Source organism: Pseudomonas sp. NY8896, from assembly GCF_039634505.1.
This window is the reverse complement of record NZ_CP132350.1, coordinates 1857528-1972870: the sequence shown is the minus strand read 5'-3', so window position 1 is coordinate 1972870 and position 115343 is coordinate 1857528. Positions and strand designations below refer to the sequence as shown.

Genomic DNA, 115343 nt, shown 5'->3' with positions numbered 1-115343 from the left:
CCCCCTCCTCCTCCATCTGCATCTAGGCTTCACTAAGCCAAGGCAGCAACACCATATAACAAAAACGAATATAGTTTTTGTTTTAAAGAATATCGCCACAGGCTAGGGTGTACGCCCGTACCATTCGTAAACTGCTCATGGAGAGCCTATAGCCCGTGCGTAGCCTGTTCACCCGTTTTTTCCAGCTTGAAGCCGCCAGCGGCCTGCTGCTGATCGCCGCCGCCGTTCTGGCCCTGATCATCAACAACTCGCCACTGTCCTACCTGTACAGCGGGCTGCTCGACGTGCCCGTCGCCGTCCAGATCGGCGCGCTGAACATCGCCAAGCCATTGCTGCTATGGATCAACGATGGCCTGATGGCCCTGTTCTTCCTGCTGATCGGCCTGGAGGTCAAGCGCGAGGTGGTCGACGGCCACCTGTCCAAGCCATCCCAGGTCATCCTGCCTGCCACTGCTGCCGTTGGCGGCATGGTGGTGCCGGCACTGATCTACTGGTTCATCAACCGTGACAACCCGGCGGCCGTGGCCGGCTGGGCGATCCCAACTGCCACCGACATCGCCTTTGCCCTCGGCGTGCTGGCGCTACTGGGCAAGCGCGTGCCGGTGTCACTGAAGCTGTTCCTGATGACCCTGGCGATCATCGACGACCTGGGTGCGATCATTGTCATCGCCCTGTTCTACTCCGGTACCCTGTCGAGCGTATCGCTGCTGCTGGCGGCGGCCTGCCTGGTGGTGCTGATAGCGATGAACCGGCTTGGCGTGGTCAAGCTTGGGCCATACATGGTCATTGGCCTGATCCTCTGGGTATGCGTGCTCAAGAGTGGCGTGCATGCCACCCTGGCCGGTGTCGCCCTGGCCTTGTGCATCCCACTGCGCACGCGCAACGCCGAAACGTCACCGCTGCTGGCCCTGGAACATGCCCTGCACCCTTGGGTGGCCTATGCCATCCTGCCACTGTTCGCCTTCGCCAACGCCGGCGTTTCGCTGGCTGGCATGACCGTAGAAAGCTTCACCCACCCCGTGCCGATGGGCATCGCCGTCGGCCTGTTGCTGGGCAAAACCGTAGGTGTTTTCGGCCTGACATGGCTGGCGGTGAAGCTGCGCCTCGCCGCGCTACCTGCTGGTGCTGGCTGGGGGCAAATACTGGGGGTGGCGATACTCTGCGGCATTGGCTTCACCATGAGCCTGTTCGTTGGCTCGCTCGCCTTCTCCCCAGGCAGTAGCGAATACGCCGGTATGGACCGCATGGGGATTCTTACCGGCTCGTTCTTCGCCGCAGTGATCGGCTACGCCGTCACCGCCATGGCCAGCCGCAAGCCCCGTGTTGGTTGATTTGGCTGAGGCATGAAAAAACCCCGACTGGCAGCAGCCAGGTCGGGGTTTTGTTTTACTGCGCTACGGTCAGTGCGAAACGCGGCTGGTACCGTCAACGGTCATGATGCGCACGCGGTCACCCACGCGGAAGATTTCGTTCTCCTGCACGGCCTGCACATAGGCGCGCATGCTGCCGTCGTCTTCACGTACGGTAATTTCGACACCTTGGGTACGAGTCAGGCCTTCTTCGGCAGCGGAGCCTGCCAGGCCACCGGCAACAGCACCGATCACCGCAGCGACGATGCTGCCACGGCCACCGCCAACGGCGCTGCCAGCAACGCCACCCACGATGGCACCAGCACCACCGCCGATCGGGGTCTTGGTACCCTCGATCTTGACTGGGCGCAGGGACTCGATGGTGCCCATACGCACGGTTTGCACGCGGCGGGCCTCGTCACGGGAGTAGCTGTCACCGGTCAGGCTCGAGGCACAGCCTCCCAGCAGCAGCGACATGGTGGTAAAGGTCGCCACCAGCAAAGCGGATTTACGCATGGGTAAAGTCTCCATAAGTCAGGTGCTCATTAGACGCTGCACATTGACGGCTGTCACGGTACAAACGTAATAAAATTGTTTTCATTCAGCCGGGGTACAGCCTGCCGGGCTGTGTCGAAGGCCTTTCAAGTGAGACCAAGGATAGCCATGGATTACTTCATCGTCGTGGTCGCCACCGTTGCGGGGCTGTATTTCCACGGGTGGCTGTATGTGCGCATGCGCCGCTGGATGGACCGCGACCTGGCGTTGTCGCTGGCGGGTGCCGATCCTGATAAGCGCGCGTTCATGCTGGAAAGGTTGGAACAGGCGCGACAGGAGAAGGTGGGACGCAAGCAACTGGCAGGGTGGTTGGAGCGGGAAGCGGCGGAGTATCCGGGGTAGCCTGATCGATCGTCGTGGCTGCTTTGCGGCCCTATCGCGACACAAGGCCGCTTCCACAGGTACAGCGCGATCGCCTCTGTGGGAGCGGCCTTGTGTCGCAGCAGCCCCGGGACCTCAGGGCGCCAGCCGCTCCCGCTGCCATTGCCCATTCACGAACCGGTAATTCAACCGGTCATGCAAGCGGCTCGCCCGCCCCTGCCAGAACTCGATGCGCTCAGGCAACAAACGGTAGCCCCCCCAATGCTCAGGGCAGTGCGGCTGGGTGTCGGAAAAGCGCGCTTCGGTAGCCTTGACCAGGCCCTCGAGCTCTTCACGCCCGGCAATCACCCGGCTCTGCGGCGAGGCCCAGGCCCCCAGGCGGCTGCCCAGCGGGCGCACCTGATAGTAGGCATCCGACTCCTGCGCCGAGACCTTCTCCACCCGCCCTTCGATGCGCACCTGGCGCTCCAGCGCCGGCCAGAAGAAGGTCATGGCTGCAAAAGGGTTGGCCTGCAATTGCTGGCCCTTGGCGCTTTCGTAATTGGTGAAGAAAGTGAAGCCCTGCTCGTCGAGCCCCTTCAGCAACAATACACGGCAATGCGGGCGGCCTTCGCCGTCCACGGTGGCCAGGGTCATGGCGTTGGCTTCCACCGGCGCCTGCTCGGTTTTCACCGCATCGGCGAACCACTGGTGGAACAGGACGAACGGCTCCCCCGGCGCCTGGGCTTCAGCCAGGCCATCACGGGTGTAGTCGCGGCGCATATCGGCCAGGGATTGGGTCATTGCTGCGTTCCTTGACGATCAGTTGGTCTTCGCAGGGCTATTGGCAGCTACTTTTTTATCGGCGGTAGCTTTCTTGGCAACAGGCTTGGCCGGCGCCGCTTTCTTCTTGGCTGTTGCCTTCACAGGTGCTTTGGCCTTGGCCACGGGCTTCTTCGCCGCAGGCTTGGCAGCCGGCTTGTTGTCGGTGGCCTTGGCAGCAGGTGCCTTGGCATCCTGTACCGCCACCATCGAGGTCGGCGCAGGTGCCGGAGCAGCCTGCTGATACTTGGCCAACAGTGCGACCATGGTGTTTTGTGGGGTCAGCAGCATTTCCACGCGGCGGTTCAGGGAGCGGCCCTCGGCGCTGTCATTGGCCGCACGCGGCATCACCGAGCCCATGCCCTTGAGGGTCAGGCGGTCACGCTGCAGGCCGCTGAGGCGGAAGATGGCCGATACCGAAGCGGCGCGCTCCAGGCTGAGTTTCTGGTTGGCAGCGGCAGCACCGCTGCTGTCGGCATGGCCCAGTACCAGCACGGCAGTCTTGGGGTCACCTTCGACGGTCTTGGCCACGCGGGTGATCGGGCCGAGGGTCATGGGCAACAGCATGTTCGGGCGGTCAGGGTTGTACGAGCTGTCAACCGGCAAGGTTACCGCCAGCACATTGTCGCGGCGCTCAAGCTCCAGCTTGCTGTCCTTGATCGCTTCGCGCAGCTTAGGCTCGTATTCGTCCAGCCAGGCCTGGGTGGCCTTCTGGTCAATTTTCGGCACCACGGGGCCCTTGGCCTGCTTGTCATCGCCACCAAACGGCCACCACCAACGGCTGGCGCTCTCCGATTTGGCGTCAGCCTTGGCCACGTTTTCAGTGACGGCTGCCTTCACTTCCTGCTCGGCGACCTTGTCCGAACCGAAAGGCCACCAGTTGGAGCCACCTTCCTTGGAGCCGTCCGGGGAGTGGCTGGCGCAGCCGGTAACGGCGGTCAGGCACAGGGCGAGTGCTAAGGTTTTATGTGAAGACATCAGCGATACACCATGAAATAGAAAGATATTTTGCCTAGGCACTTCAGGCGTTGGCATTGAGGATAGTCAAAGGGGGTGGGCAATACCCGCATTACCCGATCAAAGGCAACTGGCAAGGACGCGTACCAACTTTTGCGCGCGTGGGTCCATCAGCACATAAGGGCCGAGGGTATTGACCACGAAACCGAAGGCCACATCGTGCTCCGGGTCGGCAAAACCGACCGAACCACCGGCACCGGGGTGGCCGAAGGCGCGGGCGCCGAGGCCAAAGGTGGCGTTGGCCACCTCGGGCTGGTCGAGCATGCAGCCCAGGCCAAAGCGGGTTTGGGTGAGCAAGGTACGGTCCTGACCCAGGCTGTGTTCACGGGTCAGTTCATCGAGCAGTTCAGATTCGAGCAGGCTGCCGTCAAGAAGCCCGGCATAGAAGCCCGCCAGGCTGCGTGCGTTGCCATGGCCATTGGCCGCTGGCTGTTGCATACGACGCCATTCAGGCTTGTTGGTACTGGTCAGGATCGCCGGCGGGTTGGTGAATGCACGGGTCGACAACGCCTCTGGCTCACGCATGGTTACCTGTAGCAAGCGCTGCGCTGCGGCATCCCCCGGGTTGCCTTTGCCACGGGCGATATGCGCCACGCGGTGGAACTCTTCGTCTGCCAGGCCAACGTGGAAATCCAACCCCAACGGGCGGGCGGTGCGGGCCACGATCGAGTCGCCAGGGCCACGGCCATCGGCGCGGCGAATCAGCTCGCCGATCAGCCAGCCGTAGGTGATGGCGGCATAGCCGTGTTCGGTGCCGGGTGTCCACCAAGGTGTCTCGGCCGCCAGGGCATCGACCATGGTCTGCCAGTCGTACAATGCCTCGGCCGGCAGCAGCTCGCGAATCGCCGGCAAGCCGGCACGGTGGCTGAGCAGTTGGCGCAAAGTGACCGACTGCTTACCGGCCTGGGCGAACTCGGGCCAGTAGTTGGTCACCGGGGCATCGAGGGCCAGCTTACCCTCGCCGACCAGTTGCAGGGCGGTGACGGCGGTGAACGTCTTGGTGCAGGAGAACAGGTTGGCGATGGTATCGCTGTGCCAAGCCTGCTGGCCGTCTTTGTCGGCACTGCCGGCCCACAGGTCAATAACGGTTTCGCCCCCCACCTGGATGCACAGTGCGGCACCACGCTCCTGGGGATCATCGAACAACGCGGCAAAGGCTTCGCGCACGGCTTCGAACTTCAGCTCATAGTGACCCTGGATCTGCACCCGCTGTACTCCGTACGACCATGTCCAAAAAAGGTGTGCATTGTTTCAGTAGTTGGGTGTTTTGCAAACTGGCTTGGGCCAAATGGTCGCGACGAACGGTAACTGGCGCTCAGGGCGCCGGTTTCTCCAGCAGCGCTCGCAATTGGCCCATGGCCTGCAGGTTGCTTTTGCGCACGGCGTCAACAAACCCTGGGTACGGCACATCGGTGATGGCCACCAGTCCAAGGTGACCGTTCTCGCCGTCAAGCAGGCGACCGCTGGCCGGCTGATCGAGGTACTGGAACCAGTGGGCGCCAACGATCATCGGTTGCGCCAGGGCGGCCTTGAGGAAGTTGCCGTAGGCCGGGCCGCGATCCTCTTCCCGCGCCAACTCCAGCGGCCCCGGCCAGAACGGCCCGCGATCGCGCGAGCCGAACTGGAACTCGGACACCAGCACCGGCTTGTCCAACTCGGCCAGGCGAGCGAAGTCGTAACCGTCCTGAGGCTTGAGGGTATAGAAATTGAAGCTGAGCACATCGCAGAACTCTGCACAGGCTTTGACCGCTTCTGGCGTGCTGATGGCATAGCGGCCACCCAACAGCAGGTGATTGGGCGCATGCCACTTCAACGAATCGGCAATGGTCTTGAAGTAGGTCTCGGCAAATACCTGTTGGAAATGCTGGTAATCACGTTCGATTTCCGGGTGCTCCGGGTTGGGCAACGGCGCCTCGAAGCCTGGATCTTCCATCAGTTCCCAGGCGGCCAGCTCGATGCCCCAGGCCTTGGACAGCCCTTCCTGGTTGCGATACTTGTCACGCAACTGCTTGAGGAATGCGCGCTTGGCCGGCACGTCGGTGGTCAAGCGCAAGGTGCCGTAGGCCAGGCCGTAACGGGCTTTGGGGTCGCTTCCGGGAGCAGCCCAGGCCAACTCGTTATCGGCGAAGTAACCGATCAGCCAGGGGTCGTCACGGTGATCGCGGGCGGCAATGGCCACGGCACGCTCGGTGGCCATGGCGAAACGCGGGTCAAACGGATCGGGCATGCTGCCCCACCAGTCCATGCCGGTACTGATGCTGGCGTAGTCGCCCACGATCGACAGCGGCACGGTGTATGGCAGGCGCCTGGCCTGACCAAGGGCAGGCTCGCTCCAGTTGCCGATGGTGTTGAAACCCCAGGCCTGCAGGCGGTCGAGCGCGTGCGTCTGCCAGCGGGCCGCATCCAGCGCCAGCGGTGGGCAGTTGGCGGGCTGGCCCTCCACTGCGGGCGGGCAGGGTTTGCCATAGGTACGTTGAAGGTTGGCAGCATAGAAGTCGAACCAGCGCCCCTGTTTGAAATTGCGCCCTTGCGACGAGGCATTGCCATCGTCGTTATTGCCCTCGCCATAGAAAGCGGCCAGTGCATTGCCCTCAGCGGGCAGGGCCTTGAACATGCCTTCACGCCCAGCGACATAGGTACGCCCGCCGTCTGCCGCCACGGCGTTTACCCCCAGGGAATAGAAGGGGTGCCCTTCCGGCGTTACCAAGTACCAACGGCCATCACGCTTTTCGGTGCGGAAGAAGCCTTTGGCGGCGAACGCCGGCCCGGCCAACAGGCCGCCGTAAGGGTCCAGCTGCTGTTTGCCGCGCTCTGTCAGCCAGCCCTTGAGCTGTTGCTGTTCACGGGTATCGGCTGCCTTGAGCTGTTCGTCATTGGTAACCTTCTCAGGCCAGTTACCGCGCGTGGACTGGCCATAGGTATCGATCAGCTCATGGTAGGCAGCCTTGTAAGCCTGGTCGTCATCCTGAATGCCGACTCGCTCGATCAGCAGGTTTTGCGCGACCTTGGGGTTGGGAATACTCAGGCTCACCGAGGCCACCTGCTTGAGGTCGACTGCCCCGGCGCTGCTGGTCAGCAGCAGGCGCTGCCCGCCATAGTTCCAGGGCATCGGCGGGCCGGCACGCATGCCCTGGTTCAACGGTGAACTGGCTGTCAGCGGCACCATCACGGTTTGCGCGGGGCCGGCCGGCAGGTCGATACGGCTGGTCAAGGTGCGGCCATCGCTGCCTTGCACCGTGACATCCACGGTCAGCGCCCAATCCATGGCACTTTGCAGGCGTAAGGTCAGGAACTGCCCGGCGGACCAGTCCCACGCCCCGCCTTGCGGGCTCAGGCGCAGCGTCGGCCGCTGGGCCGGGTTGAACACCACACGCCGCAACACCTCGCCCTCGGCCGTCTGCTCCGCGTTGTACTGCGGCATGCCGGCATCCTCGGTCACCACATTGACCACCGAGGCCGGGCGCACGAAGCTGAACAGCGTCTGCTGCCCGGCCAGCAAGGGCGAGCTGAACAACAGGGCGAAAACGGCGGGCAGGGTACGGCGGACCATAAGGCTGGGGCTCTCCTTCAGGGCCGTCATGGCCCAAGACTGAGTAATGGACAACGCGCCGGAGCAAGTGCTCCGGTGCTCAGGAAATCTCCCGCCGGAACGGCGGCAGCGCATTGAGAATAGCCTTGCCGTAACGCTGGGTGACCAGACGCCGATCGAGCAAGGTGATGACGCCGCGATCCTGCTCGGTACGCAGCAGGCGGCCACAGGCCTGGATCAACTTGAGCGACGCGTCCGGCACGGCAATTTCCATGAACGGGTTGCCGCCGCGGGCCTCGATCCACTCCGACAAGGCAGCCTCCACCGGGTCGTCGGGCACGGAGAAGGGAATTTTGGCGATGACCACGTGCTCGCAGTACGCACCCGGCAGGTCGACACCTTCGGCAAAGCTGGCCAGGCCGAACAACACGCTGTGCTGGCCATCGTCGACCCGTGCCTTGTGCTTGTTCAGGGTTTCCTGCTTGGACAGGTTGCCCTGGATCAGCACCAGCTTACGCCAGTCGCGGTCCAGGCCGTCGAACACATCCTGCATCTGCTTGCGTGACGAGAACAGCACCAGCGCGCCACGGGCATCTTCGACGATGTTCGGCAGTTCGCGGATGATCGCCGCCGTGTGCGCCGCCGCATCGCGTGGGTCGGCCTGCAAGTCCGGGACCCGCAACAGGCCGGCATCGCCATGCACGAACGGGCTGGGGACCACACAGGTGACGGCATCGCGCGGCAAGCCCGAGCGCATGCGGAAGCGATCGAATTTGCCGAGCGCGGTCAACGTCGCCGACGTTACCAAGGCGCCATGGGCAACGCTCCACAGGCTGCGGCGGAGCATTTCGGCAGCAAGAATGGGGCTGGCGTTGACTTCGATGTCGAACATCGCACCGCTTTCGGCCAACGTCAGCCAACGGGCCATGGGCGGGCTGTCTTCCGGGTCTTCGGCGGTAAAGGCCGTCCACAGTTCCCAGTTGCCCTGGGCACGGGTGACCAGGCTGCCGAACAGCGGATACCATTCTTCGGCCTGGTGGCTGGCAATGCCGATGCTCACCTCACCGTCCATCCCTTCCTTGAGCAGGTCGGCCAGGCGGGTGAACAGGTCGTTGAGGCGGGCGAAGCCCTTCTTCAACTCGATGCCCACCTCGCGAATCTGTTCTGGCACCACCCCACCCTCAAAACGGTAGCGCGGGCGCTCACGGCCTTCGGTGTCCTCGCTGGGGCGGAAGTCGGCCACCTGTTCGCACAGCGTGAACATGAACTGTTGTTGGGTGCGCACTTCCCGCGCCAGCTCCGGCACCTGCTCGATGTATTTGCCCAGGTCACCGGGCAGCGGGTGCTGGGCCAGAAGCTTGGTCAGGTTCTTGGCCGTCTGCTCAAGCCAGTCGCCCGTGGAACGCAGCCGCGAATAATGGGCGAAGTGGCCGATGGCCTTGTCTGGCAGGTGGTGGCCTTCGTCGAACACGTACATGGTATCGCGCGGGTCGGGCAATACCGCACCGCCGCCCAGGGCCAGGTCGGCCAGGACCATGTCGTGGTTGGTGACGATCACGTCGACCTTGCCCATGCCTTCGCGGGCCTTGTAGAACACGCACTGCTGGAAGTTCGGGCAATGACGGCCCGTGCACTGGCTGTGGTCGGTGGTCAGGCGTGCCCAGTCCTGGTCTTCCAGGGCCTCGGGCCAACTGTCACGGTCACCGTCCCAGCGGTTGCCGGCGAGCTTCTCGATCATGCTGTTGAATAGCTTCTGGCTGCGTTCGTCGACTTCGATACGGAAGCCTTCTTCTTCGAACAACTGGGCGGTGGCCGACTGGGCATGGCCTTCCTGCAGCAGGATGTCGAGCTTGGACAGGCACAGGTAGCGGCCACGGCCCTTGGCCAGGGCAAAGCTGAAGTTGAGCCCGCTATTGCGCATCAGGTCGGGCAGGTCCTTGAAGACGATCTGCTCCTGCAGGGCCACGGTGGCAGTGGCTATCACCAGGCGCTTGCCGGCGGCCTTGGCGGCCGGAATGGCGGCCAGGCTGTAGGCCACGGTCTTGCCGGTACCGGTGCCCGCTTCCACGGCCACCACGGCAGGCTCACCGGCACGCCGGCCTTCATCGTCGCAGGCAATGTCGCCAAGCACCTTGGCCACTTCGGCGATCATCAGACGCTGGCCGTAGCGCGGCTTGAGGCTCTTGGCTTCGAGAAAACGCGAATAGGCGCCCTGAATAGTGGCTTTGAGTTCGTTGCTGATCATGGTCTGCAGGCGCCCGGAGGGCTGGATATATTTTCAGTGTTTCACACGGGGCGGCTATCATACCCCGCTATTGCCCTTTGTGCCGCATGGAGATCCGGATGCTCGCCTTTGCCCTGCCCTACACACTGCATGTTCTAGCCGCCCTGGTATGGGTCGGCGGCATGTTCTTCGCTTGGCTGGTGCTACGCCCGGCAACGGTTGCAGCCCTTGAAGGGCCTGCCCGCCTGCGCTTGTGGGTGGAAGTTTTCCGACGTTTCTTCGGCTGGGTCTGGCTGGCGGTGGCAATCTTGGCGATAAGTGGTATCGGCATGTTGCACATGCGCTTCAGCGGTTTCGAGACCGCGCCTAAGTACGTGCAGGTGATGATCGGTGGCGGGATCGCCATGTTTGCCCTGTTCATGCGCATTCAGGCGTTGCTGCTGCCGGAACTGAAGGCGGCGGTGCTGGCCGAAGATTGGCCAACGGGTGCGACGGTGCTGGGGCGGATTCGGCGGATGGTGGGTATCAACTTGCTGCTGGGCCTGGCCGTGGTGGCTGTGGCCAGTTCGCGCCTGATGATCTGACAGGTTTCACGCGGTCCCTGCAGGAGCGGCCCATCACGACACAAGGCCACTTCTACAGGGGACAGCGAGGCTCAAAGGGGCTGCAGAATCAGCTCACCCGCAGCACCCGCCAGGCCGGGCTGGCCCGGCTGGCCCGGTCGCCCATTGGCCCCAGCATCGGTGCTGTACACCAGGCACCCTTTGCTCGCCCCACCTTTACCGGCCTTGCCTGCCGCCCCTGGCTTACCCGGTGCACCGCCATCCAGTCGCACGACAATGCGCTCTTGCGGGAAGCCCTGCGGCACGCTCAGGCGAATACGCCCACCCGGCGCACCATCATGCCCGTTGCCACCATCATCACCATTGGCACCCCGGCTGGCCTGGCCCCAGGTGCAGCCACCGGCCTGGCCGTTGGCACCATCCAGGCCCACATAGCCCGGCGCACCAGCACCGCCACGGGCATCGATCGCTACTCGCTCGGCATCCAGCTCAGCCAGTTTCAGGTCCAGGCTACGGCCTGAACGGGCTGCACGCTGGTAACTGCCCGCTGCCCCCGGTGCACTGAATTCACTGCCTTCGCCCAACCGCGCGCTGCGCGCTTCTATCAGCAACGGGTTATCGGAAGGTGCAATGGCGATACGCGCATCACGCCCCAGTTCAAGTTGGTCGACCTTCAGTTCCGCGAGCGAGGCAGGCAACAGCAGGGTCGCCGCATCAGCGACACGCAGGTGCGTGAGGTGCACACTGGCTGACTTATCGGGCAGGCGCAGCATGGAATTGGCAGCGACTTCCAGGCTTTCGGCCTGGGCAAGGGGAGCGGCCAACATGGCCAGCAACATCAGATTACGCATTACGCGGCGCCTCCTGCGCACGGGGAATGGACATGACATGGAAGATACCCGTCAGCAGGATCTGCAACCGGTCGAACCAGCGGTGGCTGCGCCCACGCAGGCTGCCATTGAAGAACAGCACTTCGAGCAGGTGCAGGCCGAACAGGAAAATACCAGCGGCATTGATCAGCAGATTGAAGGGCAAGGGTTGTGGCATCAGCTGATTGAACAACACCACACCCCAGAAAGCGACCGTCAGGACCTTGCCCAGGCCCAGGATGAACTTCATACCCCGCCCCTATCGATTGTTGTTATGTCGAGACGCCCCGATCGAGCGGGCCGTGCGCGCCACATTAACTGCAATGCCAAGGCAGGCGCCAGCACCACTCAGTTGAGGTGCAGCTCCACCCGTCGGTTGCGCGCGCGGCCCTCCTCGGTTTCGTTGTCGGTGACCGGCTCGCTTTCGCCACGGCCCTGGCTGGTGACCTTGCCCGCCTCCAGGCCCTGGCCAATCAGGTATTCGGCCACGCTGCTGGCGCGGCGTTCGGAGAGCGTCTGGTTGTAACTGTCGGAGCCCACATTGTCGGTGTGCCCGATCACACGGACCTTGGCCACGGTTGGTGAATCGAGTTTCGCCACCAGGCCTTGCAGGCGCTGCTGGGCCGCCGGCGTCAGGTCGGCGGAATCGAAGGCGAACATCACCGCGCCGTTGTCATCGAGGATGATCACCTCGGGCGACGGTTCGGCCACAGTGGCTGGTGGCGCGGCAGGGTATTCCTTCAACGGGCAGCCCATGTGGTCGACCGCCGTATTGGCCGGGGTATCAGGGCAATGGTCGCGGCGATCGAAAATACCGTCGCCGTCTTCGTCACCGTCCTGGGCATAGCAAATCAGCCCACCGGCGATGGCGCCCAGGGCACCGCCACCGGCGGCCCAGGTAGAACTTTCGATGGCGCCCAGGCCACCACCGACCAAGCCGCCCAGCAGGCTGCAGATGGGCCAGGTCCTTTGGTTGAGTGGCGCGCTGCCATCGCTGTGCGTGGCGCAGCCCGCAAGCAGGCTGGCAGCCACCAACAGCGGCAATGCCGCCTTCGACGTCACACTCATGCTGAATGCTCCTGTGTCATTGGCCACGAACGGCTGACCGGCATGAAGACGCGCCCGTGCCACTGCTCAAGGCACGGGCGCACGCCGCTTCACCGCTGGATCTTGATCTCGGTACGACGGTTCATGGCACGCCCTTCGGCCGTGGCATTGTCAGCTACCGGTTGGGTTTCACCGGCACCGACCACCGAAACGAAGCTCCTGCGCGGTACACCGCTCTCGACCAGGTAATCGGTCACCGAGTGGGCGCGACGCTCAGACAGTTTCTGGTTGTAGCTGTCGGAGCCGACACTGTCGGTATGGCCGCTGACGCTCAGCCGGGCAGATGGCGCTTCCTGCTTCAGGCGCGTGGCAATGGTATTGAGGCGCTCTTTGTCGCTGGAGGTCAGACGCGCAGAATCGAACTCGAAGTGCACATCGCGGATGACGATGACTTCTTCCTTCTGCACCACCACTTCCTCGACCACCGCTGCCGGCTCTGGCGGGCATCCGTTGGCATCGACCTGCACGCCACGCGGGGTGCCTGGGCACTTGTCACGGCTGTCCGGCACGCCGTCGCCATCCTCGTCGCCATCGCCATGGGCCCAGCAATAGCCCGCCGCCAGGCCACCGCCCAGCAACGCGCCCCAGCCAGCCCAGCTGGAACTCTCGATGGCGCCCAGGGCGGCGCCGCCTACACCCCCGACGGCGGCACACTTCGGCCAGTCGGTTTTTTGCAAACCTGCACAACCAGTCAACACACTGGTGAGCAGTACCAGGGGTAACGCTGTGCGTACTATGCTCATTTCATTGCTTCTCCTAGGGGGAATCGGCATAAGGCCGATCTCTGGGAGTAAAGACCGCCCATTCCATCCCTGCCAGCAATAAGCCACGACGTAGGCACATGCCTCTTTGCCCGCACGCTGCGGCCCGCTAGTCTTGGACGACTTGAACGAGGATTGGCAATGACCGACGGTTTTTCCCAACGCACCCCACAGCAGGCTTTGGCAGCCCTGCTGGAGCGCTTCACCCCACAACGCCTGCTGCTGGTGGGCACGCGCTTTCCGGCGCTGGACGCCTTCGCCCAAGCGCACCCGCAGGTGACTATCGCCACCGCAGCCCCGGGCCCGCTGCCGGCCGAACTGGCCGCCCAGCGCTTTGACCTGGCGGTACTGGTGGACTGCCTGGAACACCTGCCCAAACGCACCGGCCTGGAGCTGCTCGGCGGCATTCGCAACCTCAATGCCAGCCGGGTTGCCGTACTGGCCGACCTGGCTGCCTGCGGCTGGCAGGACACCGACTTTTTCGCCCTGGCCCTGTCAGCCAGCGAGAAATTCTGCCGTGACCAACAGGTTTTGAGCCTGTTCACCTATGATCTACATGACTACAAGCAGGTCCCGGACTGGCTCAACGCCAGGTTCTGGGCCAACCCTGAAAACTTCGGCAAGTACTGGTGGTGATGATGAGTGTCTCGGTCTGCCCTTGTGGCAGTGGCAACCTGCTTGACGCCTGCTGCGGGCATTACCATGCCGGCACCCCGGCACCGGATGCCCAGGCACTGATGCGCTCACGCTACAGTGCCTACGTGCTGGGCCTGGTCGACTACTTGGTGGCCACGACCCTGCCGGCCCAGCAGGCCGACCTGGACCGCGCCGCCATGGCAGCCTGGAGCGCCCAAAGCACCTGGCTGGGCCTGGAGGTAGAGAGCGCCGAAGTGCTGGGCGGCCAGCCGGAACACGGCTTTGTCACCTTCACCGCACGCTGGCACGACCAGGACGGCGATCACCAGCACCGCGAGCGTTCGGCGTTCGTACAGCATGCCGGGCGCTGGTACTTCATCGACCCCACGGTCGGGCTGAAGGCCGGGCGCAACGACCCCTGCCCCTGCGCCAGCGGGCAGAAGTTCAAGAAGTGCTGCGCCAGTTACGTGGGGAGCTGAACATGATCGACCGCGCCCGTCTGCTGTTGCTCGGTACGCTGATGGCATTGCTGACGGGCTGCGCCAGTTGGGGTGGCGACGACTGGCGCGAACCCGAAGTGCACCTGGTCGAGGTCGAAACGGTCAAGGCCAGGCTGCTGGAGCAGGAGTTCGTGTTGCACCTGCGGGTCGACAACCCCAATGACAGCCGCCTGTTCATCCGCAACCTGTCGTATGCCGTTCGCCTCAACGACCTGCTGCTGGTGCAGGATGAAACCAGCGTATGGCGCAGCGTGGGCGGGCACGCCCAGCGCACCTTCAAGATCACCGCGCGAACCAACCTGTGGCAGCACCTCAAGCCACTGGCCAAGCTGCTACGCAGCAAGCAGCCGCTGCATTACACCCTGCAGGGCGAACTGGCGACCGGGCTGCTCATCCATCGAGACCTGCACTTATCGCGCAGTGGTGAGATAATCCCCGGCGATCACATCCCGGAGTAACCCTGCAATGTCCCAACAACCCCACGTTCATGGCCCTGACTGCAACCACGACCATGATCACCACCACGATCACGGCCATGTGCACGGCCCGCACTGCAACCACGGCCACCAGGAGCCGGTACGCAACGCCCTGAAGGACGTTGGCCGTAACGACCCCTGCCCGTGCGGCAGCGAAAAGAAGTTCAAGAAGTGCCACGGCGCCTGATCTGACCTGCCCCCTGCTGTGGGCTTGTGCCTACGCGGCTTTGCGTCGGTTCGTCCCCAGCAGGTCCTGGTACCACAGGCCGGCGTCATAGGCGATGGTCACCAAGGTGGTTGCGGCATAGCGCGGGTGCTGGGCCATACGTTGGGCGACCGCAAGGCAGGCTGCGGCGGTATTGCCGACGAAAATGCCACTTTGCATGTAGAACCAGCGCTGCGCGGCCAGCATTTCGGCATGTTGCACCTGAGCCCGTTCGTCCACCAGCGACCAGTCCATGAACGGCGGGCAAACGCCCACCGCCATGCCTTCAAAGCGATGATCGGCGAACACCCCAGCCCGCGAGTCACAGCCGCTGGGGTCGACCAGCACCGTCGACACCTCGAAGCCATGGTCCTTCAGCCCCAGGGTAATACCCGTGAAGCTGGCGCCAGTGCCTGCGCAGCCGACAAACAGGATCTCCCGCCCGGCCCCAGCATTGGTCAGTTGCACGGCCAGCTCGCTGGCTGTCTGGTAGCGATGCGCCTCGACACCCACCGGGTTGTTGAATTGATCGGTATAAAAGTATGACTTGCCCAGCGCGGCCTGGTTTTCCAGGTGATGCATCACCACATCCTTGGGTGTGGCACCGGCCATCAGCATTTCCTTGCCAATCAGCCGTGCACCGAAGCACTCCAGCAGGTCCCGCTTGGTCTGGCTGAAACTCAACCCAACTGCCAGCTCAACGGCGACTTGGTGCTTGTGGCAAGCCGCCAGCAAGCCAAAACCGAAACTGCCGCCGGTTTTTTCGATGACGGTTGTCACACCGGGAATGATATTGCCATTGCGCACGGCATGCTCGACGATGCGCCGGGCCGCACGGTATTTGTGGCTACCGCCCGGGTTGTTCATTTCCAACTTGGTGTAGATGCGTTCGCTGACACTGATGAGCTCGCTCATTTGCGGCTACCTTCCATTGAAGTATGCAAGCAGGCCTTGTTCTGCAGCAGGCCGGCAGTGGCGACCAGCAGCCCGATGCACAGGACCATGCAGATGGCATTGGTGCCGTCCCAACCGACCGAACTCAGCAACAGCGAAGGGCTGAATGCGCCGAGGGTGGCGAAAATGGCAATCGCCAGGTCGTTCTTGCCCTGCATCTGCATCGCCGCCGGGCTGTTTTGCAGCGACTGGGCGAGCAAGGCACCGCCGCCTACATACGTCAGGTTCCAACCCAGCCCGAGGGCAATCAGCGCCAGGGTCATCATGGCGTAGCTGTGCGACCAGATATTCATCGCCGAACAGCCGATCAACAGGGCCAGGCCCGCGCAAATGGTGGTCCTGATACCCAGCCGCTGGATGATGGCGCCGGTGAAGAACGACGGGGCGAACATGGCAATCACATGCCACTGGATCGCCAGGCGCACGTCAGAGAAGTCCTCATGCATGTGCTTCATGTGCATCGAGGCCTGGATCATCAACAGGTTCATGATCCCGTAGCCCAGCGCGGCAACCGCCATGGCCACCATCACGCTTGGGCTCGCAGGCTCAGTGCGGGCGCTAGACGACTTGGCTGCGTTGTTGACCGCACGGGCCACCCCTGCATCGTTGGGCAGGCACAGGGCGATCAGCAGTGACAGCAACGCCAGGCCGACAAACGCGGCATAACACAGCGAAAACAGTGGGTAACCGCCCACATCCCGCAGCCACTCGGTGAGCGTCGGCCCGACGACAGCAGCAATGACGCCCCCTGCCACGACCAGCGAAAGGGCTTTGGGCTTCAGGGCCTGGGAAAGATTATCGGTGGCCGCGAACCGGTTGAAGTTGGCGAACGCGATATACACACCCAACGCAGAATGGCTGAGTACCAGGGTTGGAAAATGCTGGTGCTCCACCGCCAGGAAGCCGCTTACACCCGACAACGCCAAGGGGATCGCCCCCAGCATGAAGGCCTTTTTGCGGCCAATGCGGCCCATCAACCTGGAGACCGGATAGGTTGCCAACATCAGGCACAGGAACTGGAACCCGTACGGCACCGTGGACCACGCAGCGTCAGGCGCCAGCGCCGCGCCAACGATGGCGGCCATGGTCACCGACATGACAGCAGTCGTCAGGTTGATCGACTGTGCGGTGAAATACAGGTACGTGCGCCGCGGTAGCGTGCTGTTCATAGTGCATGCTCGTGATAGGTGGACAGGTCGATTTCGGCCTCGGGGAACACGCAGATCAGCCGTTCCTTGCCTTTACCCAGGCGTTTGCGCCTGACGCTCAGGTGCCCGATGCGCCGAGGTGAATCGAGGTGTGTGCCACCACACGGGATCTCGATGCCGTTGTAGGTCCACAAGCGCGCGTCTTCCAGCCCATCGACCGCGTAGTGCTCGATGGGCGCTTCGCAGCCGATCAGTTCATTGGCCCGCCGTTCTATTTCAACCACGTCCTCGGCGGTGAAGGCGTCCTCGACCAGGAAATCGAAACGTGCCGAGTCCTCTTTGATGTGACAGCCGATGGTCCATTGCTTCAACTCTTCTCGCAGCCCGATGGCGGCGGCATACAAGAAGTGGCTGGCACTGTGAGACAGCGTCAGCCGTTCGCGCCGTTCAATATCGATGGTGACGCGGGCCGGCATACCTGCGGTGACTTCATCGAGCAAGTGCAGGTCATCGGGGTGCAGGCTGTGAATAATGATGCCGCCCAGCTTTCCACCTTTGAAACCTTCAAGGCGAATGGGGCTACCGTAAAGTTTTTTAACCCAGATGAAGCGTACGGTACCGATGGGAAGTTCAATGGTACCCATGTCTGCCTCCTGGCCACCGCCTTCCGGGTAGGCCACGGTACTTTGCAACTCGATACCGTCACTGTGCACCCGCGTTACTTGCGTGTTTGCACCGGCCTGGTATTGGTCTTTGTAATACAATTTCTCGGTGTTGCGTAAAACTTCATAGTTGAGAGCATTCATGGTTCAAGTACCACCTGCAATGATGTTTTTATCTGTACCCGAGCAGCGGCGGGGACATCTTTGGTAATAATGCAACCCGGCCCGATAAACGCGCCGTCGCCGACGTGGATAGCACCCAGCACACTGGCGAAAGCGCCGATCTGTACCCGGTTGCCAAGGGTCGGGTGCCGGGCGCTGGAAGGGTTGTCACTGATGCCTCGGGCGCCCAGGGTGACGCCGCCGAGCACGTAGCAATCGTCACCAATGGTCGAGGTCTCACCAATGACGGTGCCCATGCCGTGATCGATGATGAAACGCGCACCGATGCGGCTGCGGAAATGGATCTCCGCCCCCGAGAGCATCTTTCCGCGCCTGGAGATCATGGCAGCCAGGCATTGGCCGCCGGCGCCGTAGGTGGAGGCCGTATTACGGTAAATCCAATGGGCAAGTCGATAGTGCAAAACCGCCGAGTAAGAGGTGTAGGTTTTTGCAATGAATACCAGGTCACGGCCAGCCGCCGGATCTTTCTGGGCAAAGGCCTGCAAGTCGGCATGGGCCTGTTCAGAAACACTTTCAATAACCAATGTTTCTTTCAGCGCCTCGAACTCGTCGATTGAACAGCACTCCAACAACGCCGAGGTCACAAGGTTTTTTACAACTTTGAATGACGCCAGTTCATCAGGCACAGGGAGCCTGGCAATCACGGCTGATTGCATGTCCATAGTATGCATGGGCTTGATATCCAGTTGTCTGGTGTGCACAGACGCTAAAAGTGCTGCCTTTGCTGGCAGCCGAAAGTTCCGACAAGGGGATAGTGGCATGTACTGGCCATTTGCAAACGAACAGTCGACAAGCATTTCCGTTAACTGTTAGGCTTTTTTTTCTAACGGTTTCGGACCTGCCATGAACCCCAGCAGCCTTCATCACCTGTTGAAACAACGCCTGGATGCCGGCGAGTGGTTGCCAGGGCAACGCATGCCCTCCATCCGCAAGCTGACGGCTGCGGTCGACTTCAGTTACCACGACGTCGTATCGGCCTATGCCCAGCTGGTCAGCGAAGGTGTGTTGACGGCCTCACCCGGCCGTGGCTACTTCGTCGCAAACAGGGCCCGGCAAGCGAGCGTTATCCACGAACCCGAGTGCATGGCCGGTGATCCGCTGTTCCGGCTGCTGCAGGGCGGCCAGCATTACACCAAGCTGGGCAGCGGCTGGCTGCCCCCTGCATGGCGAGACACCGAGCTGCTGGCCAAGGCCATTCGGCGCACGGCGCGGCTGGAGCAAAGCTCACTGGCAGAGTACGGCGACATCCAGGGCTACCTGCCCATGCGCAAGCAGTTGTGCGTGCACATGAAGCGGCTGACCCGTGTCGAAGCCCGCCCCAACCAGTTGCTGACCACGCTGGGTGCCACGCAAGGCCTGGACCTGGTCGCACGGTTGTTGATCAAACCAGGCGACCACGTTTTCGTCGACGAACCCGGCAACGGCAACCTGATCAAGCTGATCCAGCTGGCGGGCGGGCACGTGGTCGGCATTCGGCGAACCCAGGACGGGCCGGACGTGGAAGAAATGAGAAGCTACCTGGCCACGCACAAGGTCAAGGCGTTCTTTTGCAACAGCACGTTCCACAACCCGACCGGTAGCAACATCAGCCCCCATAACGCCTTCAGCGTCCTGCGCCTGGCGGTGGAGCACGAGTTTTTCGTGGTCGAGGATGATGTGTATGGCGACTTCAGCCCTGCCGTGCGCCAGACCTTTGCCGAGCTGGACAACCTTGACCGGGTTATTTACGTCGGTAGCTTCTCCAAATGCCTGTCGGCATCACTGCGTGTGGGTTTCATTGCCTGCTCGCAAGACCTGATCGAACCACTGACACGCCTGAAACTGCTGACCTGCGTCGCCGTGCCGGCGTTTTGCGAACGCTTCGTCAACACCATATTGTCTGACGGCACCTATGCCCGACACATGAAGGACGTGCAGCAGCGCCTGATCCGTCAGCAAGTGCAGACCCAACGCTTGTTGCTCGAGCGCGGCTGGCAGTTCGATATTGCGCCGCAAGGCGGCATGTTCCTCTGGGTCTACCACCCGGACCTGCCAAACCTGCAACCTTTCATGCGCAAACTGGAACAACACAAGATCTTGTTGATGCCCGGTTCAGCATTTGCGGTCAGCCGTGACTACCAACGCTACGCGCGTATCAATTGCACGCATTTTTCCGACACCTTGGCTGACCACTTCGACGTTTGACCCGGCGTAATCAAATAAACCGACCTGGGACCTTGCACGGCGCCTGCGCGCTTACTACCTTAGCGCCTTTCCAAACCAGCCTCGCCTTGCAGGAGCCCTTGTCATGGCAGCCCCCGCCTTTCCTCCCTTCCGCCTGCGGTTCACCACCGCTGCCACGCTGCTCGGCATGCTCGGGCTGGCCGGCTGCCAGACGGGCGGCTACCAGGACAGCGTGCCACCGACCAGTGGCGTGCAGCCACTCAAAGGCCTGGCGCAGAATGTTTCGGTACGGCGCAATGCCATGGGCGCGCCGCTGATCGAAAGCAGCAGCTTCCATGATGCGCTGTTCAGCCTGGGCTATGTGCACGCCGGCGACCGCATCGAACAGATGGTCGCCATGCGCCTGCTCGCCCAGGGCCGCCTGGCCGAACTGGCCGGCAGCGAAGCGCTGGATATCGACCGCCTGATGCGCGCCGCCAACCTCAAGCAGAGCGCGGCCCAGCAATACGCCGACGCATCACCACGGCTCAAGCGCTTCTTCGAAGTGTATGCGCGCGGGGTAAACGCCTACCTGTTCCGCTATCGCGACAAGCTGCCGGCCGCCCTGGCCAGCAGCGGCTATCGCCCCGAATACTGGAAGCCCGAAGACTCGGCGCTGATCTTTTGCCTATATGCCTTCAGCCAGTCGGTGAACCTGCAGGAAGAACTCAGCGCCCTGACCCTGGCGCAGAAAGCCGGCAGCGACAAGCTGGCCTGGCTGCTGCCTGGGGCCCCCGACGAGCCGTTGGCCGAAAGCGAAGTGGACAAGCTCAAGGGCCTGAACCTGGCCAGCCAGTTGCCGGGGCTGCCAGCCCTGGCGGCTGCCAGCCAGAAGCTGGCCGACCTTGACCTGCTCGGCAGCCCGGGTTCGGCCAACCTGGCCCTGGCCCCGCAGCGCAGCCGCAGCGGCAAGAGCCTGCTGGCCAGCGACAGCCGTGCCGCCTGGGCCCTGAGCCCGGTACAAATCAACACCAGCAAGTACCAGGTTGCCGGCCTGTCGTTGCCTGGCTTGCCGATCGTGCTGGCCGGCTATAACGGCAAGCTGGCCTGGAGCAGCAGCGCGGTAATGGCCGACAACCAGGACCTGTTCATCGAGCAGCTGCGCCGCCAGGGCAGCCAGCTGAGCTACCTGGCCGACGGCAAATGGCTGCCAGCTCGCGCCCGTAGCGAAACCTTCTTTGTGCGTGGCCAACGCCCCCTGCGCGAAGTGATGTATGACACCCGCCACGGCACCTTGCTGGCCCAGCCAGACAACGCCAGCCTTGGCTTGGCGCTGAACCTGCCACAGTTCAAGGGTGACCGCAGCCTGGATGCACTGTTCGACCTGACCCGGGCCAAGAACGTGGAACGGGCCTTCGACAGCACCCGTGAAGTCACTGCTGCTGCCCTCAACTTCGTGTTCGCCGAACCTGAGCACATCGGCTGGCAAGTCAGTGGCCGCTACCCCAACCGCCGCGAAGGCCAGGGCTTGTTACCTTCGCCGGGCTGGGATGGGCGTTACGACTGGGACGGCTATGCCGACCCGATGCTGCACCCGTATGACCAGGACCCACCTGCAGGCTGGATCGGCCACGCCAACCAGCGCAGCCTGCCGCGCGGCTATGGGATGCAGCTGTCCAGCACCTGGTATTACCCCGAACGCGCCGAACGCCTGGCCCAGCTTGCCGGCAACGGGCGCCACGACAGCCGCAGCCTGATGGCCCTGCAGAACGATCAGGTGACCTTGCTGGCCGACAAGCTCAAGCAGATGTTCGACGCCCCTGGCATGGCCCAGCCGCTTAAGCAGGCGATCGACGCCCTACCGGCAGCCCAGCGTGACAAGGCCCGGGACACGCTGGCCCGCCTGAAGGCCTTCGATGGCCGCTTGAGCCCGGTGTCGGCGGATGCCGCACTGTACGAATTGTTCTTGCAGGAGGTCGCGCGGCAGACCTTCCTCGATGACCTGGGCCCGGAGTCTGGCCCAGCCTGGCAGGCGTTCGTCAGCAATGCGCGCTTGTCGTTCTCGGCGCAGGCCGATCACCTGCTGGGCCGCGACGACAGCCCGTTCTGGGATGACCGCAATACTCCGCAAAAAGAAGACAAGCCCGCCATCCTCGCCCGCAGCCTGGCCAGTGCGATGGATACCGGAATCGCGCAACTGGGCGCCGACCGCCGCGCCTGGCAATGGGGCAAGCTGCACCAATACCGCTGGCCGGCACCGGCCTACCATGGCCTGGGCGATGCCATCAGCCGTTCGCCCCTGGCCGCTGGCGGCGACTTTTCCACCCTGGCCCTGACGCCATACGCCTGGGGCAGCGACTTCGCCACCCGCCTGCCAGCCTCGGCGCGGATGATCGTCGATTTCGGCCAGGCCGAACCGTTGCAGGTGCTGACCAGCAGCGGCCAGTCAGGCAACCCGGCCAGCGCACATTACAGCGACGGGCTGGATGCCTGGTTCAAAGGGCGCTTCATGAGCCTGCCGCTGCAGCAGCAGAACTTCGGGCGGGCGTATGGCAACCAGCGCCTGACCTTGGTGCCGGGTCGGTAAGGCATTGATCAAATGATGGGCGGGTGCGGGTACCGAGCGCTGCCAGTTTTCCGCCCAACACCCGCCCCCAACCCGTCCGAACTTCCCCCCATCACCACCGCTCCTAACTGGTAACCCAACCAGTGCACATAGCCCATGGACCTTGTCATCGCCCGCCCCGAAGGCCTGTACTGCCCGCCCGGCGATTTCTACATCGACCCTTGGCGGCCCGTGGACCGAGCCGTGATCACCCATGGCCACGGTGACCATGCGCGCACCGGTAATGGCCATTATCTGACCGCCAGCCCTGGTGCCGGTATTCTGCGCAGTCGTCTGGGCCTGGATATCGATTTGCAGACACTGCCCTACGGCGAACGCCTGCTGCACCACGGGGTAACCCTGAGCCTGCACCCGGCCGGGCACGTGCTGGGCTCGGCACAGGTGCGCCTGGAGTATCAGGGTGAAGTCTGGGTTGCATCCGGTGACTACAAGGTAGAGCCCGACGGCACCTGCACCCCGTTCGAACCGGTGGCGTGCCACACCTTCATCACCGAATCGACCTTCGGTCTGCCGATCTACCGCTGGCCCAGGCAAAGCGAAATCTTTGCAGGCATCAATGCCTGGTGGCTGGCCAATCGCGAACAGGGCAAGGCCAGCGTGCTGTTCTGCTATGCCTTCGGCAAGGCCCAGCGGATTCTCCATGGGCTGAATGCCAGCATCGGCCCGATTCTTGTGCATGGCGCCATCGAGCCGCTCAACCGGGTATACCGGGACGCCGGTGTCCACCTGCCGGAAACGCGCTATGCAGGCGATATCCCACGCAACGACCCACTGCTGCGCCAGGCACTGGTGCTGGCCCCGCCGTCAGCCAGCGGCAGCAGCTGGATGCGCCGTTTCGGCGATTACAGCGACGCCTTCGCCAGCGGCTGGATGCTGCTACGCGGTACCCGCAGGCGGCGCGGCGTGGACCGGGGTTTCGTGCTGTCCGACCACGCCGACTGGCCCGGCCTGCTCTGGGCCATTGGCCAGACCGGCGCCGAGCGGGTGATGGTCACCCACGGCTCGGTCAACGTCCTGGTGCGCTACCTCAACGAACAAGGCCTGAATGCCCGCGCCTTCGTCACCGAGTATGGCGACGAGGACGACGTGCCGAACACCGGGCCTTCGCCATGAAAGCCTTTGCCATGTTGTACCTGCGCCTGGACGCGACTACCTCCAGCAACGCCAAGCTTGAGGCACTGCGCGACTACTTCGGCACAGCCCCCGCTAACGACGCCGCCTGGGCAGTGTACTTTCTTGCCGGGGGGCGCCCACGTCAGCTGGTGCCCACCCGCCTTTTGCGTGAAATGGCCACGGCCCTGGCCGGCCTGCCGGACTGGCTGTTCGAAGAAAGCTATCAGGCGGTGGGCGACTTGGCCGAGACCATTTCGCTGCTGTTACCGCAGCACATCGATGGCAGCGAGGAAGGCCTGGCCACTTGGGTAGAGCAGCACTTGCTGCCCCTGCGCGGGCTGCCACCCGAGCATATCCGGCAGCGCTTGCCGGCGCTCTGGGCGCAGCTGGATCGCCCCAGCCTGATGGTGTGCCTGAAGCTGATCACCGGGAGTTTTCGCGTGGGCGTGTCGAAGCTGCTGGTCACCCGCGCCATGGCGCAACTGGCCGGGCTGGACGCCAAACGCGTAGCCCAGCGCCTGGTCGGTTACACCGACATCAGCCATCGCCCCACGGCGGCCGACTACCAGCAACTGATCGCTCCAGAGACCGCCGATGAGCACAGCCAGCGTGGTGGGCAACCCTACCCCTTCTTCCTGGCCCACCCGCTGCAAGCCTCCACCGACCAGTTCGATACCCTGCTCGGCCCCCCAAGCGACTGGCAAATCGAGTGGAAGTGGGACGGCATTCGCGCCCAAGTGGTCAAGCGCGAGGGCCAGTTGTGGGTCTGGTCGCGCGGTGAGGAACTGGTTACCGAGCGGTTCCCAGAACTGCACAGCCTGGCGCAGACATTGCCCGATGGCGTTGTGCTCGACGGTGAGATTCTGGTTTGGAAGCCTGGTGATACAGGGGCTGAACTGGCCGTGCAGCCTTTCGCCTTGCTACAGCAGCGCATCGGCCGCAAAACGCTGGGCAAAAAAATGCTGCACGACGCGCCGGTGGTGCTGCAGGCCTACGACCTGTTGGAGTGGCAAGGCGAAGACTGGCGCAGCCGACCGCAGCACGAACGCCGTAGCCAACTGGAGCGCTTGGTCGATGAGTACCCGCTTGCCCCCGTGCTGCTGTCGCCGCTGCTGACAGGCCCGGACTGGGCCGACTTTGCCCACCAGCGCGAGCTGTCGCGCAGCCTGGGTGTCGAGGGCCTGATGCTCAAGCAGCGCGAAGCCCTCTACGGCGTGGGGCGCACCAAGGATATGGGCACCTGGTGGAAGTGGAAGATCGACCCGTTCAGCGTCGATGCCGTGCTGATCTATGCCCAGCGTGGGCATGGGCGACGGGCTAGCCTGTACAGCGACTACACCTTTGCCGTGTGGGACGCCCCGGCTGGCACGCCAGGGCGGGTGCTGGTGCCCTTTGCCAAGGCCTATTCGGGGCTCACTGACGAAGAAATGCGCAAGGTCGATACCATCATTCGCAAGACCACGGTGGAAACCTTTGGCCCGGTGCGCAGTGTGACGCCAACGCTGGTGTTCGAGCTGGGCTTCGAAGGCATCGCCCTGTCTCGACGCCACAAAAGCGGTATTGCCGTGCGCTTTCCGCGCATGCTGCGCTGGCGGCTGGACAAGCCGGTGGATGAGGCAGATGACTTGGCGACCTTGCAGGCGCTACTGGCCTGAAGAGGCCAGTGCGGTAATCAGGGCTACACGGATGGAGGCGAAAGGCTGAAAACTATGCTTCTATCTGTGTGCCGACCCGTGTCGCAGACCGTTTTCGCCACGCAGCCAGGACCACCATGCACCATTCAACCCACGACCTGCTCTCACCCGTTCCGGGCATCACCCGCCAACTGCACAGCTTTCACTTCGGCCCACGCGGTGGCGGCAAGGTCTATGTCCAGGCCTCGCTGCACGCCGACGAACTACCAGGCATGCTGGTGGCCTGGCACCTCAAGCGTCGCCTAACCGAACTGGAACAGCAAGGTCGACTGCAGCGCGAGATCATCCTGGTGCCGGTGGCCAACCCGGTCGGCCTGGAGCAAGTGTTGCTGGATGCGCCGCTGGGGCGTTTCGAGCTGCAAAGCGGCGAGAACTTCAACCGCAACTTCGTCGACCTGTCAGACAGTATCGGCGACCAGATCGAAGAGCACCTGACCCAGGACTCGGCTCACAACCTCGCACTGATCCGCGAATACCTGCGCCGCGGGCTGGACGCGCACCCAGCCCGTACACCGCTGCAAGCCCAGCGCCTGATCCTGCAGCGCCTGGCCTGCGATGCCGAGATGGTGCTGGACCTGCACTGCGACTTCGAGGCAGTCGAGCACCTGTACACCACACCAGACGCCTGGCCGCAAATCGAGCCGTTGGCCCGCTACCTGGGCGCCCAGGCCAGCCTGCTGGCCACCGATTCGGGCGGGCAGTCTTTCGACGAATGCTTCAGCCTGGTCTGGTGGCAGTTGCAGCAGCGCTTCGGCAAGCGCTTCCCGATCCCGCTGGGCTGCTGCTCGGTAACCGTCGAACTGCGTGGCCAAGCCGATGTCAGCCATGACCTGGCCAGCAAGGATTGCCAGGCGATAATCGACTTTCTGACCCACGCGGGTGTTATCGAGGGCGCCAGCCCGCCTTTGCCGGCCTTGCTCAACCCCGCCACGCCGCTGGCCGCTGTCGAGCCGGTGTCGACGCCACTGGGCGGCTTGCTGGTGTATCACGCCAAACCAGGACAGCACCTGGAAGCCGGCCAGTTGATCGCAGAAATCATCGACCCCCTAAGCGACCGGGTGACCGCCATACGCAACAGCCAGCCGGGCCTGCTGTACGCCCGTAGCGTGCGGCGCATGGCAACGGCTGGCATGGTCATCGCCCATGTGGCCGGCGAGCAGGTGTGCCGCAGCGGCTATCTGCTGGGCAACTGATTCGGTAAAACCATTGCCCTTGGCGAGTGGTCTGTAGAAGCACGACCTTCGACGGACCACTGCCTTATGCCCGCCGCCATCGACCTTGCCAATGCCTGGTTCGCCAAACGCGGCTGGAAGCCGTTCGCTTTCCAGCGACGCGTCTGGGCAGCCGTCGAGCGCGGCCAGTCTGGCCTATTGCATGCCAGTACCGGCGCCGGCAAGACCTACGCCGTGTGGCTCGCCGCGCTTCGCGCGTTCAAGCCCCAGCCCCAAGGCAGCCAACCGGTGCCATTGCAGGTGCTGTGGGTCACGCCCATGCGGGCCTTGGCCGCTGACACTGCGCGCGCCTTGCAGGCGCCACTGGATGAACTTGAACTGCCTTGGCGCGTGGGGGTGCGCAGCGGCGACACCGGCAGCGCCGAACGCGCCCGGCAAGCGCGGCGCCTGCCAAGCGTGCTGGTCACCACACCCGAAAGCCTGACCTTGCTGCTGATCCGGGCACAGGCGCGCGAAGACTTCGCTACGCTGCGCCTGGTGGTGGTGGATGAATGGCACGAACTGCTGGGCAACAAACGCGGGGTACAACTGCAACTGGCCCTGGCCCACCTGCGCCAGTGGCACCCCGACCTGCCCACTTGGGGCCTCTCGGCCACCCTCGGCAACCTGCAACATGCGCTGGAGGTACTGCTGCCGCAAGGCGGCCTGCTGGTACAGGGCCGCCAGGACAAGGCGCTACAGGTCGATACCTTGCTGCCAACAGCCATCGAGCGCTTCCCCTGGGCGGGGCACATGGGCCTGAAGATGCTCGACCAGGTCAGCCACGAGATCGACGCCAGTGCCAGCTGCTTGGTGTTCACCAACACCCGTGCACAGGCCGAACTTTGGTACCAGGCCCTGCTTGAAGCCCGCCCCGACTGGGCCGGGCTGATTGCCTTGCACCATGCCTCACTGGCCCGAGAAACCCGCGACTGGGTCGAGCGCAGCCTCAAGCAAGGCAGCCTGAAAGCCGTGGTCTGTACTTCCAGCCTGGACCTGGGTGTGGACTTTCTGCCAGTGGAGCGGGTGTTGCAGATTGGCTCGGCCAAGGGCATTGCCCGCCTGATGCAGCGTGCCGGGCGCTCAGGGCATGCGCCGGAACGGCGCTCGCGGGTCACCCTGGTGCCTACCCACAGCCTGGAGCTGGTGGAGGCAGCGGCGGCCCGCAAGGCACTGCTTGCCGGTCACATCGAAGCCCGCTTCTCACCACGCCTGAGCATGGACGTGCTGGTCCAGCACCTGGTCAGCATGGCCCTGGGCAGTGGCTTCCGTCCCGAGCAACTGCTGGCTGAAGTGCGCAGCACCTGGGCCTTTCGCGAGTTGCGCGACAGCCAGTGGCAATGGGCGCTGGACTTCGTCTGTCATGGCGGCAACTCGCTCAGCGCCTACCCGGACTACCAGCGCGTCGAGCGCCACGCCGACGGTGTTTACCGGGTCGCCAGCGAACGTCTGGCACGACGCCATCGCATGGGTATCGGCACCATCGTCAGCGACGCCAACCTGCAACTCAAATACTGGGGCAAGGGTAGCGCGGGCAAGACGCTTGGTAGTGTCGAGGAAGCCTTCATTGCCCGCCTGCGCCCCGGCGACGCGCTGGTGTTTGCCGGGCGGGTGCTGGAGCTGGTGCGCGTGGAAAACATGACGGCCTATGTGCGTCGCAGCACGGCGCGCAAGGCTGCGGTGGCGCGTTGGAATGGCGGGCGCATGCCGCTCTCGAGCGAATTGGCCGACGCGCTGGTCGAACAGCTCGATGCTGCAGCCCATGAACGCTTTGATGGCCCGGAGATGCGCGCAGTGCGCCCGCTGCTGGCGCTGCAGGCACGATGGTCGGCCTTGCCCACCACCGGCACACTGCTGGCCGAGACCTTCAAGTCACGCCAGGGCTGGCATCTGTTCCTGTACCCCTTTGCCGGGCGCATGGCCAACCTGGGCCTGGCCAACCTGATTGCCTGGCGGGTCAGCCGCGTGCAACCGCTATCGGTATCGATTGCCGTCAATGACTATGGGTTCGAACTGCTCAGCCCTGCCCTAGTGGACTGGGCGAGTTACTTGCCGCTGGCGCTGAGCACCGATCACCTGCTGGAAGATGTGCTGGCCAGCCTGAATGCCGGGGAAATGGCTCTGCGGCGCTTTCGTGAGATTGCCCAGATCGCCGGGCTGGTGTTTGGCGGCTACCCAGCGGCGCAGAAGAGCACCCGGCAGATCCAGGCTTCCAGTGGGCTGTTCTATGAAGTGTTTCGCAAACACGATACAGGGAACCTGCTGCTTGGCCAGGCGCAGGATGAGGTGTTGAGCGAGGAGCTGGAGATCGAACGACTGCGTCGGCAGTTGCTGAAAATGGGTGAGTTGCGACTGGACCTGCGCGCGTTGAGGCGGCCAGGGCCGCTGGCGTTTGCGTTGTTGGTGGAAGGCATGCGCGAGACGTTAAGCACCGAGAAGCTGGCGGATCGGATTGCGCGCATGGTGGCGGAACTGGAACAAGCGGCGGGTGGCGGATGAACTACCACCCCATCGAACACTGTGGCCAGTCGCTCTGGCTGCTCCCCGACAAGGCCATCTACTGGCCTGCCCGCCGCGCCCTGCTGGTGGCCGACGTCCACATCGGCAAGGCCGCCAGCTATCGCGCCCTGCATCAACCGGTGCCACGCGGTACCACCCAGGCGACACTTGCCCGGTTGGACGCCTTGTTGGCAGCACATGACTGCGAACAGCTGATCGTTCTTGGCGACTTCCTCCATGCACGCACAGCTCGAGCATCAGCGACGCTGGCCAGGTTACAGCTGTGGCGGGAACGGCATGCACACCTGAAAATCGTGCTGATACGCGGCAATCATGATCGCAATGCCGGCGATCCGCCGGCTTCGTTGCATATTCAAACCGAGGACGAGCCCTGGCTACTGGAACCGTTTGCGCTACGGCACGAGCCTCAGCCCCACCCAACGCACCCGGTGTTGGCGGGCCATGTGCATCCGGCGTTCGTCTTGCGCGGCAAGGCCCGGCAACGCCTGCGCCTGCCTTGCTTCCTGATCGATGCACACGTCAGCCTGCTGCCGGCATTCGGTGAGTTCACCGGGGGCTGGGAAATCACGCCAGCCGACACCAGCCGGGTATACCTGGCTGGCGCGGGACGCATCTGGCCGTTGTGACAGCACTCAGGCCACAGGGGCTGGTGGCGGTTCGTCCGGCAAGGTCGGCTCGCCCGGCTCCATGGGGGGTGTTTCACCCGGTTCCGGCGGTTGCGGGGTATCGGGGTCAGGCTGGTGGGGCACGCCCCCCGCCTGCATGGGCAGCGGGTGCGCCAGCAGTGACCAGGGCAACAACCCCACGTGATTGGGCTGCAGGCCTGCCAGCTTGGCACTGATTGCGGGATGGAGTTTCATTGGCTGCTCCTGACGAAAGCCGATGCACATCATGCGCACCGGCATTACTGCGTTGGAGTGCCAAAGGCGCGGGTAATTCCCCGCGCTTGTCGGCTCAGGTACGCGGCAAGGTGACGCCGCGCTGGCCCTGGTATTTGCCGCCACGGTCCTTGTACGACACCTCGCATTCTTCGTCGGACTGCAGGAATAGCATCTGCGCTACGCCTTCGTTGGCGTAGATCTTCGCCGGCAACGTGGTGGTGTTGGAGAACTCCAGCGTCACGTGGCCTTCCCACTCAGGCTCGAGCGGGGTGACGTTGACGATGATGCCGCAACGGGCGTACGTGCTCTTGCCCAGGCAGATGGTCAGCACGTCACGCGGAATGCGGAAATACTCGACAGTGCGCGCCAGGGCGAACGAGTTCGGCGGAATGATGCACACGTCGCTCTTGATGTCGACGAAGCTGCCGGCGTCGAAGTTTTTCGGGTCGACGGTGGCCGAGTTGATGTTGGTGAACACCTTGAATTCGTCGGCGCAGCGTACGTCGTAACCGTAGCTGGAGACCCCGAACGAAATCACTCGACTGTCCTGTTCGCCGCGCACCTGGCGCTCGACGAACGGTTCGATCATGCCGTGTTCCTGCGCCATGCGGCGAATCCACTTGTCCGATTTGATGCTCATGGCGGGGTGTCCTGAAGAGTTGCGTGTTGAAAATCGTGATGCGCATCTTACCGGTCCCGGCGCCCAGGTTAAAGTTCCATGCCTCATCCCGCGCCGGGCGGGGGCTACAGCCGCCGTCGATCCGAATTTGCGTAAAGCGCCCTCTGACCATTGGCAGGTTGCGGAAAGTGGGGTAAGGTGGCGCCACTGTGCTGCACGTGACACCGAGAATCTCTAGTTTGATGCACGATCCTGATCGGCCCATCGCTGAATTTTCTGCTCTCTTTGCGCTCAGTCCCGGGCAGGGTTTTTCCTGACCGTTATCAAATTGTCCAAGGAGACAGAAAAATGTCCAACCGTCAAAACGGTACCGTTAAGTGGTTCAACGATGAGAAAGGCTACGGCTTCATCACCCCTCAGTCGGGCGACGACCTGTTCGTGCACTTCAAAGCCATCCAAGCTGACGGCTTCAAAACCCTGAAAGAAGGCCAGGCTGTTACTTTCGTCGCTACCCGCGGCCAGAAAGGCATGCAGGCTGAAGAAGTTCAGATCGCCTAAGTCGATCTCGCTTCCTAGCTTTCAAAAAAACCCGCCTCTGGCGGGTTTTTTTATGCCTGACATAAAGGCTATGCCTGCACGTGCGGGAGCGGCCTTGTGTCGCTAAACGGCCGCTCCAACAGGAAGTGCGTCAGTCTTCGCTGATGGTAATGCTCGGCATCGCCGGTGCCGCTGCTTCCTGCAGCACGATCCGCGCGCCCACCTGGCGAGCCAGCTCCTGATAGACCATGGCAATCTGGCTTTCCGGCTCGGCGATCGCCGTCGGTTTGCCGCTGTCGGCCTGCTCGCGGATCAGCATCGACAACGGCAGCGATGCCAACAGGTCGACGCCATACTGGCTGGCCAACTTCTCGCCACCGCCTTCACCGAACAGGTGCTCGGCATGGCCGCAGTTCGAACAGATATGCACAGCCATGTTCTCGACCACACCCAGCACCGGGATATTGACCTTGCGGAACATCTCCACGCCCTTCTTGGCATCCAGCAACGCCAGGTCCTGCGGAGTGGTAACGATCACGGAACCGGCCACCGGTACCTTTTGCGCCAGGGTCAGCTGGATATCACCGGTGCCCGGCGGCATGTCGATCACCAGGTAATCCAGGTCATCCCAGGCGGTTTGGGTCACCAGTTGCAGCAGCGCGCCGGAGACCATCGGGCCACGCCATACCATCGGTGTATTGTCGTCGGTGAGGAAGGCCATGGACATGACTTCCACGCCATGGGCCTTGATCGGCACGAACCACTTCTGCTCGCGAATCTGCGGGCGGGTGCCCTCGGCGATACCGAACATCACACCCTGGCTGGGGCCGTAGATATCGGCATCGAGAATACCTACCCGCGCACCTTCGCGGGCCAGGGCCAAGGCCAGGTTGGCCGCCGTGGTCGACTTGCCCACACCGCCCTTGCCCGACGCCACAGCGATGATGTTCTTGACGTTGGCCATGGCCGGCACCTGGGCCTGGGCCTTGTGCGCAGCCACCACGCAGTCGATCGACACCTGGGCGCCGCTGACGCCCTCAAGGTTGCCGATGGCGGTTTGCAGCACCTGGGCCCAACCGTTCTTGAACAGCCCGGCGGCATAGCCCAATTGCAACTGCACGCTGACCTGCCCGCCCTGGATATCGATGGCACGCACGCAGCCGGCGCTGACCGGGTCCTGGTTCAGGTAGGGGTCGGTGTACTGGCGAAGCACGCCTTCGACGGCGGCACGGGTGACGGCACTCATGGAGACTCCCATTGGCAAACTGAATGTAAAACAGGCGCCTATCCTAACCCGTCAATCGTCAGCAGATGCGCTTGCGGGGTGAAATATCTTCGCCAGCCCTTTATAGTGGCCGATCACCCTCATTTTTACCCCGTAGCCAGATAAGTAGCCGAGCCACCATGTCCGAGCCACGTCAGATTCTCGTCACCAGCGCCCTGCCCTATGCCAATGGATCGATCCATCTAGGCCATATGCTCGAGTACATCCAGACAGACATGTGGGTCCGCTTCCAGAAAATGCGCGGCAACCAGTGTATCTACGTCTGCGCCGATGACGCCCACGGCTCCGCCATCATGCTGCGTGCCGAGAAAGAAGGCATCACACCGGAGCAGCTGATCGCCAATGTCCAGGCCGAGCACAGCAGCGACTTCGCCGACTTCCTGGTGGACTTCGACAACTTCCACTCGACCCACAGCGAAGAAAACCGCGAGCTGTCGAGCCTGATCTACACGCGCCTGCGTGAAGCCGGTCACATCGCCACCCGTTCGGTGACCCAGTACTTCGACCCGGAAAAGGGTATGTTCCTCGCCGACCGCTTCATCAAGGGCACCTGCCCCAAGTGCGCGGCCGAAGACCAGTATGGCGACAACTGCGAAAAATGCGGCGCCACCTACGCACCCACCGAACTGAAAAACCCCAAGTCGGCGATCTCCGGCGCCACACCGGTACTGCGTGACTCCCAGCACTTCTTCTTCAAGCTGCCCGACTTCCAGGCCATGCTGCAGCAGTGGACCCGCAGCGGCACCCTGCAGGACGCGGTAGCCAATAAGCTGGCCGAATGGCTGGACTCCGGCCTGCAGGAGTGGGATATCTCCCGCGATGCGCCGTACTTCGGCTTCGAAATACCGGGCGAGCCGGGCAAGTACTTCTACGTTTGGCTGGATGCGCCAATCGGCTACATGGCAAGCTTCAAGAACCTCTGTGCGCGCCGCCCGGAGCTGGACTTCGATGCCTTCTGGAACGAAGGCTCCAAGGCCGAGCTGTACCACTTCATCGGCAAGGACATCGTCAACTTCCACGCCCTGTTCTGGCCTGCCATGCTCGAAGGCGCGGGCTTTCGCAAGCCGACCGCGGTCAACGTGCACGGCTACCTGACCGTCAACGGCGCCAAGATGTCCAAGTCGCGCGGCACCTTCATCAAGGCCCGTACCTACCTTGACCACCTGCAGCCGGAATACCTGCGTTACTACTACGCGGCCAAGCTGGGCCGTGGCGTCGACGACCTGGACTTGAACCTGGAAGACTTCGTGCAGAAGGTCAACTCCGACCTGGTCGGCAAGGTGGTCAACATTGCCAGCCGCTGCGCAGGTTTCATCCACAAGGGCAACGAAGGTGTGATGGTAAGCGGTGATGCCGCGCCTGAGCTGACCGAAGCCTTCCTGACGGCCGCACCCTCCATCGCCGAAGCCTATGAAGCCCGTGATTTTGGCCGCGCCATGCGCGAAATCATGGCGCTGGCCGACCGCGCCAACGCCTGGATCGCCGACAAGGCCCCGTGGTCGCTGGCCAAACAGGAAGGCAAGCAGGATGAAGTACAGGCCATCTGCGCCCAAGGCATCAACCTGTTCCGTCAGTTGGTGATCTTCCTCAAGCCGGTACTGCCGGTGCTGGCCGCCGACGCCGAGGCGTTCCTCAACGTTGCCCCGTTGACCTGGAGCGACCACCTGTCGCGCCTGGAAAACCACAAACTGAACCCGTTCAAGGCCCTGATGAGCCGTATCGAGCCGGCCAAGGTCGAAGCCATGGTCGCAGCCAGCAAGGAAGACCTGCTGGCTACGCAAGCCAAGGCACCAGCGGGCAATGGCGAGCTGACCAAGGACCCGTTGTCAGCGGAGATCGAGTTCGATACCTTCGCGGCAGTCGACCTGCGCGTGGCGCTGATCGTCAAGGCCGAAGCCGTGGCAGGTGCCGACAAGTTGCTGCAACTGACCCTGGACATCGGTGACGAGCGCCGCAACGTGTTCTCCGGTATCAAGTCGGCCTACCCAGACCCGTCCAAGCTGGAAGGCCGCCTGACCATGATGGTGGCCAACCTCAAGCCACGGAAGATGCGCTTTGGCGTGTCCGAGGGCATGGTCATGGCTGCCGGCCCTGGCGGTGAAGAAATCTACCTGCTGAGCCCGGACAGCGGCGCCAAGCCAGGCCAGCGCATCAAGTAACCCCTCTGCCCCGGCCCTCGTGCCGGGGCAGTTCTTTCTGTACCTCGATTGCCGGCCGTCCCTCCCGATTCCCGGCTATCTTCATCTCATGAATGACTACATCCTGGTCCTGATAAGCGCCGCGTTGGTCAATCACCTGTGCCTCCTGCAACAGCCTTTCTCCAGGCCGCATCTGCATGTACACGGGCTGGCTGGTGCGCTGTGCATCGCCTTGGGCGTGATCGGCGCACAGCTGCTGCTGCGCGGGGTACTTGCCCCGCTGCACATCCATGATCTTGCTCTGTTCCTGTTGTTGCCCTGGCTGGCACTGCTTGCCTGGGGCCTGCCCTGGCTAATGGCCAAGTGGCGCCCGGCCTGGCCCGTAGTGGGGTTACCAGCGCTGCTGTCGAGCAATGCCCTGGCGCTGGGGCTGGGCCTGCAGCAGGCAAGCGACGACAGCCCCTGGTCAGCCACGCTGCTGCAAGCCTTGCTGGCAGGAGGAGGCTTTTGGCTGGCGCTGATGGTGTTCAGTGATCTGCGCCAACGCAGTGCCCATGCCGACATCCCTGGTGTACTGCGCGGCCTGCCCATCGAATTGATCGGCGCCGGGGTAATGGCCATGGCGTTTTCCGGTTTCAACGGAATGTTCGGCCAATGATCAACAGTCCCGACCCGCGGCTACGTACCAGCATGGGCCTGGTCTTGCTGGCCTGCTTGCCCGGCCTTCTGACGCTGTTATGGCTGCATGGCTGGGGCATGCTGCTGAACCTGTTGCTGTGTGCCAGTGCGGCACTCCTGTGCGAAGCGGCGCTGCTGGCGTTGCGCGGCCAATCACCCAGCACGGCGCTAAACGATGGCAGTGCACTGGTGACCGCCGTGCTACTGGCGGCCGCCCTGCCCACGCTCGCCCCGTGGTGGTTGCCGGTGATCGCGGCAAGTGCTGCCATCGGCATCGGCAAGCAGGCCTTTGGTGGGGTTGGGCGAAATCTGTTCAACCCGGCCATGGTCGGATATGCCTTTGTGCTCCTGAGTTTTCCGTTGCAGATGAACCATTGGCCAGGGCCGGCCCCGGGCTTGCTCGACAGCCTGCAGCAAGTGTTCGCCGGGGGCGATCAGGTCGATGCCTGGGCCCGGCCAACCCTGCTCGACGGCTTGCGCCACAACCGCAGCCTGACCATCGACGAGCTGTTTGCCAGCCATCCGGGCTTCGGCAGCATTGGCGGTGCAGGAAGCGAATGGGTCAACCTGGCATTCCTGCTCGGTGGCCTGTTCTTGTTGCAGCGCAAGGTAATCAGCTGGCATGCGCCGGCGGGCTTGCTGGCAGGGCTGTTCGTATTCAGTTTATTGGGCTGGAACGGTTCGGGATCGGACTCCAATGGTTCGCCCTTGCTGCACCTGTTCTCCGGTTCGACCATGCTGGCAGCCTTCTTCATTGCCACCGAGCCAGTTTCCGGCCCCAGGAACGAATGGGCCAGGCTGTGCTTCGGCCTGGGAACAGGGCTGCTCATCTACCTGATTCGTACCTGGGGCAGCTACCCGGATGGCACTGCGTTCGCCATCTTGCTGATGAACCTTGTGGCGCCGACGCTCGAGCGCCTGGCCACGCAGCGCCAGCAGGCTACCCGATGAAGCGCCTGGCACATGATATGGGCCTGCTGTTGCTGACTGGCGTATTGGCAGTGTCTGCCACTTTCGCGTGGCGGCATTGGACCGGCCCAGCCATCACCAGCGCCGAGAAGCAACTGCAAAGCCGCCAACGCCTGGCAGTGCTGCCCGAGGGCAGTTTTGACAACCAGCCACTGGACAACCCGCTACCGAGGCCCGCCGCACAGCGGCCCAACAGCCACATCCTGGCGGCTTACCGTGCCACGCTGGCGGGCAAGCCAAGCGCTATTATCCTGGTCACGCAAACCCAAGGCTATGCCGGGCCGATTGTGCTGAGTGTTGCCATCGCCACAGACGGCCGGCTGATCGGCAGCCAGGTGGTCGAACAACAGGAAAGCCCTGGGCTGGGGGCACGCGTAGGCGACCCGCAACTGCACTGGCTGGGGCAGTTCGAAAACCGCCAATTGAACGACCACTGGGCGCTGAAGCGGGACCACGGCGACTTTGACCAATTGGCCGGCGCGACCGTGACCTCGCGGGCAGTGATCGCCGCATTGCAGGAGGCGCTGAGCTATTTTGACGAGCAGCGCAGCGTACTGCTGGAGAACGCCACGCATGAATAGATTCTGCCTCCTGGCCGTAAGCCTGGTGCCCATGCTGGGCGCCACCCGCACCCTGACCGAGGGCGCCACCATCGGATTGTGTGCGGTAGTGATGGGGGGCATGCACCAACTGTTGCTGGCACCGTTGCGTCCGCGTCTGGCCAGCTGGGCCTACGCGCTGGCCAGCCTTCTGTTGCTGGCCGCCTTGGCCTGCTGCCTGCAAATGGCACTGCTTGCCTGGTCGCTGCCTTTGGCACTGGCGCTCGGCTTCTATCCCGCCTTGTTGTGCCTGCAGTGTTTGGCCTGCGACCTCCTGCTGCCGGACCAACAGCGCTGGCGCGTACTCGCCGTGCACCTCGGCGCGGTGTTTGCCAGCTGCCTGCTGCTTGGCGCCAGCCGCCAATGGCTGGCCAATTTTGCCGACCTGCACCTGGCCAGCCTGGCCCCCGGCGCCCTGCTACTGCTCGGACTGCTGCTGGCCTTGTACAATCGCTTGCGTCCGGGCTCAGCCCACCCACGTCGTCAAGGAAAGCTCTGATTTCATGAATGCCGCCAAACGCCTGGAGATTTTTCGCAGGCTGCACGAAGACAACCCCGACCCGAAGACCGAACTGGCCTACACCACCCCGTTCGAACTGCTGGTCGCCGTGACGCTGTCCGCGCAATCCACCGACGTCGGCGTCAACAAGGCCACAGCGCGCCTGTTCCCCGTCGCCAACACCCCCGAGGCCATCTATGCCCTGGGCGTTGAAGGGCTTAGCGAGTACATCAAGACCATCGGGCTTTACAACAGCAAGGCCAAGAATGTCATAGAAGCCTGCCGGCTTCTGATCGAGCGCCACGGCAGCGAGGTACCGCAAACCCGTGAAGCGCTGGAGGCGCTGCCTGGCGTGGGCCGCAAGACCGCCAACGTGGTCCTCAACACCGCATTCCGTCAACCGACCATGGCAGTGGATACCCATATCTATCGGGTGAGTAACCGCACGGGAATTGCGCCAGGCAAAACGGTGCTGGAAGTGGAAAAGAAACTGGTCAAGTTCGTACCAAAAGATTACCTGCTAGACGCCCACCACTGGCTGATTCTGCACGGACGTTATGTGTGCCAGGCGCGCAAGCCAAGGTGCGGCAGTTGCAGGATCGAAGATTTGTGCGAGTACAAGCACAAAACCTCCGACGATTGAGCCGATAGCTAGAAACCACGCTTGACGATTGAAAAAATCTTTTTTACCAGCGTCTGCTTTCTGGTTATAAGGACGGCCAATGGCCCCTTGGCTTGGAGCGACTCATGAGTACCGACAAAGACGACCTGTCGATCGAAGATGATTTTGTTGCCGCAGACGATGACGCGGAGCCCCAGGTGGAAACCGCAAAGACCAACCTGAGCAAACGCCGCACCATCGACAACATGCTGGAAGAACGGCGCCTGCAAAAGCAGCTGGCCGATTTCGACTACGACCTGTAGGACATGCAGCCCTGGCAAAGCCTCCTGGCGGGAGGCTTCCAGGCCTGGCGATCAGCTAAGACCTTGCCGTTGCGCCAGCTCGATCAGGTCTACCAGCGAGCGCGCATTGAGCTTGAGCAATAGCCGCGACTTGTAGGTACTGACCGTCTTGTTGCTGAGGTACATGCTGTCGGCAATTTCCTTGTTCGAACGCCCCCGCGCCAGTTGCTGCAGCACCGTCATTTCACGCGCCGAAAGGCGATTGACCATATCCGCCTCGCTAGCTGCGCCCCTGCCACGTGACGCATGCAACGCCTGGTTGGGGAAATAGCTGTAACCCGACAACACGGCCTTGATGGCGCTAAGCAGCTCGGTAAGCTCCTGCTGCTTGCACACGTAACCTGCCGCCCCCGCCTGCATGCAACGCATCGAAAAATTGCCGGGGGCCTGCGACGTCAGCACGAGTACCTTACTGCCCGGGCTGAAGGTGGCCATGCGGGCGATCACCTCCAGGCCATCCAGTTTCGGTATACCGATATCCAGCACCACGATATCCGGCAGGTGTTGCCGAGTCAGCTGCAGCGCAGCCACCCCATTGTCGGTCTCCGCCACAACGTCATACCCATGCCGCTCCATCAGCATGCGTACGGCCAGGCGTATGACCGGGTGATCATCCACGATAAGCACTTTATTCATGCGATATCCATTCATTGTTATTGCTTTGGCACGCCAAGATAACCGACAGGGCGCTTGCTGGCGCGGTGATTTCCCGGCGAAACTCATGGACAGACAAAACTTACAACGCTTACAGAAATTTCCTACACATCACGACTATGACTGTAACAAGCAAATACCTTGTCACCTGGATTGAAGGTATCACCCACCTGCAAAAACGCACCAGTTGAAAACTGAGCTTAAGCCGAAGAAACGCCTGCGCAAACATGTTGAAAAAGCAAAGCAACGATGCGTAATGGCGATTATTCCGCCCTCGGAAAACACTCCTGTCTTTAGTTGAGTACCCGCGTGAGGTAAAGATGGGCGAAACCGCAGGAGACGGCCCACATGCCCCAAGCTCAACCTGTCGCCCCGCTGACGATCATTGCCATCTTCGCGGGGATTATCGAAGCCTCCGCACTTGCCACATTGCCGTTTCTTAGCGAATCCAGCCAGAAGCTCTACACCTGGTTCCTGGTAGGCTTTCCATTCTTTCTGACGGCACTGTTTTTTCTGACGCTCAACTTCAATTACAAGTCGTTCTACAGCCCTTCACCCAACAGATCCACACACGACAATACGCCAGCGCCGAACAGTGTGGCCACACCCGCCATGGCCGATGATAACCATGAAGTGGTTCAGGGCGAACCGGTCACATTCATGTTCTCCGGCCCGGACGCCTATCGTTTGATGGAGCAACAACTCTTGCATGCACTTGCCCAATCGCCCGTGCCAACGCGAACCTGGCGCTTTTACAACCTGGAAAAACGCCAGTGTGCGCAACTGTCGATCAGTGCACTTGAGGACGATGTTGCGAACCACTCCAGCTCAATGCCTTGAATATTCTTCGCGCATAAAAAAACCCCAGCCTGAGCCGGGGTTTTTATTGCACAAGCCAGCAATCAGAGCAGCGAACGGCCCTTGTTGGCAGCAATGCGCATACGCAGCGCGTTGAGCTTGATGAAGCCGGCAGCGTCCGCCTGGTTGTAGGCGCCGCCATCTTCTTCGAAGGTGGCGATGTTGGCATCGAACAGCGAATCGTCCGACTTGCGGCCAACCACGGTAACATTGCCCTTGTACAGTTTCAGGCGCACAACGCCATTCACGTTGACCTGCGAAGCGTCGATCATCTGCTGCAGCATCAGACGCTCCGGGCTCCACCAGTAGCCGGTGTAGATCAGGCTGGCGTATTTCGGCATCAGCTCATCTTTCAGGTGAGCAACTTCGCGGTCCAGCGTGATCGACTCGATGGCACGGTGGGCCTTGAGCATGATGGTGCCGCCAGGGGTTTCGTAGCAGCCACGCGACTTCATGCCGACGTAACGGTTTTCGACGATGTCCAGGCGGCCGATGCCGTTGGCACCACCAATACGGTTCAGGTCGGCCAGCACGGTGGCCGGGGATTTCTCGACGCCGTCGATGGCAACGATGTCACCGTTGCGGTAGGTCAGCTCGATGTAGGTAGCCTGGTCTGGGGCGTTTTCGGGCGAGACGCTCCAGCGCCACATCTCTTCTTCGTGCTCGGTCCAGGTATCTTCCAGGACACCGCCTTCGTAGGAGATGTGCAACAGGTTGGCGTCCATCGAGTACGGCGACTTCTTCTTGCCGTGACGCTCGATCGGGATGCCGTGCTTTTCGGCGTAGTCCATCAGTTTCTCGCGGGACAGCAGGTCCCACTCGCGCCATGGAGCGATGACCTTGACGCCTGGCTTCAGCGCATAGGCACCCAGCTCGAAACGTACCTGGTCGTTGCCTTTGCCGGTGGCGCCATGGGAAATGGCGTCAGCACCGGTTGCATTGGCGATTTCGATCAGGCGCTTGGCGATCAGCGGACGGGCGATGGAAGTACCCAGCAGGTACTCGCCTTCGTAGACGGTGTTGGCGCGGAACATCGGGAATACGAAATCACGCACGAACTCTTCGCGCAGATCGTCGATGTAGATCTCTTTAACGCCCATTGCCTGGGCCTTGGCACGGGCCGGCTCGACCTCTTCGCCCTGACCCAGGTCAGCGGTGAAGGTCACCACTTCGCAGTTATAGGTATCCTGCAGCCACTTGAGAATCACCGAAGTATCAAGGCCGCCGGAATACGCCAGTACGACCTTTTTTACGTCCGCCATGCCATCACTCCACGGGGTTGTACGGAAAGGCATCGATTCTAACGGCCTTGCGCACAAATTTACAGTGGGGCGACAGCTTCTGACGACAAAGCGACAGGAACTTTCGCAAGGGCGACGGCGCCTGTAGCAGCGATCAATTCCCGACAGGCGCGCAGATTACTTGGCAGCTGGCGCTGATGCAGTTGGTTCAGGGGCTTTTTCGGCAGGTTTCTCCACCGGTTTCACAACTACCGTAACCCGATCCAGCTCGATATTCACCCGTCGATTACGCGCCCGGTTGGCAGCACTGTTGTTCTTCACCAATGGGTATTGCTCACCATGGAAGCGCACGATGATCTGTTCTTCCGCCACGCCATGGGCTTTGAAGTAATCGGCCACCGCGAGCGCGCGCCGGCGTGACAGGTCACGGTTTGTCAGCCGGTTGCCACTGTTGTCAGAGTGGCCGTCAAGCTCGATGTGGTTCACCGTCGGGTCGGCTTTCATGTAATCCAGGATCACATCCAGCCGTGCACGCGCCGACGCATCCAGCTCGGTGCCGCCCCCCGGGAAGCCTACCTGGGTCTGGCGAACCTGGTCGAAGTTCATCGGCAGCAACTTGCCGGCACAGGCTTGGTAGTCGCTGTAGGCCTTGGCGAAGCTGACCGGCAGCACGCGCACCTCCATTGGCCTGCCGGCCTCACCGGCGTAATTGCGCACCACTGTGCTGCGCCCGTCGAGAAGACCGTTTATCAGGCGGCTGGCCTGGCCCTGGGACGAACTGAACAGCACACCGGTACGGGCCATGCGCACGCTGCCCAGGTTGATATCACCACGTCCAGGCTGCCATGGCGCCGCCGCCGCCAGCAGGCTGGCGGTACCTGCCCCCAGTACGTTGCTGTCCGAACGCAGCTGGAACACTGGCTGCTCACCTGCCCGGCGCACGAACTCTCCGCTGCCGAAACCTTCGATCGGCTGGATCAGGCGGCATTCGAACTGATCACCCTCGACCTTCCAGGCGATGTTCTCCATGCGCGTCTGGAAAGTCAGTGCGCCGGCCGGCAGGCTGGCGAACAGGGTCAACAGGGCTAGGTAACGCTGGCGCACGGGCGGCTCCACAAATTCTGACGGCTTACCTGCAGGCTATCGGACGCCGCCCGGAAAACTTGATAGCCGTGCTCGCCCCAGGGTTTTCCGGTACGATTGGGGCTTGAGTTCGACCCGCCTGGAATCCCCAATGTCCGATCGCCTGACCCTCCTGCGCCCCGACGACTGGCACATCCATCTGCGCGATGGTGCCGTCCTGCCCCACACCGTTGGCGATGTGGCGCGTACCTTCGCCCGTGCCATCATCATGCCCAACCTGGTTCCGCCGGTGCGCAATGCCGCCGAGGCTGGCGCCTACCGTGAGCGCATCCTGGCCGCCCGCCCGGCTGGCAGCCGCTTCGAGCCACTGATGGTGCTGTACCTCACCGACCGCACCAGCCCTGAGGACGTGCGTGCGGCCAAGGCCAGCGGCATCGTGTACGCGGCCAAACTGTACCCGGCCGGCGCCACCACCAATTCCGATTCAGGCGTGACCAGCATCGACAACATCTTCCCCGCCATCGAGGCGCTGGCGGAAGTCGGCATGCCACTGCTGGTGCACGGCGAAGTGACCCGCAGCGAGATCGACGTGTTCGACCGCGAAAAGCGCTTCATCGATGAGCATATGCGCCGTGTGGTCGAGCGTTTCCCAACGCTGAAAGTGGTTTTCGAACACATTACCACCAGCGATGCCGCGCAGTTCGTCACCGAGGCCCCGGCCAACGTTGGTGCGACCATCACCGCCCAGCACCTGCTTTACAACCGCAACCACATGCTGGTCGGCGGCATTCGCCCGCACTTCTACTGCCTGCCGATTCTCAAGCGCAACACCCACCAGGTGGCGTTGCTGGACGCGGCTACCAGCGGTAACCCGAAGTTCTTCCTCGGCACCGACTCGGCACCTCACGCCCGTCATGCCAAGGAAGCCGCCTGCGGGTGTGCCGGTTGCTACACCGCCTATGCGGCCATCGAGATGTACGCCGAAGCGTTCGAGCAACGTAACGCACTGGACAAGCTGGAAGGCTTCGCCAGCCTGCACGGTCCGGCCTTCTACGGCCTGCCGGCAAACACCGACACCATTACGCTGGTCCGCGAAGAATGGACAGCCCCAGACAGCCTGCCTTTTGGCGAGCAAACCGTAGTCCCGCTGCGCGCCGGTGAAAAACTGCGCTGGCGCCTGCTGGAGGAAAACGCGTGAGCGAAGACCTCTACGAAGACGACCTGGACGCCCAAGGCAGCAGTGGCTCGCGTCACCCGATGGCCGAGCGCTTCCGTGGCTACTTGCCAGTAGTGGTGGACGTTGAAACGGGTGGTTTCAACAGCGCTACCGACGCTCTGCTGGAAATTGCCGCCGTCACCATCGGCATGGACGAGAAGGGTTTCCTGTTCCCCGAGCACACCTATTTCCATCGGGTGGAACCGTTCGAGGGCGCCAATATCGAGGCGGCCGCGCTGGAATTCACCGGCATCAAGCTGGACCACCCACTGCGCATGGCGGTCAGCGAAGAAAGCGCGCTGACCGACATCTTCCGTGGCGTGCGCAAGGCGCTCAAGGCCAATGGCTGCAAACGGGCGATTCTGGTTGGCCACAACAGCAGTTTCGACCTCGGCTTCCTCAATGCGGCAGTGGCGCGCAATGACCTGAAGCGTAACCCATTCCACCCGTTCTCCAGCTTTGACACCGCCACACTGGCAGGCTTGGCGTATGGCCAGACGGTACTGGCGCGGGCTTGCCAGAGCGCCGACATCGACTTCGACGGGCGTGAAGCGCACTCGGCGCGTTACGACACCGAGAAGACGGCCGAGCTGTTCTGCGGCATCGTCAACCGCTGGAAGGAAATGGGCGGCTGGCGTGATTTCAACGATTGATCTGAAATCCAGGGGCCGCTTTGCGGCCCTTTCGCGACACAAGGCCGCTCCTACAGGGGAATGCACACTCCTGTAGGAGCAGCAAAGAGCCAGGACAGGCACTGGAAGCCTTGAAGTCCAGGCATAAAAAAACCGGCCACGAAGGCCGGTTTTTTTATGCGAGTGGCAATTACAGCTTGCCAGCGTTCTCGCTCAGGTAGGCAGCAACGCCTTCTGGCGAAGCGTTCATGCCTTTGTCGCCTTTTTTCCAGTTGGCAGGGCAAACTTCGCCGTGCTCTTCGTGGAATTGCAGAGCGTCGACCAGACGCAGCAGCTCGTCCATGTTACGGCCCAGTGGCAGGTCGTTGATGATCTGCGAGCGGACAACACCGTTGGTGTCGATCAGGAAGGCGCCACGGAAGGCCACACCGCCTTCGGACTCAACGTCGTAGGCTTTGCAGATTTCGTGGGTCATGTCGGCAGCCAGGGTGTATTTGACCTGACCGATGCCGCCGTTGTTGACCGGGGTGTTACGCCAGGCGTTGTGAGTGAAGTGCGAGTCGATCGAAACGCCGATCACTTCCACATTGCGCGCCTGGAAGTCTGGGATACGGTTGTCCAGAGCGATCAGCTCGGACGGGCAGACGAAGGTGAAGTCCAGCGGGTAGAAGAACACCAGGCCGTACTTGCCCTTGATGGCCGAGGCCAGGTTGAAGCTGTCGACGATCTCGCCATTGCCCAGCACGGCCGGAACGGTGAAATCGGGGGCTTTCTTACCAACGAGTACGCTCATTGTAATCTCCTGATGAGGGTGAAAAACCGTTTGCCGGGCCAGACGGGCCTGCCCGACATCCAACAAAGGCCGACCATCATACACGGCTTCTGATGACAGGCCGACTCCATCGACAAAGCAACCGCCGGTCGCTCAAGCACGGCCCTTCCAGAAAGTCCTTTGACAAGCATTCTCATTAACATTAAGCTCCACCCATCGACTCAACCCGCGATGGTCAGCCCTTATGTATGTGTGTCTTTGTGTCGGCGTTACCGACGGACAGATCCGCGATGCGATCTATGAAGGATGCTGCAGTTACAAGGAAGTGCGAGCCGCGACCAATGTCGCCAGCCAGTGTGGCAAATGCGCCTGCCTGGCCAAACAGGTGGTCCGCGAGACCCTGACCGAGCTTCAGGTCAGCCAGGCATCCCTGCCCTACCCTGTAGAATTTACCGCAGCCTGAACGCCCAGAATTTGAAGAACCGGACCCTGTGTCCGGTTTTTTTATGCCCAAAATTCAATAAGTTAGCGTTCCAACGCGGTTCACAAACATTCTTATTCCTATTAATTTTCACTTATTATTCAACAACTTAGGTTTGACACTCCTAAGTATCGGGCTCAAACTTCAGTGTATTGGCACACTTCTACAGGGCAGGAACCCGAAATGAAAGGCGACGTAAGCGTCATCCAGCATCTCAACAAGATCCTCGGAAACGAGCTGGTCGCGATCAACCAGTACTTCCTGCACGCACGCATGTACGAAGATTGGGGCCTGAACAAACTCGGCAAGCACGAGTACAAGGAATCCATCGACGAGATGAAGCACGCTGACAAACTGATCAAGCGTATTCTGTTCCTCGAAGGCATCCCGAACGTTCAGGACCTGGGCAAGCTGATGATTGGCGAGCACACCAAGGAAATGCTCGAGTGCGACCTGAAGCTGGAGAAGAAAGGCCTGGCCGACCTGAAAGCAGCCATCGCTCATTGCGAAACCGCCGGTGACTTCGGCTCGCGTGACATGCTCGAAGACATCCTCGAGTCCGAGGAAGAACACATCGACTGGCTGGAAACCCAGCTGGGGTTGATCGACAAGATCAGTATCGAAAACTACCTGCAGTCGCAGATGGGCGAAGAGTAATTATTCGCCGCATAAAAAAACCCGCGATCAGCGGGTTTTTTTATGCTTGCCGGAAGATCAGGCTTCAGCAGCCTTGGCCTTGGCAGCCGCTTCCTTGATCAGGGTTTGCAGCTCACCCTTTTCGAACATTTCCAGCATGATGTCGCTACCGCCAACCAGCTCGCCGGCTACCCACAGCTGCGGGAACGTCGGCCAGTTAGCGTATTTTGGCAGGTTGGCGCGGATTTCCGGGTTCTGCAGGATGTCGACGTAGGCGAACTTTTCGCCACAACCCATCACAGCCTGCGATGCCTTGGCCGAGAACCCGCACTGCGGGGCATTCGGCGAGCCTTTCATGTAAAGCAGAATGGTGTTGTTGGCAATCTGCTCTTTGATCGTATCGATGATATCCATCTAGCACCTCAGCTGAACTTTCCGACGCGGTCGTCGGCACGGTGACGCATTGTATCGGAAAGCCGAGCAGCGTGCTCGGCCTTGCCGTTGCTTACGCGGCCTCTACTTGCACGGGCACGCCATTGAGGGCAGCGTTGCCGGAAACCTGATCGCGAAAGCGCTCATCGGTCAGGTCATTGGCACTCACGCCCGGTTGCGCCTGGGCGATTTGCATGTGCACGCCCTGACGGCCATGGCCATAGCCATGGGGCAAGCTGACGACCCCGGGCATCATGTCCTCGCAGGCCTGCACCTCCACTTCAAGTTCACCCGTTCGCGAGCGGATACGCACCCGCTGGCCGTCCTGCAGCTGGCGCTGCTGCAGGTCTTGCGGGTGCATCAACAACTGATGGCGTGGCTTGCCCTTCACCAGGCGATGGAAGTTGTGCATCCACGAGTTGTTGCTGCGCACATGGCGACGCCCGATCAGCAGCAGTTCGCCCGGCACAGGTGGCGTCATTTGCGCCAGGCGGTGCAAGTCATCCAGCAACACCTGGGGCGCCGCTTCGACAGTTTTGCTGGCAGTCGCCAGGCGTACAGCAAGGTTGCTGCGCAACGGCCCAAGGTCAAGCCCATGCGGATGGTTGCCCAGTGTTTCCAGAGAGAGCTGCCAAGGCGTTGCTTCACCATAGCGCCCTTTGCGCAGGGCCAGATCGATCATCTGCGCAGGCGCCCAGGTGGGTTTCAACTCCAGTTCGGCACGCCTGGCAAACGCCTGCGCCAGGCCGACGAAGATCTCCCAATCATGCAGCGCCCCCTCCGGCTTGGGCAGGATCGCCCGGTTGAAGCGGGTGACGTTACGCACGGCCAGAAGGTTGAAGGTGCTGTCGTAATGGTCGTTTTCCAGCGCCGAGGTGGAGGGCAGGATCAGATCGGCATGGCGGGTGGTCTCATTGATGTAGAGATCGATGCTGAGCATGAACTCCAGGCCATCCAGTGCCGCATCCAGCTGGCGGCCGTTAGGCGTCGACAACACGGGGTTACCGGCAACTGTCACTAATGCGCGCACCTGCCCTTCGCCAGGCGTGCGTATTTCCTCGGCCAAGGCCGCCACGGGCAATTCACCGCCGTACTCGGGCAAGCCCGACACACGGCTCTGCCAGGCATTGAAATGACCACCCGAGGTGGTCGCCACCAGGTCGACGGCAGGCTCCGTACACAACGCGCCGCCTGTGCGGTCGAGGTTGCCGGTCACCAGGTTGATCAGTTGCACCAGCCAGTGGCAGAGCGTGCCGAAGGCTTGGGTCGAGACGCCCATGCGGCCGTAGCACACTGCCCGCCCGGCAGCGGCGAGGTCGCCTGCCAGCTGGCGTATGTCGGCTGCGGCAATACCACAGTGGGCACTCACGGCCTGCAGCAGGTGCGCAATGGCCTCGCGCACCTGCTGCAGGCCGCTGACCGGTAAGTGCGACCCCCGCGCCAGGCCTTCTTCGAACAGGGTGTTCAGCAAGCCGCACAACAGGGCTGCATCGCCACCGGGGCGAATGAACAGATGAGTGTCAGCCATTGCCGCCGTTTCGCTACGCCGTGGGTCAATCACCACCAGCCGCCCACCACGCGCCCGCAGGGCCTTCAGACGCTTTTCCACGTCCGGCACGGTCATGATGCTGCCATTGGAGGCCAGCGGGTTGCCGCCAAGAATCAGCATGAAGTCGGTATGGTCGATGTCCGGGATCGGCAGCAGCAGACCATGGCCATACATCAGGTGGCTGACCAGGTGTTGCGGCAACTGGTCCACTGACGTGGCTGAGAAACGGTTGCGGGTCTTGAGCAGGCCCAAGAAGTAGTTGCTGTGGGTCATCAAGCCGTAGTTGTGCACGCTCGGGTTGCCCTGGTAGACCGCCACGGCATTGCGCCCATGGGCTTGCTGAACCGCCCACAATTTCTCGGCAGCCAGTGCGAACGCTTCGTCCCAGCCAATCGGCTGCCAATGCTCGCCTACTCGCTTGTGTGGCTGGCGCAGGCGATCCGGATCATTCTGAATGTCCTGCAACGCCACAGCCTTGGGGCAGACATGGCCACGGCTGAACGGGTCCAGCGGGTCGCCCTTGATGGAGCTGATCAACGCCCGCCCATCGTCTTCGTGACTGACTTCGATGTTCAATCCGCAGATCGCTTCGCACAGGTGACAGGCACGGTGATGCAGGGTCTTGGTCATGGCCGCCTCTGCCTTGTTGTTGTCCAGCAGTGACTATGCGCTCACCCCCAGCCCACAGCCAGTGCGCTTCGCCGCGTGAATCCACCGACATCAGGCGCACGATTTGCGACAGCCATTTGCCAAATTGCCAGCAAGCCGTGTACAACCTTGGTGTAGCAAATAAAAAACAGCACGGGCCAACGGGTAAAGACACCCTTTGCAACACCCTTTGCAATCAGGCCACTGTTTCCCCCCTTGGCTTCAGGCGACATTTACTTATAGTATTGCGCCTTTCCCTATTTCGTCCGCCCCGTGCGGCTTACGCCGCAGGTCACTCCCGTTGTCAAAAAAAACCATACGGTCGACCTGCATACCGTTGCAGATAAGGTAGTCAATCATGAGCGCTAGGCACTTTCTCTCCCTGCTGGACTTCACCACCGACGAATTGCTCGGGGTGATCCGCCGCGGCATCGAGCTGAAGGACTTGCGCAAACGAGGCGTGTTGTTCGAGCCGCTGAAGAACCGCGTACTGGGCATGATCTTCGAGAAGTCCTCCACCCGCACCCGCGTGTCGTTCGAAGCCGGAATGATCCAGCTTGGCGGTCAGGCCATCTTCCTGTCCCCGCGCGACACCCAGCTGGGCCGTGGCGAGCCGATCGGCGACAGTGCCATCGTGCTGTCGAGCATGCTTGACGTGGTGATGATCCGTACCCACGCCCACAGCACGCTGACCGAGTTCGCTGCCAAATCGCGCGTGCCGGTGATCAATGGCCTGTCCGACGAGTCGCACCCGTGCCAGTTGCTGGCCGACATGCAGACCTTCCTCGAGCACCGCGGCTCGATCCAGGGCAAGACCGTGACCTGGATCGGCGATGGCTTCAACATGTGCAACTCCTATATCGAAGCCGCCAGGCAGTTCGATTTCCAGCTGCGCATCGCCTGCCCCGAAGGCTACGAGCCGGATCAACGCTTCATGGCGCTGGGCGGTGACCGCGTGCAGATCATCCGTGATGTCAAGCAAGCCGTGCGCGATGCACACCTTGTGGTCACCGATGTCTGGACTTCCATGGGTCAGGAGGAGGAAACTGCACGGCGCCTGGCGCATTTCGCGCCTTACCAGGTCACTCGCGAACTGCTCGACCTGGCGGCACCCGATGTCCTCTTCATGCACTGCCTACCCGCCCACCGTGGCGAGGAAATCAGCCAGGACCTGCTCGACGACCCACGGTCGGTCGCCTGGGACGAGGCTGAAAACCGCCTGCATGCACAGAAGGCGCTTCTCGAATTCCTTGTAGAACCGGCTTACCACCACGCATGAGTCAACCCCTACTGCTCAACCTGCGCAACCTCGCCTGCGGTTATGGCGATCAGCGCATCGTCCAGAATCTCAACCTGCACCTGAACGCAGGCGACATTGGTTGCCTGCTCGGTTCGTCCGGTTGCGGGAAAACCACCACGCTGCGCGCGATTGCCGGTTTCGAACCGGTGCACGACGGCGAGATCCAGCTGGCCGGCGAAGTCATTTCCCGTGCAGGCTTCACCCTGGCCCCGGAAAAGCGTCGCATCGGCATGGTGTTTCAGGACTATGCGCTGTTCCCGCACCTGACCGTGGCGCAGAACATTGCCTTCGGCATCGCCAAGCACCCACGCCAGGCCGCCGTCATCGAAGAGATGCTGGAACTGGTCAAGCTGGGCGGCCTGGGCGGGCGTTACCCGCATGAGCTGTCTGGTGGCCAGCAGCAGCGGGTCGCCCTGGCCCGTGCGCTGGCGCCTGAACCCCAGTTGTTGTTGCTGGACGAGCCGTTCTCCAACCTCGACGTGGAATTGCGCCGGCGCCTGAGCCATGAGGTTCGCGACATTCTCAAAAGCCGCGGTACCAGCGCCATCCTGGTTACCCATGACCAGGAAGAAGCCTTTGCCGTCAGCGATCAGGTTGGCGTGTTCAAGGAGGGCCGCCTGGAACAGTGGGACACGCCCTACAACCTTTACCACGAACCGCAAACGCCGTTCGTGGCCAGCTTCATTGGGCAGGGGTACTTCATCCGTGGGCAGATGAGCAGCCATGAGGCCGTCAATACCGAGCTGGGTGAACTGCGCGGCAACCGTGCCTACATCATGGCACCAGGCAGCTCGGTGGATGTGCTGCTGCGGCCCGACGATATCGTGCATGCACCCGGCAGTTCACTGCAGGCGAACATCGTCGGCAAGAGCTTCCTGGGGGCATCGACCCTGTACCGCCTGCAACTGCCTACCGGCAGCCAGCTGGAGGCGATCTTCCCTAGCCATAACGACCATCAGGTCGGCGAAGATGTGGGGATTGCGGTGAAGGCCGATCACCTGGTGCTGTTCCCGGTGCCGGGCAGTGTGGCGGCGCAATTGCCACGGCAAGAGAATGGCGTTCGTCGGTACAGTTCGGCGACCTGATTCGAAATCTCGGGGCCGCCTTGCGGCCCAGAAATCTCAGCCCCGACCGATGCCGGCAAATTTGCCCTGGGTATGCTCGGCCAGCACCGCCGCCGCCAACTCCACTTCCAACCCACGCCGTCCAGCACTGACATGGATGGTTGCGAAGTTCTGCGCTGATTCGTCAATGAACGTACGCAGCCGTTTCTTCTGCCCCAGCGGGCTGATACCGCCTACCAGGTAACCCGTGGCCCGTTGCGCCGCCGCAGGGTCCGCCATCTCGCACTTCTTCACCCCGGCAGCATGGGCCAAGGCCTTGAGGTCCAAGGTACCTACCACAGGCACGACCGCTACCAGCAACTCCCCTTTCTCGCTGCTAGCCAGCAAGGTCTTGAACACCTGTTGCGGGTCGAGCCCGAGCTTTTCCGCCGCCTCCAGGCCATACGACGCCGACTTGGGGTCATGTTCATAACTGTGCACACGGTGCTCGGCGCGGTGCTTCTTCAACAGGTCTAGGGCGGGGGTCATGCAAGGGCTCCGGTCTGGGACGGCTCGGCGGCTACTTTAGGACAAATCCCACATCCCAGCCAGCGCACCACAATCGCGCGCCTCTACTACGGGGATTCGAAGCGGATTTTAGCGACCATATCGTGACTGGTCGTTCACTTTCGACCTTTGACATCAGCGTTTCTTGTCTATATTTTTTCGTTTCTGAATAAACACTGCACTTTTAAGGTGCATTCCTACATCTGCCCGGGGTCAATGGGGATAGACACCGGGCTTTGCTGTCGAGCGCCACGCGCCTCACAACAAAAAAAACGAGGTCATACATGACGACTGCTCTACGCCAACCCACGTTGTCCAGCCAATGCCTGGCCGAGTTCCTGGGCACTGCCCTGCTCATCTTCTTTGGCACCGGCTGCGTCGCCGCGCTCAAGGTCGCGGGCGCCAGCTTCGGGCTGTGGGAAATCAGCATCATCTGGGGCGTAGGCGTGAGCATGGCCATCTACTTCAGTGCCGGTATTTCAGGTGCGCACCTGAACCCGGCGGTGAGCATCGCCCTCACCCTGTTCGCCGGGTTCGACAAGCGCAAGCTGCCCTTCTACATGCTGGCCCAGGTGTGCGGCGCCTTCTGTGGCGCGGCGCTGGTGTACACGCTGTACAGCAACCTGTTCTTCGATTTCGAACAAGCCCACGCCATGCTGCGCGGCAGTGAAGCCAGCCTGGAGCTGGCCTCGGTGTTCTCCACCTACCCACACCCGTCCCTGTCCACCGGCCAGGCATTTGCGGTCGAAGTGGTGATCACGGCCATTTTGATGGCCGTGATCATGGCCCTGACCGACGACAACAACGGCCTGCCGCGCGGAGCCATGGCGCCGCTGCTGATCGGCCTGTTGATTGCGGTGATCGGGAGCGCCATGGGCCCATTGACCGGCTTCGCGATGAACCCGGCCCGCGATTTCGGGCCAAAACTCATGACCTTCCTGGCCGGTTGGGGCGAAATCGCCTTCACTGGCGGACGGGACATTCCGTATTTCCTGGTTCCGGTGTTCGCACCGATCCTTGGCGCCTGCCTGGGTGCCGCGACGTATCGCGGCCTGATTGCCCGCAACTTGCCAATGTCGCCTGCCGCGAACCCTGAGACAAATGACAATCGCCAGGGCGATACTCAAGTCAATTGATGCCGGCATCACGCCCAGCCCTGAACCCTTTTTTTGCAAGGCCTACGACCATGACAGACACCCAGGACAAGCACTACATCATCGCCCTGGACCAGGGCACCACCAGTTCGCGGGCGATTATCTTCGACCGTGATGCCAACGTGGTGGGCACCTCCCAGCGCGAGTTCGCCCAGCACTACCCGCAGGCGGGCTGGGTCGAGCACGACCCGATGGAGATCTTCGCCACACAGAGCGCGACCATGGTCGAGGCCTTGGCCCAGGCTGGTATCAGCCACGCCCAGGTCGCCGCGCTGGGCATTACCAACCAGCGCGAAACCACCGTGGTATGGGACAAGGAAACCGGGCGCCCGGTGTACAACGCCATTGTCTGGCAGTGCCGCCGCAGCACCGAGATCTGTGCCCAGCTCAAGCGTGACGGCCATGAAGCGTACATTCGTGAAACCACCGGCCTGGTCACCGACCCGTACTTCTCCGGTACCAAGCTGAAGTGGATCCTCGACAATGTCGAAGGCGCCCGTGAACGCGCCGAGCGTGGCGAACTGTTGTTCGGCACCATCGACACCTGGCTGATCTGGAAGTTTTCGGGTGGCAAGGTGCACGTCACCGACTACACCAACGCCTCGCGCACGCTGATGTTCAACATCCACAGCCTGCAGTGGGACGACAAACTGCTGGAAATCCTGGGCATCCCGCGGCAGATGCTGCCCGAGGTGCGCCCGTCCTCGGAAGTGTACGGCCACACCAAGAGCGGCATCGCCATCGCCGGTATCGCCGGAGACCAGCAGTCGGCACTGTTCGGCCAGATGTGCGTGGAGCCAGGCCAGGCCAAGAATACCTACGGCACCGGCTGCTTCCTGCTGATGAACACCGGCGACCAGGCGGTGAAGTCGTCCCATGGCCTGCTCACCACCATTGCCTGCGGCCCACGCGGTGAAGTGGCCTATGCGCTGGAAGGCGCGGTATTCAACGGTGGTTCCACCGTGCAATGGCTACGTGACGAACTGAAGATCGTCAACGACGCCTTGGATACCGAGTACTTCGCCAGCAAGGTCAAGGACAGCAACGGCGTCTACCTGGTGCCAGCCTTCACCGGCCTGGGTGCCCCGTACTGGGACCCGTATGCCCGTGGTGCACTGTTCGGCCTGACTCGCGGCGTGAAGGTGGACCACATCATCCGCGCCGCGCTGGAATCGATCGCCTACCAGACCCGCGACGTGCTCGACGCCATGCAGCAGGACTGCGGCCAGCACCTGTCCGAGCTGCGCGTGGACGGCGGTGCGGTGGCCAACAACTTCCTCATGCAGTTCCAGGCAGACATCCTCGGCACCTGCGTGGAACGGCCACAGATGCGCGAAACCACGGCGCTGGGCGCCGCCTACCTGGCGGGCCTGGCCTGTGGCTTCTGGAGCGGCCTGGACGAGCTGCGCGACAAGGCGATCATCGAGCGCGAGTTCAGCCCGCAGCTGGACGAAACGCAGAAAGAGAAGCTGTATGCCGGCTGGAAGAAGGCGGTCGAGCGAACCCGTGACTGGGAAGACCACGAGGCATAACGCTTGTTGGGGCCGCCACGCGGCCCCAATCGTCTACTGGCCGTCATCCCCTTCCTACGGCATTATTGCAGAATTTGTCCGGCTGCCCCAAAGGACCGCCCATGAATCTGCCCCCTCGCCAACAACAAATCCTCGAACTGGTGCGCGATCGCGGTTACGTCAGTATCGAAGAAATGGCGCAGCTGTTCGTCGTGACACCGCAAACCATTCGCCGTGATATCAACCAGCTGGCCGAGCTCAATCTGCTACGTCGCTACCACGGTGGCGCGGCCTACGACTCGAGCATCGAGAACACTGCCTACGCCATGCGTGCCGACCAGATGCGCGACGAAAAGCAGCGCATAGCCGATGCCGTGGCTCGGCAGATTCCCGACCACGCCTCGCTGTTCATCAACATCGGTACCACCACCGAATCGATTGCCCGGGCACTGCTCAACCACAACCACCTGAAAGTCATCACCAACAACCTGCATGTGGCTGCAATTCTGGCCGCCAAGGACGATTTCGAAGTGCTGGTGGCGGGTGGCACGGTGCGCCGTGATGGTGGCGTGGTTGGCCAGGCCAGCGTCGACTTCATCAACCAGTTCAAGGTCGACTTCGCCCTGGTGGGCATCAGTGGCATCGACGAAGATGGCAGCCTACTCGATTTCGACTATCAGGAAGTGCGGGTATCCCAGGCGATCATCGCCAATGCCAGGCAAGTGATCCTTGCCGCCGACTCCAGCAAGTTCGGGCGCAACGCCATGGTGCGCCTGGGTTCGATCAGCCTGGTCGATTGCCTGGTGACCGACCAGGCGCCAACCCCCGCCCTCACTCAGTTGCTCAACCAGTACAAGATCCGCCTCGAAGTGGTTTGAGCCGAAGCGGGCTGCCAAGCGGCCCGCAATTTTCGTAAATGTTCACTTTATTGTCATCTGATCAGTTTTTTCTATAGAGACTGACTGGCGACGGGCTTTCTGTTGCGTTAGTATTTTCGGAAACGAACATAAATGTTCATATTCGATGTGAACAGCCTCAGGAGGCCTTGCCCGTGTCCCAGCCCGTTTCGTCCCAGCCCCCACTCGCCGACTGCTATGACCTCGCTGTGATCGGTGGTGGTATCAATGGCGTGGGCATCGCTGCCGACGCCGCTGGGCGCGGCCTCAAGGTGTTCCTCTGCGAAAAGGACGACCTGGCCCAGCACACCTCGTCGGCCAGCAGCAAGTTGATCCACGGTGGCCTGCGCTACCTGGAACACTACGAGTTTCGCCTGGTGCGCGAAGCACTGGCCGAGCGTGAAGTACTGCTGGCCAAGGCACCGCACATCGTCAAGCCGATGCGCTTCGTGTTGCCACATCGCCCGCACCTGCGCCCTGCGTGGATGATTCGTGCTGGCCTGTTCCTGTATGACCACCTGGGCAAGCGCAAGCGCCTGGGCGCTTCGCGCAGCCTGCGCTTTGGCCCGGGATACCCGCTCAAGCCAGCGATCAGCCGCGGTTTCGAATACGCCGACTGTGCCGTGGATGACGCCCGCCTGGTGGTGCTCAATGCCATGGCCGCCCGTGAGCACGGTGCGCACATCCACACGCGCACCCGCTGCCTGCGCGCCGAGCGCGTCGATGGCCTGTGGCAGGTTGAACTGCAGCACGCCGACGGCAGCCTGCAGACCCTTCGCGCCCGCGCCCTGGTCAACGCCGCCGGCCCATGGGTCGCCAGCTTCATCAAGGACGACCTCAAGCTCGATGCGCCTTATGGCATTCGCCTGATCCAGGGCAGCCACATCATCGTTCCGCGCCTGTACGAGGGCGAACATGCCTACATCCTGCAGAACGAAGACCAGCGCATTGTTTTTTGCATCCCCTATCTGGAACGTTTCACCCTGATCGGCACCACCGACCGCGAATACAGTGGCGACCCTGCTCAAGTGAAAATCACCGAGGGAGAAACGGATTACCTGCTCAAGGTGGTGAACCAGCATTTCAACCATCAGATCAGCCGTGCCGATATCCTGCACACTTACTCCGGCGTTCGCCCGCTGTGCAACGACGAATCGGACAACCCTTCGGCCGTGACCCGCGACTACACCCTTGCGCTGTCCGCAGGCGATGGCCAGGCACCGTTACTGTCGGTATTCGGTGGCAAGCTCACCACCTATCGCAAGCTGGCAGAATCGGCAATGGGCGAGCTCAAGCCATTCTTCACCGAGATGCGCGGCAGCTGGACGGCTGAAAGCCCGCTACCGGGCGGCGAGAACATGACCGACGCACAGGCGCTGGTCGATGCGTTGCTGGCACGCCATCACTGGTTACCCATGGACATTGCCAAACGTTGGGCTACCACATACGGCAGCCGCGCATGGCAACTGCTGGACGGTGTTCAAGGGCCGGTGGACCTCGGCCAGGCAATCGGCGGTGGCTTGTTCACACGCGAGGTGGATTACCTGCGCAACGAAGAATGGGCGCTGACGGCCGACGATATTCTGTGGCGGCGTACCAAGCTGGGCCTTTTCACCACAGCAGCAGAGCAGCAAACCTTGAAGCAATACCTGAACGATCGCCAGGGCGTCCAGGCTGCCTGATACCACGTAGTCGCAGGGCTTCGCCAAAGGCGCTGCCCTGCGTCAGGCCTCTTTGCGCTACAGAGGCCAACGTGCATAGGCTTCTACAGTCAAACGCTTGATAAGGGCGCTTTCTTGCGTTTCCAGGAGCCGCTTCAACTCATTGCACCGGTCCAGGTACGTCTGCTCATCGAGCGCGCCGGTCTCAACTTGTGATTCGTACGTTTCCAACGTTTGGCGATGAGCATCTACCAAGGCTCTGAATCGCTCAACGTATCTCTCCCGCAGGTAATGCTGCCAGAACTCCTGTTCAGCCAACGATTGCGCCAGTTGCTCGGTGGACTCCAAAGACAGCACTTCAGCCCTGGCGATATTGATGTCTTCCACGGTCACGAAAGCATCCAGCTCATAGTGCATACGCAGCGGTTGCGCTGGCAACTGCAGAAGCCCGGCCAGCCTGACCCGGTACGCCAGGTAGGTTTCGATGTCATCGATTCGCTCCAGGTTTCTCGGATGATTCGCGTTCACCTCCCTGAGCCACACCAGTTTGCGTGCGGCGATCCTGTCCACCTGTTGCAAGCGATACAGCGAACGCCCAAGCCTCATCAAAGCTGCTTCACTCTGCCCCTGGGCGAGGCCCGCCGTCTGTCGATGAACCAGCACACGCGTTTCCATCTGGCTGAACAGCCACAGCAGCCTGTCCTCACAGGTGGCCCGCCCGCCTGCCTGCTCGAACAACAACTCGCGCAACTCGCTGTTCTGCTCGCATGCCTCGATGATGCCCCAGGCCCTCGCCCGGTAGTACGCGGGGTATTTCCGATAATCCGGACCGCGTGCGAAATCACGCAAAAAGTTGAAGAAGTCATTCGAGCCTACCTCGCTGCGCAGGTTGCTCCACAACGCCTCGCGCTCTGTGCGCAACGGGCCAGTCGCGCCGACGAGCCACTCTGCCTGCTCGGCCTGCAGATCCCCATGATGACGGTAGGCAGGGTTGTGTTGAACCGTGTGCCGCGCAGCACTCGAAGGCCCCGGTTGTTCCTCCAGCAATGCCTCACTGGCTTCATCCAGTGGATTATCGTGCAGCGCCATTTGCTGCAAGCGGGCGCGCAGGCCCACAAGGTCGCGATTGACTTGCCGAATACGGTTGTCACGCAAGTCGGCGATACCGCGCCAAGGCAATTGCTCAATGCCTGCGGGCAACTGTTCAATATTTGCCGCTCGCAACCCCAACTGGCGCACGTTCAATAACCGCCTTACCTGCGGAGCATTGCCCAACGGGTTGTAATTGAGCTCTATCCTTTCCAGATTGAGCAACGCATTAAGGCGTCGGCTGTCCGCCGGGGTCATCACGATCTGGTTGTTATCCAGACGCAACAGGCGAAGTTCGGTCAAATGCTCTATACCCGGTGGTACCGATACCAGTCGGTTATTGCGCAGATCAAGCTGCCTCAACTGCGGGAAGCGCCGTAAAAAGTCAGCGTCGATGCTCTCTAGATCCATGTTACGCAACGCCAAGCGAGTAACATGCCCGAAGCTGATACCCGCAGGCAGCTCAGGCAGGCTACCCACGCGTTCGCCGCTGATTTCCAGCGCATAACTGCCATCCCCCCGGCGTCTAAGCTTGCGGCGCCAGCAACGCCGGATCGCGTTGCTCACCCGGCTGCGCCTTAGAAGGTCCAGCATGTTTGCATACCCGGCTCGCCAACCCGCCAGGGCCTCACGCAAGGCACGCCATTGCTGAAACAGCGCTTGGTAGTGTGACCACGGGTCAACCCGCTCGGTAACCAGGCTGAGCATGTACTGCTGCAGTTGCGCGTCGTCGAGCGTTGGAAAGATCTGCGAAATGCCGCGCCTGGCAGCTTGGCCACGGCTTTCTCCCCGGCCACTGAGTGGGTAGCCGAGCCGGCCATCGGCAAACCGCACAGGAGGACGCACACCACCGGAAATAGGCACCTGGCCTATTAGCCTTGATGCGAGGTCGCGGTGCATACGGGCGTGCCCCGCCAGCCGTTCGACCAGTTGCTGTTCGTTCAGCAGTGGACCGCCGAGGGCGACTTTCTGCTCGTCACTCATGCACAACAGAAGCGCGTGCATCAGGCTGTCGGTAGGTGCGGCTACGGGGCGAGGATCAACCGTCAGGTCATGGATGCGATAGGCCTGCTCTTCTCGCACGATGCACATCACCTCTGTTGCCGAGTCTGCACCTGCTTGTCCCAGCAAAGTGCCCTGTGCCGAGCCCACGCGAAGCTCGACGCGCAACGCTTCTGGCCAGGGCGCGAGCTCATGGACCAAACCGATGGCCAGCTTTTCAGTATCACCATTGACCGCCTGTCGTTGACGAAAACCGGCGCAGGCGCGATCCAACCGGCTGTCATGCAGGAACCAGCGGATACGCTCAGCCATGGCCAATGGAACTCGCCCGGTAGAACGCAATCGTTCGAGCACTTGATTGTCGACCTGCTTGCGTATCTCTTTCGCGCCGCGAACGGTAAGCCCCGGAAATGAACGCCGCATCAATGCGTCTTCCACTTCCTCGGCCTCTTGGGCGGCAGCCACCAGCAACTCCAATGCATCGGCCTGAATGGCTGGATGCAGGGTGTGCAGCCGATGGCGATCGAATGCATCCCGCAACCGTGCAGGCGCTGGCGCGTGCTCAACATGCAGTTGACGAAGCTGTGCCTCGTCAAAGCCCGTGCAATCCAGCACGGCGGTCGCCTGTTCCGCTGTCATGTCAAAAAAGTCCGCGGCCAGCCGACGTAGAAGTTGCAGCTCTCCCGTCCATTCCTGAGGCCGCTCCAGCGCATGGCGCCAGCCGCCGCTGCCGTTGCGTTCGAGTAACGGTCGATATGCCTGCTCGCGCTTCGGGTGACGAATTACCAAGTCCTTGCCATCCTGCGAGCGCGCCATCTGATAAGTGCCTTCGTGAAACTGCACTTGAGAACGCCCCAGGTGCCCCTCACTTTGCGCCATGGACAAGCCGGGAGGTTGCTCCACCCGGTATGCCGCCATGTCAGAGGAGCAGAGTTTCAATTGCCCGCTATCGAGCATCACTGGGACCAACGCTCGCACCTGCGCCGCCGCGACGCCCACCGCCGCACCCACCGCCAGGTTTTCCGCGACCGCAAACACATGCCCCAAGGCAGCCTCACGGTCTCCGAGCTGCCAATCCTGATAGCCTTCGTAGACCTCGTCGGCAATCTGAAGCGCAGCAATCCCCAACATCACCTCGCCCAGTACGGGTACGAACAATCCGGCCAGGCCTAGCAGAGTCAAGCCGGCATTTTCATAGCCGGCGAGCCGCCGGCGGCGAGCGGCGGCATCTTCGTCTCCGGTAGGCACCGCCAACACCCTGGCATCGTCGAAAATCTTGTCAATGCGCTGGGCCCGCAGATGAGCGAACAGCGGTTTGTCCAAAGGAAAATGACGACCGTCGAGTGCCAGTGCGGCTCCTTTCGCGGTCTGGGCCTGAAGGCGTTCAAGCACGGCGCTGAAAGCCATACGCTCGCGCTCGCCAATGAACCGCATGAAAAACTTGGCAAACCGTGTTTCGCGCAAGCGCAGCCCTAAATCCTGGTAGAGCGCGGCCCAGGAAGCATGCTGACGAACGGGTCGAGCAGCGTCGTCCGGTATCCAGACGATCAGCCCCGAAGGGGCGCCACCGCCATGTTCACGGCACTCGACCACCACCACACCCTGGATGCATTTGCCAAGCAAGAACAGTTGCCTGCAGGTAAGCACTGTGGTGTCGGCTGGTACGATCGGCGTGGGCGCGACAACCCTCAGCATCTGCAGGTAGCTGCGCTCATCGATGTCTGCTTTCAAAAAAGCGATGCGCACCGCCGCATCCAATGCCGTGCGCTGCGCCTCTTCAAACACAACCTCGACAGCACGCCGAGCATGGCCCGGCGTGCCGCCCGCCTCGTCAGCGGGTAACAGATGCTCTCGCAACAACCCTTGGTAGTGGCCGCCCAGGTCCAACTTACGGCAGAGCTTGGCGAACGACACGAACGAAATGGGCATCACGGCGCCTGACGCCGACTCCACCTGCCGGCGGACAACCGGCCTGGCCACGATTTCATCCTCAGCGAAATTGTGCATCGCTGCAGCCAGCAACGGCACCGCGTTCGTGCGCACCGTCCGTACCGAAGGTGGCATAGGGAAACTGCTCGGATAGAACCTGCGCTCCACAGTGCACAGCTGCGTCGAGCGCACATCGATATGGCGGTTGTGCTCCTTGTGCAAGGCCACTTCGAGGCGCGGAGCGGCAAATTTGGCCAAGCAAGGAATAGCGCTCAACAACCGATCCAACTGGTCGACACTTTGCTGCTGGCGGCTCAAAGCAAGGTTGAGCTCCTTCAGCGCATCGGCTGGCGCCTGCTTGAACCAATCGGGCAACTGCCTGGCGATCAGTGCCTCTACCGAGTCGGGTGGCAGGTCGTGCCTGGGGAAATCGCTCATGGACTGCCTCTCTATTTTGAGAAGCAGACAAGAAAGCTGAAAGAAGCCGTCATCCGGTGTTAATTAAATAGTACGCAGCTTGCGCCCCGTCGATTCGTTCGGATTACCGAACAACTGCATACCCATTCATTCGGGGATTCGGACGCAAATTCTGTTACATGACCACCGCTAAACTATTGATTGCCAGGTTCTGCGGGACGTTATGATCGAAATCAGGGCTTGGCACGACTCATGCTCTACACTTGGTAGCCGAGTGCAAACGCTTCTTTCTGTATTCGTTGAACGAAAGAGTCCGCCAACGGCTCCATAAAAAAAACAAACACGTCGAGGAAAATTTGATGCGTATCGTTCGTCAATTGCTGGGCGCCGCCATTGCGGCCGCTGTGATCGCTTCGCCGGCCATGGCCGAGGAGCTGACCGGCACCCTGAAGAAGATCAAGGATTCGGGCACCATCACCCTGGGCCACCGCGACTCCTCCATCCCGTTTTCCTACCTGGCCGGCAAGCCCGAGCCCGTGGGTTATTCGCATGACATCCAACTGGCTGTCGTCGATGCCCTGAAGAAGCAACTGGGGACCGACATCAAGGTCAAGTACAACCTGGTCACCTCCCAGACCCGCATCCCACTGGTGCAGAATGGCACCGTCGACCTCGAGTGCGGCTCCACCACCAACAACGTCGAGCGCCAGCAGCAAGTCGGCTTCTCGGTCGGTATCTTCGAAGTCGGTACCCGCCTGTTGACCAAGGTCAAGGACGGTCAGCCTGCATACAAAGACTTCCCGGACCTGGCTGGCAAAAACGTGGTGACCACCGCCGGCACCACCTCCGAACGCATCCTCAAGGCGATGAACGCCGACAAGCAGATGAAGATGAACGTGATTTCCGCCAAGGACCACGGTGAAGCCTTCAACATGCTCGAAAGCGGCCGCGCCGTGGCCTTCATGATGGACGACGCCCTGCTCGCCGGCGAAATGGCCAAGGCGCGCAAACCGTCGGACTGGGTCATTACCGGCACCCCACAGTCGTATGAAATCTACGGCTGCATGGTGCGCAAGGAAGACGCAGCCTTCAAGAAAGCGGTGGATGACGCCATTGTCGGTTACTTCAAGTCGGGCGAAGTCAACAAGAGCTACGAGAAGTGGTTCATGCAGCCGATCCCGCCAAAAGGCCTGAACCTGCAGTTCCAGATGAGCGACGAGCTGAAAAAACTGATCGCCGAGCCAACCGACAAGGCCGCGGACGAGAAGAAGTCCTGATCCTCAGCAATTAGTGGCCTGGTGCTCAAGCGCACGAATCAATCCTGCAGGCCACTCATTAGTGTCTAACCTTTCATCCGAGGGCGCGTGCCGCCCTTGGATGCTCGAAGGTGCCCGTGAAACAACCGTCTGAGGGGAAATCCCGATGAATTACAACTGGGACTGGGGCGTGTTCTTCAAGTCCACCGGCGTGGGCAGCGAAACCTATCTGGACTGGTACATCACCGGCCTGGGCTGGACCATCGCCATCGCCATCACCGCCTGGATCATCGCGCTGCTGCTGGGGTCGGTCCTCGGTGTCATGCGTACCGTGCCGAACCGCCTGGTATCGGGCATCGCCACCGCCTATGTGGAACTGTTCCGCAACGTGCCACTGCTGGTGCAGCTGTTCATCTGGTACTTCCTGGTACCAGACTTGCTGCCCGAAGGCTTGCAGGAGTGGTTCAAGCAGGACCTCAACCCGACCACCTCGGCACTGATCAGCGTGGTCATCTGCCTGGGCCTGTTCACCGCAGCCCGTGTCTGCGAGCAAGTACGTACCGGTATTCAGGCGCTACCCAAAGGCCAGGAAGCCGCTGCCCGCGCCATGGGCTTCAGCCTCCCGCAGATCTACAACAACGTGCTGCTGCCGCAGGCTTACCGCATCATCATTCCGCCGCTCACCTCCGAGTTTCTCAACGTCTTCAAGAACTCCTCGGTGGCGTCGCTGATCGGCCTGATGGAACTGCTGGCGCAGACCAAGCAAACCGCCGAATTCTCCGCCAACCTGTTCGAGGCGTTCACCTTGGCCACGCTGATCTACTTCACCCTGAACATGGGCCTGATGCTGCTCATGCGCATGGTCGAGAAAAAAGTCGCCGTGCCCGGCCTGATCTCCGTGGGGGGCAAGTAAATGGATATGGATTTCAGCGAAATCATCCCTGCCCTGCCTGCCCTGTGGGACGGCATGGTCATGACCCTGCAGCTGATGGTCATGGGTGTTGTCGGCGGTATCGCACTGGGCACCATCCTGGCACTGATGCGCCTGTCCTCGAGCAAACTGCTGTCACGTCTGGCAGGTGCGTACGTCAACTACTTCCGCTCGATCCCGCTGCTGCTGGTGATCACCTGGTTCTACCTGGCCGTGCCGTTCGTGCTGCGCTGGATTACCGGCGAAGACACGCCGGTCGGCGCGTTCACCTCCTGCGTGGTCGCTTTCATGATGTTCGAGGCCGCGTACTTCTGCGAAATCGTCCGTGCCGGCGTGCAGTCGATCTCCAAGGGCCAGATGGGCGCCGCGCAAGCGCTGGGCATGAACTACGCGCAGACCATGCGCCTGATCATCCTGCCCCAGGCGTTCCGCAAGATGACCCCACTGCTGCTGCAGCAGAGCATCATCCTGTTCCAGGACACCTCGCTGGTCTACACCGTGGGCCTGGTGGACTTCCTCAACTCGGCACGTTCCAACGGCGACATCATCGGGCGCTCACATGAGTTCCTGATCTTCGCCGGCGTCGTCTACTTCATCATCAGCTTCTCCGCTTCGTGGCTGGTCAAGCGCCTGCAAAAAAGGATCACCGTATGATTTCCATCAAGAACGTCAACAAGTGGTACGGCGACTTCCAGGTACTGACCGACTGCAGCACCGAGGTCAAGAAAGGTGAAGTGGTGGTGGTCTGCGGCCCGTCGGGCTCGGGCAAGTCCACCTTGATCAAGTGCGTCAACGCGCTGGAGCCGTTCCAGAAGGGCGATATCGTGGTCGATGGCACCTCGATCGCCGACCCGAAGACCAACCTGCCCAAGCTGCGCTCGCGCGTTGGCATGGTGTTCCAGCACTTCGAGCTGTTCCCGCACCTGACCATCACCGAGAACCTGACCATCGCCCAGCGCAAGGTCCTGGGCCGCAGCGAGGCTGAAGCCACCAAGAAGGGCCTGGCCCTGCTCGACCGTGTAGGCCTCAGCGCCCATGCCAAGAAGCACCCAGGCCAGCTCTCCGGCGGCCAGCAGCAGCGCGTTGCAATCGCCCGCGCCCTGGCCATGGACCCGATCGTCATGCTGTTCGACGAACCCACCTCGGCACTGGACCCGGAAATGGTCAGCGAGGTCTTGGACGTGATGGTGCAACTGGCCCACGAAGGCATGACCATGATGTGCGTGACCCACGAAATGGGCTTTGCCCGCAAGGTCGCCAACCGGGTCATCTTCATGGACAAGGGCAGCATCATCGAAGACTGCACCAAGGAAGAGTTCTTCGGTGACCAAAGCGCCCGCGACCAGCGCACCCAGCACTTCCTCAGCAAGATCCTGCAGCACTGATTCGGCCACAGCGTTCGCTGCCACGGGACCCACCGGGCAGCGGATGCTGGTCGTGACAAGGCCACTGTGATGAAATGCGACCCCTCGCTACTGCTCCCTGCCAAGCCTGCCGTGAATTCCCGCCTGATTCGTCAATTGCTGTTGCCGCCCCTGATCATCCTGCTGATGGTCGGCCTGGGCCTGGCCGGCTACCTGATAAGCGAAAACAACGGCATCCGCACGCTCAGCGAAAACGGCGAACGCCAATTGGAGCTGCACGCGCGCACGGTCGAAAGCGAGATCAGCAAGTACACCTACCTGCCGAGCCTGCTGGAGCTGGAAGACAGTGTCTCGCACCTGCTCACCGACCCGGATGGCGGCTCGCGCCAGACGGTCAACGAATACCTTGAGGGCCTGAACCGGCGCAGCCGCAGCCGGGCCATCTTCGTCCTCGACACCAACGGCCGGGTACAGGCGACCAGCAACTGGCGTGATGCCGACTCGTTCCTGGGTGAAGACCTGTCATTCCGCGCCTACTTCCAGACCGCTGTGCGCGGCGAGCCAGGGCGCTTCTACGGCATCGGCAGTACCACTGGCGAAGCCGGCTACTATCTGGCCCATGGCCTGGAAGAACACGGCAAGATCATTGGCGTGGCAGTGATCAAGGTGCGCCTGGACACCCTCGAAGAACGCTGGCAACGTGCCCGCCTGGAGGCGTTCGTCAGCGACGAGAACGGCATCATCATCCTCTCCAGCGACCCAGCCCGGCGCTTGAAATCGGTGCGCCCGCTGACCCCGCAAATCAAGGAACGGCTGGCGCGCAGCCTGCAGTACTACTGGTGGCCGCTGAACGAGTTGCAGCCACTGGCCCGGGAAACCCTGGCCGATGGCGTGGAAAAACTGACCTTCCCGGCCAATAGCGAAACCGCCCAGGGCAAGCCGCACGAAGTCGCCTACCTGGCACAGACCCGGCGGCTGGCCGACACGCCCTGGCATTTCACCCTGCTGACCCCGCTGCAAGACCTGCGTCGCGAGTCCATGGTGCAGGGCATACTGGTGGGCGTGGCCTTCGCCTTGCTGGCGATCCTCGGCATCGCCTGGAACGAGCGGCGCAAAGTGATCGCCACCCGCCTGGCAGCCCGCGAGGCGCTGGAAGAAGCCAACAGCCAACTGGAGCGGCGAATTGCCGAACGCACCGCCGACCTGCGCGCCAGCAACGAACGCCTGAAAGGGCAGATTCGCGAGCGCCGGCATGCCGAGCAGACCTTGCGCCACGCCCAGGATGAGCTGGTGCAGGCAGGCAAACTGGCCGCCATCGGGCAAATGTCCACCAGCATTGCCCACGAGCTGAATCAGCCACTGGCGGCGCTGCGCACCTTGTCTGGCAATACCGTGCGCTTCCTCGAACGCGGGGCGCTGGAAACCGCCAGTGCCAACCTGCGCACCATGAACGACCTGATCGACCGCATGGGCCGCATCACCGCCAGCCTGCGCTCGTTCGCCCGGCGCGGCGACGACAGCGGCCAGGCTTCACTGGCCAAGGCGGTGGAGGCTACCTTGCAGGTGCTGGCCAACCGCATCAGCGCCTGCCACCTGCAACTGCACCACCAGTTCGAGGACCAGCAACTGGCCATCGACCAAACTCGCCTGGAGCAGATTCTGGTCAACCTGATCGGCAACGCCCTCGATGCCATGGCCGCACAACCGCTCCCCGAGCTGTGGCTCGAAGGCGAGCTGCAAGGCGACAAGTACCGTTTGCAGGTGCGCGACAACGGCCACGGTATCGACGCCGAGGCGCGCAAGCACCTGTTCGAACCTTTCTTCACCACCAAACCGGGCGAACATGGCCTGGGCCTGGGCCTGACCCTGTCGGCGAGCCTTGCCGCCGCCGCCAAGGGCAGCCTGAACGTCGAGCACCCCGCCACCGGCGGCACGGCCTTCGTCCTGGCCCTGCCCCTGGTTTCTCCCCCTAGCGAATCGGCAGAGCATCCATGAACCAAGCGCCACTTACCGTCCTGATCGTCGAAGACGACCCGCATGTGCTGCTCGGCTGCCAACAGGCACTGGCCCTCGAGGACATCGCCTGCGAAGGCGTGGGCAGCGCCGAACAGGCACTGGAGCGCATCGGCGACGATTTCGCCGGCATTGTCGTCAGCGATATCCGCCTGCCGGGCATCGATGGCCTGGAGTTGCTCAATCGCCTCAAGGCCCGTGACCGCAGCCTGCCGGTGGTGCTGATTACCGGCCATGGCGATATCGACATGGCCGTCGGCGCCATGCGCAACGGTGCCTACGACTTCATGGAAAAACCGTTCTCCCCCGAGCGGCTGGTCGACGTGGTGCGCCGCGCATTGGAGCAACGTGGGCTGTCGCGCGAAGTAGTGGCCCTGCGCCGCCAACTGGCCGAACAGAGCAGCCTGGAGGGGCGCATCATTGGCCGCTCGCCGGCCATGGAGCACTTGCGCGAATTGATCGCCAACGTTGCCGATACTTCAGCCAACGTACTGATCGAAGGTGAAACCGGCACCGGCAAAGAGCTGGTCGCGCGTTGCCTGCACGACTTCAGCCGCCGCCAGGGTCAGCCGTTCGTGGCGCTGAACTGTGGCGGCCTGCCGGAAAACCTGTTCGAAAGCGAGATTTTCGGCCACGAGGCCAACGCCTTCACCGGTGCCGGCAAACGCCGCATCGGCAAGATCGAACATGCCAATGGCGGTACGCTGTTCCTCGATGAAGTGGAAAGCATGCCGATCAACCTGCAGATCAAGCTGCTGCGCGTGCTGCAGGAGCGCACCCTGGAGCGACTGGGCTCGAACCAGAGCATCCCGGTGGACTGCCGGGTGATCGCGGCGACCAAAGCCGACCTCGATACCCTGGGCCAGAGTGGCCAGTTCCGCAGCGACCTGTACTACCGGCTGAACGTGGTAACCCTCGAACTGCCTCCGCTGCGTGAACGCCGTGAGGACATCCTGCAATTGTTCGAACACTTCCTGCAGCAGTCGGCCCTGCGCTTCGACCGGGAAACACCGACACTGGACAGCCAGACACTATCGCGTCTGATGGCCCATGACTGGCCGGGCAACGTGCGCGAGTTGCGCAACGTGGCCGAACGCTACGCCCTCGGCCTGCCAGCGTTCAAGAAAGGCCCCAGTGGTGGTGCCAGCCAAGGCCTGGGCTTTGCCGAGGCGGTGGAAGCATTCGAACGCAACCTGCTCAGCGATGCGCTGCAACGCACCGGCGGCAACCTGAGCCAGGCCAGCCAAGAGCTGGGCATGGCCAAGACCACGCTATTCGACAAAGTGAAAAAATACGGCCTCGGCTGAGTTCAACCCAAACTGGAAAGACAACGTGGACCTGGTATTCAAAGCTGCCCTGGGCGCTGGTGTGGTGCTACTGCTGGCGGTGCTGTCGAAAACGCGCAACTACTACATCGCCGGGCTGGTGCCGCTGTTCCCCACCTTCGCCCTGATCGCCCATTACATCGTCGGCAAGGGGCGCAGCATTGCCGACCTGAAGACCACCATTGCCTTTGGCATGTGGTCGATCATTCCGTACTTCGTGTACCTGGCGACCCTGTATGTGCTGGTCGATCGCCTACGCCTGGAAGCATCGCTGGCGTTGGCCACGGTGGCCTGGCTGATGGCCGCTACCGTGCTGGTGACCGTGTGGGTGCGGCTGCACTGAGCCTGCAACCTACCTTTGGTTCACAACCCGGCGATGTGCGTGACATCCTGCCGGTGCGCCTGCAGGTAGGGCAACACCGCCCCCAGCAGCGGCGCCTTGAAGGGTTCCTGGAAGCGGTGCGCCAAGCCCGGTATCAGGCGCAACTGGCTGCCCTGGATATGCGCCGCCAGGTGTACGCCGTGCATCACCGGCAATAACGGGTCGGCTGTGCCGTGTACCACCAGGGTCGGCACCCGCAGCTGGTTGAGCAACTCGACGCGACTCGGCTCGGCCAGAATCGCCATGATCTGGCGCTTGGCCCCGTCAGGATTGAACGCCCGGTCGTAAGCCACGGCAGCCTGGTGCAGCAACACCGCGCGGTCATCCCGTACCTCGGGGCTGCCCAGGGCCGCCAGCAGGTCGGCCTGCTGCTCGATGGCCACCTCGCGGTTCGGCGCGCTGCGCCGGGCCAGCAGTTGCACCAGCGCCGGATCCGGTGCCGGCAGCCCCGCCGCCCCTGAACTGGACATGACCAACGTCAGGCTGCGCACACGCTCGGGCGCCATCGCCGCCAGGTGCTGGGCAATCATGCCGCCCATGCTCACGCCCAGTACATGAAACTGGTGCACACCCAAGGCGTCCATCAGGCGCAGGCCGTCATCTGCCATATCCGTCAGCGTGTAGGGCGCCGCCACCGGCAAGCCCAGCTTGTAGCGCAACAACTCGACCGTCAGGTTGGCCGAAGGTGGCATCTGGTTCCAGCGTGACAGGCCGACATCGCGGTTGTCATAGCGAATCACCCGAAAGCCCTGGCGGCACAATGCCTCGACCACATCGTCCGGCCAATGAATCAACTGCCCGCCCAGGCCCATGACCAGCAGCAAGGCCGGATCACGCGGTGAACCGACGCTCTGGTACACCAGGCTGACCGCGCCCAGTTCGGCACGCTGCACCGCTACATGTGCATCACAACGCTGTTCGGCGAAACTCGCAGGTACGCTGAACAGGAAGAAAAGAAAAAGCCAAAAAGCCCGCATGAAAGAAACACCAGAATGCAGATCCCCAGTAAAGCGCGAGTCTGATGAATTCTGTTCGGGCGCGCTGCCACAGTTCGGTGACAGTTTCATGACGCCCGCCAGACGGTGCGGCCGATCGCCCAGTCGACAGGCGCAGCAACATGAGAGAAACTCAACTCATTCCCTGTTTCCTCAAATCCACACCCCGGAGTCAGCTGTGCTGGAGATCCGTCACCTGAAAACCCTTCATGCCCTGCGCGAAGCCGACAGCCTGGTGGAGGCCGCCGAGCGCCTGCACCTGACCCAGTCGGCACTGTCGCACCAGTTCAAGGAGCTGGAAGAGCGCCTGGGCCTGCCCATTTTCGTACGCAAGACCAAGCCGATTCGCTTCACCAGCGCCGGGCTGCGCCTGCTGCAACTGGCCGATGCCACCCTGCCGCTGCTGCGCGGCGCCGAGCGTGACATCGCGCGGCTGGCCGGTGGCACTGCCGGGCGCCTGCACATGGCCATCGAATGCCACAGCTGCTTCCAGTGGCTGATGCCGACCATCGACCAGTTCCGCGATGCTTGGCCGGAAGTGGAGCTGGACCTGGCCTCCGGTTTCGCCTTTGCCCCGTTGCCGGCCCTAGCGCGCGGCGATCTTGACCTGGTGGTGACCTCCGACCCGGTGGACCTGGCAGGCATCACTTATGTGCCGCTGTTCACCTACGAGGCGATGCTGGCGGTGGCCAACCAGCACCCGCTGGCGAGCAAGCCATACATGGTGCCGCAAGATCTGCTCGACCAGACGTTGATCACCTACCCGGTGGAACGCGACCGCCTGGACATCTTCACCCGCTTCCTGGAACCGGCCGATATCGAGCCAGCCGCCGTGCGTACCTCGGAGCTGACGGTAATGATGATGCAGCTGGTGGCCAGCGGCCGTGGGGTGTGCGGCATGCCGCATTGGGCGCTGCACGAGTACAGTTCGCGCGGCTATGTGAAGGGCAAGCGCCTGGGCGAAAAAGGCCTGTTTGCCACGCTTTATGCCGCCGTGCGCACCGACATGCTCGATGCGCCGTACATGCGCGACTTCTTGCTGACGGCCAAGGACACCTCGTTCGCCACCCTCGATGGCGTCAGCGCGGTGCGTTGAGTACCTGACGGTACAGCGGCAGGATCAGGTCGCGGGTCAGGGGCGCCAGTGGCATGACGGGCGCCTGATCGGCGGCCAGCCACACCACCTCCTCGATTTCTGCAGCCGGAACCACGGCTGCGGCGCTGTCGACACGGAACAGTTCGGCCTGCACTTCAAAACCTGGCTCGTTGGCGGCTGGCGCGCTGAACTGGCCCAGGTGCACGACCTGGGCCGGGTCGATGTGCAGGCCCAGTTCCTCGTGCAACTCGCGCACCAGAGCCTGCACCGGCGTTTCACCGGCATCGATCTTGCCACCGGGCTGCATGAAGGCCTCGGTGCCACGCTTGCGTACCAGCAGGGTACGGCCCAGAGGGTCGATCAGCAGGGCGGCGGCGATGCGGATGGTGTTGGGCATGGGGTGGGCTCGCTGGAAACTATGGCCGGGGAGGATCCCATGGGGCCCTTGGCCTGACAAGGCCAGTCATTCCTGTACCGGCCGCTTCGCAACACAGGTTCTTGCTGGCCTGGCAGACGAACGGCCCCTTGCCAACCCGCCACACACCCGCCATAACCAACAGATGAACCTGCCCGCCAAATACCACCCGGTGCTCGAGCTGTTCCACCCTGCCGTATGCACCTGGTTTCGTCGCCATTTCGCCACGGTCACCGATGCCCAGGCACAGGCTTGGCCGCTGATTCATGCGGGCCAATCGACGCTGCTGGCTGCACCGACCGGCTCGGGCAAGACGCTAAGTGCCTTCCTGGCCGTGCTGGACGAACTGTTCCGCCAAGGCCTGGAGCACCAGGGCGAACTGCCAGCACAGACCCAAGTCGTCTACGTATCACCGCTCAAAGCCCTGTCCAATGACATTCGCCTGAACCTGCAGGCCCCGCTCGAAGGCATCAGCCAGGCCCTCGCGGAGCAAGGCCTGAACGCGCCACGCATCACCACGGCGGTGCGCACCGGCGACACGCCGCAGAAGGAACGCGCCGCCATGCGCAAGCTGGCCCCGCACATCCTGGTGACCACCCCCGAATCGCTTTACGTGTTGATGGGCTCGGCGTCTGGCCGCGAAGGCCTGGCCAACGTGCACACGGTAATCGTCGACGAAATCCACGCCCTGGCTGGCAACAAACGCGGCGCCCACCTGGCACTTACCCTGGAGCGCCTGCAGGCCTTGTGCCGCCAGCCACTGCGGCGTATCGGCCTGTCCGCCACGCAACGCCCGGTAGAACGGGTGGCGCAGTTTCTGGTCGGTAGCGGGCGCCCCTGCGCCATTGTCGATGTCGGCCATGCGCGCAAGCGCGACCTGGCCATCGAAGTGCCGCCGGTACCGCTGGGTGCGGTGATGGCCACCGATGTCTGGGGCCTGGTCTACGACCGCCTGGCCACCCTTGCCCGTGAACATCGCACCACACTGGTATTCGTCAATACCCGGCGCCTGGCAGAGCGCATCACCCGCCACCTCAGCGACCGGTTGGGCAAAGAAGCGGTTGCCGCGCACCATGGCAGCTTGTCCAAAGAACTGCGCCTGGATGCGGAGCAGCGGCTCAAGCGCGGCCAGCTTCAGGTGCTGGTCGCGACCGCATCGCTGGAGCTGGGCATTGATATCGGCGATGTCGACCTGGTCTGCCAGATCGCCTCGCCGGGCTCGATTGCCGCCTTCCTGCAACGGGTTGGCCGCGCCGGCCACCAGGTCGATGGTGTGCCCAAGGGGCGCTTGTTCCCCACCTCTCGCGATGACTTGATCGAATGCGTTGCCCTGCTCGACAGCGTGCGCCAGGGCGAGCTGGACGAACTGCACATCCCCCGTGCACCGCTGGATGTGCTGGCCCAGCAGATCGTCGCCGAAGCCAGCAACCAGGCCTGGCACGAACAGGCACTGCTGGATTGCCTGCGTCAGGCCACGCCTTATGCCGAGCTTGACCAGGACCACTATCAAGCCCTGCTACGCATGCTCGCCGAAGGCTACAACGGCCGCCTGGGAGTACGCAGCGCCTACCTGCACCGCGATGCGGTCAGCGGTACCTTGCGTGGCCGGCGTGGCAGCCAGCTGACGGCGCTGACCAGCGGCGGCACTATCCCCGACAACGCCGACTACACCGTGTTGCTGGAACCGCAGGCGCTGAACATCGGCAGCGTCAATGAAGACTTTGCCGTGGAGAGCATTGCCGGCGATATCTTTCAGCTGGGCAATGCCTCCTACCGCATTCTGCGCGTCGAACCGGGTCGGGTAAGAGTGGAGGATGCCCATGGCCTGCCACCTACCATTCCGTTCTGGCTGGGCGAAGCGCCGGGGCGCAGTGACGAACTGTCTGCCGCCGTGGCCCGCCTGCAGGCGCGGATCGACCAGCGACTGGCACAGGCCGGCAGCGACATGGCCGAGGTACTGACATGGTTGCAGGCTACCTTCGGACTGGGCGAGGACAGCGCCGGGCAGTTGCTCGACTACCTGGCCCGCACCCGCGAAGTGCTTGGCGCCCTGCCCTCGCAGGACACCCTGGTAATGGAGCGTTTTTTCGATGAGTCCGGCGGGACCCAACTGATCATCCATTCACCATACGGCAGCCGCATCAACCGCGCCTGGGGCCTGGCCCTGCGCAAGCGCTTTTGCCGCACCTTCAACTTCGAGCTGCAGGCAGCCGCCAGCGAAGACGCCATCGTGCTGTCGCTGTCCACCAGCCACAGCTTCGAACTGGACGAAGTGTGGCGCTACCTCAATAGCCGCAGCGCCGAGCCTATCCTCATCCAGGCCCTGCTGGACGCGCCGCTGTTTGGTGTGCGCTGGCGCTGGAACGCGGGTGTCGCCATGGCCCTGCCACGCTTCGTGGGCGGGCGCAAAGTGGCACCACAGATCCAGCGAATGAAGAGTGAAGACCTGGTTGCCGCGGTGTTTCCCGACCAGATCGCCTGCCTGGAAAACATCCCCGGCGAGCGGCAGATTCCCGACCACCCGCTGGTCGAGCAAACCCTCGACGACTGCCTGCACGAGGCGATGGACAGCGAAGGCTGGCTAGCCCTGTTACGGCGCATGGAAAGCGGCGAAGTGCGCTTGCTATGCCGCGACCTGCCCGCCCCTTCGCCCCTCGCTTCAGCCATTCTCAACGCGCGGCCGTATGCTTTTCTGGACGATGCCCCCCTGGAAGAACGCCGCACCCAGGCGGTGCTCAACCGGCGCTGGAACGATGTACACAGTGGCGATGACCTGGGCGCGCTGGACGCGGATGCCATTGCTGCCGTAGCGGCCGAGGCCTGGCCACAGCCGGGCAATAGCGATGAAATGCACGAAGCGTTGATGAGCCTGGGCGCCATCAGCCAAGCCGAGGTCGCGGCCAACCCCAGCTGGGACCTGCTGCTAAGGCAACTGGCCAAGGCCGGGCGCGCCTTGCGCCTAGCTGATGACAACCTCTGGCTGGCCCGCGAGCGGCTGAACCTGCTGCTGGCACTGTACCCGGCAGCACACCTGGAGCCAGCGCTCGAACTGCTCGCTGGCTTTGATCAGCCCATCGACCCGGACAGTGCACTGAGCGAGCTGCTGCGCGCCCGCCTGAGCGGCCATGGCCCGCAGACCCAGGCACAGATCGCTGCGCCATTGGGCAAATCGGCAATCGATATCGAGCACGCGTTGGCCCGCCTGGAAGCTGAAGGCTACGTGCTGCGCGGGTATTTCAGCCCCGGCGCAACTGACCTGCAATGGTGCGAGCGCCATTTGCTGACGCGCATCCACCGCTACACGGTCAAACGCCTGCGTCGCGAGATCGAACCGGTCAGCCTGCAGGACTTCATGCGTTTTCTGTTCGACTGGCAGCACCTGGCGCCTGACGAGCGCCTGCGTGGCCCGCAGGCGGTGGCCCAAGTGCTGGGCCAGTTGCAGGGGTTCCCCTGCGCCGCCGGCGCCTGGGAGGCGGAGCTGCTGCCAGCGCGCATCGACGGCTACAGCCCGCATTGGCTCGACGATGCCTGCCGCAGCGGGCAGTTTGCCTGGAGCAGGTTGGCGGCAACGGTAGCAAGCAGCACGCTGGCCAGTACGCCATTGGTACTGCTGCCGCGCGACCAACTGAATACCTGGCGCAGTCTGGCGCCCGTGCCTGCAGTCGATACCCTCGGCCTGCGCGCGCAACGTGTACACGAAACACTCAAAAGCCAGGGTGCGCTGTTCTTCGATGAACTGGCGCAGGAGGCACGCCTGCTGCCCAGCGAGCTGGAAACTGCGCTGCAAGAGTTGGTGGGGTCAGGCCTGGTCGGTGCGGACAGTTTCACCGGCCTGCGCAGCCTGATCACGCCTGCGGCCAAGCGCAGGTCACGCAACGGCCGCCGTGGACATCCGCCGCTTTCCAGCAGCATGGCGCATGCCGGGCGTTGGGCACTGCTGCGCCGCAGCGAGACACCACCGGATCACGAACAGCGCCTGGAGCACATTGCCCGCACCCTGCTGCACCGCTATGGCGTTATCTGCTGGCGGCTGCTGGAGCGCGAGAGTGATGTATTGCCGCCGTGGCGTGAGCTGCTGCGCTGCTATCACCGGCTGGAGGCGCGGGGCGAGGTCCGTGGCGGGCGCTTCATTGCCGGGCTGGCTGGTGAACAGTTCGCCCTGCCGGAGGCGGTGGGGTTGCTGCGGCAGGTCAGGCGACGTGAACCAGACGCAGCGCTGCAGGTAATCAGTGCCGGCGACCCGCTGAACCTTGTCGGCTCGCTACTGCCCGGAGCGAAAGTGCCAGCGGTGAGTGGTAACCGCCTGCTGTATCGCGACGGGGTACCGGTGGCGGTTCAGGTAGCCGGGCGTTGTTCATTTCTGGTCGACGCACCCGCACAAGAGCAGGACAACTGGCGGCAGAAACTGCTGCGCGAAACACGCCCAAAGAGGTAAGTGCCAGACCAGGGACCTTGCGCGAATGATTTTCGCTACCCCGATTTTAATTTGCAGCGCCTGACAACTTGGCTATGGTCGGGGTTTGCCCCCAGGCCCTGAGCCTGACCGCGCCATCGCAAGGACCCTGTATGAGCCTGTCACTTCTCAGTCGCTATGCCTTCTTCGCCGCCTGTGTGTTGTTCACCCTGGCGAGCCTGCCTTTCACCCACCATGAATGGTTGTGGCCGTTCACCCTGACCACCGGCATCCTCAGCTTGATCGGCGTGTTCGACCTGCTGCAGCAGCGCCATGCGGTACGTCGCAACTATCCAATCCTGGGCAACATCCGCTATCTGGTCGAGGCCATTCGCCCGGAAATCCGTCAGTACCTGTTGGAGTCCGACAGCGACGCCCTGCCGTTCTCGCGCGCCCAGCGTTCGCTGGTGTATGCCCGGGCTAAAAACGAAGCCTCGGACAAACCGTTCGGCACGCTGATCGACGTCTATGAGTCCGGCTTCGAGTTCATCGGCCACTCCATGCGCCCGGCGCCGTTGGCCGACCCGGCCAGCTTCCGCGTCATCGTCGGCGGGCCACAGTGCAGCCAGCCGTATTCAGCGTCGATCTTCAATATTTCGGCCATGAGCTTCGGCTCGCTCAGCGCCAATGCCATCCGCGCGCTCAACCAAGGCGCCAAGCTGGGCAATTTCCACCATGACACCGGCGAGGGCAGCATCAGCCCGTACCACCGCGAGCACGGTGGCGACCTGGTGTGGGAGCTGGGCAGCGGCTACTTCGGCTGCCGCACCCCGGACGGGCGCTTCGACCCCGAGCGCTTCGCAGCCCAGGCACGCACCCCACAGGTGCGCATGATCGAAATCAAGATGAGCCAGGGCGCCAAACCCGGCCACGGCGGCATCCTGCCCAAACACAAGGTCACCCAGGAAATTGCCGAAACCCGTGGCGTGCTGATGGGTGAGGACTGCATTTCGCCGTCACGCCACAGCGCGTTCTCCACCCCGATCGAGATGATGCAGTTCATCGCCCAACTGCGTGAACTGTCCGGCGGCAAGCCAGTGGGCTTCAAGTTCTGCCTGGGCCACCCGTGGGAGTTCATGGGCATTGCCAAGGCCATGCTGGAAACCGGCATTCTGCCCGACTTCATCGTCGTCGATGGCAAGGAAGGTGGCACCGGCGCGGCGCCCGTGGAGTTCACCGACCATATCGGCGTGCCGCTGCGTGAAGGCCTGCTGTTCGTGCACAACACCCTGGTCGGCCTGAACCTGCGTGACAAGATCAAACTGGGTGCCAGCGGCAAGATCGTCAGCGCCTTCGACATCGCCAGCGTGCTGGCCATTGGCGCCGACTGGGCCAACTCGGCACGTGGCTTCATGTTCGCCATTGGCTGCATTCAGTCGCAAAGCTGCCACACCAACAAATGCCCGACCGGCGTGGCCACGCAAGACCCGCTGCGCCAGCGCGCCCTGGTGGTGCCGGACAAGGCGCAGCGGGTGCTGAACTTCCACCACAATACCTTGCGTGCCTTGGCTGAAATGCTCGCGGCGGCAGGCCTGGAGCATCCGGCGCAATTGGAAGCCAAGCACCTGGTTCGGCGCATCTCGGCTACCGAAATCAAGCTGTTCTCGCAGATACATGTGTTCTTGAAACCAGGTGAGTTGCTGACCGGCGAGGTGAATGGGCAGTTCTATTCGCGGATGTGGCAACTGGCGCGGGCGGACAGCTTTGAGCCACACAGCGAAGTGGCGGCCTGATAGGGCCATGGGGCCGCTTTGCGGCCCCAGCTACTTCAAATCAGGAAGCGGTACTCGCTACACCTTGTACTTCTTTGGGTGCCAGACGGAACGCGTAATACAACACCGTCAGCAGCACCAGGAACGCCGGGCCGATGTACAGGGCCACACGGGTATCCTCGAAGTAGGCCATCAAGCCGACCACCAGCACCAGGAAGGCCAGTGCCAGGTACGAGCTCAGCGGCCACAGCCACATGCGGTACTTCAGCGCCTTGCGTTCGGCGGTAGTCAGGCCAGCACGGAACTTCAGCTGTGCCAGCAGGATCATCACCCAGGTCCAGATCGCACCGAAGGTGGCGATCGAAGTCACCCAGACGAAGACCTTTTCCGGCACCAGGTAGTTGGCCAGCACGCCCAGCAGCAACGCGCCGATCGACAGCAGCAGGGCATTACGTGGCACGCCATTCTTCGACGTACGGGCGAAGGCCGCCGGGGCCTGGCCATTCTGCGCCAGGCTGTAGAGCATGCGCCCGGTACTGAAGATACCGCCGTTGCACGACGACAGCGCCGCAGTGATGACCACGAAGTTGATGATGCCGGCAGCGGTCTTGATCCCGAGGCGCTCGAAGGTCATGACGAACGGGCTGCCTTGGCTGCCGATTTCGTTCCATGGGTAGATCGACAGGATCACGAACAACGCACCGACGTAGAACAGCAGGATGCGCCAGAACACCGAGCCGATGGCCTGCGGAATGGTCTTTTGCGGGTTGCGTGCTTCACCAGCGGTCAAGCCGATCATTTCCACGCCCAGGTAGGCGAACATCACCATCTGCAACGACATCAGCACGCCAGTCACGCCATTGGGCATGAAGCCGCCATTGCTCCACAGATTGGAGATACCGACGGCCACACCGTCGTTGCCGAAACCGAAGGCGATGACGCCAATGCCGCCGATGACCATGGCAATGATCGTGACGATCTTGATCAGGGCGAACCAGAACTCGAATTCACCGAAGGCCTTCACCGCCACCAGGTTGACCGCGCCCATGCTGCCTAGCGCCGCCAGGGCCCAGATCCAGCGTGGTACGTCGGGGAACCAGATGCCCATGTAGATGGCCACCGCGGTGATTTCGGCAACGCAGGTCACCAACCACAGGAACCAGTAGTTCCAACCGGTGAGGAAGCCCGCCAACGGGCCGAGGTAGTCCTGTGCATAACGGCTGAAGGAGCCGGCGACAGGGTTGTGCACGGCCATTTCACCCAGGGCGCGCATGATCACCAGGATGGCCAGGCCGCCGATGATGTAGGAGAACATGATGGCTGGGCCGGCCATTTCGATAGCCTTGGCCGAACCGAGGAAAAGACCGACACCGATACAGGCGCCCAGCGCCATCAGGCGGATGTGCCGTTCGCCCAGTTCGCGCTTGAGCGGGCCGCCTTCAGTGGCCTGGCCGTGGGCAGAGTGGTTGCCGACTGGCATAGCAATACAACCTCATTTTGTTATTGGATTTGACCTTCGTGCAGCACCGACCATGCCGATAGGCGTGATGTTGGCTTGCCAGGCTGGCCTCGTGGGCCGGCCCGTGTGCCGGAGTAGAGCGCCCGGCAAGGCGAAGGGGGCGAGCAGTATAGGAAGACCCTTGTAGGGATTTTCGCTGTATATACAGGAATAATCAGCAAGTTCTCTCGAGCCTGGGGGCACTGGCTTGCCTGCGATCAGGCGTCCAGCGGCCGCAAAACCTCCGCGGCACCATAGCAACATCGCCGTACGTAGAAACCCACACCAAAGCCGTATAGCCCTACGCCGCTTTTCTCCACCTCCTACAAATTTTTCACCTCACCCGCTCAACGTCTAAGCTTCAGACAAGCAAGACGAAAACACCTGGCCGGATAGAAGACTATGGGCGCACTGTGGCAATCGGAACCAAGCAGAACGGAAGCACCCGAGATACCTCCGGCCGAGACGCCACAACCCAAGTCCCCCCGTCAGCGTCGGCTATGGTGGCGGCTGATCATCCTTATCCTGCTGGTGGCACTGGTAGCCATCGGTGTGGCCGCGTATGACGAATTCCGTACCTCCGAGCTGCAATCGCGCGAGTTCAGCAAACTGGCCGGTACGCTGACCTACTCGCTGCAGCCCGGCCCCAGCGATGCCATCATCTACCCAGGTGATGGGCCGTTCGACAAACGCCTTGGCTATAGCGCCCTGGGCGAATTCCTGCCGCGCCTGCTCAAGCGCGACTACCTGATCAGCGAACAGGTGAAGTTCTCACCGGCATTGATGAACTACGTCGATCATGGGCTGTTCGCCCCCTATATCGAGAAGATCCAGGCCGGCCTGTCGATCACCGACTGCCGCGGCGACACGCTGTACCAGTACAACTACCCACAGCACCTGTACCCGGATTTTGCAGCGATCCCGCCGGTGATGGTGAACAGCCTGCTGTTCATCGAAAACCGCGACCTGCTGGACACCCAAGACCCACGTAACAACCCGGCCGTGGACTGGCCACGCTTCGCCAAGGCCGCCTACAGCCAGGTGGCCAAGTACCTGGCCCTGCCCGGCCAGTCTGCCGGTGGCAGCACCCTGGCCACACAGCTGGAGAAGTATCGCCACTCACCCGATGGCCTGACGGTGTCGGGCGCGGAAAAGATCCGCCAGATGGTTTCTGCCAGCGTGCGTGCCTACCAGGGCGGCCCTGACACCACCGAGGCACGTCAACGCATCGTGCGCGACTACCTCAACAGCGTGCCGCTGTCGGCGGTGCCTGGGCATGGTGAAGTACATGGCATGGCCGAAGGCCTGCGGGTGTGGTACGGCGCCGACTTCGACCAGGTCAACCAGGCCCTGAACGCCACCTCCACCGACCCCGAAAGCATGGCCGCGCGCGGGTTGGCCCTGCGCCAGGTGCTGTCGCTGATGATTGCCCAGCGCCGTCCCTCGCATTACTTGTCCAAAGGCCGGGTCGAGCTGGCAGAGCTGACCGACGCGCACATTCGCGTGCTCGCCGCCAACAAAATCATCGAGCAACCACTGGCCGATGCCGCACTGGCCAGCAAGGCGGTGTACCGCGACTGGGTAGCGCAACCGACCATCGTGCCGATCGTTACCAACAAGGGCATCAGCCTGGCGCGCAACCGCCTGGCAGCCATGCTCAACCGCCCGCTGTACGACCTCGACCGCCTCGACGTGTCGGCCACCAGTACCTTGCAGGCTGACCTGCAGTTGCAGGTCAGCCAGTACCTGAAAAACCTTGCCGACCCAGCGTTTGCCGCGCAGATGGGCCTGATCGGCGAGCGCCTGCTCACCGCCAAGACCACCGACCAAGTGAGCTACAGCTTCACCTTGTTCGAGCGCACCGCCGATGGCTCCCGGGTGCGGGTGCAGACCGACAGCACCAACCAGCCCTTCGACATCAACGAAGGCAGCAAGTTGGAACTGGGCTCCACCGCCAAGTTGCGGGTACTGACCACCTACCTGGAAATCATCGCCGAGCTGCACGACAAATACGCCGGCAAACCTGCCGCCGAGTTGAAGAAGGTCGACGTGGCCGAACTCGACCGCATCACTCAATGGTCGCTGGAATGGCTGGCGCAGAACAGCAAGAACCAAAGCCTGGATGCCATGCTCGACGCTGCGCTTGAGCGCAAATACTCCGCCAACACCGGTGAAGCTTTCTTCACAGGCGGCGGCATGCACGTGTTCAACAACTTCCGCAAGGAAGACAACAACCGCAACCCGACGCTCAAGGATGCGCTGCGCGAATCGATCAACCTGCCGTTCATCCGCCTGATGCGCGACCTGGTGCGTTACGTGACCTACCAGCAGCCGTACAACCGTGTGCCGCTGCTCAAGGACGACGCAGACCCACGCCGCCAAGAATACCTGGCCCGCTTCGCCGACAAGGAAGGCACCAACTACCTGATGCGTTTCTGGAAGAAGTACCAGCGCAAAACCTCGCAGCAGCGCCTGGACACCTTCCTCGACAGCATGCGCGTGACCCCGCAGCGGTTGGCGGCGGTGCACCGCTACCTGTTCCCCGAGGCCGGCCAGGAAACGTTCAACGCCTTCGTGCGCGCCCACCTGAAGGGTGACAAGATCGTGCTGGGCAAGCTGACCGACGGCCGCCTGTCAGAGATGTACGAGGCTTACGGCCCAGGCAAGTATGACTTGCCCGACCAGGGTTACATCGCCAAGGTCCACCCGCTGGACTTGTGGCTGCTCGGCTACCTGCTGAAGAGCCCAAGCTCGACCTTGACCGAAATGATCAACGCCAGCCGTTTCGAACGCCAGGAGGTGTATGGCTGGCTGTTCAAGAGCCGCTACCAGGGCGCCCGTGACAGCCGTATCCGCACCATGGTCGAGATTGAAGCCTTCCTCGATATTCACCAGCGCTGGAAGCGCGTGGGCTATCCATTCGACCACCTGGTGCCCTCGCTGGCCACCGCCATCGGCAGTTCGGGCGACCGCCCCGCCGCGCTCTCCGAACTGGTCGGGATCATCCAGAACGACGGCATTCGCCTGCCAACCCTGCGCATAGACACCCTGCACTTCGCGGCCAACACACCTTACGAGACCAAGCTGGTCACCGACCCGGACCGGGGCGTGCGGATTCTGCCGGTTGAAGTGGCGCGTGCGCTCAAAGGCGCCATGTCGCAGGTGGTCGATGCAGGTACCGCGCGGCGTATTTCCGGCAGTTTCAAGCTGCAGGACGGCACGCCACTGGTGATGGGCGGCAAGACCGGTACTGGCGACAACCGCATCGAGAGCTTTGGTGCCGGCGGTCGGCTGATCGGCTCGCGCTCGTTGAACCGTACTGCCACTTTCGTGTTCTTCCTGGGCGACAACCACTTCGGCACATTGACCGCCTTCGTACCTGGGCGCTCGGCGGAGGCCTTCAAATTTACCTCGGCACTGCCGGTGCAGGTGCTCAAGGGCATGGCACCGATACTGATGCCGTACCTGCAGCCGGGCAATCCGAACGAATGCAAGCCACCGCAGGTTGCCATGCACACGCAACCGCCGACAGGGAACATATCGACGAACTAGATGATAATCATCTGCATTCAGGGGCTTGTCTTTAGATATATCTTGAGTAATATCTTACGATATATCGCAAACGACGGAGCCCCATCCTTATGCGCGAACACACCCCCCATGACCCCTTCGAGCGGCGCCCTGGCCGTGGTGAGCGCGGCCCACGCGTTTTCGCCCCCGGTGACCTCAAGCTGCTGATGCTGGACCTGCTGGCCGAGCAGCCCGGCCACGGTTACGACTTGATCCGCCAGATCGAAAACCTGTTCGACGGCAGCTACAGCCCAAGCCCAGGGGTTATTTACCCAACGCTGAACTTTCTTGAAGAAGCCGAGCTGATCAGCGGCCAAGTGCAAGGTAGCAAGCGCCTCTACGCCATCACCGATGCCGGCCGCAGCGCCCTGGTCGAACAGGCTGTCGCCTTGGATGGCGTGCGCATGCGCATCGAAGTCAGCAAACGCGCCCTGCGCGGTCACGACCGCCCGCCAGAGATCCATGAAGCGGTCGGCAACCTGCGCCACGCACTGCATATGCACAGCGGTCGCTGGACACCGGAAGAAATCGAACGGGTCCGCGACTTGCTCAACCATACCGCCAAGGCCATCGCCTCCGGGCCGGCCGAACCTGTCAGGGAGACTGCCCATGAGTGACACCATTCACCGCGTCAACCACGAGATCCGCCAGCGTCGCCTGCAAGTATTGCGGGTCACCGAGCTGACCCCACGCATGCGCCGCATCACCCTGGGTGGTGCCGAACTGCAAGGCTTCACCAGCGTGGGCAGCGACGACCATATCAAGTTGTTGTTTGCCGAAACGCCGGAGCAACAACAGGCCATCGACGCCCGTAATCTGGGTCGGGACGGTGGCGCGCGACCAACCATGCGCGAATACACGCCACGGCGCATCGACCTGGTGACCAACGAGCTGGACATCGACTTCGTGCTGCACGGCGACGGCCCTGCCTCTACCTGGGCGGCACAGGCGGCGCCTGGGCAAACCCTGAGCATCGCCGGGCCACGGGCGTCACTGGTGGTGCCGGATATTTTCGACAGCTACCTGTTGATCGGTGATGAAACCGCCATCCCGGCGATTGGTCGCCGCCTGGAGGAATTGCCGGCGGGCCGCCAGGTGCTGGCGGTGATCCAGATCGAAGACGAGCAGGAGCGCCAGCCGTTGCCGAGCAAGGCACAGGTCGAAGTCATCTGGGTGCGCCGCCAGCAGGAAGACTTGCTGGCCCTGGTGCGGAACCTGACCTTGCCGCAAGGCCGGTTGTATGGCTGGGTGGCGTTGGAAAAGGCCCTGACCCGCCAGGCCAAGGTGCTGCTGCTGGAGAAAGGGGTGCCGGAAGATGCGCTGAAAGCTGCGGCCTACTGGCGTGCCGACGGGACTGCGGACGACGAGTAATGGTTATCGCCTGCTACGGCCTCTTCGCGGGTTCACCCGCGAAAAGGCCAGCACAGGCTAAGCAAATTTGCGCAACCCACGCCACCGATCCACCCCCAGCAATACCAGCCCGATTCCCCAGAACCCCACCAGCACCCCCAGGGCATTGAGCATCACCTGCCCATACCCAAGGCTCGCCACATCGATGAACGGGTAGGCATACACGCCAATCTCGCTTCCACGCCACAACGCATAGCCGAAATAAACCGTCGGGTACACCGCCCACAGTGCCAGGTGCCCTAGCCGCAGCCTGCCCTTGGGCACCTCGCGCCACCAGTACAAGGCATACAGCACCGGCATCACGTCGTGCAGCAACTCGTCCGCCAGCCATTGCCAGCCCTGCGGTTGCCACAAGTGGCGCAGCAACACGCTGTAGGCCAGCGCCACCAGCACGATGCTGGTGGCCACTGCGGAGCTCACCGAGGGTGACAGGAAAAACCGCTTGCCACGGCCTTCGTGGCCGAACGCCGCATAGCTGAGCACCGTTGCCACCAACGTGTTGGTCAGCACGGTGAAGTAGCCGAACACATTGATCAGGCCGCCAATCAGGCTGGCCTGTTCTTGCCAGCGCGCCAACAGTACCAGGTACACCTGCACGGCCAGACCGAACCAGCCCAGCACCGCCATGCCGGTCAGCCAAGGACGACGCAGCATGTCAGGCCTGACGCTGCAGCTTCACATACAGCTGCTCGACCTTTTCCCGCGCCCACGGTGTCTTGCGCAGAAAGGTCAGGCTCGACTTGATGGTCGGGTTGCTCTTGAAGCAGCGCACATCAATGCGCTCGGCCAGGCCCTGCCATTGGTAGTGCGCCACCAGCTCGGTGAGGATCTGTTCGAGGGTCTTGCCGTGCAGCGCGTTATGTTGGGCCGTGCTCATGCTGTGCTCCGTAGGAAAGATGCGCACCTTACACGAGTGTAGTGGTGGGTGGGATCCGTCGAGTCGACAGAAAAAATGCTGGCCAGGGGCAAAACCACTGTGCTGAAATAGTTATGTTATGTTGTAAGACTAATAAAGCATCTGCCAAGGAACGCCCCATCCCCATGCTGTACTCACCGCTTCGCCTCTCCCCCCTTGCCGTCGCGCTCTGGCTGGCTGCGCCGCCCAGCCAGGCCGTGGAACTCGAACCCCAGGTCATCACCGCCAACCCGTTGGGCAACCGCCAGCTGGCCGCCCCCAGCACCGTGCTCGAAGGCGAAAACCTGCTGCAACAACAGCACGGTAGCCTCGGTGAAACCCTGAACAAGCAGCCCGGTGTCGCCTCTACCTGGTTCGGCCCTGGCGCCAGCCGCCCGGTGATCCGCGGCCTGGACGGCGACCGCATTCGCATCCTGCGCAATGGCGTCGGTGCCCTGGATGCCTCATCGCTGTCCTATGACCACGCTGTACCGCTGGACCCGGTCACCGTTGACCGCGTCGAGATCGTCCGCGGCCCCGCCGCCTTGCTCTACGGCGGCAACGCCATTGGCGGGGTAGTCAACACGTTCGACAACCGCATCCCGGATTCGCCGATCGAAGGCATCCACGGTGCCGGTGAACTGCGCTATGGCGGCGCCGATACTACCCGCAGCAGCGCCGGCAAGCTGGAGGCCGGCAACGGTGCCTTCGCCCTGCACCTGGACGCCAACAGCCGCCAGTTCAACGACCTGCGTATTCCCGGCTACGCCCGCAGTGCCAAGGTGCGCGATGCCGATGAGCCGGGCAGCAAGCACCGCCTGGAAAACAGCGACGGCCGCCAGGACGGTGGCGCGGTAGGCGGTGCCTATCACTGGGACCACGGTTACGCCGGCCTGTCGTACAGCCGTTACGACAGCAACTACGGCTCGGTGGCCGAACCCGGTGTGCGCCTGGACATGCAGCAGGACCACTACGCCTTCGCCTCCGAGCTGCGCGACCTTGACGGCCCGTTCAGCTCGGTCAAGGTCGATGCCGGCTACACCGACTACGAACACAGCGAAATCGAAGAAGGCGAAGTCCACACCACCTTCAAGAACAAAGGCTACGAAGCGCGCATCGAAGCCCGCCACCAACCACTCGGGCCGGTGGAGGGTGTGGTGGGTGCTCAGGTCAGCCGCAACGAGTTCTCCGCCCTGGGCGAGGAGGCCTTCGTCCCGCACACCAATACCGACAGCCTGGCGCTGTTCATGCTCGAGCAGTGGCAGGCCACGGAACGCCTGAACCTGAGCCTGGGCGCACGCATGGAGCACACCCGGATCGACCCGGACGCCAAAGGTAACGAAAACTTCGTCGACGCCGACAGTGCCAGCAGCTTCAACGCGTTCAGCCTGTCTTCGGGGGCGGTGTACCAGCTCGACCCGATCTGGTCGCTGGCCGCCAACCTCGGCTACACCGAGCGCGCGCCAACCTTCTACGAGCTGTACGCCAATGGTGCGCACGTGGCCACCGGCGCCTTTGAAGTCGGCGATGCCAGCTTGAACAAGGAAAAGGCCATTTCCGCTGACCTGGCGCTGCGCTTCGACAATGGCACCCATAAAGGCAGTGTCGGGGTGTTCTATAGCCACTTTCGCAACTACATCGGCCTGATCGGCACCGGCAACACCCGCGAGGGCGGGCATGACCACGACCACGACGAGGATGACCACGACCACGATCATGGCCATGAGGGCTTCCCGGAATACCAGTACCAAGGCGTGCGGGCACGCTTCTACGGCATCGAGGCCCAGGACCGCTGGCAACTGGTCGAGAACCGTTACGGCAGCTTCGCCCTGGAGTTGTCCGGTGACTACACCCGGGCCAAGAACCTCGACAGTGGCGAGCCGCTGCCCCGTATCGCCCCACTGCGCCTGAACAGCGGCCTGGTCTGGGAGCTCGACCGCTGGCAAGCGCGGGTAGATGTGCAGCATGCGGCATCGCAACATCGCAAGCCGGCCAACGAAACCAGCACCGAGGGCTACACCACACTGGGGGCCAGCGTTGGCTACCGCTTCGAAGTTGGCCAGAGCCAGTGGCTGGCATTTGTACGCGGTGAAAACCTGACCGACCAGACCGTGCGCTACGCCAGCTCGATCCTGCGCGATATCGCGCCGGCGCCGGGGCGGAGTGTGGAGGTCGGGTTGCGTACCACCTTCTGAAATCATGGGGCTGCGCTGCAGCCCTTTTTTCAAGACTGTTACCCAATGGGCAACAATCAACTGCGACAAATTGTCTTTTTTTCTTACAACTTCCGCTATATCCTCCCCGCCTGAAGCTGAATCGCTTCACCGAAACCATCTTGTCGCCATATCCATTGAAGGCCTGGCCCTTCGATGCGCTTGCCGTTTTTTCAATAATCAAAAGATAGCGCTATCTCATGTTTCAACTGCCCAAAACCTGTTACATCGGCCTTGCCCTTGGCGCCTTGGCGACACCCGCCAGCGCCAGCGAAATGTTCGCCAGCGACTCCCCGTGGATGCTCGGAGACTGGGGCGGCACCCGTAGCCAATTACTGGAACAGGGCTACGACTTTACCCTCGGCTATACCGGCGAGATGGGCAGCAACCTGCACGGCGGTTACGACCACGACCGTACCGCGCGCTACAGCGACCAGTTCACCTTTGGCAGCCACCTGGACCTGGAAAAGATCCTCGGCTGGCACGCCACCGAATTCCAGCTGACCGTCACCGAACGCCACGGCGACAACATCAGCAACGACCGCATCAACGACCCGCGCGTTGGCGGTTTCACCTCGGCCCAGGAAGTCTGGGGCCGCGGTGAAACCTGGCGGCTGACGCAGATGTGGATCAAGCAGAAGTACTTCGATGGCGCGCTGGATGTGAAATTCGGCCGCTTCGGTGAAGGCGAGGACTTCAACAGCTTCCCTTGCGACTTCCAGAACCTGGCCTTCTGCGGCTCGCAGGTGGGCAACTGGGTGGGTGGCATCTGGTACAACTGGCCAGTCAGCCAGTGGGCCTTGCGCGTGCGCTACAACCTCACCCCTGAGCTGTACGCTCAGGTCGGCGTATTCGAGCAAAACCCCTCCAACCTCGAATCGGGCAATGGCTTCAAGCTCAGCGGCAGCGGCACCCAGGGCGCGGTAATGCCGGTCGAACTGGTATGGAGCCCGCGTATCCAAGGCCTGAAAGGGGAATATCGCGCCGGCTACTACTACAGTAATGCCAAGGCACAAGATGTTCTCAAGGACAGCAACGGTCAGCCGGCAGCCCTCAGCGGCGCCGCCTACCGCAGCAGCTCGAGCAAGCACGGCTTGTGGCTCGGCGCCCAGCAGCAGGTGACCTCGCTGGCGTCCGACCAGTCGCGTGGGCTGAGCCTGTTCGCCAACGCCACGGTGCACGACAAGAAGACCAATGCCATCGACAACTATGTACAGACAGGGCTGGTATACAAAGGGCCCTTCGACGCCCGCGCCAAGGACGACATCGGTTTCGCCCTGGCCCGTGTGCACGTCAACCCTGCCTACCGCAAGAACGCCCGCCTGGCCAACCAGGCTGCCGGCCTCGACGACTACGACAACCCCGGCTTCCTGCCCGTGCAGGACACCGAATACAGCGCCGAGCTGTATTACGGCATCCATTTGGCCGACTGGCTCACGGTACGCCCCAACCTGCAGTACATCCGCCACCCGGGCGGGGTGTCGCAGGTCGATGGCGCCCTGATCGGCGGCCTGAAGATCCAAAGCAGTTTCTAACCCTTTCTTGACCTGACGGAGAACCTACGATGAGCACTGAAGGTGCCAACCAAGGAAGCCGCTGGCTACCGCGCCTGATTGGCGCGCTGCTGTTGCTGATGGGCCTGGCCCTGCTGGCTGGCGGTATCAAGCTGAGCCAGCTGGGCGGATCGCTGTACTACCTGATCGCCGGTATCGGTTTTGCCCTCTCGGGCATCCTGCTGCTGGCCCAGCGCCGCATCGCCCTGGGCCTGTATGGCCTGGTGCTGTTGGGCAGCACCGTGTGGGCCCTGCTCGAGGTAGGCCTGGACTGGTGGCAACTGGTACCGCGCCTGGCTATCTGGTTCGCCATCGGCGTGGTGCTGCTGCTGCCGTGGGCACGTCGCCCGCTGATCGGCCCAGCCAGCAAAGCCAATACAGCACTGCTCAGCGTGGCAGTGGTCGCTTCGGGCGCTTGCGCGCTGGGCAGCCAGTTCACCCACCCCGGTGAAGTGTTCGGCGAACTGGGCCGCGAAAGCAGCGAAATGGCCAGCGCCGCCCCGGCGATGCCCGACGGCGAATGGCAGGCCTATGGCCGCACCGAACATGGCGACCGCTACTCGCCACTGCGCCAGATCACCCCGCAGAACGCCTACCGCCTGGAAGAAGCCTGGCGTATTCGCACCGGCGACCTGCCGACCGAAAACGACCCGGTGGAGCTGACCAACCAGAACACCCCGCTGAAGGTCAACGGCATGCTCTACGCCTGCACCGCGCACAGCCGCCTGCTGGCCCTGGACCCGGACACCGGCGCGGAAATCTGGCGCTACGACCCACAGGTCAAGAGCCCGACCGGCACGTTCAAGGGCTTTGCCCACATGACCTGCCGTGGTGTTTCGTACTATGACGAAAACCGCTACGTCAGTCGCGACGGCAGCCCAGCGCCGAAAATTACCGAGGCCGGCCAAGCCGTGGCCCAGGCCTGCCCGCGCCGCCTGTACCTGCCTACCGCAGATGCCCGCCTGATCGCCATCAACGCCGACAACGGCAAGGTCTGCGAAGGCTTCGCCAACCAGGGTGTGATCGATCTCACCACCGGCATCGGGCCGTTCACTGCCGGCGGCTATTACTCCACCTCGCCTGCCGCGGTCACCCGTGACCTGGTGATCATCGGTGGCCACGTCACCGACAACGAGTCGACCAACGAGCCGTCCGGGGTGATCCGCGCCTACGACGTGCACGATGGCCACCTGGTGTGGAACTGGGACAGCAACAACCCGGACGACACCAAGCCATTGGCTGCCGGCAAAATGTACAGCCGCAACTCGGCCAACATGTGGTCAATCGCCAGCGTCGACGAAGACCTTGGCATGATCTACCTGCCGCTGGGCAACCAGACCCCGGACCAGTGGGGCGCCAACCGCACTCCAGGTGCCGAGAAGTACAGCGCCGGCGTAGTCGCCCTTGACCTGACCACCGGCAAGGCGCGCTGGAACTACCAGTTCACCCATCACGACCTGTGGGACATGGACGTCGGCAGCCAGCCGACCCTGGTGCACCTGAAGACCGACGATGGCGTGAAACCGGCGATCATCGTACCGACCAAGCAAGGCAGCCTGTACGTGCTCGACCGCCGCGACGGTACGCCGATCGTGCCGATCCGCGAAATCCCTACCCCACAGGGTGCGGTGAAAGGCGACCACACCTCGCCGACTCAAGCCCGCTCCGACCTCAACCTGCTCGGCCCAGAGCTGACCGAACAGGCCATGTGGGGCGCTACGCCGTTCGACCAGATGCTGTGCCGCATCCAGTTCCGCGAACTGCGCTACGAAGGCCAGTACACCCCGCCATCCGAACAGGGTTCGCTGATTTATCCGGGCAACGTGGGTGTATTCAACTGGGGCAGCGTGTCGGTCGACCCGGTGCGCCAGTTGCTGTTCACCTCGCCCAACTACATGGCATTCGTGTCGAAGATGGTCCCCCGCGAGCAGGTAGCCGAAGGCAGCAAGCGCGAAAGCGAGACCAGCGGCGTGCAGCCCAATACCGGCGCGCCGTACGCGGTGACCATGCACCCGTTCATGTCGCCGCTGGGCGTACCGTGCCAGGCCCCGGCCTGGGGCTATGTCGCCGCCATCGACCTGTTCACCAACAAGGTGGTGTGGAAGCACAAGAACGGCACCACCCGCGACAGCACCCCGGTACCGATCGGCCTGCCGGTTGGCGTGCCGAGCATGGGCGGTTCGATCGTCACTGCCGGTGGCGTCGGCTTCCTCAGCGGCACCCTCGACCAGTACCTGCGTGCCTATGACGTGAACAACGGCAAGGAACTGTGGAGTGCCCGCCTGCCAGCGGGTGGCCAGGCCACTCCGATGAGCTACACCGGCAAGGATGGCAAGCAGTATGTGCTGGTGACCGCCGGCGGCCATGGCTCGCTGGGTACCAAAATGGGCGATTACATCATCGCTTACAAACTCGCTGAGTAAACCTTTGTTGCGGCAGTGAACGCACTGCCGCATTCGCGGGCAAGCCCGCTCCTACAGATACCGTGCTCTACCTGTGGGGGCGGGCTTGCCCGCGAAGAGGCCGGCACAGGCCAGCCAAGATGAAACCCCTCCCCCGCTGCCTTCGTCTACCATTGAAACCCATCCCCCCCCGCCCCATCTAAGCACCATAGTCATTTACGCAGGTGCCCCATGAGCGACCAGCAGGATTTCCCGGAACACCCCGACGAACACAGCGAAGTCGAACACACCACCCAGGCCGATACCAGCCACGCCCTCGCCCTGCCCGGCCAGCAACTGCCGGACAAGGTCTATGTGATCCCGATCCACAACCGCCCGTTCTTCCCGGCCCAGGTACTGCCGGTCATCGTCAACGAAGAACCCTGGGCCGAAACCCTCGACCTGGTCGCCAAGTCACCGGACCACTGCCTGGCGCTGTTCTTCATGGACACCCCGCCAGAAGACCACCGTCACTTCGACACCTCGGCGCTGCCGCAGTACGGCACGCTGGTCAAGGTGCACCATGCCAGCCGCGAAAACGGCAAGCTGCAGTTCGTCGCCCAGGGCCTGACGCGGGTACGCATCCGCACCTGGCTCAAGCACCATCGCCCGCCCTACCTGGTCGAAGTCGAATACCCACGCCAGCCCACCGAGCCGACCGACGAGGTCAAGGCCTACGGTATGGCACTGATCAATGCGATCAAAGAATTGCTACCGCTCAATCCGCTCTACAGCGAAGAGCTCAAGAACTACCTCAACCGCTTCAGCCCCAATGACCCCTCACCCCTCACCGACTTCGCCGCGGCACTGACCTCTGCCACTGGCAGCCAGCTGCAAGAAGTGCTCGACTGCGTACCCATGCTCAAACGCATGGAAAAGGTCCTGCCGATGTTGCGCAAGGAAGTGGAAGTCGCACGCCTGCAGAACGAGATCTCGGCCGAGGTCAATCGGCAGATCGGCGAGCACCAGCGCGAATTCTTCCTCAAGGAACAGCTCAAGGTCATCCAGCAGGAGCTGGGCCTGACCAAGGACGACCGCAGCGCCGACCTCGAACAGTTCGAGCAACGCCTGGAGGGCAAGACACTGCCGGCCCAGGCGCGCAAGCGCATCGACGAAGAGATGGGCAAACTGGCCATCCTCGAAACCGGCTCGCCCGAATACGCCGTCACCCGCAACTACCTCGAGTGGGCCACCGCCCTGCCGTGGGGCGTGTACGGCAAGGACAAGCTCGACCTCAAGCATGCGCGTAAAGTGCTCGACCAGTACCACGCCGGCCTGGACGACATCAAGGAGCGCATCCTCGAGTTCCTCGCCGTGGGCGCCTGGAAAGGCGAAATCAGCGGCTCGATCGTGCTGCTGGTGGGCCCGCCCGGTGTGGGCAAGACCAGTATCGGCAAATCCATCGCCGAGTCGCTCGGGCGGCCGTTCTACCGTTTCAGCGTTGGCGGCATGCGTGACGAAGCCGAAATCAAGGGCCATCGCCGCACCTACATCGGCGCCCAGCCCGGCAAGCTGGTGCAGGCCCTGAAAGACGTCGAAGTGATGAACCCGGTGATCATGCTCGACGAGATCGACAAGATGGGCCAGAGCTACCAGGGCGACCCGGCTTCGGCCTTGTTGGAAACCCTCGACCCGGAGCAGAACGTCGACTTCCTCGACCACTATCTCGACCTGCGCCTGGACCTGTCCAAGGTGCTGTTCGTGTGCACCGCCAACACCCTCGACTCGATCCCCGGGCCGTTGCTCGACCGCATGGAAGTGATCCGCCTGTCCGGCTACATCACCGAAGAAAAGCTGGCCATCGCCAAACGCCACCTGTGGCCCAAACAGCTGGAAAAGGCTGGCGTTTCCAAGGCCAGCCTCAGCATCAATGACAGCGCCCTGCGCCTGGTGATCGACGGCTATGCCCGCGAGGCCGGCGTTCGCCAGTTGGAGAAGCAATTGGGCAAGCTGGTGCGCAAGGCCGTGGTCAAGCTGCTGGAAGCCCCCGAAACCAAGCTGAAGATTGGCACCAAGGACCTGGAGGCAGCACTGGGCAAACCGGTGTTCCGCAGCGAACAGGTACTGGCTGGCAAAGGCGTGATCACCGGCCTGGCCTGGACCAGCATGGGCGGCGCCACATTGCCGATCGAAGCGACCCGCATCCACACCCTCAACCGGGGCTTCAAGCTGACCGGCAAGCTGGGGGACGTGATGAAGGAATCTGCCGAAATTGCCTACAGCTACGTCAGTTCCAACCTCAAGCAGTTTGGGGGTGACCCAAGCTTCTTCAACGAAGCGTTCATCCATTTGCACGTCCCCGAAGGTGCTACGCCCAAGGACGGCCCGAGTGCAGGCATCACCATGGCCAGTGCTTTGCTTTCACTAGCCCGCGACCAGTCTCCGAAAAAAGGTGTGGCCATGACCGGCGAGCTGACACTTACCGGCCAGGTGCTGCCAATTGGCGGTGTGCGCGAGAAGGTGATTGCGGCGCGGCGGCAGAAGATTTTCGAACTGATTCTTCCGGAGCCTAACCGCGGCGACTTCGAAGAACTGCCGGACTACCTGCGTGAAGGCCTGACAGTGCATTTCGCCAAGCGTTTCGCCGACGTGGCCAAAGTCCTGTTCTGACCTGCGCCGGCCTCATCGCGGCCAAGCCCGCGATGAGGCCGGCACTGACAACACAAAACCTATCGGTCATCGGTTATCCTCAGGGCATCGTCAGTCCCCGGAGCCAACATGACCGCCCCTCGTCTGCTCGTTCCCCTGAGCTTCGCCCTGCTTTCTGCCTGCGCACATCAACCTTCGCAGCCCGTCGATCTGGACGCGGAAAGCGAGTGCCCCAAGCGCCTGCAAGTCGGCCAGATCCTGACCCTGACCCTGCCCAGCAACCCCTCCACCGGCTACCGCTGGCGTGTTCAGGATGCAGCCTCAAGCGTGCTGCACAGCGTCGGCTCAGAGGTGTACAGTGCCCCGGAAGAAGAGGGTGTGGTCGGCAGCGCCGGTGTCTCCACCTGGCGCTTCCAAGCCAGCAACAGCGGGGATGCCCAACTGGTTCTGACCTACCAGCAGCCTTGGGCTGCTGATGTCGCCCCCGTGCAAACCTTCGACTGCAAGATTATCGTCCGCTAAGGGCGATCAACTGCGGTCATACATCAATTGCACCGCTTTCAGGTATTCGCAGAGCTCTTTCAGCGCGACCGTGGCGGTGTCCAAGTCCATCGTCGCGCTGAGTTTTACGGCCCGAGCCTGCCACTCCAGCTCCACCTTGCGAAGCTCGTGCAGCCAGTCATTCTTCAGTGGTTCGACACCTGACAAAGCCTTGACCGCTTCCAACTCATCCCGCGCCGTTTGCAGGGGGCGCTGCACCTGCCGTTGGTCACCCAGTGCTTCCTCGATTTTTTTATCAAGGCGAGCACGGGCCTCGCCCAAATCGCTGAATGTCCTGGCCCCTTCCAGCGCATCAGCGTGGCTGGCAAGCTTTTGCGCCACCGCCTTGAACAAATTGGCGTCGAACTTAGGGTCTGTGATCAACCCCATTATCTGGTCAATTTCTTCATCACTTGGGATGAGCCCCTTCAGTGCACTGGCAACCGAAGGTTTTTCGAACAACTCGATAGCCTGGACGATATCCGCCCGTTGTTGTCGCAGTTGTACCAACCGTTGTTCGAACAAAGCAGACTGGGCTTCAAGGGTGGCCGTTTTTTCTGCCAACGCCTCCAAAGAGTCGACCATCGCCGATAATGAAAAAAGTTCCAATCGCAGATTTTTCCCGACCAGCCGCGCCTGATACTGGCTCAGGCGGTCCAGAACACTGGCCAGCCGTTGGTGATTATCGGTTCCTCCCTTACCCGGAATGAAATCACGGTCCTCCAGTAACGTGATACCCCCTATCAAACTCTCCTTGAATCCACGCTCTACAGCCAGCAACAGCACACGCAATTCATCCAATTGCTCGCGTGCCCCTGGAAGCACGTTCATCTCCCACCTTTCCAGGCGCTGAAATATTTGGCCCTGTGCTTTATGCATTCGCACAAAATCAGGCATGACGTTTTCAATATTGGCAACATCCATGTCAAGCTTCCTCATATTCGTCAACCAGCTCATTGAACAGTTGGGACAGCGTGTGGCAGATATTTCCTATCTTGGCCCACGGTTTTATGACTTCGGAAAAATCATGCACGAAGGACTCGAGCTGGGTGATCGTACCCAGTTCCTTGGCTTCACTGACCGAGGTACTGGCATACGAGGCAAGGAACAACCAGACATCGGCCAAGCGCTTGGTCGCCGCCGACAGATCTTTGCATCTGAACTGCAAGTCCCTGACCAGCGTCGAAACGCGCTCAAAGTCTTTCAAGGCAGGCGCCACCATGGCCAACGCACGCGCCAGCTCATCGCGCTGTTCAATCAACGCATTCTTCGTGGCCCTGATGCGTTCCGCCTGGCTGCCGAAAACGCCCCCGGTGATAACCAGACCAATCGGCCCTAACACCATACCGGTGAACGCATAACCCACATTGGCATCGTACTCGGACTTCAATTGATCGATCTGCTCATCCCATTGATCGAGCTGCCTGCGTTTCTCCAGGGTTCCCTCAGGGGACACCTTCTCATCGAAGTGCTTCAGCAAGCGCCCCATGCGCGGTTTGAGCTCACGTTTTATTTCATTGTTGAACCAGTTGGCACGCGCATCGACATCATCGATTCGCCGCTGAGTGCTTTCGATTTCTCTGACCAGCTCAGTGATGCCAGGTGTGAGCAGGTTTGTGATCTGAGCTTGCTCTTCTTCACTGAACTCCTGCGTGTAGACATTACTCCCTTGCTCAGCCTTGCGCTTTTTGAGTGCTGCGAAAACCTCGCTATTTTCAAGGTTATCCAGCAAGTTACCGCCGCGCTGCACCAGGCTTTCAGCAAACAATTCAATTTCAGGACCTAACTGCTTGATACTGCGCTCCAGTATGTCCCATTCATAGACATGCCGGTGCAACGCAACATAAAGGTCATTGACCATCGTCACATCAACCCCTAGAGCACCGTAGTCGACCTCCCGTTCAATCTCTGCCTGCGTACGGGGTAGCTGATTGACGACATTGACGTATTTCTTGATAGCTTTAAGGTTCTCGGCCGTCAGTAAACTTCCGATTTGCTGACTGTTGCCCATCCGATTTCCAAGAAATGAAAAGTAGCGCTCCGGCAGCATTTTCACCTTGGCCATGGGGTCAAGTTCATCTACGGGCAGTGCTTCCCACCCAGTCGTCACATTCATAGTTCAATCCATAAGGCCAATAAATTAATTGCACTCAAAGCTTCCACTTGAACCGTACTCAATTCATTAAGCGCTGTAACTTAACGCTGTGGGAAAGTTCTTTAACCTCGGCATGAACCTTCCGTCCCTGAGCATTACCATGGCAAGATGCGTGGCCATTGGGATAAAATGCGCCCCCGTTTCACCCTGTATCGAGCCCGCCGTGAGCAAACAACCCGACCGCCTTTTCGCCCAACCCCTGGAGCAGGTGCCCGACTTCGTGTTCAACGAAGACGTGGTGCGCGTGTTCCCGGATATGATCAAGCGCTCGGTGCCCGGTTACCCCACCATCGTCGAGAACCTCGGCGTGCTGGCCGCACGATTCGCCCAGCCAAACACCGCGTTGTACGACTTGGGTGCTTCACTGGGTGCCGTCACCCAGTCGCTGCGTCGCCATGTACGCAGCGATGGCTGCAGGGTGATCGCGGTGGACAACTCCGCCGCCATGGTCGAGCGCTGCCGCCAGTACCTCACCGCCCAGGACTCGATGTTCCAGGAGTTGCTGCCGGTGCAAGTGCTGGAAGCCGATATCCTTGCCCTGCCCTTCGAGCCCGCCTCGGTGGTGGCGATGAACTTCACCCTGCAGTTCATCGCCCCCGACCAGCGCCTGGAACTGCTCGGGCGTATCCGCCAGGCGCTGCTGCCGGGTGGCGCACTGATCCTTTCGGAGAAACTGCGCTTCGCTGATGAGCAAGAGCAGGATCTGCTCAATGAACTGCACCTGGACTTCAAGCGGGCCAATGGCTACAGCGAACTGGAAATTGCCCAGAAGCGCAGCGCCATTGAAAACGTGATGAGGCCCGATACGCTCGAAGCCCATCAGGAGCGCCTGCGCGCTGCCGGCTTCTCGAAAGTGGTGCCCTGGTTCCAATGCCTTAACTTCGCCTCGTTGATAGCCCTGCCATGATCGATCTGTCCCCTCTCGTCCGCCGTCTGGCGGGTACGCCCCTGGCTTCCTGGTCGCAAGGCCTGCAAGCGCAACTGGAAGCCAAGCTGGAAAAGGGCCACGGTGACCTCGACCGCTGGCGCGGTGCACTCCAAGCCCTGCCCACCCTGCAACCCAGCGAAATAGACCTGGTCAACGGGCTACGCCTGGACTGCGACTGCGACGACGCCACCCGCGCGCAGATGCGCCAGGCACTGATGGGCCTGTCGCCTTGGCGCAAAGGGCCGTTCGACCTGTTTGGCGTGCATGTGGACACCGAGTGGCATTCGGACTGGAAATGGTCGCGGGTAAGCCCGCACCTGAACCTCAAGGGCAAGCGCGTGCTCGACGTTGGCTGTGGCAATGGCTACTACCAGTGGCGCATGCTCGGTGCCGGTGCGGACATGGTGATTGGCGTCGACCCCAACTGGCTGTTCTTCTGCCAGTTCCAGGCCGTGCAACAGTACCTGCCGGAGCTGCCAGCCTGGCACCTGCCGTTCGCCCTGGAGGACCTGCCCGCCAACCTGGAAGGTTTCGACACGGTATTTTCCATGGGTGTGTTCTACCACCGCCGCTCGCCCATCGAGCACCTGCTGGCGCTCAAGGACTGTTTGGTCAAAGGTGGCGAGCTGGTGCTGGAAACCCTGGTGATCGAAGGCGACGAAAACCAGGTGCTGGTGCCAGAGGACCGTTACGCACAGATGCGCAACGTCTGGTACCTGCCGTCGGTACCGGCCCTGGCCCGCTGGTTGCGCCGTGCCGGCTTCAGCGATGTACGCTGCGTCGACGTTAGTGTCACCAGCGTCGAGGAGCAGCGCAGCACCGAGTGGATGCGCTACCAGTCGCTGGGCGACTTCCTCGACCCGAACGACCATAGCAAAACCCTCGAAGGCCTACCGGCCCCTCGCCGCGCCACCCTGCTGGCGCGCAAATAAAAAAGGCGCCCGTCTGGGCGCCTGAATACACCTGCGGCGAGGAGCTGTCGCGGCGCAGGTGTTGTTACCTCAGTCCTTGGCCACCTCGCGGGCCTTCTCTTGCGCCTTGCGCTCGCGCTCCGCAACAGCCTGTTGCTTGTCGCCATGCAGGCGCTGCTGGTCTTCGCGGAAGGCTTGCCAGAACTGCTTCGAGCGCTCCGCACCGCCCTCGGCATAGACACTGGCGCTGCCCAGGGCAAGGGTGGCCAACAGCAGGTATTTGGTCAGGTTCATCGTGGTTGCCTCGTGATAACCGATCAGACACGGCCATCCTAGCGAGGGCTAGCTAACGACAAGGTGAGGCGGGGATTACAGTCCTGCAATGTGGCCCTGGCAGGCAGCCAGATTACGCCAGGATTACAAATCGGTTATCTGCGCCGCAGCGCCATTTGCATGCCGTAACATCCTGCTGCTTGACCCTGATGTCACTACAGGGTCGAGAATCGCCCCCCTTTCATCATACCGAGCAACCCATGCGCCTACTGATCATCGAGGACGAGCTGCGAACCGCCGACTATTTGCAACAAGGCCTGCGCGAGAACGGCTATGTGGTCGACTGCGCCCACACTGGCACCGATGGCCTGCACCTGGCCCGTCAACAGCCCTATGAGCTGGTCATTCTCGACGTCAACCTGCCTGAACTCGATGGCTGGACCGTGCTGCAACGCCTGCGCGCCGAGTCGGCAACGCGCATCATGATGCTTACCGCCCACGGCCGCCTGGCCGACCGGGTCAAAGGCCTGGACCTGGGCGCCGACGACTACCTGCTCAAACCCTTCGAGTTCCCTGAGCTGTTGGCGCGCATCCGCAGCCTGCTGCGCCGCAACGACCAGCAACTGCAGCCCAGCACCCTGCGGGTCGCCGACCTGGAACTGGACCCCGGCCGCCACCGCGCTTACCGCGCCGGACAGCGCATCGACCTGACCGCCAAGGAGTTCGCCCTGCTGCACCTGCTGATGCGCCAGACAGGCGAAGTGCTGTCGCGCACGCAGATCATTTCGCTGGTGTGGGACATGAACTTCGACTGCGACACCAACGTGGTCGAGGTCTCGATCCGGCGCCTGCGGGCCAAGATCGACGACCCGTTCGATAACAAGCTGATTCACACCCTGCGTGGCGTGGGCTATGTACTTGAGGCGCGCTTTTGAGAAACCCCAGCCTGTCACTGCGCCTGGGCCTGAGCGTGACACTGATGGGCGCCGCCCTGGTAATGCTGCTGGCCTGCCTGGCCGTGTTCGCCTTGGATCACGAACTGGACAGCCGCGCGCGCAAGGATCTGGCGCGCAAAATGTTGCAGGTCGAGCACAACCTGCGCGTCGACCTGCGCAGCGAAGACCTGGGCACCCGCGCCCATCCACTGCTCGACCTGGTGATGGGGCATGACAACCTGAGCCTCAGCGTGCTGGCGCTGGACGGCCGCCACCCGCACCTGCTCAGCCTCGGCCCAGCCCTGGAAGCGCGAGTCGGCGAACTGCACACCGATGCCCGCCTGGCCTTTCACGAATGGCGCGACAGCAGCGGCAACCAGATGCTCACCGTTACCCGGCAGATGCGCTTGCGCGACAACACGCCGGTCAAGGTGATGATGTCGCTCAACCGCGCCGACGACAACGCCCTGCTGCAGGCCTACCTGCACTCCACCTTGCTGGCGTTGCCGCTGCTGTTGGTCCTGATTGGTGCGGGTGCCTGGTGGCTGATGCAACGTGGCTTGAAGCCGTTGCGGCACTTCCGGCGCATTGCCGGGCAGGTGTCCGCCCAAGACTTGCAACACCGCCTGCCCTCTACCGGCTTGCCGCAAGAGCTGGCGGAACTGGCCAGCAGCATTAACGTGATGCTCGACCGCCTGGATCAGGGTGTCAGCCAGCTGTCGCAGTTCTCTGACGATTTGGCCCATGAACTGCGTACGCCGTTGAGCAACCTGATGGGCAAGACGCAGGTGACACTGGCCCGTGAGCGGGACAATGCGAACTATCGGGAAGTGCTGGAAGACAGCATCGAAGAGCTGACCCGGCTCAACCGCATCATCAACGACATGCTGTTTCTCGCCCAGGTCAACCAGCCGCAAGCACAAGTCGCGTTAAAACCCTTGGCGCTGGCTGACGAGACAGCGCGGGTTGTCGAGCTGTTTACTTTCAGTGCCGAGCTGAAGGCAGTTGAGCTACGCGTTCAGGGCTGGGGGACTGCACAGGGTGACCGGCTGATGTTCCAGCGAGCACTGTCAAACCTGTTGAGCAATGCCATTCGGCACAGCCCGGAAGGTGAGCCCGTCGAACTGCGTATCGAGCGTGCGGGCAACGAAGTACGGCTAGCGGTGGAGAACCGAGGGCCTGGTATTGCTGCAGAGCACCAGTCACGCTTGTTCGAACGGTTCTACCGGGTGGGCGCGGGGCGTTCGCGGTTGGAGGGCGGGACCGGTTTAGGGCTGGCAATCGTCAAATCGATCATGCAGTTGCATGGCGGTCGGGTCGAAGTGAGCAGCAGCCCCTTGGGGCCTACCCGCTTTACCCTGGTGTTTCCTGGCGAATGATCAGCTGCCTGTACTTGCGACAAAGCCGGTACAGGCAACCAACAAATCAGCGCGAAGCCGCTACGATCAGGGCTTTCATCTCCGCCACAGCAGCTTTGAAGCCAACGAACAAGGCATGTGCCACGAGCGCATGGCCGATGTTCAGTTCATTGATGCCTTTGATTGCCGCGACTGCCTCGACGTTGTGGTAATGCAACCCATGGCCAGCATTGACGATCAGCCCCTGCCCCACACCAAACGCCACACCATCGACGATACGCTTGAGTTCTTCAGCCACTTCGGTTGGGGTTTGGGCATCGGCATAACGCCCGGTGTGCAGCTCGATCGCCGGCGCGCCAACCCGACGCGAGGCCTCGATCTGCCGCTCATCGGCATCGATGAACAGCGACACCTCGGCACCGGTACGCGCCAGGCGCTCAACGGCAGCCTTGATCCGAGCTTCCTGTCCTGCCACGTCCAGGCCACCTTCGGTGGTCAGCTCCTGACGGGTTTCGGGTACCAGGCAGATGTGTGCCGGGCGAATCTTCTCGGCAAACGCCATCATCTCTTCGGTAACGCCCATCTCGAAGTTCATGCGCGTCTGCAGCACATCCTTGAGCACCACCACATCCCGCTCCTGGATGTGCCGGCGGTCTTCGCGCAGGTGCACAGTGATGCCATCGGCGCCCGCTTCCTCGGCGTCCAGGGCAGCCTTGACCGGGTCAGGGTAACGCGTGCCACGGGCCTGGCGCAGGGTCGCCACGTGGTCGATGTTTACGCCAAGAAGCATGCGGTTGCTGTGAGTCACGAAAGGCTCTCCTGAAGATTGAGCCCCACAGCATACGTCGTGATCAGCGCTTGCGAAACAGTTCCCGGCTGACCAGCGGTTTTGCCCCCAGGTGAACCGCCAGTGCCTGGCGCATCAGGCGCTTGGCAGCCAGCAAGGCACCTGGGGCCTCCCAGTTGGCTTCGGCCAAAGCCAGCAGTTCGGTACCACGGAACAAGCCGGGTTGTGCCAACTCGACCCGCTCCAAGCCGGCATCCACGCGCAAACGGTACAGGCCGTCGGCAGCGACAGGTTGGTCATTAACGTCCTGTTGCAAGGAAAACGCATAACCGAGCTCGTCCAGCAGCCGCCATTCGAAAGAGCGCAGCAGCGGCTCCAGCGGGCGCCCGGCGCCCAAGGCCTGCAAGGTCAAGGTGTAGTGCTCGAAAAGGGTCGGGAACGGCGCCTCGGCGGGCAGCAGGCGCATCAGCAATTCGTTGAGGTACAACCCGCTGAACAGAGCATCGCCGTGCAGCCAGGCGGCGGTACCAGCGCTGTCCATACGCCCGACATTCTTCAGCTCACCACGTCCACGCAGCTCCACCTCCAGCGGCACGAACGGCCGCACCAGGCTGCCCCCTTTGCTGCGCGCGCGGCGCAACACGGCGCGCACGCGGCCCTGGGGGGTGAAGAAGTCCACCAGCGCGCTGGTTTCCTTGTAGGCTCGGCTGTGCAGCACATAGGCTGGCTGGGGGGTGGGTTGGTCCATGCACTATCTCTGGGGGGCCAGATGTAATTGTGGGAGCGGGCTTGCCCGCTCCCACAGGACGACCCGTGCGCTGAGGTAACTTACAGGTCGCCGTAGCCCAGAGAACGCAGGGCGCGCTCGTCGTCGGACCAGCCGCCTTTCACCTTGACCCACAGGTTGAGCATGACCTTGGAGTCGAACAGCACCTCCATGTCCTTGCGCGCCTCAGAGCCGATACGCTTGATACGCTCGCCCTTGTCGCCAATGATGATTTTCTTCTGGCCGTCGCGTTCAACCAGGATCAGCGCGTGAATGTGCAGCACATGGCCCTGCTGCTTGAACTCCTCGATCTCCACGGTGATCTGGTAAGGCAGCTCCGCACCCAACTGGCGCATGATTTTCTCGCGCACCAGCTCGGCAGCCAGGAAGCGGCTGCTGCGGTCGGTGATCTGGTCTTCCGGGAAGAAGTGATCGTTCTCGGGGAGGTGCTTGGCGATCTGTGCTTCCAGCGCGTCGAGGTTGTGCCCCTGCTGCGCGGAAATCGGCATGACTTCGGCGTTCGGCAGTTGCTCCTGCAGCCACTGCAGGTGCGGGATCAACTCGGCCTTCTCTTCCATGCGGTCGGTCTTGTTGACCGCAATGATCAACGGGCCGGTCACGTACTGCACACGCTCCAGCACCAGTTGATCCTCGTCGGTCCACTTGGTGCGGTCGACCACGAAGATCACCACGTCGACGTCCTTCAGGGCCGCCGAGGCGTTGCGGTTCATGTAGCGGTTCAAGGCCTTGTCGTTGGCCTTGTGCATACCAGGGGTATCAACGTAGATCGCCTGTACATCACCCTCGGTCTTGATGCCGAGCATGTTGTGGCGGGTGGTCTGCGGCTTGCGCGAAGTGATCGCGAGCTTCTGGCCCAGGATGTGGTTGAGCAGGGTCGACTTGCCCACGTTGGGGCGGCCGACAATGGCCACGTAGCCGCAGCGAGTCGGGTTGTTATCAGTCATTGCCATTCTCCACGCCCAGGGCGATCAGTGCAGACGCGGCGGCGACTTGCTCGGCGATACGCCGGCTAACGCCCTGACCACGGCTCTTGTTGTTCAGCAGTACCACTTCGCATTCGACGAAGAAGGTGCGGCAGTGCGGTTCACCCTGGATATCCACTACTTCGTAACGCGGCAGCTCACAGCTGCGCGACTGCAGGAACTCTTGCAGGCGGGTTTTCGGGTCCTTGTTGGTGTCGACCAGGGTCAGGCCCTCGAACTCGTCGGCCAGCCAGGCCAGGACGCGTTCCCGGGCAGTGTCCATGTCAGCGTCCAGGTAGATGGCACCAATCAGTGCCTCCAGGGCGTCGGCCAGGATCGACTCGCGACGGAAACCGCCACTTTTGAGCTCACCCGAACCCAGGCGCAGGTATTCGCCCAGGTCGAAACCACGGGCCAGGCGGGCCAGGGTCTCGCCCTTGACCAAGCGCGCGCGCAGGCGCGAAAGCTGGCCTTCGCGGGCCTGCGGGAAGCGCTCGAACAGCGCTTCGCCGGCGACGAAGTTGAGAATGGCATCGCCGAGAAACTCCAGGCGCTCATTGTTGCGCCCGGCGTAACTGCGATGGGTCAGCGCCAGGAGCATCTGGTCCTGGTTCTTGAAGGTGTAACCGAGCTTTCGCTCCAGACGGGCAAGGGAAGCAGTCATGCGGCCACCCGTTGGTTGTTCAACGCGTTGTTCAAATCAACATCCTGAAAGACTGTTTGGCTGTGGTGCGCCGCGCGATGTGCGGCGAATCTCCCGATCCCTGAGAACACAGCCTATGTCAGAAATGCATTCGGCGCTGTCTGCTGGACAGCGCCGATGGGTATCAATGGATCAGACCGACCCGCGACAGGTTGGGCAGATGGCTGAGTTTGGGCTCTGGCCAGCTCATCCACACCGCGAAGGCCTTGCCGACAATGTTCCTGTCCGGAACCATGCCGTGCAGTTCCTTGGGAATGTTCGGGTCATCCCAGAAACGGCTGTCGTTGGAGTTGTCGCGGTTGTCGCCCATCATGAAGTAATGGCCTGCCGGCACGGTCCACTGCTGGTCCGGCGGCATGCGATAACGGCTCATCTCCTTGCGGATCAGGTGTTCGGCCTCGCCGAGCTTTTCCTTGTACAGCTGCGCGCTGCCCAAGGTGCCCGGTTCGCTGCCCACCAGTTGTTCGGCAATCGGCTGGCCGTTGACGAACAACCGCTTGTCGTTGGTGTAGCGGACCACGTCGCCCGGCAGGCCTACTACACGCTTGATGTAGTTGACGTTCGGGTCGCTCGGGTAACGGAACACCATCACATCACCGCGTTGCGGATCACCGACCTCGATGACCTTCTTGTCGATCACCGGCAGACGAATGCCGTACGAGAACTTGTTCACCAGGATGAAGTCGCCCACTTCCAGCGTCGGTTTCATCGAACCCGACGGGATCTGGAACGGCTCGACCAGGAACGAACGCAGCACCAGCACGATGAACAGCACCGGGAAGAACGACTTGCCGTACTCGACCAGCAACGGCTCCTTGTTCAGGCGTTCGACCACCGCCATCTCGGGCTGGCTGACGCTGCCCTGATAGTTGGCGATTGCCGCACGCCGGCGCGGGGCCAGGAACAGCAGGTCGATCAAGCCCAGCAGACCGCAGACGAAGACGGCGATGACTAGCAACAGCGGGAAATTTAGCGACATAGGACCTAGCTATCCAACCTGAGCACGGCGAGGAAGGCTTCTTGTGGAATCTCCACGTTGCCCACCTGTTTCATGCGTTTCTTACCGGCCTTCTGCTTCTCCAGCAGTTTCTTCTTACGGCTGACGTCACCACCGTAGCACTTGGCCAGTACGTTCTTTCTGAGCGCCTTGACGGTTGTCCGCGCAATGATCTGGCCGCCAATGGCTGCCTGGATCGCCACGTCGAACATCTGCCGAGGGATCAGTTCCTTCATCTTCTCGGTCAACGCTCGGCCTTTGTAGGCCGCGTTGTCACGGTGCACGATCAATGCCAAGGCATCGACCTTGTCGCCGTTGATCAGTACGTCCAGCTTGACCAGGTTGGCCGACTGGTAGCGATCGAAATGATAGTCCAGCGAAGCATAGCCGCGGCTGGTGGACTTGAGACGGTCGAAGAAGTCGAGCACCACTTCGTTCATCGGCATGTCGTAACGCACCTGCACCTGGCTGCCGAGGAACTGCATGTCGCGCTGAACGCCACGCTTCTCGATGCACAGGGTGATGACGTTGCCCAGGTGCTCCTGCGGCACCAGGATGGTCGCGGTGACGATCGGCTCGCGGAAGTCGGTGACGGACGAGACATCCGGCAGCTTCGACGGGTTGTCGACGACGATGGTTTCGCCGGTCTTGAGCTCGAGCTCGTAGATCACGCTCGGCGCCGTGGTGATCAGGTCCAGGTCGTATTCGCGCTCCAGGCGCTCCTGGATGATCTCCATGTGCAGCATGCCCAGGAAGCCGCAACGGAAGCCGAAGCCCAGTGCGTCGGAGCTTTCCGGCATGTACTGCAAGGACGAGTCGTTCAGGGTCAGCTTCTGCAGTGCATCGCGGAAATCCTCGAAGTCGTCGGAGCTGACCGGGAACAGGCCGGCGTAAACCTGTGGCTGGATTTTCTTGAAACCAGCCAGCACTTCGACCTCAGGGGTCGACGACAGGGTCAGGGTGTCACCCACCGGCGCACCATGAATGTCCTTGATGCTGGCGATGATGAAGCCCACTTCACCGGCTTTCAGATCTGCGGTCTGGGTGTGTTTCGGGGTGAATACACCGACGCTGTCGACCAGGTGCACCTTGCCGGTGGACTTGACCAGAATCTTGTCGCCTTTCTTTACACGGCCATGGCGCACGCGCACCAGCGAGACCACGCCCAGGTAGTTGTCGAACCAGGAGTCGATGATCAGCGCTTGCAGCGGTGCATCGATTTCGCCTTCCGGCGCTGGGATGGTGTGCACCAGGCGCTCGAGCACCTCGTCCACGCCCATGCCGCTCTTGGCGCTGCAGGCCACGGCGTCGGTAGCGTCGATACCGATGATCTTCTCGATCTCGTCCTTGACGCGGTCCGGGTCGGCCTGGGGCAGGTCCATCTTGTTCAGGACCGGCATGACTTCCAGGCCCTGCTCGATGGCGGTGTAGCAGTTGGCCACGGACTGGGCTTCAACGCCCTGGCCAGCATCGACCACCAGCAGTGCACCTTCACAGGCCGCCAGCGAGCGCGAGACTTCGTAGGTGAAGTCGACGTGACCGGGGGTGTCGATGAAGTTCAGCTGGTAGGTTTTGCCGTCTTGCGCCTTGTAGTGAAGCGTGACGCTGTGGGCCTTGATGGTGATACCGCGCTCACGCTCCAGGTCCATGGAATCGAGCACCTGGGCTTCCATTTCGCGTGCCGACAGGCCACCGCACATCTGGATGAAACGGTCGGCCAGCGTCGACTTGCCATGGTCGATGTGGGCGATGATGGAGAAATTGCGGATATGACTCAAATCACTCACAGGTCAACACTCGAAAAGGCTGCGAGCCGGACGCCCGCCGAAAAATAGCCGGGAATTGTACCTTAAGCTGCTGGGATATGGGAGATTCCTCTGTCCGACTGTACACAGCAATCACCCCCGCAATTGTGAAGATTCATGAAAAAGGGCAGCCGAAGCTGCCCTTTTCGCCTTGCGAAACCGCTTATTCAGCAAGCTTGAAGGTGATGAAGCTGGCGCGCCCCTGACGCAGGACGCGCATCGATACCGAACGGTTCTTCGGCAGCTCCTTGGCGATTTCGGTGAATTCCTTGGCCGAACCGATGGCCTGGTTGTTCAGGTGGCTGATGACATCACCCGGGCGCAGGCCAATCATGGCTGCGGGGCCATCCTGCACTTCCTTGATGACCACGCCTCCCTTGAGCTCCAGGGATTTCTTCTGCTCGGCGGTCAGGTCGGCCACCGATACGCCCAGGCGGTTGCTGCTGCGCTCGGCGCTGCCTTCGGCGCCAGTGCCAATGTCGGCATCGTCGTCCGGCAGTGCGCCCACGCTGATGTCCAGGTTCTGACGCTTGCCGTTGCGGATGATTTCCAGCTTGGCCTTCTCGCCATCCTTGAGGCCGCCAACCAGGTGCGGCAGGTCGGCCGACATGACGATAGGCTGGCCGTTCATGCTGAGGATCACGTCACCCACCTGCAGGCCGCCCTTGGCAGCCGGGCCGTTTTCCAATACCTGGGCCACCAGGGCACCCGCAGGCTTGTCCAGGCCGAAGGATTCAGCCAGGTCCTTGTTGACCTCCTGAATCACTACACCCAGCCAGCCACGGCTGACCTTGCCGTCTTTTTTCAGCTGGTTGGAGACATCGATCGCCACATCGATCGGGATGGCGAACGACAAGCCCATGAAACCGCCAGAACGGGTGAAGATCTGCGAGTTGATACCCACCACTTCGCCCTTCATGTTGAACAGCGGACCACCGGAGTTACCCGGGTTGATGGCCACGTCGGTCTGGATGAACGGTACGTAGGTGTCATTGGGCAGGGTCCGGCCCTTGGCGCTGACGATACCTTTGGTCACCGAATGGTCGAAGCCGAACGGCGAACCGATGGCCAGTACCCACTCACCCACCTTGAGCTTCTCGGAATCACCCAGCTTCACGATCGGCAGGTTCTTGCCCTCGACCTTCAGCAGGGCCACGTCGGTACGCGGGTCGGTGCCGACCAATTTGGCCTGCAGCTCGCTGCGGTCCGACAGGCGGACGATGATCTCGTCGGCGTCGGCGACCACGTGGTTGTTGGTGAGCACGTAGCCATCACTGGAAATGATGAAGCCCGAGCCCAGCGACTGCGCCTCGCGCTGGCGGTCACCGCGTGGCGAGCGCGGTTGTTGCGGCATGTTGCGTTCGAAGAACTCGCGGAACATCGGCGGCAGGCCTTCCAGGTCCGGCATCTGCCCTGCAGCGATGCGGCGATCCGGCAGCTTCTGCTTGGTACTGATGTTGACCACCGCCGGCGAGGCCTGCTCGACCAGGCTGGTGAAGTCCGGCAGGGCTTCCTCGGCCTGGGCGGTGAGCACCTGGCCGAGCATGAGCACGGCGGCGAACATCGTTAGGTAGGATTTCAAGCGTGGTATTGACATACGGCTCCCGTCACAACGAGCGGTAGTTTAGAAAGACCCCTGCACAAAGCAGGAAAGGCCAGGCTCCAAGAAGCCTGACCTATAGAAAATTTGCCGAAGGATTGCAAATGACAATGCTTTAATTTCATTTCAGCCGTATGTCCACCTGCCTTGGCATGGCCCGCAAAAGCACGCCATTATTGACGTGCCTGGGCATCCTGTGGGCGCATCGACAAGGCGACACGTTCTGCCGTACCCAGTGGTATTTCGCCAACCACGGTCACCATCACTTTGCCTTTGGGCGTGTTCAGACGGCGCGAGACAGCGGAAGTCGGGCCCAGCTGGGTGCGCATGTCCGTACCGCCATCATCGTTCACTTGTTCGAGGAACACCGAGAAACGCGCCAGGCCATCGTCATACATAAGGCTGCTGACCGAGCTGTTGCGTTTGGAGTCCTGGCGCACCGAACTGTTGACCAGTTCGAAACCAGGTGGCAACCAGTCCGAACGCCAGCCGGCGACCGTGTCATTGCTGCCGGACGCCACATGCTGCACCGGTTTGCACGCGGCACTGGGGCGCAGGTCAGCATCACTGGGTAATTCGTCGGTATCGAGGCGAGTCATCTGGAAGCGCTCCAGCAACTGCCCCTTGTCGTTGAGCATCAACGAGCGCAGCGGCAGGCCAGTGTTACGGTCCAGATGCAATTCGAACGCATAGCGGTGCTGGTCGCGTGGCGTGAGCGTGACGATCACGGCGTCGCGCCCGGCGACCCGTGACTTGCCTGCCACACTCAAATCGTACCAGCCCATCAGTTTCAGCGGATCAAGTACACGTGGCGCGGTATCCGGCGGCGTCGTAACACCGCTGACCAAGGCCCCGCTGACACACGCCACCTTGCCATCCACGCGCACGATTTCCTGGGCGGCGCCATCGAGCTGCAACAGCCGCTCGCTGACCTTGCCGTCCTCGACCCTGTGCCAGATATCGTGGGAAGAGAAGCTGCCGTTGCGTTCGTAGACGAAAGAGCCTTGATAGCTCTGTTTTTGCTCGGCCTGTGCCAGCTTGTTCAGCCATTCACTCGCCTCGGGCGAGGAGTTGGCCGCCAATGCTGGCACCGTCATGCAGCTGCCAATCAGCAGCGACAGGAGAGGTAGCGCGCGCATGATCCTCCTTACTTAACGGTTTTCCAGGCTGGCGGCGCGGGCATACGGCAATGCCGTTTCAGTGCCTTTGAGCGCGGATTCCTGGGCATGCTGGCGCAGGTAACCTGGCAGACGCTGATCCCAGCCGGCCTGGTTCTGCAGCACGCCATTGGCCATTGGCCCGGTCGGTTGCTCACTGCTCTCACTATAGCCTGCCAAAACAGCCGGGCCCTGTGCTTGTGGCACGCTCAGACCTTGCTGGACAGGTTGCTGGGCAGCCAGCTCGGCACCCGTGATTTCGTCCTGGTTGTACATGCGTACACCGGCCAGCACCGCTACGGTCACCGAGGCGGCTACCGCAAGGCGCCCTATGCTGCGCCACGGGCCTTTCTTGACCTTGGCGGGCACGGCTTCGTCGGCCAGCGCAGCAGACACCGCCGAGGCGATATCCAGGTTGGGCAGCAGCAACTCCTTGTGCATGGCTGCACGGGCAACCTGGTAACGCGACCAGGTGGCACGGGTTTCGGCATCGTCGACGGCGTTCAACACCCGACGCAGTTCCAGTTCGTCCGCTTCGTTATCCATCACCGCGGACAGCGATTCCTGCAAAGCTTCACGACTCATGGCGGTTCCTCTCTTGGCTGTCGCCGCTGTCTCAGGTTTCCTGCAACAACGGCTGCAGGGCTTTGTCTATGGCCTCCCGAGCGCGGAAGATTCGAGAGCGCACGGTACCCACCGGACATTGCATGACACTGGCAATGTCTTCGTAACTCAGTCCGTCGAACTCGCGCAGGGTCAATGCCGTACGCAGGTCTTCGGGCAGCTGCTGGATGGTGCGATGGACAGTGCCTTCGATTTCATCCCGCAACAACGAGCGCTCTGGGGACTCGAGATCCTTGAGACCATGATCGCCGTCGTAAAACTCCGCATCCTCGGAGCTCACATCGCTGTCTGGCGGCCGTCTTCCACGGGACACCAGGTAGTTCTTCGCCGTGTTGATGGCGATGCGGTACAGCCACGTATAAAACGCACTGTCGCCGCGAAAGTTGCCAAGCGCACGGTAGGCCTTGATAAAGGCTTCCTGTGCTACATCCTGGGCCTCGTGGGTGTCGTGAACGAACCGCACGATCAACCCGAGAATCTTGTGCTGATACTTCAGCACCAACAGATCGAACGCTCGCCTGTCGCCGCGCTGAACGCGCTCGACAAGCTGCTGATCCTCTTCCTGGGTTAGCATGAACACTCCTCAGTGAACTCGAAGGAGCGCTGCAACAGCCATCGTTCAGGCTTGCAACCATAGACTCGGGCTTTGCGCAAAAGTTCTCCCCTCCAAGCAAGTTTCCTGCAGCCCTTGGTCGGCTTGCACGGAAGACGCTGCGCGGTCACGGCCGGCTAACGTCGATAATCAGGTTTCGAATACGCAGGAGCAGCCCGGACAGGCCTGCCGCCCTGCGTCGCCGCGGCAAATTGTGGCGTACGGGCAGCCTTCATAGGATTTCCGGCCATGCCGGAAAGTTCCCACAAAGGTTGCCGCAACCTGGCAAGTGGCATGGAAATTGGCCACCCGGGGCTGCTATAAAGGCATCCCGGCCAAGTTTAACGATAGTTTCACAATGCCATCTGCGCGTGACTATTGTGCCGCGCCCCTTCCAAAGATTACTAGTGTCCCGACATGAGCCAACAATTCCAACATGATGTCCTGGTGATCGGCAGCGGTGCCGCCGGTCTCAGCCTGGCACTTAACCTCCCCAGCCACCTACGCGTTGCCGTGCTCAGCAAGGGCGACCTGGCCAACGGCTCGACCTTCTGGGCCCAAGGCGGCGTCGCGGCGGTGCTGGACAACACTGACACCGTCCAGTCGCATGTCGAAGACACCCTCAATGCTGGCGGCGGCCTTTGCCATGAAGAAGCGGTGCGTTTTACCGTCGAGCACAGCCGTGAAGCCATCCAGTGGTTGATCGAGCAAGGCGTGCCCTTCACCCGCGACGAGCACTACAGCGTCGATGATGGCGGCTTCGAGTTCCACCTCACCCGTGAAGGCGGCCATAGCCACCGGCGCATCATCCATGCCGCCGACGCCACTGGCGCGGCCATTTTCACCACGCTGCTGGAGCAGGCTCGCCAGCGCCCGAATATCCAGCTGCTGGAGCAGCGCGTGGCGGTCGACCTGATTACCGAACGTCGCCTGGGCCTGCCCGGCGAACGCTGCCTTGGCGCCTACGTGCTCGACCGCAACACCGGTGAGGTAGACACCTTTGGTGCGCGCTTCACCGTGCTGGCCACTGGCGGTGCGGCCAAGGTCTATCTCTATACCAGCAACCCCGACGGCGCCTGTGGCGACGGCATCGCCATGGCCTGGCGAGCCGGTTGTCGGGTGGCGAACCTGGAATTCAACCAGTTCCACCCGACCTGCCTGTACCACCCACAGGCCAAGAGCTTCCTGGTCACCGAAGCCCTGCGCGGCGAGGGCGCCCTGTTGCGCCTGCCCAACGGCGAACGCTTCATGCCACGCTTCGACCCACGCGAAGAGCTGGCCCCCCGCGACATCGTGGCCCGCGCCATCGACCACGAAATGAAGCGCCTGGGCGTGGACTGCGTCTACCTGGACATCACTCACAAGCCAGCCGATTTCATCAAGAGCCACTTCCCTACCGTATACGAGCGCTGCCTGGCCTTTGGCATCGACATCACTCGTCAGCCCATCCCGGTGGTACCTGCTGCGCACTACACCTGCGGCGGGGTGATGGTCGACGACCGCGGCCATACCGACGTGCCAGGTTTGTATGCCATCGGTGAAACCAGCTTCACCGGCCTTCACGGCGCCAACCGCATGGCGAGCAACTCGCTGCTGGAATGCTTCGTCTATGGCCGCGCTGCCGCCGCTGACATCCAGGCAAATCTGGAGCAAGTGCCCATGCCCAAAGCGCTGCCCGGTTGGGATGCCAGCCAGGTCACCGACTCGGACGAAGACGTGATCATTGCGCACAACTGGGACGAATTGCGGCGGTTCATGTGGGACTACGTGGGCATTGTGCGCACCAGCAAGCGCCTGCAGCGGGCCCAGCACCGCATTCGGCTGCTGCTGGATGAAATCGACGAGTTCTACAGCAACTACAAGGTCAGCCGCGATCTGATCGAATTGCGCAACCTGGCGCAGGTCGCCGAGCTGATGATCTTGTCGGCGATGCAGCGCAAGGAGAGCCGTGGGTTGCATTACACCCTGGATTACCCGGGGATGTTGGACGAGGCCAAGGATACCGTTCTCAGTCCGGTCTGACATTTGCAGCGCCTGTGAGATCGAGCGCCGCGCGGGCGGCCCTCGATCTCACAGGCGCTGCCCCCGCTACGTCGAACACTTCTCAGCCCTGCCCCATTCCCACCTCAGCCCAGCGCCGCCGACCGAACTTCAACCGCACCCGCATGCGCCGATGCTCATCAGCCCCCAGCGCATCCCGCGGTATGCACTGGCTCTCCCCCCACCATCGCCCCGCCCGCTCGAAGCGCACCACCACCAACCCCGGCAACGCCACGCTATCCCGACACAGCCGCACCGGCTGCCACCCGCAGGCACGGCTGAACACCTGCCAGCCGCGCGCATCACGCCGCAGGCCGACAACGGCATGCTCATGGGTCAACAAGATACGACGAGGAATGGCCCAGCTAGCGTGGGCAAGACAGGCAGCGACAACAAAAAAAGCCAACCACCCAGGCAGCGCGCTCGCCCACACGGCAAGCCACGCCACTGCCTGGCAGGCCAAGTAGGCCGTCAGCAGCAGGCGCGAGCCTTGCCAACGGCACTCGAAGCACTCACTTGGGCTGGACACGGTCCAGAATGATGCGGACCATGCGCTGCAGCTCCGGGTCTTCCGACTCGGTGCGCTCCATGAACCAGCCGAACATGTCCTGATCCTCACAGCTCAACAGACGCACATAAAGCTCACGATCAGTCTCGTTGAGGGTGGGGTAGACTTCCTGGGTGAAAGGCACCAGCAGCACGTCCAGTTCCAGCATGCCGCGGCGGCTGTGCCAGAAAAGCCGGTTGAGTTCAGTTTGTTCGACCATGGGGCCCTCCTCGAATGGCCCGCCAGTATACAGCCAGGCGCGTCAGGCGACACCGGGCGTTGGTCTAGTCACCTACCTATTTTGTTACCGGCGTTCTATGATGGCCGCCAGTCTTTAGCCACCGCGATGACCCATGGCCGATTCCGCTTTCTTCTGCCCCCTGTCCCACGAGGGCATCCTCGCTGTCCGCGGCTCCGATGCAGGCAAGTTCCTGCAAGGCCAGCTGACCTGCAATATCAACTACCTCAGCCAGGAGCACGCCAGCCTCGGTGCCCGCTGCATGGTCAAGGGGCGCATGCAGTCGAGCTTCCGCATCGTGCCTGAAGGCAACGGCTACCTGCTGGCCATGGCCAGCGAACTGCTCGACGCACAACTGGCGGACCTTAAGAAGTACGCTGTGTTCTCCAAGGCCACGCTGACCGACGAAAGCAGCGCCTGGGCACGCTTCGGCCTGCAGGGTGGAGACGCTGCGCTGCAGGCGCTGGGGCTCGATGTGCCCGCGGCCGCCGGCAGCACTGTGCGCCATGCCGGGCTGATCGCTGTTGCGGTATCCGCTGGCCGCGTGGAGCTGTGGGTACCGGCGGCCGACGCCGAGCCTGTACGCCAGGCCCTCGCCGCAGCCCTGCCCGAGGGCAGTGTCAACGATTGGCTGCTGGGGCAGATTCGCGCCGGTATCGGCCAGGTCATGGGGCAGACCCATGAACTGTTCATCCCACAGATGATCAACCTGCAGGCTGTCGATGGCGTCAGCTTCAAGAAAGGCTGCTACACCGGCCAGGAAATCGTCGCCCGCATGCAGTACCTGGGCAAGCTCAAACGCCGTCAGTACCGCCTGGCACTGGACCAGCAGGCCATTCCGGCCCCGGGTGCCGAGATTTTCTCGCCCACCCATGGTTCGTCGGTCGGTGAAGTGGTCATTGCGGCCAGCAACGGTCCGGGCTGCGAACTGCTCGCGGTGCTCAGCGCCGATGCGGTGGCAGACGACAACCTGCACCTGGGCAGCCTCGAAGGCCCGCGCCTGCAAGTGCTGACCCTGCCTTACGAACTGGACCGCGACCGGGAAATCCAACGCTGACCAGCCTGCCCCGTCCCTGTGGCGGGGCCGCACCACCACTGCGGTAGACATGCCCATGAACAAGCTGGCCGAGATGGTTCAAGCACAATTGCTCGACGCCATCGAAAAGGATGACCTGGTCCTGCCCACCCTGCCCGAGGTTGCCTTGAGCATCCGCGAGGCAGCGGAAGACAGCGAGATCAGCGTAGCGGCCCTGAGCAAGGTGATCGGTCGTGACGCGGCCCTTTCAGCGCGCCTGATCAAGGTCGTCAACAGCCCGCTGCTGCGCGCGGCGGTCGAGGTTACCGACCTGCACACCGCCATCACACGGCTGGGCATCAACTACAGCTGCAACCTGGCCATCGGCCTGGTGATCGAGCAGATTTTCCATGCCCGCTCGCCGGCGGTTGAGCAAAAGCTGCGAGACATATGGGCTAACAGCCTGGAGGTGGCGGGCATCAGCTACGAAGTGTGCCGCCGATACACGCAACTCAAGCCCGACCAGGCGACCTTGGGCGGCCTGGTCAACCAGATTGGCGCACTGCCGGTACTGATCTATGCCGAAGAACACAACGAGCTGTTGTCCGACCCGGTTTGCCTGCATTACGTGATCGAGCAGATTCAGCCGGTGCTGGGGGACAAGATCCTCAAGGCTTGGGAGTTTCCGGAACAACTTGTCAACCTGCCGAGCCAGGTTCAGGACCTGGACCGGCAGACCGACAAGATCGACTACATCGACATCGTGCAGATCGCCCGCTGCATCAGCCAGCGCGGCCGCCACCGGCCGTTGGCGGCACTGCCGGCGTACCGCCATCTGGGGCTGCCGTTTGGCACCGAGCTGGAGGTGGACGAACTGCTTGAGGCGCGGAGCATGTTGCGCTGACCGGTGCGAAGCCCTGGCAGGGCCATCAATCTGCGATAAAACTTACCCGCACCCGCAACCCGCCCTTCTCGCCATCATGCAGGCTCACCTGCGCCAGATGCGCCCGGCAGATTTCGCCAACAATCGCCAACCCAAGCCCACTGCCCTGGGCACTGCGGCGGTAGAACCGCTCGAACACCCGCTCGCGCTCAGCCTCGGGAATACCGGGCCCGTCGTCCTCCACTTCCAGCACCGCCGGCGCAACGACCCGCAAAATCACGTTGCCACCC

General features: G+C 62.2%; 104 protein-coding genes (1 of these 104 only partly in view). 58 read left to right on the top strand and 46 right to left on the bottom strand.

What is annotated here, in order from left to right:
• Positions 1-155 precede the first annotated feature (155 nt).
• Entirely contained in the window at positions 156-1331 is a 1176-nt protein-coding gene (gene nhaA, locus Q9451_RS08850; protein ID WP_012273843.1) for a Na+/H+ antiporter NhaA, read from the top strand.
• Between the two features lie 69 nt (positions 1332-1400).
• On the opposite strand, the gene Q9451_RS08845 is transcribed toward nhaA, so the two are convergent.
• Positions 1401-1865, bottom strand: a complete 465-nt coding sequence (locus tag Q9451_RS08845) for a glycine zipper 2TM domain-containing protein (protein WP_009684613.1) — start codon at positions 1863-1865, stop codon at positions 1401-1403.
• A 147-nt stretch (positions 1866-2012) separates the two neighbouring features.
• Here Q9451_RS08845 and Q9451_RS08840 point away from each other — a divergent pair, with 147 nt between their 5' ends.
• Positions 2013-2246 (top strand): hypothetical protein, encoded by a 234-nt coding sequence (locus tag Q9451_RS08840; RefSeq protein WP_012273844.1) that lies wholly within the window; start codon positions 2013-2015, stop codon positions 2244-2246.
• Positions 2247-2360: 114 nt separating this feature from the next.
• Here the strand turns inward: Q9451_RS08840 and pdxH are convergent, their stop codons facing one another.
• From pdxH to dinG, 5 genes are all read right to left on the bottom strand, one after another.
• Positions 2361-3008: a pyridoxamine 5'-phosphate oxidase gene (pdxH, locus tag Q9451_RS08835; protein WP_012273845.1), complete on the bottom strand. Its 648-nt coding sequence runs from the start codon at positions 3006-3008 to the stop codon at positions 2361-2363.
• An 18-nt stretch (positions 3009-3026) separates the two neighbouring features.
• Positions 3027-4004 carry an OmpA family protein gene (locus tag Q9451_RS08830; RefSeq protein ID WP_012273846.1) on the bottom strand — a complete coding sequence of 326 codons (978 nt, stop codon included), beginning with the start codon at positions 4002-4004 and terminating at the stop codon, positions 3027-3029.
• Between the two features lie 99 nt (positions 4005-4103).
• Positions 4104-5249, bottom strand: coding sequence for an EstA family serine hydrolase (locus Q9451_RS08825; RefSeq protein WP_012273847.1), 1146 nt, complete (start codon positions 5247-5249; stop codon positions 4104-4106).
• Positions 5250-5358: 109 nt separating this feature from the next.
• Positions 5359-7593, bottom strand: a complete 2235-nt coding sequence (locus tag Q9451_RS08820) for a beta-galactosidase (protein WP_012273848.1) — start codon at positions 7591-7593, stop codon at positions 5359-5361.
• Between the two features lie 79 nt (positions 7594-7672).
• Entirely contained in the window at positions 7673-9817 is a 2145-nt protein-coding gene (dinG, locus tag Q9451_RS08815; protein WP_012273849.1) for an ATP-dependent DNA helicase DinG, read from the bottom strand.
• 98 nt (positions 9818-9915) lie between these two features.
• On the opposite strand from dinG, the gene Q9451_RS08810 reads away from it, so the two are divergent.
• Positions 9916-10380 carry a CopD family protein gene (locus tag Q9451_RS08810; protein ID WP_012273850.1) on the top strand — a complete coding sequence of 155 codons (465 nt, stop codon included), beginning with the start codon at positions 9916-9918 and terminating at the stop codon, positions 10378-10380.
• Between the two features lie 71 nt (positions 10381-10451).
• Here the strand turns inward: Q9451_RS08810 and Q9451_RS08805 are convergent, their stop codons facing one another.
• The 4 genes from Q9451_RS08805 to Q9451_RS08790 all read right to left on the bottom strand — a co-directional run bounded on the left by Q9451_RS08805 (position 10452) and on the right by Q9451_RS08790 (position 13078).
• Complete coding sequence (locus tag Q9451_RS08805) at positions 10452-11210, bottom strand: hypothetical protein (RefSeq protein WP_060493574.1); 759 nt, start codon at positions 11208-11210, stop codon at positions 10452-10454.
• Positions 11203-11478 carry a DUF1145 domain-containing protein gene (locus Q9451_RS08800; RefSeq protein WP_012273852.1) on the bottom strand — a complete coding sequence of 92 codons (276 nt, stop codon included), beginning with the start codon at positions 11476-11478 and terminating at the stop codon, positions 11203-11205. Before Q9451_RS08800 ends, Q9451_RS08805 begins: the two co-directional genes overlap by 8 nt.
• Before the next feature lie 98 nt (positions 11479-11576).
• Entirely contained in the window at positions 11577-12296 is a 720-nt protein-coding gene (locus tag Q9451_RS08795; RefSeq protein ID WP_345960902.1) for an OmpA family protein, read from the bottom strand.
• 89 nt (positions 12297-12385) lie between these two features.
• Entirely contained in the window at positions 12386-13078 is a 693-nt protein-coding gene (locus tag Q9451_RS08790) for an OmpA family protein (RefSeq protein WP_012273854.1), read from the bottom strand.
• A 159-nt stretch (positions 13079-13237) separates the two neighbouring features.
• Between Q9451_RS08790 and Q9451_RS08785 the strand changes: the two genes are divergently transcribed.
• Genes Q9451_RS08785 through Q9451_RS08770 form a run of 4 tightly spaced genes read left to right on the top strand, consistent with a single transcriptional unit; the run spans position 13238 to position 14895 of the window.
• Positions 13238-13732 (top strand): DUF6231 family protein, encoded by a 495-nt coding sequence (locus Q9451_RS08785; protein ID WP_012273855.1) that lies wholly within the window; start codon positions 13238-13240, stop codon positions 13730-13732.
• A gap of 2 nt (positions 13733-13734) precedes the next feature.
• On the top strand, positions 13735-14211 hold the full coding sequence (locus Q9451_RS08780; RefSeq protein ID WP_012273856.1) for a YchJ family protein: 477 nt from the start codon (positions 13735-13737) through the stop codon (positions 14209-14211).
• A 2-nt stretch (positions 14212-14213) separates the two neighbouring features.
• Positions 14214-14690, top strand: coding sequence for an LEA type 2 family protein (locus Q9451_RS08775; protein WP_012273857.1), 477 nt, complete (start codon positions 14214-14216; stop codon positions 14688-14690).
• A 7-nt stretch (positions 14691-14697) separates the two neighbouring features.
• Positions 14698-14895: an SEC-C metal-binding domain-containing protein gene (locus tag Q9451_RS08770; RefSeq protein ID WP_009684590.1), complete on the top strand. Its 198-nt coding sequence runs from the start codon at positions 14698-14700 to the stop codon at positions 14893-14895.
• Between the two features lie 30 nt (positions 14896-14925).
• Here the strand turns inward: Q9451_RS08770 and Q9451_RS08765 are convergent, their stop codons facing one another.
• The 4 genes from Q9451_RS08765 to Q9451_RS08750 are packed head-to-tail and all read right to left on the bottom strand — an operon-like array spanning position 14926 to position 18531.
• Positions 14926-15828 carry a pyridoxal-phosphate dependent enzyme gene (locus Q9451_RS08765; protein ID WP_012273858.1) on the bottom strand — a complete coding sequence of 301 codons (903 nt, stop codon included), beginning with the start codon at positions 15826-15828 and terminating at the stop codon, positions 14926-14928.
• On the bottom strand, positions 15825-17036 hold the full coding sequence (locus tag Q9451_RS08760) for an MFS transporter (RefSeq protein ID WP_012273859.1): 1212 nt from the start codon (positions 17034-17036) through the stop codon (positions 15825-15827). The genes Q9451_RS08765 and Q9451_RS08760 overlap by 4 nt, the downstream gene beginning before the upstream one ends.
• Complete coding sequence (locus Q9451_RS08755) at positions 17033-17821, bottom strand: alanyl-tRNA editing protein (RefSeq protein WP_012273860.1); 789 nt, start codon at positions 17819-17821, stop codon at positions 17033-17035. The genes Q9451_RS08760 and Q9451_RS08755 overlap by 4 nt, the downstream gene beginning before the upstream one ends.
• Positions 17818-18531, bottom strand: coding sequence for a serine O-acetyltransferase (locus tag Q9451_RS08750; RefSeq protein WP_041166578.1), 714 nt, complete (start codon positions 18529-18531; stop codon positions 17818-17820). Before Q9451_RS08750 ends, Q9451_RS08755 begins: the two co-directional genes overlap by 4 nt.
• A 172-nt stretch (positions 18532-18703) precedes the next feature.
• Between Q9451_RS08750 and Q9451_RS08745 the strand changes: the two genes are divergently transcribed.
• The 7 genes from Q9451_RS08745 to pdeM all read left to right on the top strand — a co-directional run bounded on the left by Q9451_RS08745 (position 18704) and on the right by pdeM (position 29792).
• Entirely contained in the window at positions 18704-20044 is a 1341-nt protein-coding gene (locus Q9451_RS08745) for a PLP-dependent aminotransferase family protein (protein WP_012273862.1), read from the top strand.
• Positions 20045-20147: 103 nt separating this feature from the next.
• Positions 20148-22589 carry a penicillin acylase family protein gene (locus Q9451_RS08740; protein ID WP_012273863.1) on the top strand — a complete coding sequence of 814 codons (2442 nt, stop codon included), beginning with the start codon at positions 20148-20150 and terminating at the stop codon, positions 22587-22589.
• Positions 22590-22724: 135 nt separating this feature from the next.
• A complete protein-coding gene (locus Q9451_RS08735) occupies positions 22725-23741 on the top strand; it encodes a ligase-associated DNA damage response exonuclease (protein ID WP_345960901.1) in 1017 nt (338 codons plus the stop codon).
• Positions 23738-25396: an ATP-dependent DNA ligase gene (locus tag Q9451_RS08730; protein ID WP_012273865.1), complete on the top strand. Its 1659-nt coding sequence runs from the start codon at positions 23738-23740 to the stop codon at positions 25394-25396. Before Q9451_RS08735 ends, Q9451_RS08730 begins: the two co-directional genes overlap by 4 nt.
• Before the next feature lie 116 nt (positions 25397-25512).
• The gene (locus tag Q9451_RS08725; RefSeq protein ID WP_012273866.1) at positions 25513-26628 is read left to right on the top strand and encodes a succinylglutamate desuccinylase/aspartoacylase family protein; all 1116 of its coding nucleotides are present in this window, start codon (positions 25513-25515) and stop codon (positions 26626-26628) included.
• Between the two features lie 66 nt (positions 26629-26694).
• Entirely contained in the window at positions 26695-29145 is a 2451-nt protein-coding gene (locus tag Q9451_RS08720) for a ligase-associated DNA damage response DEXH box helicase (RefSeq protein WP_012273867.1), read from the top strand.
• Positions 29142-29792, top strand: coding sequence for a ligase-associated DNA damage response endonuclease PdeM (pdeM, locus tag Q9451_RS08715; protein WP_012273868.1), 651 nt, complete (start codon positions 29142-29144; stop codon positions 29790-29792). The genes Q9451_RS08720 and pdeM overlap by 4 nt, the downstream gene beginning before the upstream one ends.
• Positions 29793-29798: 6 nt before the next feature.
• Here pdeM and Q9451_RS08710 read toward each other — a convergent pair whose 3' ends face one another.
• Positions 29799-30026 (bottom strand): hypothetical protein, encoded by a 228-nt coding sequence (locus tag Q9451_RS08710; protein ID WP_003254918.1) that lies wholly within the window; start codon positions 30024-30026, stop codon positions 29799-29801.
• Positions 30027-30120: 94 nt separating this feature from the next.
• Positions 30121-30687 (bottom strand): dCTP deaminase, encoded by a 567-nt coding sequence (dcd, locus tag Q9451_RS08705; RefSeq protein ID WP_003258001.1) that lies wholly within the window; start codon positions 30685-30687, stop codon positions 30121-30123.
• A 327-nt stretch (positions 30688-31014) separates the two neighbouring features.
• Here dcd and Q9451_RS08700 point away from each other — a divergent pair, with 327 nt between their 5' ends.
• On the top strand, positions 31015-31224 hold the full coding sequence (locus tag Q9451_RS08700) for a cold-shock protein (protein ID WP_012273869.1): 210 nt from the start codon (positions 31015-31017) through the stop codon (positions 31222-31224).
• Between the two features lie 130 nt (positions 31225-31354).
• On the opposite strand, the gene apbC is transcribed toward Q9451_RS08700, so the two are convergent.
• Positions 31355-32449, bottom strand: a complete 1095-nt coding sequence (apbC, locus tag Q9451_RS08695; RefSeq protein WP_012273870.1) for an iron-sulfur cluster carrier protein ApbC — start codon at positions 32447-32449, stop codon at positions 31355-31357.
• A 158-nt stretch (positions 32450-32607) separates the two neighbouring features.
• Here apbC and metG point away from each other — a divergent pair, with 158 nt between their 5' ends.
• The 7 genes from metG to Q9451_RS08660 all read left to right on the top strand — a co-directional run bounded on the left by metG (position 32608) and on the right by Q9451_RS08660 (position 38295).
• The gene (metG, locus tag Q9451_RS08690; protein ID WP_012273871.1) at positions 32608-34647 is read left to right on the top strand and encodes a methionine--tRNA ligase; all 2040 of its coding nucleotides are present in this window, start codon (positions 32608-32610) and stop codon (positions 34645-34647) included.
• Positions 34648-34735: 88 nt separating this feature from the next.
• Positions 34736-35284: an Rnf-Nqr domain containing protein gene (locus tag Q9451_RS08685; protein WP_012273872.1), complete on the top strand. Its 549-nt coding sequence runs from the start codon at positions 34736-34738 to the stop codon at positions 35282-35284.
• Entirely contained in the window at positions 35281-36255 is a 975-nt protein-coding gene (locus Q9451_RS08680) for an RnfABCDGE type electron transport complex subunit D (RefSeq protein ID WP_012273873.1), read from the top strand. Before Q9451_RS08685 ends, Q9451_RS08680 begins: the two co-directional genes overlap by 4 nt.
• A complete protein-coding gene (locus Q9451_RS08675; protein WP_012273874.1) occupies positions 36252-36854 on the top strand; it encodes an RnfABCDGE type electron transport complex subunit G in 603 nt (200 codons plus the stop codon). Before Q9451_RS08680 ends, Q9451_RS08675 begins: the two co-directional genes overlap by 4 nt.
• A complete protein-coding gene (locus Q9451_RS08670) occupies positions 36847-37371 on the top strand; it encodes a hypothetical protein (protein WP_012273875.1) in 525 nt (174 codons plus the stop codon). The genes Q9451_RS08675 and Q9451_RS08670 overlap by 8 nt, the downstream gene beginning before the upstream one ends.
• 4 nt (positions 37372-37375) lie before the next feature.
• Positions 37376-38014 carry an endonuclease III gene (gene nth, locus Q9451_RS08665; RefSeq protein WP_012273876.1) on the top strand — a complete coding sequence of 213 codons (639 nt, stop codon included), beginning with the start codon at positions 37376-37378 and terminating at the stop codon, positions 38012-38014.
• Between the two features lie 104 nt (positions 38015-38118).
• Positions 38119-38295 (top strand): hypothetical protein, encoded by a 177-nt coding sequence (locus tag Q9451_RS08660; protein ID WP_012273877.1) that lies wholly within the window; start codon positions 38119-38121, stop codon positions 38293-38295.
• A gap of 51 nt (positions 38296-38346) precedes the next feature.
• Here the strand turns inward: Q9451_RS08660 and Q9451_RS08655 are convergent, their stop codons facing one another.
• Complete coding sequence (locus Q9451_RS08655) at positions 38347-38970, bottom strand: response regulator transcription factor (protein ID WP_012273878.1); 624 nt, start codon at positions 38968-38970, stop codon at positions 38347-38349.
• 366 nt (positions 38971-39336) lie between these two features.
• Between Q9451_RS08655 and Q9451_RS08650 the strand changes: the two genes are divergently transcribed.
• Entirely contained in the window at positions 39337-39828 is a 492-nt protein-coding gene (locus Q9451_RS08650; protein WP_012273879.1) for a hypothetical protein, read from the top strand.
• A gap of 62 nt (positions 39829-39890) precedes the next feature.
• Here Q9451_RS08650 and Q9451_RS08645 read toward each other — a convergent pair whose 3' ends face one another.
• Both Q9451_RS08645 and Q9451_RS08640 read right to left on the bottom strand, forming a co-directional pair.
• Entirely contained in the window at positions 39891-41108 is a 1218-nt protein-coding gene (locus Q9451_RS08645) for an argininosuccinate synthase (protein WP_060493331.1), read from the bottom strand.
• A 156-nt stretch (positions 41109-41264) separates the two neighbouring features.
• Positions 41265-42191: an OmpA family protein gene (locus Q9451_RS08640; protein WP_012273881.1), complete on the bottom strand. Its 927-nt coding sequence runs from the start codon at positions 42189-42191 to the stop codon at positions 41265-41267.
• 130 nt (positions 42192-42321) lie between these two features.
• On the opposite strand from Q9451_RS08640, the gene pyrC reads away from it, so the two are divergent.
• Both pyrC and rnt read left to right on the top strand, forming a co-directional pair.
• Positions 42322-43368 carry a dihydroorotase gene (gene pyrC, locus Q9451_RS08635; RefSeq protein ID WP_012273882.1) on the top strand — a complete coding sequence of 349 codons (1047 nt, stop codon included), beginning with the start codon at positions 42322-42324 and terminating at the stop codon, positions 43366-43368.
• The gene (rnt, locus tag Q9451_RS08630) at positions 43365-44039 is read left to right on the top strand and encodes a ribonuclease T (protein ID WP_012273883.1); all 675 of its coding nucleotides are present in this window, start codon (positions 43365-43367) and stop codon (positions 44037-44039) included. Before pyrC ends, rnt begins: the two co-directional genes overlap by 4 nt.
• Before the next feature lie 169 nt (positions 44040-44208).
• On the opposite strand, the gene Q9451_RS08625 is transcribed toward rnt, so the two are convergent.
• Complete coding sequence (locus Q9451_RS08625) at positions 44209-44811, bottom strand: peroxiredoxin (RefSeq protein WP_012273884.1); 603 nt, start codon at positions 44809-44811, stop codon at positions 44209-44211.
• 223 nt (positions 44812-45034) lie between these two features.
• Here Q9451_RS08625 and Q9451_RS08620 point away from each other — a divergent pair, with 223 nt between their 5' ends.
• Together Q9451_RS08620 and bfr are read left to right on the top strand one after the other, a co-directional pair.
• On the top strand, positions 45035-45253 hold the full coding sequence (locus tag Q9451_RS08620; RefSeq protein ID WP_012273885.1) for a bacterioferritin-associated ferredoxin: 219 nt from the start codon (positions 45035-45037) through the stop codon (positions 45251-45253).
• 201 nt (positions 45254-45454) lie between these two features.
• On the top strand, positions 45455-45928 hold the full coding sequence (gene bfr / locus Q9451_RS08615; protein ID WP_012273886.1) for a bacterioferritin: 474 nt from the start codon (positions 45455-45457) through the stop codon (positions 45926-45928).
• Between the two features lie 57 nt (positions 45929-45985).
• Here the strand turns inward: bfr and grxD are convergent, their stop codons facing one another.
• Positions 45986-46321 (bottom strand): Grx4 family monothiol glutaredoxin, encoded by a 336-nt coding sequence (gene grxD / locus Q9451_RS08610; protein ID WP_012273887.1) that lies wholly within the window; start codon positions 46319-46321, stop codon positions 45986-45988.
• 91 nt (positions 46322-46412) lie between these two features.
• On the bottom strand, positions 46413-48518 hold the full coding sequence (locus Q9451_RS08605; protein WP_345960900.1) for a molybdopterin-dependent oxidoreductase: 2106 nt from the start codon (positions 48516-48518) through the stop codon (positions 46413-46415).
• A gap of 376 nt (positions 48519-48894) precedes the next feature.
• Here Q9451_RS08605 and argF point away from each other — a divergent pair, with 376 nt between their 5' ends.
• Both argF and Q9451_RS08595 read left to right on the top strand, forming a co-directional pair.
• Positions 48895-49815, top strand: a complete 921-nt coding sequence (gene argF, locus Q9451_RS08600) for an ornithine carbamoyltransferase (protein ID WP_012273889.1) — start codon at positions 48895-48897, stop codon at positions 49813-49815.
• Positions 49812-50921 carry an ABC transporter ATP-binding protein gene (locus tag Q9451_RS08595; protein ID WP_012273890.1) on the top strand — a complete coding sequence of 370 codons (1110 nt, stop codon included), beginning with the start codon at positions 49812-49814 and terminating at the stop codon, positions 50919-50921. The genes argF and Q9451_RS08595 overlap by 4 nt, the downstream gene beginning before the upstream one ends.
• Before the next feature lie 36 nt (positions 50922-50957).
• On the opposite strand, the gene ybaK is transcribed toward Q9451_RS08595, so the two are convergent.
• Positions 50958-51428 carry a Cys-tRNA(Pro) deacylase gene (gene ybaK, locus Q9451_RS08590; protein ID WP_012273891.1) on the bottom strand — a complete coding sequence of 157 codons (471 nt, stop codon included), beginning with the start codon at positions 51426-51428 and terminating at the stop codon, positions 50958-50960.
• A gap of 302 nt (positions 51429-51730) precedes the next feature.
• Between ybaK and Q9451_RS08585 the strand changes: the two genes are divergently transcribed.
• The 4 genes from Q9451_RS08585 to glpD all read left to right on the top strand — a co-directional run bounded on the left by Q9451_RS08585 (position 51731) and on the right by glpD (position 56689).
• Positions 51731-52582 carry an MIP/aquaporin family protein gene (locus Q9451_RS08585; RefSeq protein WP_012273892.1) on the top strand — a complete coding sequence of 284 codons (852 nt, stop codon included), beginning with the start codon at positions 51731-51733 and terminating at the stop codon, positions 52580-52582.
• A gap of 50 nt (positions 52583-52632) precedes the next feature.
• Positions 52633-54132, top strand: coding sequence for a glycerol kinase GlpK (glpK, locus tag Q9451_RS08580; protein WP_012273893.1), 1500 nt, complete (start codon positions 52633-52635; stop codon positions 54130-54132).
• Between the two features lie 101 nt (positions 54133-54233).
• Positions 54234-54989 (top strand): DNA-binding transcriptional repressor GlpR, encoded by a 756-nt coding sequence (gene glpR, locus Q9451_RS08575; protein ID WP_012273894.1) that lies wholly within the window; start codon positions 54234-54236, stop codon positions 54987-54989.
• Between the two features lie 173 nt (positions 54990-55162).
• On the top strand, positions 55163-56689 hold the full coding sequence (gene glpD / locus Q9451_RS08570) for a glycerol-3-phosphate dehydrogenase (protein ID WP_012273895.1): 1527 nt from the start codon (positions 55163-55165) through the stop codon (positions 56687-56689).
• Positions 56690-56746: 57 nt separating this feature from the next.
• Here glpD and Q9451_RS08565 read toward each other — a convergent pair whose 3' ends face one another.
• Entirely contained in the window at positions 56747-61126 is a 4380-nt protein-coding gene (locus Q9451_RS08565) for an NEL-type E3 ubiquitin ligase domain-containing protein (protein ID WP_071984653.1), read from the bottom strand.
• A 338-nt stretch (positions 61127-61464) separates the two neighbouring features.
• Here Q9451_RS08565 and Q9451_RS08560 point away from each other — a divergent pair, with 338 nt between their 5' ends.
• The 7 genes from Q9451_RS08560 (at position 61465) to Q9451_RS08530 (ending at position 68337) form a co-directional block, all read left to right on the top strand.
• Complete coding sequence (locus Q9451_RS08560; protein ID WP_012273897.1) at positions 61465-62382, top strand: glutamate/aspartate ABC transporter substrate-binding protein; 918 nt, start codon at positions 61465-61467, stop codon at positions 62380-62382.
• 145 nt (positions 62383-62527) lie between these two features.
• On the top strand, positions 62528-63274 hold the full coding sequence (locus Q9451_RS08555) for an amino acid ABC transporter permease (protein ID WP_012051388.1): 747 nt from the start codon (positions 62528-62530) through the stop codon (positions 63272-63274).
• Positions 63275-63946, top strand: a complete 672-nt coding sequence (locus tag Q9451_RS08550; RefSeq protein WP_012273898.1) for an ABC transporter permease subunit — start codon at positions 63275-63277, stop codon at positions 63944-63946.
• On the top strand, positions 63943-64677 hold the full coding sequence (locus Q9451_RS08545) for an amino acid ABC transporter ATP-binding protein (protein WP_012273899.1): 735 nt from the start codon (positions 63943-63945) through the stop codon (positions 64675-64677). Before Q9451_RS08550 ends, Q9451_RS08545 begins: the two co-directional genes overlap by 4 nt.
• A gap of 69 nt (positions 64678-64746) precedes the next feature.
• Positions 64747-66651, top strand: coding sequence for an ATP-binding protein (locus Q9451_RS08540; RefSeq protein ID WP_012273900.1), 1905 nt, complete (start codon positions 64747-64749; stop codon positions 66649-66651).
• A 47-nt stretch (positions 66652-66698) separates the two neighbouring features.
• A complete protein-coding gene (locus Q9451_RS08535) occupies positions 66699-67976 on the top strand; it encodes a sigma-54 dependent transcriptional regulator (RefSeq protein WP_231118586.1) in 1278 nt (425 codons plus the stop codon).
• A 25-nt stretch (positions 67977-68001) separates the two neighbouring features.
• Complete coding sequence (locus Q9451_RS08530) at positions 68002-68337, top strand: GlpM family protein (protein WP_012273902.1); 336 nt, start codon at positions 68002-68004, stop codon at positions 68335-68337.
• A gap of 20 nt (positions 68338-68357) precedes the next feature.
• Here the strand turns inward: Q9451_RS08530 and Q9451_RS08525 are convergent, their stop codons facing one another.
• The gene (locus Q9451_RS08525) at positions 68358-69353 is read right to left on the bottom strand and encodes an alpha/beta hydrolase (protein ID WP_012273903.1); all 996 of its coding nucleotides are present in this window, start codon (positions 69351-69353) and stop codon (positions 68358-68360) included.
• A 196-nt stretch (positions 69354-69549) separates the two neighbouring features.
• Between Q9451_RS08525 and metR the strand changes: the two genes are divergently transcribed.
• Complete coding sequence (metR, locus tag Q9451_RS08520; RefSeq protein WP_012273904.1) at positions 69550-70467, top strand: transcriptional regulator MetR; 918 nt, start codon at positions 69550-69552, stop codon at positions 70465-70467.
• Here metR and Q9451_RS08515 read toward each other — a convergent pair.
• The gene (locus Q9451_RS08515) at positions 70451-70864 is read right to left on the bottom strand and encodes an NUDIX domain-containing protein (RefSeq protein WP_012273905.1); all 414 of its coding nucleotides are present in this window, start codon (positions 70862-70864) and stop codon (positions 70451-70453) included. The two genes, metR and Q9451_RS08515, sit on opposite strands and share 17 nt — an antisense overlap.
• A gap of 163 nt (positions 70865-71027) precedes the next feature.
• Here Q9451_RS08515 and Q9451_RS08510 point away from each other — a divergent pair, with 163 nt between their 5' ends.
• Positions 71028-75317, top strand: a complete 4290-nt coding sequence (locus tag Q9451_RS08510) for a DEAD/DEAH box helicase (RefSeq protein WP_012273906.1) — start codon at positions 71028-71030, stop codon at positions 75315-75317.
• 131 nt (positions 75318-75448) lie between these two features.
• On the top strand, positions 75449-77068 hold the full coding sequence (locus tag Q9451_RS08505) for an FMN-binding glutamate synthase family protein (protein ID WP_012273907.1): 1620 nt from the start codon (positions 75449-75451) through the stop codon (positions 77066-77068).
• A gap of 40 nt (positions 77069-77108) precedes the next feature.
• Here the strand turns inward: Q9451_RS08505 and Q9451_RS08500 are convergent, their stop codons facing one another.
• On the bottom strand, positions 77109-78527 hold the full coding sequence (locus Q9451_RS08500; protein ID WP_012273908.1) for an amino acid permease: 1419 nt from the start codon (positions 78525-78527) through the stop codon (positions 77109-77111).
• Between the two features lie 420 nt (positions 78528-78947).
• Between Q9451_RS08500 and Q9451_RS08495 the strand changes: the two genes are divergently transcribed.
• The 3 genes from Q9451_RS08495 (at position 78948) to Q9451_RS08485 (ending at position 83486) form a co-directional block, all read left to right on the top strand.
• Positions 78948-82097, top strand: coding sequence for a transglycosylase domain-containing protein (locus tag Q9451_RS08495; protein ID WP_012273909.1), 3150 nt, complete (start codon positions 78948-78950; stop codon positions 82095-82097).
• 89 nt (positions 82098-82186) lie between these two features.
• On the top strand, positions 82187-82732 hold the full coding sequence (locus Q9451_RS08490; protein ID WP_012273910.1) for a PadR family transcriptional regulator: 546 nt from the start codon (positions 82187-82189) through the stop codon (positions 82730-82732).
• On the top strand, positions 82725-83486 hold the full coding sequence (locus Q9451_RS08485) for a siderophore-interacting protein (protein ID WP_012273911.1): 762 nt from the start codon (positions 82725-82727) through the stop codon (positions 83484-83486). The genes Q9451_RS08490 and Q9451_RS08485 overlap by 8 nt, the downstream gene beginning before the upstream one ends.
• 57 nt (positions 83487-83543) lie before the next feature.
• Here the strand turns inward: Q9451_RS08485 and Q9451_RS08480 are convergent, their stop codons facing one another.
• On the bottom strand, positions 83544-84179 hold the full coding sequence (locus Q9451_RS08480; RefSeq protein ID WP_012273912.1) for a Pr6Pr family membrane protein: 636 nt from the start codon (positions 84177-84179) through the stop codon (positions 83544-83546).
• Between the two features lies 1 nt (position 84180).
• Positions 84181-84402, bottom strand: a complete 222-nt coding sequence (locus tag Q9451_RS08475; RefSeq protein ID WP_003252112.1) for a VF530 family protein — start codon at positions 84400-84402, stop codon at positions 84181-84183.
• 164 nt (positions 84403-84566) lie between these two features.
• On the opposite strand from Q9451_RS08475, the gene Q9451_RS08470 reads away from it, so the two are divergent.
• From Q9451_RS08470 to Q9451_RS08450, 5 genes are all read left to right on the top strand, one after another.
• Positions 84567-86615 carry a TonB-dependent receptor gene (locus Q9451_RS08470; protein ID WP_012273913.1) on the top strand — a complete coding sequence of 683 codons (2049 nt, stop codon included), beginning with the start codon at positions 84567-84569 and terminating at the stop codon, positions 86613-86615.
• Positions 86616-86833: 218 nt separating this feature from the next.
• Positions 86834-88168, top strand: a complete 1335-nt coding sequence (locus Q9451_RS08465; protein ID WP_012273914.1) for a carbohydrate porin — start codon at positions 86834-86836, stop codon at positions 88166-88168.
• A gap of 29 nt (positions 88169-88197) precedes the next feature.
• On the top strand, positions 88198-90609 hold the full coding sequence (locus Q9451_RS08460; RefSeq protein WP_012273915.1) for a glucose/quinate/shikimate family membrane-bound PQQ-dependent dehydrogenase: 2412 nt from the start codon (positions 88198-88200) through the stop codon (positions 90607-90609).
• 210 nt (positions 90610-90819) lie between these two features.
• A complete protein-coding gene (gene lon, locus Q9451_RS08455; RefSeq protein WP_012273916.1) occupies positions 90820-93237 on the top strand; it encodes an endopeptidase La in 2418 nt (805 codons plus the stop codon).
• A gap of 108 nt (positions 93238-93345) precedes the next feature.
• Positions 93346-93738, top strand: coding sequence for a protease inhibitor I42 family protein (locus Q9451_RS08450; protein WP_012273917.1), 393 nt, complete (start codon positions 93346-93348; stop codon positions 93736-93738).
• A 6-nt stretch (positions 93739-93744) separates the two neighbouring features.
• Here Q9451_RS08450 and Q9451_RS08445 read toward each other — a convergent pair whose 3' ends face one another.
• Both Q9451_RS08445 and Q9451_RS08440 read right to left on the bottom strand, forming a co-directional pair.
• A complete protein-coding gene (locus tag Q9451_RS08445; protein WP_012273918.1) occupies positions 93745-94680 on the bottom strand; it encodes an alpha-xenorhabdolysin family binary toxin subunit B in 936 nt (311 codons plus the stop codon).
• Position 94681: 1 nt separating this feature from the next.
• Positions 94682-95872 carry an alpha-xenorhabdolysin family binary toxin subunit A gene (locus Q9451_RS08440; RefSeq protein ID WP_012273919.1) on the bottom strand — a complete coding sequence of 397 codons (1191 nt, stop codon included), beginning with the start codon at positions 95870-95872 and terminating at the stop codon, positions 94682-94684.
• Between the two features lie 202 nt (positions 95873-96074).
• On the opposite strand from Q9451_RS08440, the gene cmoA reads away from it, so the two are divergent.
• Positions 96075-96818 carry a carboxy-S-adenosyl-L-methionine synthase CmoA gene (gene cmoA / locus Q9451_RS08435; RefSeq protein ID WP_041166579.1) on the top strand — a complete coding sequence of 248 codons (744 nt, stop codon included), beginning with the start codon at positions 96075-96077 and terminating at the stop codon, positions 96816-96818.
• Positions 96815-97771: a tRNA 5-methoxyuridine(34)/uridine 5-oxyacetic acid(34) synthase CmoB gene (gene cmoB / locus Q9451_RS08430; RefSeq protein ID WP_012273921.1), complete on the top strand. Its 957-nt coding sequence runs from the start codon at positions 96815-96817 to the stop codon at positions 97769-97771. The genes cmoA and cmoB overlap by 4 nt, the downstream gene beginning before the upstream one ends.
• Positions 97772-97840: 69 nt before the next feature.
• Here cmoB and Q9451_RS08425 read toward each other — a convergent pair whose 3' ends face one another.
• A complete protein-coding gene (locus Q9451_RS08425) occupies positions 97841-98044 on the bottom strand; it encodes a hypothetical protein (RefSeq protein ID WP_003252072.1) in 204 nt (67 codons plus the stop codon).
• Between the two features lie 239 nt (positions 98045-98283).
• On the opposite strand from Q9451_RS08425, the gene Q9451_RS08420 reads away from it, so the two are divergent.
• Together Q9451_RS08420 and Q9451_RS08415 are read left to right on the top strand one after the other, a co-directional pair.
• Positions 98284-98958, top strand: a complete 675-nt coding sequence (locus tag Q9451_RS08420) for a heavy metal response regulator transcription factor (RefSeq protein ID WP_012273922.1) — start codon at positions 98284-98286, stop codon at positions 98956-98958.
• On the top strand, positions 98955-100337 hold the full coding sequence (locus Q9451_RS08415) for a heavy metal sensor histidine kinase (RefSeq protein WP_012273923.1): 1383 nt from the start codon (positions 98955-98957) through the stop codon (positions 100335-100337). Before Q9451_RS08420 ends, Q9451_RS08415 begins: the two co-directional genes overlap by 4 nt.
• A 46-nt stretch (positions 100338-100383) precedes the next feature.
• Here the strand turns inward: Q9451_RS08415 and pdxJ are convergent, their stop codons facing one another.
• The 10 genes from pdxJ to rpoE form a co-directional block, all read right to left on the bottom strand.
• A complete protein-coding gene (pdxJ, locus tag Q9451_RS08410) occupies positions 100384-101124 on the bottom strand; it encodes a pyridoxine 5'-phosphate synthase (protein WP_012273924.1) in 741 nt (246 codons plus the stop codon).
• 43 nt (positions 101125-101167) lie between these two features.
• A complete protein-coding gene (gene recO / locus Q9451_RS08405) occupies positions 101168-101851 on the bottom strand; it encodes a DNA repair protein RecO (protein ID WP_071984657.1) in 684 nt (227 codons plus the stop codon).
• Between the two features lie 80 nt (positions 101852-101931).
• Positions 101932-102834, bottom strand: coding sequence for a GTPase Era (era, locus tag Q9451_RS08400; RefSeq protein WP_012273926.1), 903 nt, complete (start codon positions 102832-102834; stop codon positions 101932-101934).
• Positions 102827-103516 (bottom strand): ribonuclease III, encoded by a 690-nt coding sequence (gene rnc, locus Q9451_RS08395; RefSeq protein ID WP_012273927.1) that lies wholly within the window; start codon positions 103514-103516, stop codon positions 102827-102829. The genes era and rnc overlap by 8 nt, the downstream gene beginning before the upstream one ends.
• Before the next feature lie 163 nt (positions 103517-103679).
• Positions 103680-104534 (bottom strand): signal peptidase I, encoded by an 855-nt coding sequence (lepB, locus tag Q9451_RS08390; RefSeq protein ID WP_012273928.1) that lies wholly within the window; start codon positions 104532-104534, stop codon positions 103680-103682.
• Positions 104535-104539: 5 nt separating this feature from the next.
• Positions 104540-106339, bottom strand: coding sequence for a translation elongation factor 4 (lepA, locus tag Q9451_RS08385; RefSeq protein WP_041166580.1), 1800 nt, complete (start codon positions 106337-106339; stop codon positions 104540-104542).
• Between the two features lie 181 nt (positions 106340-106520).
• Entirely contained in the window at positions 106521-107954 is a 1434-nt protein-coding gene (locus Q9451_RS08380) for a DegQ family serine endoprotease (protein WP_012273930.1), read from the bottom strand.
• Between the two features lie 176 nt (positions 107955-108130).
• Positions 108131-109096 carry a MucB/RseB C-terminal domain-containing protein gene (locus Q9451_RS08375; protein ID WP_012273931.1) on the bottom strand — a complete coding sequence of 322 codons (966 nt, stop codon included), beginning with the start codon at positions 109094-109096 and terminating at the stop codon, positions 108131-108133.
• 12 nt (positions 109097-109108) lie between these two features.
• Entirely contained in the window at positions 109109-109699 is a 591-nt protein-coding gene (locus Q9451_RS08370) for an RseA family anti-sigma factor (protein WP_003252050.1), read from the bottom strand.
• A 31-nt stretch (positions 109700-109730) separates the two neighbouring features.
• Complete coding sequence (gene rpoE / locus Q9451_RS08365; RefSeq protein ID WP_003252049.1) at positions 109731-110312, bottom strand: RNA polymerase sigma factor RpoE; 582 nt, start codon at positions 110310-110312, stop codon at positions 109731-109733.
• Between the two features lie 435 nt (positions 110313-110747).
• On the opposite strand from rpoE, the gene nadB reads away from it, so the two are divergent.
• Positions 110748-112352 (top strand): L-aspartate oxidase, encoded by a 1605-nt coding sequence (gene nadB, locus Q9451_RS08360; protein WP_060494207.1) that lies wholly within the window; start codon positions 110748-110750, stop codon positions 112350-112352.
• A gap of 82 nt (positions 112353-112434) precedes the next feature.
• On the opposite strand, the gene Q9451_RS08355 is transcribed toward nadB, so the two are convergent.
• Positions 112435-112899, bottom strand: a complete 465-nt coding sequence (locus Q9451_RS08355; RefSeq protein WP_012273937.1) for a protein YgfX — start codon at positions 112897-112899, stop codon at positions 112435-112437.
• Entirely contained in the window at positions 112883-113137 is a 255-nt protein-coding gene (locus tag Q9451_RS08350; protein ID WP_003252043.1) for a succinate dehydrogenase assembly factor 2, read from the bottom strand. Before Q9451_RS08350 ends, Q9451_RS08355 begins: the two co-directional genes overlap by 17 nt.
• A gap of 133 nt (positions 113138-113270) precedes the next feature.
• On the opposite strand from Q9451_RS08350, the gene Q9451_RS08345 reads away from it, so the two are divergent.
• Positions 113271-114212, top strand: coding sequence for a folate-binding protein YgfZ (locus Q9451_RS08345; protein WP_012273938.1), 942 nt, complete (start codon positions 113271-113273; stop codon positions 114210-114212).
• Positions 114213-114267: 55 nt separating this feature from the next.
• Positions 114268-115074: an HDOD domain-containing protein gene (locus Q9451_RS08340; protein WP_041166581.1), complete on the top strand. Its 807-nt coding sequence runs from the start codon at positions 114268-114270 to the stop codon at positions 115072-115074.
• A 25-nt stretch (positions 115075-115099) separates the two neighbouring features.
• Here Q9451_RS08340 and Q9451_RS08335 read toward each other — a convergent pair whose 3' ends face one another.
• Positions 115100-115343, bottom strand: the 3' portion of a protein-coding gene (locus tag Q9451_RS08335) for a sensor histidine kinase (RefSeq protein WP_060514034.1). Its footprint extends 1136 nt past the window's final position; 244 of the gene's 1380 nt are visible here — the last part of the coding sequence; the start codon falls outside the window, past its right edge; its stop codon occupies positions 115100-115102.

Bases quoted from the DNA above. Each gene is read 5' to 3' on its own strand.
- nadB (WP_060494207.1), top strand. From the start codon at position 110,748: ATGAGCCAACAATTCCAACATGATGTCCTGGTGATCGGCAGCGGTGCC.
- Q9451_RS08425 (WP_003252072.1), bottom strand. From the start codon at position 98,044: ATGAACCTGACCAAATACCTGCTGTTGGCCACCCTTGCCCTGGGCAGC.
- rpoE (WP_003252049.1), bottom strand. From the start codon at position 110,312: ATGCTAACCCAGGAAGAGGATCAGCAGCTTGTCGAGCGCGTTCAGCGC.
- Q9451_RS08780 (WP_012273856.1), top strand. From the start codon at position 13,735: ATGAGTGTCTCGGTCTGCCCTTGTGGCAGTGGCAACCTGCTTGACGCC.
- Q9451_RS08450 (WP_012273917.1), top strand. From the start codon at position 93,346: ATGACCGCCCCTCGTCTGCTCGTTCCCCTGAGCTTCGCCCTGCTTTCT.
- Q9451_RS08700 (WP_012273869.1), top strand. From the start codon at position 31,015: ATGTCCAACCGTCAAAACGGTACCGTTAAGTGGTTCAACGATGAGAAA.
- rnc (WP_012273927.1), bottom strand. From the start codon at position 103,516: ATGACTGCTTCCCTTGCCCGTCTGGAGCGAAAGCTCGGTTACACCTTC.
- glpK (WP_012273893.1), top strand. From the start codon at position 52,633: ATGACAGACACCCAGGACAAGCACTACATCATCGCCCTGGACCAGGGC.
- Q9451_RS08565 (WP_071984653.1), bottom strand. From the start codon at position 61,126: ATGAGCGATTTCCCCAGGCACGACCTGCCACCCGACTCGGTAGAGGCA.
- Q9451_RS08490 (WP_012273910.1), top strand. From the start codon at position 82,187: ATGCGCGAACACACCCCCCATGACCCCTTCGAGCGGCGCCCTGGCCGT.
- pdxH (WP_012273845.1), bottom strand. From the start codon at position 3,008: ATGACCCAATCCCTGGCCGATATGCGCCGCGACTACACCCGTGATGGC.
- Q9451_RS08550 (WP_012273898.1), top strand. From the start codon at position 63,275: ATGGATATGGATTTCAGCGAAATCATCCCTGCCCTGCCTGCCCTGTGG.
- Q9451_RS08745 (WP_012273862.1), top strand. From the start codon at position 18,704: ATGAACCCCAGCAGCCTTCATCACCTGTTGAAACAACGCCTGGATGCC.
- dinG (WP_012273849.1), bottom strand. From the start codon at position 9,817: ATGATCAGCAACGAACTCAAAGCCACTATTCAGGGCGCCTATTCGCGT.
- Q9451_RS08470 (WP_012273913.1), top strand. From the start codon at position 84,567: ATGCTGTACTCACCGCTTCGCCTCTCCCCCCTTGCCGTCGCGCTCTGG.
- Q9451_RS08765 (WP_012273858.1), bottom strand. From the start codon at position 15,828: ATGAGCGAGCTCATCAGTGTCAGCGAACGCATCTACACCAAGTTGGAA.
- recO (WP_071984657.1), bottom strand. From the start codon at position 101,851: ATGGACCAACCCACCCCCCAGCCAGCCTATGTGCTGCACAGCCGAGCC.
- Q9451_RS08655 (WP_012273878.1), bottom strand. From the start codon at position 38,970: ATGAATAAAGTGCTTATCGTGGATGATCACCCGGTCATACGCCTGGCC.
- Q9451_RS08375 (WP_012273931.1), bottom strand. From the start codon at position 109,096: ATGCGCGCGCTACCTCTCCTGTCGCTGCTGATTGGCAGCTGCATGACG.
- Q9451_RS08420 (WP_012273922.1), top strand. From the start codon at position 98,284: ATGCGCCTACTGATCATCGAGGACGAGCTGCGAACCGCCGACTATTTG.
- nth (WP_012273876.1), top strand. From the start codon at position 37,376: ATGAATGCCGCCAAACGCCTGGAGATTTTTCGCAGGCTGCACGAAGAC.
- Q9451_RS08800 (WP_012273852.1), bottom strand. From the start codon at position 11,478: ATGAAGTTCATCCTGGGCCTGGGCAAGGTCCTGACGGTCGCTTTCTGG.
- Q9451_RS08620 (WP_012273885.1), top strand. From the start codon at position 45,035: ATGTATGTGTGTCTTTGTGTCGGCGTTACCGACGGACAGATCCGCGAT.
- Q9451_RS08760 (WP_012273859.1), bottom strand. From the start codon at position 17,036: ATGAACAGCACGCTACCGCGGCGCACGTACCTGTATTTCACCGCACAG.
- Q9451_RS08500 (WP_012273908.1), bottom strand. From the start codon at position 78,527: ATGCCAGTCGGCAACCACTCTGCCCACGGCCAGGCCACTGAAGGCGGC.
- Q9451_RS08670 (WP_012273875.1), top strand. From the start codon at position 36,847: ATGAATAGATTCTGCCTCCTGGCCGTAAGCCTGGTGCCCATGCTGGGC.
- Q9451_RS08495 (WP_012273909.1), top strand. From the start codon at position 78,948: ATGGGCGCACTGTGGCAATCGGAACCAAGCAGAACGGAAGCACCCGAG.
- Q9451_RS08545 (WP_012273899.1), top strand. From the start codon at position 63,943: ATGATTTCCATCAAGAACGTCAACAAGTGGTACGGCGACTTCCAGGTA.
- Q9451_RS08480 (WP_012273912.1), bottom strand. From the start codon at position 84,179: ATGCTGCGTCGTCCTTGGCTGACCGGCATGGCGGTGCTGGGCTGGTTC.
- Q9451_RS08775 (WP_012273857.1), top strand. From the start codon at position 14,214: ATGATCGACCGCGCCCGTCTGCTGTTGCTCGGTACGCTGATGGCATTG.
- Q9451_RS08755 (WP_012273860.1), bottom strand. From the start codon at position 17,821: ATGAATGCTCTCAACTATGAAGTTTTACGCAACACCGAGAAATTGTAT.
- Q9451_RS08730 (WP_012273865.1), top strand. From the start codon at position 23,738: ATGAAAGCCTTTGCCATGTTGTACCTGCGCCTGGACGCGACTACCTCC.
- ybaK (WP_012273891.1), bottom strand. From the start codon at position 51,428: ATGACCCCCGCCCTAGACCTGTTGAAGAAGCACCGCGCCGAGCACCGT.
- Q9451_RS08710 (WP_003254918.1), bottom strand. From the start codon at position 30,026: ATGAAACTCCATCCCGCAATCAGTGCCAAGCTGGCAGGCCTGCAGCCC.
- Q9451_RS08560 (WP_012273897.1), top strand. From the start codon at position 61,465: ATGCGTATCGTTCGTCAATTGCTGGGCGCCGCCATTGCGGCCGCTGTG.
- dcd (WP_003258001.1), bottom strand. From the start codon at position 30,687: ATGAGCATCAAATCGGACAAGTGGATTCGCCGCATGGCGCAGGAACAC.
- metG (WP_012273871.1), top strand. From the start codon at position 32,608: ATGTCCGAGCCACGTCAGATTCTCGTCACCAGCGCCCTGCCCTATGCC.
- Q9451_RS08475 (WP_003252112.1), bottom strand. From the start codon at position 84,402: ATGAGCACGGCCCAACATAACGCGCTGCACGGCAAGACCCTCGAACAG.
- Q9451_RS08685 (WP_012273872.1), top strand. From the start codon at position 34,736: ATGAATGACTACATCCTGGTCCTGATAAGCGCCGCGTTGGTCAATCAC.
- Q9451_RS08460 (WP_012273915.1), top strand. From the start codon at position 88,198: ATGAGCACTGAAGGTGCCAACCAAGGAAGCCGCTGGCTACCGCGCCTG.
- pyrC (WP_012273882.1), top strand. From the start codon at position 42,322: ATGTCCGATCGCCTGACCCTCCTGCGCCCCGACGACTGGCACATCCAT.
- Q9451_RS08785 (WP_012273855.1), top strand. From the start codon at position 13,238: ATGACCGACGGTTTTTCCCAACGCACCCCACAGCAGGCTTTGGCAGCC.
- Q9451_RS08820 (WP_012273848.1), bottom strand. From the start codon at position 7,593: ATGGTCCGCCGTACCCTGCCCGCCGTTTTCGCCCTGTTGTTCAGCTCG.
- Q9451_RS08740 (WP_012273863.1), top strand. From the start codon at position 20,148: ATGGCAGCCCCCGCCTTTCCTCCCTTCCGCCTGCGGTTCACCACCGCT.
- cmoB (WP_012273921.1), top strand. From the start codon at position 96,815: ATGATCGATCTGTCCCCTCTCGTCCGCCGTCTGGCGGGTACGCCCCTG.
- Q9451_RS08680 (WP_012273873.1), top strand. From the start codon at position 35,281: ATGATCAACAGTCCCGACCCGCGGCTACGTACCAGCATGGGCCTGGTC.
- Q9451_RS08795 (WP_345960902.1), bottom strand. From the start codon at position 12,296: ATGAGTGTGACGTCGAAGGCGGCATTGCCGCTGTTGGTGGCTGCCAGC.
- Q9451_RS08645 (WP_060493331.1), bottom strand. From the start codon at position 41,108: ATGGCGGACGTAAAAAAGGTCGTACTGGCGTATTCCGGCGGCCTTGAT.
- Q9451_RS08845 (WP_009684613.1), bottom strand. From the start codon at position 1,865: ATGCGTAAATCCGCTTTGCTGGTGGCGACCTTTACCACCATGTCGCTG.
- lepB (WP_012273928.1), bottom strand. From the start codon at position 104,534: ATGTCGCTAAATTTCCCGCTGTTGCTAGTCATCGCCGTCTTCGTCTGC.
- Q9451_RS08595 (WP_012273890.1), top strand. From the start codon at position 49,812: ATGAGTCAACCCCTACTGCTCAACCTGCGCAACCTCGCCTGCGGTTAT.
- Q9451_RS08525 (WP_012273903.1), bottom strand. From the start codon at position 69,353: ATGCGGGCTTTTTGGCTTTTTCTTTTCTTCCTGTTCAGCGTACCTGCG.
- Q9451_RS08650 (WP_012273879.1), top strand. From the start codon at position 39,337: ATGCCCCAAGCTCAACCTGTCGCCCCGCTGACGATCATTGCCATCTTC.
- bfr (WP_012273886.1), top strand. From the start codon at position 45,455: ATGAAAGGCGACGTAAGCGTCATCCAGCATCTCAACAAGATCCTCGGA.
- Q9451_RS08345 (WP_012273938.1), top strand. From the start codon at position 113,271: ATGGCCGATTCCGCTTTCTTCTGCCCCCTGTCCCACGAGGGCATCCTC.
- Q9451_RS08340 (WP_041166581.1), top strand. From the start codon at position 114,268: ATGAACAAGCTGGCCGAGATGGTTCAAGCACAATTGCTCGACGCCATC.
- pdeM (WP_012273868.1), top strand. From the start codon at position 29,142: ATGAACTACCACCCCATCGAACACTGTGGCCAGTCGCTCTGGCTGCTC.
- Q9451_RS08805 (WP_060493574.1), bottom strand. From the start codon at position 11,210: ATGCGTAATCTGATGTTGCTGGCCATGTTGGCCGCTCCCCTTGCCCAG.
- Q9451_RS08350 (WP_003252043.1), bottom strand. From the start codon at position 113,137: ATGGTCGAACAAACTGAACTCAACCGGCTTTTCTGGCACAGCCGCCGC.
- Q9451_RS08750 (WP_041166578.1), bottom strand. From the start codon at position 18,531: ATGCATACTATGGACATGCAATCAGCCGTGATTGCCAGGCTCCCTGTG.
- Q9451_RS08505 (WP_012273907.1), top strand. From the start codon at position 75,449: ATGAGCCTGTCACTTCTCAGTCGCTATGCCTTCTTCGCCGCCTGTGTG.
- Q9451_RS08675 (WP_012273874.1), top strand. From the start codon at position 36,252: ATGAAGCGCCTGGCACATGATATGGGCCTGCTGTTGCTGACTGGCGTA.
- Q9451_RS08770 (WP_009684590.1), top strand. From the start codon at position 14,698: ATGTCCCAACAACCCCACGTTCATGGCCCTGACTGCAACCACGACCAT.
- Q9451_RS08605 (WP_345960900.1), bottom strand. From the start codon at position 48,518: ATGACCAAGACCCTGCATCACCGTGCCTGTCACCTGTGCGAAGCGATC.
- Q9451_RS08485 (WP_012273911.1), top strand. From the start codon at position 82,725: ATGAGTGACACCATTCACCGCGTCAACCACGAGATCCGCCAGCGTCGC.
- Q9451_RS08515 (WP_012273905.1), bottom strand. From the start codon at position 70,864: ATGCCCAACACCATCCGCATCGCCGCCGCCCTGCTGATCGACCCTCTG.
- glpR (WP_012273894.1), top strand. From the start codon at position 54,234: ATGAATCTGCCCCCTCGCCAACAACAAATCCTCGAACTGGTGCGCGAT.
- Q9451_RS08720 (WP_012273867.1), top strand. From the start codon at position 26,695: ATGCCCGCCGCCATCGACCTTGCCAATGCCTGGTTCGCCAAACGCGGC.
- Q9451_RS08830 (WP_012273846.1), bottom strand. From the start codon at position 4,004: ATGTCTTCACATAAAACCTTAGCACTCGCCCTGTGCCTGACCGCCGTT.
- Q9451_RS08380 (WP_012273930.1), bottom strand. From the start codon at position 107,954: ATGTCAATACCACGCTTGAAATCCTACCTAACGATGTTCGCCGCCGTG.
- Q9451_RS08510 (WP_012273906.1), top strand. From the start codon at position 71,028: ATGAACCTGCCCGCCAAATACCACCCGGTGCTCGAGCTGTTCCACCCT.
- Q9451_RS08810 (WP_012273850.1), top strand. From the start codon at position 9,916: ATGCTCGCCTTTGCCCTGCCCTACACACTGCATGTTCTAGCCGCCCTG.
- Q9451_RS08465 (WP_012273914.1), top strand. From the start codon at position 86,834: ATGTTTCAACTGCCCAAAACCTGTTACATCGGCCTTGCCCTTGGCGCC.
- argF (WP_012273889.1), top strand. From the start codon at position 48,895: ATGAGCGCTAGGCACTTTCTCTCCCTGCTGGACTTCACCACCGACGAA.
- Q9451_RS08370 (WP_003252050.1), bottom strand. From the start codon at position 109,699: ATGAGTCGTGAAGCTTTGCAGGAATCGCTGTCCGCGGTGATGGATAAC.
- Q9451_RS08790 (WP_012273854.1), bottom strand. From the start codon at position 13,078: ATGAGCATAGTACGCACAGCGTTACCCCTGGTACTGCTCACCAGTGTG.
- Q9451_RS08440 (WP_012273919.1), bottom strand. From the start codon at position 95,872: ATGAATGTGACGACTGGGTGGGAAGCACTGCCCGTAGATGAACTTGAC.
- Q9451_RS08445 (WP_012273918.1), bottom strand. From the start codon at position 94,680: ATGGATGTTGCCAATATTGAAAACGTCATGCCTGATTTTGTGCGAATG.
- grxD (WP_012273887.1), bottom strand. From the start codon at position 46,321: ATGGATATCATCGATACGATCAAAGAGCAGATTGCCAACAACACCATT.
- Q9451_RS08585 (WP_012273892.1), top strand. From the start codon at position 51,731: ATGACGACTGCTCTACGCCAACCCACGTTGTCCAGCCAATGCCTGGCC.
- Q9451_RS08840 (WP_012273844.1), top strand. From the start codon at position 2,013: ATGGATTACTTCATCGTCGTGGTCGCCACCGTTGCGGGGCTGTATTTC.
- Q9451_RS08735 (WP_345960901.1), top strand. From the start codon at position 22,725: ATGGACCTTGTCATCGCCCGCCCCGAAGGCCTGTACTGCCCGCCCGGC.
- Q9451_RS08660 (WP_012273877.1), top strand. From the start codon at position 38,119: ATGAGTACCGACAAAGACGACCTGTCGATCGAAGATGATTTTGTTGCC.
- Q9451_RS08725 (WP_012273866.1), top strand. From the start codon at position 25,513: ATGCACCATTCAACCCACGACCTGCTCTCACCCGTTCCGGGCATCACC.
- Q9451_RS08625 (WP_012273884.1), bottom strand. From the start codon at position 44,811: ATGAGCGTACTCGTTGGTAAGAAAGCCCCCGATTTCACCGTTCCGGCC.
- era (WP_012273926.1), bottom strand. From the start codon at position 102,834: ATGACTGATAACAACCCGACTCGCTGCGGCTACGTGGCCATTGTCGGC.
- lon (WP_012273916.1), top strand. From the start codon at position 90,820: ATGAGCGACCAGCAGGATTTCCCGGAACACCCCGACGAACACAGCGAA.
- apbC (WP_012273870.1), bottom strand. From the start codon at position 32,449: ATGAGTGCCGTCACCCGTGCCGCCGTCGAAGGCGTGCTTCGCCAGTAC.
- Q9451_RS08555 (WP_012051388.1), top strand. From the start codon at position 62,528: ATGAATTACAACTGGGACTGGGGCGTGTTCTTCAAGTCCACCGGCGTG.
- Q9451_RS08540 (WP_012273900.1), top strand. From the start codon at position 64,747: ATGAAATGCGACCCCTCGCTACTGCTCCCTGCCAAGCCTGCCGTGAAT.